We start from the raw sequence: 106,026 nt of genomic DNA, 5'->3' as shown, positions 1-106,026 counted from the left end.
CACTCATATCCCTCTCTTTTTCCTTTGGTGTCAGCAACTTTAGGGTAACAAAGAGAGAGGGAATGAGTTGCACACTGCAGGAACACCCATCACAACAGGGGACACCACCACATTCAGTATAGAGCCAATCACCGTCATGTTAGAGCCTCCACATCTAAGGCACAGCGTCCCCTTTTTTATCTTTTCATAAAAAAAGCCGCCCAAAAATGGGCGGCAAGCAATGTGGAATGGATTAGATATTGATTGTTGCTTATGCTTTTACAGGTACTGACAAACCAAGACCTTCAGCTACGCGAGTCCCGTACTCAGGATCAGCTTTGAAGAAATGCTCGATTTGGCGTAGCTTGATTTCGTCTTTTTCAACAGGCTTCATGCCCTCGACGATGTTGTTCACAAGACGAGTACGCTCCTCTTCGCTCAATAAGCGGTATAAGTCACCGGCTTGTGTGTAGTGATCGTTATGATCGTAAGCTACGCTGTCTGCCACTCCGGAAACTTCATAAGCCGCCGGTTTGGTTTCAGGTGCTTCTTGCGGTCCACCATAGCTGTTTGGCTCGTAGTTAAGGGAACCGCCGCCGTTTCCGTCAAAGCGCATTTGACCGTCGCGCTGATAGTTGTTTACTTCAGCGTGAGAGCGATTGATCGGCAATGCCTGGTGGTTGGCGCCGACACGATAACGATGAGCATCCGCATAGGCGAACAGACGGCCTTGCAGCATTTTGTCCGGGGACGGCTCAATGCCGGGTACCAATGTTCCTGGAGAGAACGTTGCCTGTTCTACTTCTGCAAAGTAGTTTTCCGGATTCTTATTCAACACCATTTTTCCAACTTCGATTAATGGATAGTCTTTATGAGACCATACTTTTGTGACATCGAACGGATCGAAACGATAGGTATTGGCATCTTCAATCGGCATGATTTGAACGTAGACAGTCCATTCAGGGAAGTCGCCGTTATCGATGGCATTATATAAATCCTCGATATGATAATCCGGATTTTCCCCGGCAAGTTTAGCAGCCAAGTCCGTATCCAGGTTTTTAATGCCTTGGTTAGTTTTAAAGTGATATTTTACCCAGACAGATTCACCTTCGGCATTCGTCCATTTGAACGTATGGCTTCCGAAACCATCCATATGGCGGTAGGTAGCAGGAATTCCACGGTCAGAATGCAAAATTGTTACCTGGTGCAGTGACTCAGGAGACAGGGACCAGAAATCCCAAACTGCATTCGGATCTTTCAAGTGTGTTGCCGGATTGCGTTTTTGTGTATGGATGAAGTCCGGGAACTTGATTGCATCGCGGATGAAAAAGACAGGCGTATTGTTGCCCACTAAATCATAATTGCCTTCTTCTGTGTAAAACTTGACAGCAAAGCCCCGTGGATCACGAACTGTATCAGCAGAGCCCAGTTCACCTGCAACCGTGGAAAAGCGGATGAACATCGGGGTTTGTTTGCCTACTTCTTGTAAGAAAGCAGCTTTTGTATATTTAGATAAATCGTTTGTGACTTCAAAGTAGCCATGAGCTCCGGCACCTTTCGCATGGACGACACGCTCTGGCACTCTTTCTCGGTTGAAGTGGGCCAGTTTTTCAAGCAGGTGTACATCTTGAATCAATGTCGGTCCGCGGTGACCGGCAGTCATGGAGTTCTGGTTGTCCCCAACCGGAGCTCCAGCAGCATTTGTTAAGTATCTTTTATCATTTGCCATCTATATAACACCTCTCCTTAACTTAGTACAAATATAATTATAATATAAATCTACTAAAAATCAATGTTTAATTATAATAATTTTAAATAATTAATCATTCTAATCGGTAGATTATACGTTTCATAAGCGGCCACTATGCATAATCCCGGAAAAATTATCGATTGAGGGAACGTGTTGATAAGAGAAGGAAAAGTTGCAGGAAGGGACAAGTCAAAAAAGAAGACTGTCTAACCGACAGTCTTAAAAGAAGATCAAGGTACTCAAGGGGGATGAAACAATTATTATATTGGGGGGTAACAAAAGCCATCACGTTCAAAAGAGTACCTTTTACTTCTGTAAAAGTAAGCATAGGAAAGTGTACTACCTCTTCATTATAAATGATAATGAGAATCATTTGCAATAAAGAAAGGCGAATTATTTTTCCTTGTTGCCAAAATAGTCTTTTTGTACTAAAAGAGCAGGGTGTTCGTTGAACGACTCCCTGCTCTTTATGTTTCCTTCCCTGTGTCAGGGCGTTTATTAGATGATTTTATTTAAAAAATGTACGGATGGAATGGAAGATTTCAATTCCCTGATAGGTGAAAAGGCAAATAGCGGAAAATGAAAAAGCTCCGATCAATAAAAAGCGCACCAATGCAAACATCACTGATCAACCTCCTATATTTAAAGGATTCTGAGGTCGAAGCGATGGTTGCGGAAATAGGAGGACTGATAAAAGACGGTCACATAATGTGGATACCACTGCTTAATGGCTGTCCGTTTCCTGATGAAATGATAAACCGTTCCGAATGCGGCTGTAAGAAAAGCCAGAAGCGCCAGATTGATAATTTTCGAATCTTTGGAGGTTGTTTCGTTATCAGGAGACACGTGTGCATCGAACAAGAAGACAGTACTTTCATCAATAAAACCTTTGGATGGGTGGATGTTGGGTTGAGGAGAAAGAGAGATGGACAAGGTAGATAAAAAGATTACGAGAATGGTTGCGATGTGTATTCTTTTCATCGTTTGCTCACCTCCTTTTAGTTAGTATGTAAAAACAAATGATAATACATGAAATAACAATTGTAAATAAAAAGCCTTCGCCAGAAATACCACTTGTTTGCAGGTAAAGCTCGAAGGGTATCTAAGAAAATCAGTTTTTGTTGTAAAGGGGAATTGTTTTGCTATCGATGATTATTTTCTTTGTTACAGCTGTCCTATCCGTCTTCTCAGCTATTAAACTATCGACCTATGCCGACATGATCAGCAGGCAAACCAGGATTGGGGGCATGCTTGCGGGCACCCTGCTGCTGGCAGTGGCGACGTCGCTTCCGGAACTTACTGCTACCGTTTCTGCGGCTGTAATCGGAAATGCTGATATTGCGATAGGCAATGGATTGGGGAGTGTTATTTTCAACTTCCTGGTATTGTTTTTGCTCGATCTTTATTTTCGTAAGCATCGGTTGTTTTTACGCGTATCGGATAATCACTTTCATACCGGGCTGCTTTCCTTGGTTTTGGGGGGTGTTGCAGGTCTGGCGATATATTTCCAGTCTGATCAGTCTTACATTGGTATCGGGCAGACCAGCTGGGTTATAGCGGCTGTTTATTTTATCGGAATTAGTCTTATTTCGATGAAACAACGGAATGATAAAAAGAAAGAAGTGGAGGTTCCGGAAAAGGAAGGGACCATGTCCTTGAGAAAAGTAATTGCCTTATTTGTTTTCTATGCAGGTATCATTTTTTTCTCGGGCAGTGGTTTAAGCATCTCCGGCGATTGGATGGCTAGTACGACAGGGATTTCCGCCACGGTTGTCGGCAGTTTGCTGATTGCTATGGCAACGTCACTGCCTGATGCTGTCGGTGTTTATGTGGCTTTGCGGAAAGCAAACATCAATTTGGCGATTGGAGCGATATTGGGTAGTAACTTGTTCAATATCTTTGTGGTCACGATATCTGATGGTTTTTACCGGCACGGAAGCATTTGGGCAGCTGGCGACTCCATGAATATGTGGACGGCGATTGTCGGCTGTCTGCTCACTTTTGCCATATTGCTGTTGCTGAAAAGGGACCGGACAAAAAATGGTTTCACTTATTCGCTGCCTTCGCTTCTCGCGGTTTTCAGTTATATCCTTTTTACCGTTTTTATTCTATAGTAAGAGTAATACGTTAAAAGGAAGTGAAGGGATGATTGTCCTTTTGGACCATACCGAGTCGGAAACAGCAGCCCAATTGCTAGAGGTGCAGATACCGGCTTATCGGATAGAAGCTGAACGAATAAAATTCGATGGGATCCCTCCTTTGCAAGATACAATAGAATCCATCCAGGACAGTAGGGAAACATTTCTTGGGTATTACGAAAATGAGCTGCTGCTTGGTGCTCTGGCGTTCGAACAATCAAATGACCGCTTTGTTTTGTCCAGGTTGTTCGTTGGACCTGCGCATTTTCGCAAGGGAGTTGCTTCATCCCTCCTGCAATTTTTCCTGAACAAGATAGTCCGTGAGTCGAAACCTGTGACAGTCACTACTGGCACGGCAAACCTTCCCGCCATCGCCTTTTATGAAAAGTGGGGGTTTGCCAAAATCAAAGAAATAACCGTGCAACAGGGAATAACCCTGACCATGCTGCAGACCATCGATTAAAGGGATAACAGCCTGTTTTTTGTTGATGTAGTATTTCATCTGTTGATCGTTGAATAGGATAGTAGAGAACAATGATCAGAGGTGAAGCGGATGATTTCATGGTTCATGCTGGGTCTGCTGGGACTGGCGGCATTCCGATTAACAAGGTTGCTTGTCTATGATGACATCGCTCGTTTTATCCGGGCCCCTTTCCATGAGGAAAAGGAAGAAACGTCAGCTGACGGTACTACTGAATTCGTTCTTTATATCAAAGGAAGAGGAGTCCGCCGGTTCATTGGAGAGCTATTGAGTTGTCAATGGTGTACGGGCGTTTGGTCATCAGCCTGTTTGTATGGTGGTTATGTATTCTGGCCGGTTGTGTTCATGCCGCTCATCATCATTCTGGCTGTAGCTGCAATCTCTTCGCTGCTGGAAGTGCTGGTCAGCTTTTTTCTTAGCCAGACGGAACAGTAAACGCCGATAAATGAAGGAAACCCTAGCTTTATGACCAGCTAGGGTTTCTGGCGTTATGTTGTTTTATCCTTTGTTTGCTACTTTTCGAATGCTTTTACCGCACCCGCATCCTTTTCCGCTTGCAGCACGCATTCTTCTGGATCGTGACTTCCTTCTATTTGTTTTCTTCCGTTCGATTTGTTCGGTCATGACTGACCACTCCTTCCTTTTTCATTCTCCAGAGAAATGATAAGTCTTTAATCTATTTACGGTTCTCTGTGGCTTTCTTTTTTTGGAAAAAAGATGGCCTTAACTACTTTATATGCTGCTTTCCTGTTTCGGGAAGGGCGCAATGAAAATTTTCGGAGTATAAAACTGAAAGTCGTTATTAACGTTGGACTTTCTTGACTCCGTAATTTTTACAGCCGCATCCGCCTGTTTTTTTGGCGACATAATTTCCGGCAGCAACTTGTTGAGCTGGTACTGCTTTGACCCCTTTTTTGCCACTTAGGTATTCGATTTTCATGGTATCCACTCCTTGTTGGGCATTTTAAATTCTTTCAAACAACTACGATCGGCCGGTGAAAGTAATGGCTGTCGACAATGGTATATCCTTGCCACACCGCTGGTTCCGCCTGTAAAGAAACAATCAGCATACAGACTTGCGATTCAGGATGATGGAGAATGTCTTCTTTGGATGGGACCGGCTGTGCTGTTGGATGAGAATGGTAGATTGCTAAAACTTCTTCCTGTTTTGACCGGACAGCTTTCATCGTTTTGTCGACTGCGTCTTTACTGACGAAGTAGCGGTAGCGATGCTTGATTTCACTTTCCAGTTCCCAGATGGAAGAAACATGGTTCGATGTTCCGCTTAGCAGTCCGCATGTTTCAAAGGGAAGACATTCACGGGTATGCTGGATCATTCTTTTTTCCAGATAGGCCGGCAAATAGATGGCTTCCACCGGTCTAGACATATTTTTGTTTATCCATTCCAAGTGCTTGCATGTTCATCCTCCATGCTCCTTTATTGCTGAAATAAACCTTATATTTTTTGTATATGAGTGGTAGCGAGATTTGGAGCGGGCTTCAGTTTGCCTTTTACAGAATTCGTTTGAATTTCCGCGCTCGTTAATATTCCGCTTCCATCCTGCATAGGATGGAAATGGTAAGCAATTATTACAATGTGTCGGGAGGAAGTACTATTGGCTGGGTATGAAGAATTAAAGGAAAAATTGACCGCTTGGAATCAACAGACGGCTGCGTATTTGAATCAAATAAGCCAGTTGATAGAGGAAAAACAAAACCGGACATTGCCATTTCCACGGCTTACAAGTTATTTCACTTCATCCCTGCATGCAGCCCACCATAAAAAGAGAGAAAACATATTGTTCGGCGATTTCCACATAAAAAACACAGGCAGTCAGCCGGTCCATGATCTTAGTGTTTGTTTGAGGATACGGACTTCGGTTCCTTATGATTTCTCGGGTAAATACCATCTTCCCAATTCGAATGCCTCGTCGCGCCAGCTGAGTGAGTGGGAACGGGTGGAACAGGAAAGCGAAGAAGATTATTGGTTTAAACGGATTGGGAAGGGTGAGTTGCAACCGGGAGAAAGCGTGTCATTCTCCAATTTCCAGCTAAAATGGAAAGCTGACGACCATTATACAATGGTCGTAGAAGGCTTCGTCTACTGTAATCTTGAAACTGAAGGTATAACAGCTTTGAACCAACTTAACATTAGCGGGGAAATTTGATGCAAAGGAGGGGGCTGGCTTGGCAAAACATGAACTCTGGCCGATCTTGTCCGGAGCAATCAGCCGGTATGTTGCCGATAATGAAACAGAAATATCGGATAAGGAAATCATTGATTTGTCTATTCTTCAGCTATTGATTGAAATGAAGAGCGACAGAGAGGGAGGGGAGTATGAACAAAAAGCTCCCGTATCGGAAAGTTTGCCAGCGGATGTGGAAAAGGAATTAGAATCGGCCATCGAAACCAACAAACGTCAATTCACTCAATTGATTGAAACCTTGCGACAGATGGAATGACGAATTTACGGAACGGCATGTATTGACAGCGAAACTCTTTCCTGTTTTTGATATAATAGATTGAGATAAAAATCTCTTAAAAGGATAGGTAAATAGGATGATAGAAGATGCCGAAAAGGAAACTGTTTCGTAAATCCTCGTTATCATACCGTTTTGCAAGAAGCGGATTGAAAACGCTGGCTGTGATTGCAGGTATGTTCTTTTGTTTTGCCGTGTTGTTTTTGCTTTATGAGAACCAGCATGAAACCAGTAATCCAGAAATGTCGGGAAAACAGCTGTCAAAGGAAGTCATAGAGTACAAACCGCTTGTGCAAGAATATTTAAAACAGCATGAGTTGGAAGAATATACTGGAGTAGTATTGGCATTGATGATGCAAGAGTCGGGAGGAAGAGGAAACGACCCGATGCAGGCTTCGGAAAGCTATTGTGGTGAAAGAGGCTGTATTGAGAACCCGGAGGTCTCGATAAAACAAGGGACGAAGTATTTCGCCGGTGTCTTGGAAGAGGCAGACGGCGATGTGAAACTTGCTCTGCAATCCTATAATTTTGGCAGAGGTTTTATCGGGTATGTAAAAGACCATGGTGGGAAATATTCGGAAGACCTGGCGGTTGACTATTCGAAAAAGATGTACAAAAAATTGAAATCTACCATTGATTTCCGTTGTATTCGACAGGAATCCAAAGAGTTGAATGCCTGTTACGGGGATATTAAGTACGTTGATGCCGTGCTCGCTTATTACGAGGATGCAAAAACCAAAACGGACACAGACGACGTGAGACTGGCGGCTTCGACTGAGTAACCGGGGCTGGACAAATGTATAGAAGTAAATGCAAGAAACTGGACGATGATTTCGAAATCCACTTTTCGAACCCGTCCGGTTTTTTTATGTTATATTTCCCCTCTTTACATTTTGGGAGAAAAAGCGTATGGTAGTACTTATGAAAATATTTACCTAGGTAAATAAAAGGGGTGTTAGCAGTTGGAGAAAGAAAAGAAGCCGATTCATTTATTAAAACAGAAGGTACGTTATTTAAATAAACACATGGATGAAAGATTGAGAGAATATGGACTCTATCATTCGCAATGGTCGATCCTTTTCTGTCTTTATCATAATGGTCCCATGACGCTCACGGCGATTTGGCAGTATTTGCATGTAGAGGCGCCGACTGTGACGAGAACGATTAAACGGCTGGAAAGCAAGGAGTGGGTGAACCGGAGGCAAGGACAGGATAAACGGGAAAAAATCATCGGGATTGCCGAAAATGCTTTCGACAAGGTGGTTGAAGTCGCAGAGATGATGGAAGCTTTTGAAGATGAAATGCTGAACGGACTGTCAAAAGAACAACAATACGAACTGCTTCAGCTGCTGCAGTTAGTAGGGAATAAGGAGTGAGGATGTATGACCGATAAGCAACAACCGATATGGACCAGGAGTTTTGTCAGTATTTCATTAACCCACTTTATGGTGTTTGTCGCCTTTTATACATTGCTGACGACATTGCCGATGTATGTGATCGAGGAACTTGGCGGCAATGAAGCGGAAGGAGGGTTGTTGGTCACGATTATGTTGATTTCGGCCATCATCGTGCGTCCCTTTTCCGGCAAATTACTGGAAGCGGCAGGAAAAAAGCGGATACTTCTTGTCAGTGTCCTTCTTTTTGCAGTAACTACCTGTTTGTATATGTGGGTAGACGAGTTTTCCGGTTTGCTGGTGCTTCGCTTTTTTCATGGCCTTTCGTTTGGCGTGGTCACCACAGCCACTGGCGCGATAGCCGCTGATGTGATTCCTCCCGCCAGGAGAGGAGAAGGGCTTGGCTATTTTGCCATGTCGATGAACATTGCTGTCGTAGTTGGTCCCTTTATCGGCTTGACGATGTTGCAGTATACTTCGTTTCTGAGTCTGTTCATGGCGCTCAGTCTGATCATGGCCGCCGGTACAGTCATCGCTTGTCTTGTGCATGTGCCCGAGGAATTGGATAAGGCAAAACCAGCGGGTAAACAGAGATGGAGCATTCATGATTTGTTCGAGGTGAAGGCATTGCCGATTGCTATTATCAGCTGTCTGGTGGCTTTTGCTTACTCAAGCATCATTTCGTTCATTTCCGTATATGCAAGCTCTCTTGGTCTTTCTGCAGTTTCCAGTTATTTTTTCGTGGTTTTTGCTATGATCATGATTTTGACCCGGCCTTATTTGGGAAGGGCGTTTGACGTGAAAGGGGCAAGCTTTGTCATTTTGCCTTGCTTATTGATTTTTGCAATAGGACTTGCTGCATTAAGCATCACCCATTCAGCGTGGATGCTATTAGTTTCAGCTGCGCTGATCGGTCTCGGATACGGGTCGCTGCTGCCGAGTTTTCAAACCATGGCGGTCCAGACAGCAGCCAATCAACGCAGCGGCCATGCAACAGCTACTTTTTTCACCTTATATGATTCGGGGATTGCTCTTGGCTCCTATGTTTTGGGCATGCTTGTCGTTTATATGGATTTTCCGAACATTTATTTGCTTTGTGCCGTGATTCCCGTGGCAGTTATGGGTCTGTTTTTCTTTTATCAAGCGAAATCAAAGCAGCGAGATCAAGGGGTGTCATTGCGGCAGGCAGAATAACTGGGCCCTGGCAAGTGGTATGATAGGATAGAGATGAATGTAACCTGTTGGGAGATAGGAAGGGGTAAAGAATGTCCACAAAAGTTTATTTCAATCACGATGCAGGGGTCGACGATCTCGTTTCCCTATACTTATTGTTGAAAATGGAAGATGTCGAGTTGCTTGGTGTCTCCGTGATACCGGCTGATGGCTATTTGGAAGCAGGAGTGCGTGCCAGCAGAAAGATTATCGACCGGTTTGGCAAAGGCGGGTTTACTCAGGTGGCAAAGTCTAACTCTCGCGGAGTGCATCCTTTTCCAAAGGAATGGAGAATGCATACCTTCCATGTAGATGCACTCCCGATTTTGAATGAGGGAAGCATGATGAAGGCGCCAGTCAGTTACTTGCCTGCCCATCAGCATATGATTGAAAAAATCCGGTCCAATCCGGAAAAAACGACGTTGCTGTTCACAGGACCGCTGACTGATTTGGCAAGAGCTCTGGAGGAAGCACCGGATATTGAAGCAAAAATTGAAAAGCTGGTATGGATGGGAGGAACTTTCCAGTCCAAAGGCAATGTGGAAGACCCGGAACATGATGGTACAGCCGAATGGAATGCGTTTTGGGACCCAGAGGCAGCGGCCAGAGTGTGGAATAGCGGCTTGTTCATCGAGATGGTGGCGCTGGAAAGTACCAAGCAAGTCCCGCTGACTCCTCAAGTAAGGAATGATTGGGCAGCCCTTCGCGGATATGAAGGAATCGACTTTCTTGGGCAGGCATATGCGGCTGTTCCGCCACTTGTGTATGAAGAAACAAATTCCACTTATTACTTATGGGATGTGTTGACCACGGCTTCCTTGGGAAATCCGGATTTAGTCAAGGCGAAAACCGTTTATAGCAAGGTTCATACAGAATTTCCGAAGCAAGGTAGAACGTCGGAGGACGAACAAGGACGACCGGTTCAATTGGTTTATGATGTGGCTGCAGAAGAGTTTTTTGCTTATATTGCAGAGTTGGCTAAAAAGTGAGCAGAGCAGATAGGATATTTGTTAGCGGAGAAAGACCAGGTCATTGCCGACCTGGTCTTTCTCCAATTTTTGATGTTAATGGATAAATGATCGAGTTGTTCCAAAGGTAAGGGGATGAATGTAGATTTGAAATAATTGCCGGAATTTCATAAAAAAGAAACCTTTTGAACGCTGTTTCGTAACGCTAGTAATGGTTATAAATTCAGAATTAGGAGGAGAAATGATGGATTACGGTTTACTGATTATTGGGGTAGCGCTTTTAGTGGTTTCGTATCTCGTAGGGGTGAAAAAACAAACGAGCCTTTTAGCTGGTTTCAATGAAAAAGCGATAAAAAACAAAGAGTTATTAGGAAAAGTGGCGGGCGGTTTTTTTTCCTCCCTCTAGGCTTGTTGGTAGTTGTAAGCAGCATGATCGATTACCCTTATGAAAATGCCGTTCTTGTAAGTGTCATGTTGATTTTATTGGGAAGTGTGTACTTGTTTATCAACCGAAAATTACTTGACTAGCTTTTACGGAACTGCGAGTTGCTAATGTCGATAGGGAGAAAAAAAATACGCATGGATTTCAAATCCAAACGTATTTTTGTCATGATTTTCTTTTGCCATGTGCGGATATAACTGGATTGGCTTTTTGCTGGAATGATTAGCGCCTGACACTGCCTGCGGAAATTTTAACGGATTCACCGACGATGTTTTGGGCTGCATCCGTCAACAAAAAGCATATAGTGTTGGCAACTTCTTCAGGTTTTGTGATGCGGCCGGAGGGAAGTCCTTCTTCGGCAATTTTTAACTGCTCTTCAAACGAGCGGTTTTGTTTTTCCCCTTTGCGCTTGATTGCGTTTCTTCCCATACTCGTATCTACATATCCCGGGCAGACTGCGTTTACCCGCACACCATGCTCGATTGCCTCCAGGGAAAAAGAATGAGTGAACCCAATCAATGCAAACTTCGAAGCAGAGTATGCCGTGTTTCCATGAGTCCCTCTTAGACCAGACAACGAAGAAACGTTGACAATTGCACCTTTTCCCCGGGGTTTCATTTGTTTATATACCTGCTGGGAAAGCAGGACGGGCACCGTATAGTTCAGGTGCATGATTTTTTCCATTTCTTCCTGGTCCAGCTCCTCGACGAGCCCGCCCCCGCCGATGCCTGCACAATTGACGAGCAGTGTTATATTTCCGATTTCTTGCCGAGATGAGGCTACAAGTTTGTGGAGCTCTTGTTCATCGCTAATGTCCGCCTGGTGTGCAAGCACGTGAATGTCCGGTTGTTTCGTGCTGATTGTTTGTTTCAATTGCTTCAACTTCTCTTCATTTCTTCCCGTTATCGTCAAATTGGCTCCCATTTCCGCAGCAGCTAGTGCGGTTTCATAACCAATCCCGCCAGTAGCACCAGTAATCAAGGCGTGCTCCCCTTGCAACGCATTAGAAGCGAATACACCCATATACCAACCACCCTTTCCTGAAATACTTTACCCTAACCATTTCCCCATCATAACCCCACTTAACCACGCTTAGGGGGGTCAGTCCCTTTTTCAATAAAATCATTCATTATCCCTTTTGAGAGGTTGGATAGGGACAGACCCCAAAAGCGGACTTATACATCGCGAAAACCTTGTTGTGACAGGTTTTATAAGAAGAGGGGACAGTCCCCGATAAGGTCGGATTATGTCGAAACTATGCCGGGAGGGTCAGTCCCTACCGGGGAATTTACCAGGGTGTTTAGCCTGAATTATCAAAGGGAGGGACTGACCCTCTTCCTGGACCCTCTTCCTGATTCTCTCTTTCCTCATCAGGTTTAGAACGGAGGTTGTGTGGCAATTAGTAGTGTAAATAGAAAGGGAGTGTTAATCGATGCAAGCTGTAACCTTTCAGGGAAAGGATAATATCCAAGTTAAACAGGTAGAGGACCCGAGGATTCATGAAAATACAGATATCATTGTAAGGATAACAGCCACGGGTATTTGTGGATCTGACTTGCACTTAATGAAGGGAAGTATCCCGTTAGGAGAAGATTATGTCATCGGTCATGAGCCGATGGGAATTGTGGAGGAAGTCGGTTCCCAAGTGAACAATTTAAAAAAGGGCGATCGTGTCGTCATTCCATTTAATATTGGCTGTGGTGAATGCTTTTATTGTAAAAACCAGATGGAGAGTCAGTGTGATAATTCCAATCCACATGGAGATGCCGGCGCGCTATTTGGTTACTCTGAACAGTTCGGAAATTATCCAGGCGGCCAAGCTGAATACTTACGTGTGCCTTATGCGGACTTTACTTCTTTCAAAGTTCCAGAAAACAGTGAACTGGATGACGAAAGCGTACTGTTTTTGTCTGACGTCATTCCAACTTCTTATTGGAGCGTCGAACACAGTGGAGTGAAATCCGGCGATACGGTAGTCGTTTTGGGATGTGGACCAATCGGACTGATGACTCAGAAGTTTGCCTGGCTGAAAGGTGCTGATCGGGTGATTGGTGTAGATCAGGTACCACATCGTCTGGAACATGCCAAAAGAGTCAACAACGTCGAAACATACGACTTCAGCAATAACAGTGAGCTTGGTTCTTTGCTTAATGAAAAAACCAAGGGCGGCGCTGACGTCGTTATCGATTGTGTCGGTATGGACGGGACAGTTCCTAAAGGAGAGTCGTTTGGCTCTGATCAGGACAATCAAGTTGGAACTATTCGTCCGATCGTCACAGCTTCGCAGGCTGTCCGTAAATTTGGTACAGTCCAGCTTACCGGGGTTTACGGCAGCAATGCAAATGATTTTCCGCTCGGGGATTTTTTCTCTCGCAATGTCTCGTTGAAAATGGGACAAGCTCCAGTGATTCATTTAATGCCTGAATTGTACAATATGGTGGAAAATGGCTATGTCAATCCAACCGATATTATCACTCATCGAATGGACTTGAAGGATGCGGCCGATGCCTATAAAATCTTTGATGAGAAGACCGACGGGAATATTAAAGTGGTATTGAAGCCATAAAAATAACCGAACCATGCCTATCCCATTATGTTGAAGACGAATAAAACAAGACCATCCTGCTCAAGTAAAAGGAAGGTTATGGTGGAAAAACAAATGCCCCCTTGTCCAACTTTGGATAAGGGGTCGTTGGATTCACCAAAAAACAATTTAGACGGCTACAATTCCAATAGTTGCGGACTGCCTTCCTTGGTATTCATCAATCGGATTTCAATGGGCTTGATTTCCAGCACAACATACTCAGGATCATCCGGCCCTTCAAACCATGCTTCCAATTTATCGTTCCATAATTTTTTCTTGATGTCATTCGACTCTTTGATCGCTGCTGTGCCTTCAATCTCCAAGTAGGCATCTTCCAGCCCCTCTCCTTTATATCCAAGCAGGATGTGGACCCGGTTGTTTTTATCAATGTCATCTACTTTATGAGTCTCCTTGTCGGTGGCAGTATACAACGTGAAATCATCATTGAAAAAGGTCATATAGCGTGAAAATGGTTTGTCCTCTTTGACTGTAGCCATCGTTCCGATCAAATTACTATCCAGGATACTGGTTGCTTTATCTTTAATTTGATGTTGTTCCATTCTTTTGTCACTCCTTTGGTTTATCCATGTATTTGTTATGATACCTATTATTCCGGCAGCCTAAACAAATTATTGCCTTTAATTCCGAAGAACTATTATAGGCGGAGAAGGGAAACGGTGGTATACTATGATGCGAAAACATTAAATGTTAGGAGTAAAACGGACTATGATGATAATGGTATCCATTATTTGCGTGATCGTGGTGGCCCTGATCATCGGATTATCTTTGCTGACCACTTCAAAAGGGTATGCTTATAAACATCAAGTAGATCCGCATCCGGATGACTTGGCAGAACATCAAAGGAATGAGATGGAACAACAAAAGGAAGCGAATGAACAGGATAACCGGACTGGATGATCGGAACAAAAGCCATGGACCGTCTAAGCAGCTGATTTGTATATCAAAACAGCACGCTGGCGGTCTTTTTTCAGAAAAAATATCAGACCGGTTTAAAAAGTGTTTCGGCATAATCGGGAAAGGTTAAAGACTATGGAAGAATGGAGGGAAAATGATGACTGAACGAGCAAAATGGCCGTGGGTCGCAGAGCAGCGCTGGGAAGACTTGCTATTCATGCATTGGCCGGTTCCTTATGAGGCATTGCGGCCGCACGTTCCAGAGCCGTTTGAACTGGAAACATTCAACGGAGATGCATGGATCAGTATCGTGCCTTTCCTTGGTAACAAAAATCGTTTTCGCGGAATGCCTGGTGTTCTTCCCTTAGTATCTTCCTTTTTAGAGCTGAATGTGCGAACGTATATCCGCTATAAAGGAGAACCGGGTGTGTACTTCTTTTCCTTTGATGCAGATAGCAACGCTGCTGTGGCAGGGGCGAGAACCGTGTTTTCATTGCCTTATATGAAAGCTAAGATGTCCATGAGGAGGAACAGGAAAGAGAAGGAAGTAGTTTTTCATAGTCAGCGTGTTCAAAAAGATGAACCCTCTGCACGTTTTTTTGCACGTTACCGACCGACTTCCCAAACCTCCCGCGCACGAGTGGGGTCCTTGACCCATTGGCTGGCCGAACGCTACTGTCTGTTTAATATAAAGGGGGACAAGGTGTTGAAGGGACCGATCAATCACTCACCGTGGGAGTTACAGGAAGCGGAAGCGGAGGTGGAGATGGATGACTTGGTTCCATTTCTTTCAAAGCAGTATTTATCCGAGTCCCCGCTTGTCCACTATGCTAAAAGCAAGAAGGTACACTACTATCCATTCGAGACTGTAGGAGAAATCCAAAAATAGAGGCTGGGACAAATGTATCGTGAACAAAACAAGAACTGAATCATTCCATCATTCGTTCGGTTTTTTGTTAGAAAAAGTAAACCGTTCTAACTTTCCCTTTTAAAAAGAGCAACGCTCCACCTCGACAAGGTACTTCGCTTTCCGCGGGCACGGCTTCAGCTGACTTGGTATAGAAAAATCCTTTTGGAAGTATTCGCAAATGAGCGGTGTTCACTCCTAACTGATTTCTGTATTTTCTCATACCGTTACAGGAAGAAAGCTAAACCATACCGTTTGGAAAGAGGAGTCCTTCTTTTTTATTTTTATGGTGTTGGTTCGCGAGTTCAAATTTCTAAATAAAAACCTTCCGTGCTGACTTCCGTATTCGACATTGTTTAGAACCCTAACAGTCACCTAGAAGAATACGGTTCTATTTATTTTGTCTTGCTCATATAAAAATCAGACCTGGAAACTTGCCGTAGCATACGGAGCACTCTTTAAATAACAGGATAATAAGAAGTCTATCTAAGGAACACAAATAGTAAAAACCGAGCGAATTTGATTGATCGTTCAAATTCGCTCGGTTTTTGCTTTTGTGGCCATGTTTTTGTCCCGGCCTCGTATCTTCTTACAGACTGGCTTTCAGAATTTCCAAGGAATCCTGTTTGTTGAGTTTTTTGAAGTTGCCGTATTCGCTATTGGCAGTCACGGTTTTTTCTGCCATTAATTCGATGCTGTCTTCCTTGATATCATAGTCGGACAAACGGGAAGGTGCATCAATGCTATTCCAGAATGCGCGCAGTTTTTCGATTCCTTCCAGACCTACTTCCCGTTCGGACTTTCCTTCCGGATCGACGCCGAATACTCGTACGGCTAACTGCTTGAAGCGGCTAGGATCCTCATCGATCGTGTGCTTCATCCAGTTAGGGAAGATGATAGCAAGGCCGCCTCCGTGAGGGATATCATGAACAGCCGATACAGCGTGCTCTAGGTTATGTGTAGCCCAGTCACCCCGGTACCCCATGTTGACAACCCCGTTAAGCGCCATGGTTCCGTTATATAATATCGTTGCCCGGTGCTCATAGCTTTCCAGATTGTCAAGCAATTTTGGAGCTGTTTCCATCACGGTCAACAGCAGCGATTCCACCATGCGATCCTGGAGCAGGGTATTGCTTTCTTTGTGGAAATAATGCTCCAACGCATGGGACATCATGTCCACGATGCCGTAAATGGTCTGATCGCGAGGGACCGAAAACGTATTGACAGGATCCAATATCGAGAATTTAGGGAACGTATAAGGGCTTCCCCATCCGTATTTTTCATTGGTTTCCCAATTGGTGATAACCGAACCGGCGTTCATTTCCGATCCTGTAGCTGCCAATGTCAGAACCGTTCCGAATGGAAGGGCATCTGTAGCCGCCGCTTGCTTGGTTACGATCTCCCAGACATCGCCGTCATATTTCGCGCCAGCGGCGATCGCTTTGGTACAGTCAATTGTACTTCCACCGCCGACAGCCAAAAGGAAGTCGATTCCTTCTTTTTTACAAATTTCAATCCCTTTACGGGCAGTAGATACACGTGGGTTAGGCTCGACACCGGATAGTTCGAAGACTTCCGCATTGATTTCGGCCAGAGTGTTTTTTACATCATCGTACAGTCCGTTCCGTTTAATGCTCCCGCCGCCATAGACCATCAATACTTTTTTACCGTATTGCGGCACTTCTTCTTTTAATTTTTCCAACTGTCCTTTACCGAATATAAGTTTAGTTGGATTGTAATATGTAAAGTTATCCATATTATCAGCCTCCTTTCTCTAATAATGACGAATTCAAAAATCATTGTAAAGAAATATACAATCAAGGAGGCTGTCGTTCCATCATGCAGGATTAGGAGCTTACCATGGTCCCGCCATTGACGTGGATGACCTGGCCTGACACATAGGAAGAATCTTCTGAAGCAAGGTAAACATATGCTGGCGCAAGCTCATAAGGTTGACCGGCGCGTTTGAAAGGGACGTCCTGTCCGAAGGTGGTAACAAATTCAGCGGAAAAGCTGGATGGAATCAAAGGTGTCCAAATTGGACCGGGAGCCACCGCGTTCACCCGGATCGGTATGCCGGCCAGATTTTGGGACAAGGCACGGGTAAACCCGACAATCGCCCCTTTGGTGGCAGAGTAGTCGATCAATTTCTCATTTCCTTCGTATGCCACGACAGAAGCAGTATTAATAATGGCGCTCGACTTTTTTAAATAAGGAAGAGCTGCCTTGGTCAGATAGAAAAAGGAATAAATATTGGTCTTGAACGTATCGTCGAATTGTTCGGAGGATATTTCAAGCAGACTGTCTTGAGGAAATTGCACCGCATGATTATTCACGAGTACATCCAATTTTCCGAAAGTTTCCATGGTTTCTGCAATCACGGCTTGACAGTTTTCCTCTTCCCGCAGGTCGGCGGTCATAAGCAGACAGCGCTGTCCAAGGCTTTCGATACGCTGTCCGGTCCGAAAGGCATCTTCGTTTTCATAGGAAGAGTAGTAGGCGATGGCGATGTCGGCGCCTTCTTTGGCAAAAGCGATAGCTGTCGCAGCTCCGATGCCGCTGTCTCCACCGGTGATGATAGCGACCTTCCCGGTCAGCTTTCCGGAACCGCGATAGCAGGGGTCTTCCACTACGGGTCGGGGAATCATCAACCCTTCGATTCCCGGCTGCTGTGGTTGATGTTGTGGCGGGAATGCCGGTTTTGGTTTTTCATTGTCCTCTTTAATATGGATAGATGTTTTTCTCATCTTACCCCTCCTGGTCAAAAGTCTATTCTTTCGTACTTTATTCACCAAATACAGGTGAGGTTCCTGATGGGCATAAAGCCGGCTCAATTAATTGACACTGTGCCTTTTTTCTTACTATAATGCTCCATAGACTAAAACCAGAGAGTATTTTTATGACTTGCTGGTCACGGAGGCGAGAAGGTTGTCGGAAAGACGGATGGAAATTATCCAATCAGCAATAAAAAGTTTTTCGCGTAAAGGGTATTTTTCTACGTCGATGCAGGAAATCGCGGAAGACTGTGGTGTATCGAAAGGCTTACTATACAAACTTTTCGACTCCAAAGAAGATTTGCTGATACAGGTTTTTGAGTCTAACCATAAGCGAATGTTCGAGAAGGCAAGAACAATCCACCTTGATGAGACACTGGCCCCGCGGGATGTATTCAAGCAGTCCATTCTCATTGAGCTAGAGGGAATGTTTGAGAATAAAGACTTTTTCAATATATTGTATAAGTCGCTCCCAAAGGAGAACAACAAAGAAATACTTGCTTTGAGCAAACGGACTAGAGCAGCAATGCTCAGCTGGCATAAAAAACTGTTAGTGGATGCTTATCAGGAGAAAACTGAACCGGTTATTTGGGATCTGACCGTGACGCTGCAGGGAATCATCAAGGAATTTATCCAACTGACGGTCCAGGAACAAAAGCCGGTGAACCTGCACCAGGTCGCCGAGTATATTGTCGATACGCTCGATGCAGCCGTCGAAAAGCACATCGATAAGCAAGCGGTGCTTACAAAGGAAGTAATGCAGGAATACGAAACATACCAGTTTGATTTAGAGCCTTTTGAGCGGCATGAGCAGCTTGAAAAATTGTTCAGCCAATTAAAGGAAGAAATCGCTCCACTGCCCAAGCAGGAGCGAGACGGACTATATGATGCAATCAATCTAATGGAGCAGGAAATAAAAGAAGAAAAGCCGCGGGAGTTTTTACTGCAGGCTTTACTCTCTTACATAAAACAACACGCGGCTGCAACAGGGACACTGGAAAAAATGGAAAGACTGCTCTAATTCCCGAATAAAGGAGATGACAGCATGGCAGAAGCACAACCGGAGCAAGTGCAGAATCGGTTTCCGATAGTGGCGGTCCTTCTTGCAGGAGCGTTTGTGGCGATATTGAATCAAACACTGATGGCCACAGCAATCCCGCATATTATGGGAGATTTTCATATTTCGGAAAACACCGCTCAGTGGCTGACAACGATTTTCATGCTTGTGAATGGAATCATGATTCCGATCACTGCGTTTTTAATTGAAACCTTTACAACGAGAAAGCTTTTTATCACCGCGATGACCTGCTTTGCTGTTGGCACCTTGATATGCGGCATTGCCCCATCCTACTTCATTCTGATGGTAGGACGTGTCGTTCAAGCCGCCGGGGCGGGAATCATGCTTCCTTTAATGATGACTGTATTCTTGACAATTTTTCCGATTGAGAAGCGCGGTGCTGCGATGGGCAATGTCGGACTTGTCATTTCTTTTGCACCTGCGATTGGTCCGACTTTATCAGGATATATTGTAGAAAGCTATCCATGGCGGGTCATGTTTTTCATCATCCTGCCGATTGCCATCATCGATATAGTCATTGCTTACTTTGCCTTGAAAAACGTCAATGAACTCACCCATCCAAAAGTGGACATCATTTCGATCATTTTATCTTCTTTGGGCTTTGGCGGATTGTTGTATGGATTCAGCAGCGCTGGCAACAGCGGCTGGGACAGCATTCAAGTCGTTGCTTCTCTTATCGTCGGTGCAGTAGCTTTGTCGATTTTCATCATCAGACAATTCAAACTGGCGCAGCCGATTTTGGAATTCCGGGTGTTTAAGTATAAAACGTTTACCATCACGACAATCATCGGAATGATTGTGTTTATGAGCCTGATCGGCTCTGAGACTATTTTGCCGATCTATATGCAAAACATGCTCGATTTCAGCGCTCTGGAATCAGGAGTAATGATCATGCCAGGAGCCTTGTTGATGGGCGCAATGTCACCAATCACTGGCAGAATTTTCGATCGGATCGGCGCCCGCTGGCTGGCAATATCCGGGTTGACCATCATGACGATTACGACCTTTTTGTTTACCAATTTGTCGACAGAAACTTCGTTGCTTTACTTAACAGTAGTATTCGGCATCCGCATGCTTGGCATGTCTATGGTCATGATGCCAGTAACCACAGCAGGACTCAACCAGCTGCCATTGAAACTTATTCCTCACGGGACAGCTATGAACAATACCATGCGGCAAGTGGCGGCTTCAATTGGAACAGCCATCCTCGTTACCGTGATGACAAGTGCCGCATTGGATAGCGACCCCGATGCCACAGCCGGCGACCTGATCCATGGCGTAAACGTTTCATTCTGGGTAGCAACCGCCTTATCCATTATTGGCTTGGCTTTAAGCTTTTTCATCAAAGGCACCACCCCAGCCCAAGAAAGAGCCGAGCAAGAAAGAAAAGCGGAAGCGACCGGTGAGCGGCGATAGAAGTGCGCCCCCGCAACGGGGGTGGTTCGGCTTTGCCACGCAAAGCGGCGCTTTTCGCTAAACTTCCGATGTCCGTACGAGATAAAGGGAATATCCCCCTGCAAAAGGGGTATGCCGACGTTGGGCGCAAAGCCCGAAGTTAGTCGGCCCTCCGATTAAAACGCGAATTGATATTGACTTTCACCCAAGGGTATAAGGGCGACTAAGCCTCTGGTTTCACCAGTTGGCAAGTCTTCTTTATCGTACGGAGGCGAGGGAAGTTCATGAGCCGCTGGAAGCTGTAGCTGGACAAAGAAAAGCGGAAGCGACCGGTGAGCGGCGGTAGAAGTGCGCCCCCGCAACGGGGGTGGTTCGGCTTTGCCGCGCAAAGTGGCGCTTTTCGCCGAACTTCCGATGTCCGTAGGAGATACTATAAAATGAGTTTGTTGTTCTTAAAGCTGGCGGAAACAGTTTATTGTTTCCGCCAGCTTTTTAAATGTTGCGGGAAAGCCCCTAGTATTGGGTATTCATTAAAAATCATCCAGTCGTTTCCCTGTATAAATCCTCTAGTTCACTGAAACAATAAGTTCGACTGAAGCTGGAGGGATAAAGATGAAAAAGCAGGGGAAAAGCCAGAAAAAAATAAGATGGTGGCAGCTTTCCATGATTGGTATCGGGTGTATCATCGGTACCGGTTATTTTTTGGGATCGAGTATTGCCATTAGGCAAACCGGACCATCGGTTTTGTTTGCATTCATTTTGGCAGCGGCGGGTACATATGTCGTTTTTGATGCACTTGCCAGAATGACTGCGGAGCATCCGGCAGAAGGTTCCTTCCGTTCTTATGCCAAAAAGGCTTATGGTCATTGGGCCGGCTTCAGCAATGGCTGGGTATATTGGTCTTCGGAAATGCTGATTATGGGAAGTCAGCTGACGGCATTAGGGATTTTCTCGCAATTCTGGTTTCCGAAGATGCCATTGTGGATTCTTGCTTCGATATTCGGCCTGTTGGGCCTGATCGTGATCCTTACCGGGGTGAGTGGATTTGAACGGTTTGAAAACATATTTGCTGTAGTAAAGGTTGCAGCGATATTGATGTTTATCATCATAGCCATACTGGCGGTTTCTGGTATGCTCAATGGCCAGAAAGAGGCTCCGTCTTTCGCTTTTGGTTTTCAAGAATTGTTCCCGAATGGCTTGGTCGGGTTTTGGACAGCATTGATTTTTGCTTTTTATGCTTTTGGAGGTATCGAAGTTATGGGAATAATGGCTAACGAGCTGAAAGAACCTCGGGAGGCCCCAAAGTCGGGTAAAATCATGCTGTTATCCTTGACGGTCATTTATATAGCCTCCTTATGGCTGGCGCTGCATCTGGTGGCCTGGAATAAATTCTCCACGGATGAAAGTCCCTTTATTCTGGCGTTGGATAAATACCATATTGCTTTTGTTCCCCATGTGTTCAATGGAGCGTTAATTATTGCTGGTTTTTCCACGATGGTTGCTTCTTTATACGCAATTACCACCATCATTGTCAGTTTGGCGAAAGACGGGGATGCACCGAAACTTTTCACCAAAAAGACTGGAAAAAGGGAGATTCCGTTTCGGGCTTTATCCCTTACAACCAGCGGACTGATTTTGTCGATAATTGTTTCTTTACTATTGCCGGAAAAAATTTATGAGTATTTCACCACAGCGGCGGGCTTGATGCTGCTCTATACCTGGCTGTTTATTCTATTCTCTTATAAAAAGGTAATGAACCCTTCTGGGATGCAAATGGCGAAAAGGTATATTGGATTACTGCTGATTCTTTTGGCCGTATCGGGAACATTGTTCGATAAATCCAGCAGACCGGGCTTTTTTATCAGCTTGGGATTTTTAATCCTGATTGGTTTGATCACTTTATCCATGAAAAAGAAATGGGAGCACGGGAAAAAAGCATGACGACTAAATCAAAAACCGGACGATAAATCGAATTCGTTCGGTTATATTTTGTTTTAAACTTCGATTGAATTTAGCAAAAGCTCGCCGGCTGTTGCTTTTACGTTTTTCTTTAAGAAAGTGTGGATTTTTCATACATGTTGGTGGTTGTCCTTTACGTGAGCTGAATCCCTTTCATATAAAGTAGCATAACGGTATCAAAGATACCGTTATGCTACTTATGGTGTAAACCGGGAAGGGGTTGAGTGACTGCTATGTTTGAAAATCTGACTTTTATCCAGTTGATTAGCAATCTGGGCTTCCCTATCGCAATCACTGTCTATTTGCTTCATCGTTTTGAAAAACGAATCAAAGCATTGGAAAAAGCGGTGGGTGAACTGGCTAAGCTAATTGAATCCATTCGGGACTAACGTTGCTTCGGATGGAATGGACAGCTTTGACTGGAGGTTTGATCTTCCCTCAAAAAATACTGCTTCGCTTCAAAGTTATCCCCCTGGCCATAAGTATTCAAATCTGGATGGGGAGGCAGATCATCATAGGCAGTTAATCGTTGCCTTATTTTTTCTTTTATGGACAAGGCGTATGGCTGGCTCATAAATCTTTCGAATGCCCATCTTGGTGTAAATGCCAGTAGAAAACAAGGGGAACTGCGGCTTCTGCGCCTTTTATGGGCGGGTGTTGCCGTATAAATGAAATACCGTTCACCATGAAAGCAGAATTCCCAAAGGGGATCAGATGGATGAACAGGAATTTCAGCCGGCCAATCGAAGGAGTCGCTGTCATGAAGAGTGGTCAACAGCTGCCAAAACAAATATTCATGGTCGGCAACCGAACGTTCCTCATCGTATTCAAAGAATAGGATGAGGGAAGTGTAACGGCCGAATGCTTTATAGGAATGACTGTACTGTGCAAGCAGGTCTGCCATTGCTTCCACTGTTTTGCCATCAGTGGGCCGAGGCAGGAATCCAAACCGAAAATGCTTCAAAGAGGCCCCTTGTACGGCAGGAATACAAGGGAACCTGTCGCGTTTGTCCGCCAATTTTTCCAGGAATGCCTGGTAGTTGGAAAAGTGAGATTTGCTAATGCCTTCCGGCTGCATGAGTAGGTCGTCGCTTGTATAAAGTGTCATGGTCGTCACCCTTTCCCTGATAATCTATTACCGATAGCGGAAATGGGTGACTGTCATTATTTGTTTATTGCAAAGGAAACAACAATGCTGCCGCCTGCCAGCCGAAATAAATTCCGAAACAAATCAGGGAAAGCCCGGACAGGACGGAGATGATAATTAACACCCTATCGGTCAGGAAGCGACGGAAACTGCTGGCCACGAGGGCCATCGTAATGTCCCAGATGATCAAGCCAAGGATCACTGCACTGCTATATAATACTAAATGGGAAGCGTCATACTGGGCGGCTGTTTTTGCTAATACGGAACCATAGATACCCAACCAGAACAAAATGGTAAGGGGATTGGAGAGTGCTAAGAAGAACCCGGTGAAAAAGGTCTTGGACGCAGCATTTTCTTCGTTTCGGTATTGTTCTCCGGATAATTTCCGGGCACTCAGCACGCTTTCAAAGCCGGTGTATAGCAAGACAAAACAGCCGAACGACCAAAGGAACGTTTTCATGAACGGGGTTTCCAAAAAATGTACGATGCCGAAATAAACGGTCAACATGTACAATATGTCTGCTGCTAAAGAACCGAGTCCTATCAACCATGCGTGGAAAAAACCGCTTTTGATCCCCTTGTCCAATTGTGCAGCGTTGATTGGTCCAATCGGAGCAGCTAGAGAAAGCCCCAAAAATACATAGCTAAAAAAAATCCCCACTTTATCTCTCTCCCTTATGGATAGCTTGTACAGTCTATTCATCTGAAAGAAGAGTTAGCACAGAAAATCATCAACAAGTCAGACATGACTGGAAGTAGTGGACAAACTGTTGATAAAATGAATGGACAAATGAAAAAAGCTGGTGATGTATATGGGGATAAACGAACTGATCATTTACATAGTGGCGGTGTTCTTTGTCTTGGGGGCCGTCGACAAATGCATTGGCAATAAACTGGGGCTCGGGGAACGTTTCGGCGAAGGGTTTCAGGCCATGGGCACCATTGCTTTGGCCATGGTTGGCATTATTTCTTTGGCGCCTGTGCTTGCCAAGTTGCTTACTCCTTTGGTGCTTCCGGTTTATAGTCTGATAGGTGCTGATCCTGCTTCCTTCGCCAATACCATTTTGGCTTTGGATATGGGAGGATATTCATTGGCCGAAGCTATGTCACAAACTGAAGAGGCTGAATTGTTTTCATGGGTATTTCTGGGTACCATGCTAGGGCCGACGATTGCTTTTACAATCCCAGTTTCATTAGGAATGATTGAAAAGCGGGATTATCCTTATTTTGCAAAAGGAATCTTGCTCGGGTTGATTACCGTTCCTGTGGGATGTCTTGCAGGAGGCGTGATTGCTGGCCTTGATTTTGTGATGATTCTTCGCAACTTAATCGTTCCTGTTTTGCTGGCCGTTTTCATTTCCATCGGGTTGTGGAAGCAGAAGGAAAGAATGTTGTACGTTTTTTCTCTATTTGGGAAAGCCGTACAACTAGCGGCTATCATAGGTCTTGCCGCGATAGGGACGGAATCTCTTACAGGATTGGTGATTATTCCGGATATGACACCGATCAATGAAGGTATTCAGATTGTCGGGGCCGTTGCGTTATTTTTGGCAGGTGCATTTCCGATGCTGGCTTTTATTCGGAAAGTATGTGGGAAACCGCTGCGGAGTATAGGAAACAAAGCAGGGATCGATGAGGCATCGACGACAGGTGTGCTGGCATCTTTGGCCCATATCATCCCGATGTTGTCCACATTGAAATATATGGAACCAAGGGGAAAGGTCCTTAATGTAGCTTTTGCTGTCAGTGGGGCATTTGCATTCGGTGGTCACCTTGGATTTGTTGCTGGCATCAACCAGGATGTGGTGTTTGCCGTCGTAGCAGGAAAACTGATCGGTGGCTGCAGCGCCATGATATTGGCTTTGCTGACGACCCCGAAGCATACGGGACGGGACGCCGAATGAAAAGAATCGAGACGAGGTATTCGGCCAATTTATTGCAGAGTGACAATTACCTCTTAAGGAAATAGTGCCGGAGCGAGATCAGATGTATATAAGAGCAAAAGGCAGCAAAAAAATTCCGGCCAGCATAACGGCCGGACCTTTGCTGTTTCAGCGGGTTAACGATTGCTGTGTCTGTTTCAAGAGCCGCAATAAGTCGTCCGCGCGTTGAAGCTGCTGTTTTTCTTCCTCACTGAACCAGCTTGACCGTTGGTGGGCAAGTGCCAATTGTTCTTGTGCATAGGCAAGGTGGTTTTGCGATTCAGTAAACATTGCAGGATCAGTCTGGGCGCGCTCTGTCCAATGCTGTGCCCTTTCGATTGCTGTCGTTGCAGCATCCAGGAGATTATCTTCCTTCATCAAGCTTATCACCTCCGCAGTCAATGGACTTCTTTTGTATCTTCAGCAATGGCTTCATCATACGCATCCATTAATTTAGCCATTTCCTCTTCGGAGACATCGAGCAAAAATTCATCATCGTTTTCATGAAGAATCCGTTTCATTTTAAGTTCATTTTCCGAAGAGTACAGAACGTATTCCTTTTTATCCATTTCGATGACTGCATCGACTGTATATTCCTTTTGGTTACCCGCTTCATCTTCTATGGAGATGGTTTCCATATTTTCTTCTGGCTGTTTCAATTGCATCACCCCTTTGGATTTTCTCTTGTAGTTTTTACTGCCTCGTTTAATTTATGCGAAGGGAAAAACGGTCAGCTTGTTTAAAAGTATCGAAAAAAAGGAAAATTAAAATGAAACAAAAAATGCGAGGAGGATGATTTACTGATGAGTGATGTATTATTTACTGCCCATGCAACAGCAAAAGGCGGAAGAAATGGTCATGTGAAATCCGATGATGGAATCATCGATTTAGATTTAGTCAATCCAGCCGACGATCCTGACTCCAAAGGTTCAAATCCTGAGCAGTTATTTGCTGCCGGTTATTCCGCATGCTTTGATGGAGCGTTGAATTTGGTGGCGGGCAAGCAAAAGAAAGACATCGATTCCACTATTACAGCTGATGTCGATTTCCTCAAAGATTCAGAAGACAACGGCTTTAAAATCGGTGTCACCCTAAACGCTGAGATTAAAGGCGTATCCCAGGATGAAGCCGAAAAACTGGTTGAACAGGCCCACAAAGTATGCCCGTATTCGAAGGCTACCCGAGGAAACATCGAAGTGAAACTGAACACAAAAGCTGTTTAAAAAAATAGAAAAACCAAGAAGTCCAGGCTATTGAGTCTGGACTTCTTAACACGTGACGGCAAGCGTTACAGGCTTAGTGCCTTTTTCGCCAGCTCCATGTCATGCTTAAACAGCTTCTTTAAATCATAAGCCGGGTAGTTTCCTTGTTTATACATGAATTGGAAAACATCGTCATGGAGTTGAATCATCTTATTCAATTGATTGACCAGCACCTTTTTCAAAGCCGGTGTCGCTGTTTCCGTAATAGCGATACTATAGTTCCGTACTGCGGTTTTAGATAAAACCAGCAAGTCTCCTTGAAACAATGTTTCGTCCACTTGTTTTCTTTCTTCCTCTTCCTCTTCCTCTCTTGGTGTTAGCGGATAAAATGCAAGCAGTTCCTCCAAACCGGCTTCCATAAGTTTGATCGCGTTCTGATACAATGCTTTCAATTCCTGACTTTTAATTTTGGGCAGTGTCGTTTTCAATTTCATCAGGCCGATAGAATTAAAGGCTGTGATTTCATGCAATTCAAGTGACTCATGCCAGGCTAACGTTTTATCCATGTTCACAACTCCCCTGTCTAGTTGAATGTCTTTTAATTGTATGCGAATACCCATATATTGGTTCAGCTTTCAGTCGGCATTCCCGGTTGTTTTTGATAAAATGGGATAAAAACCGGGGACAGGCAATAAAGTAGGCATTACTGACGGCGCAAATGGCCTGGCATACTTCCAACCATCTCTGCTGAATAGAGAAATTTCGGTAGGCTTGTTGGGTGTTTGACTGTCACCTCATGTATGTAGTTAACTTAATGACAGTTACATCCTATGGAAAGGGGCTGGTGCGGTGTTGGGGAAAAGAAAAATAGTATTTATAGGGGATAGTATCACAGATAGCGGTCGGCAAGAGGATAGCCAAGGGATAGGATATGGGTACGTTAGACTTATCCATGATTATTTGATGACGGAGTTGAATAATTCTTCTCCTGAAATCGTGAATAGGGGGATGAACGGAAACCGGATCACAGATTTGGCTTCAAGATGGAAGCGGGACGTCATCGACCAACATCCGGATTTTCTCTCCATTTCTATCGGTATAAACGATGTATGGCGGCAGTTGGATCATCCGGCAAAGGAACAGGTTTATCCGGATAGATTTCACGACATCTATAGGCAGCTGCTTGATTCGTTAAAGCCTTCAAGAACTATCCCGATTTTGATGGAACCGACCATCATAGAAGAAGATCCGGATTCTCCCGGCAACCAGAAACTCAAGCCATATGTGGAAATTGTCCGCCGGCTGGCAAGACAGTATGACGGGGTCTTGGTCCCGACTCATCATAAGTTCACGGCTTTTTTGACCAGCAATTCCAAAGAAAAGCTGACAACGGACGGGGTGCATATGACATCCCTTGGAAATATGCTTATGGCGAAAACATGGCTTCAAACGGTCTTGAAGCAATTACAGGAGGAAGATAGATGTTCAAAATAAGACTAGGTAGTCCGGAAGATTTTGAAGGGCTTTTGGAGATATACAAAGAACTTCAACAGCGGAGGGCTGCTGCGAAACCGGAATACTTTAAACAAAACCTGTCGCCGATTAATGCGCAAGATCTTTCGGAAATAATTGCGGATGACCGTAAACGGTTATATGTAGTAGAAAAAGCGGGAGCCATACAGGCATTTACTATTTTCAAGGGCGAAAAACAGGAGGAAACAGCTTTATATAAGGAACGCCGGATTATTAAGGTTGAAGAGTTATACATTAAACAAGATCAGAAATACAAAGGGATCGACCAATATTTGTTTGAAAAAATCAAGAAGTTTGCTTCCAGCATCCAGGCTACGGAAATCGAGCTGGAGCTTTGGGAAGATGATCTGGAAATGATCGATTATTACGAAGAAAGACTGGAACTGATTCCGAAAACGAGAACAATGGTTTTTCCGATCAGCAGTCTGGGGGGAGAATGATATGACACAAGGGACAACCAGGATGTTGTTTATCGGAGCCGGTAGAATGGCGCAGGCTATCATCGGCGGCTTATCAGGAAATCGACGGTTTGCCATTACCGCATCCAATAATGGCAATCAAGGACGGCTTGAATATGTGGAAGGGGTCTATGGAGTTTCCGTATCAGAAGATTGGCGGGAGGAAGTAAGCCATTCTGACATCATTCTATTGGCCATGCCTCCCGAAACCCATCCAGGGCTGTTAAAGGACTTGGCCGGACTGCTTGACAAGCAGCTGGTGATAACAGTAGCCGCGGGTATTTCTCCGTCTTACATGGAAGGAGTTCTCCCAGTAGGGACTCCTGTCGCTTGGGTCATGCCGAATACGGCAGCGAAGCTGGGTGAATCAAGCACTTTGTATGCCACGGGGAAACATGTCGACCAGCATCATAAACAGCTTCTGGAAGAAATTCTGGAGGGAATAGGGGCATTCGAAAATGTTACGGAGGAGCAGCTTTATGAATTGACTGCAATCACCGGCAGTGCACCTGCCTTCATTTATCGGATCGCAGAGTCCTTGAAAAACCAGGCTGCGGCTGTCGGTATATCTGAACAACAGGCAAGAAAGCTTGTAGCCCAGATGATCGCAGGTTCTGCTGAAATGCTGAAGACGGGCGAAGACCCGGCTGAATTGGCTGATCAGGTTGCAACTCCGGGAGGTTCGACTGCCGCTGGTTTGAATCTGTTGGACAATCATGATATCGACCGGCTTATGCAGCAAGCAATCACTGCGTGCAGGGAAAAAAGCAGACAGAATCATTGATCAAATAGAAGGAACAAGAAGAGGCAGGACGTAATCTAAATCTTCCAGGAAGAAGCGAACGATAGAGGTGAATAGCAGATGCCGATAGCAAAGGGGTTTGCTATAATGTAGCGTATGGATGCTAGGTAAGAAAAAATCATTGTCATCAAGTGTTGAAGGGACGATATATATTTGAAGAGGAAAGGAGGAAGAGAATGAAATTTTTACGGAATTTGATTATCACGGCTGCTATTTTAGCGGTTGTCGGATATGGAATTTACCATATCGCCGCCGGGGTGATTGCGGATAAAGTGGTCGACCAGGTCGAACAGGAACTTTATCCTGGCGGAGATGTGGAGGCGGTGAAACAGTCGATCGACAATAATCCTGAGTTACAGGAATTCCTTGCAGATGCTCCGCAAATTGACCGAAGTCAATTACCTTTCACGACCAAGGAAGGGGCAGTTAAAAATCTGATCAAGAAGTTCAGTGTCGGTGAAATTCAGGAGTTAAGCGAGACGGTCAACGGTGACATGACACAAGAAGAACAAATGGCTTTGCTTGAAAATATCGAGAAAAAGCTTTCCCCGGAAGAATTGAACGCAATTAAAGTTGTTATGTATGAGGAATTGAATAAATGAAAATCGACCGTATCGGCATCGGCTGCGATACGGTCGATTTTTTGGTGTGAGAAAATGGTAAATTTAATTGCAGTGGATAATTATTGGCGGAACCGCCTCGTCCAACTTCCGCGTCAGGACGGGAAGGGTGTTCTTAAACTAACTTATTGCGCGCTGCGCCCAATCCAGCGATGACCATAAACACTGACACGGCAAGGATAGTGGAAATCGGTAAGTTCCACCTTCCTGTGGCATCGACGAGGAGCCCGATAAAGAATGGGCCCGCTGCAGCCAGCAAATAGCCAAAGGACTGAGCCATCCCGGAAAGTTCGGCTGCTTGTTTTGCGTTAACAGCCCGCATGCTTAAAAAGGCGAGTGCCAGACTGATGCTGGCACCGAGAGCGAAACCGATAAAGGTAATCCAAACAATCAGCAGCCAAAAAGATCCACCGGCCAATAGACCGCCATAACCTAAGACGGCAAAGAAGCCGATCAGCAGAATGATTCCCTGCTGGTTTTTGAACTTATCTGCTAAAATCGGAGCAACAAATGTAGCGGGAAGGCTGATAAACTGCATATATGACAACAGCCAGCCGGCAGTTCCGATCGTCAATCCATAATTATGGAGGATTTCAGGCAGCCAGGAGATGGTCACATAAAAGAGAAACGATTGCATGCCCATGAACAAGGTCACCTGCCATGCGAGCGGTGATTTTGTCAGGTGTGCTGCCGATGGTTCGAAATATTGTTGTTCCGGCTGCTCGTTTTTTTGTGTATGTAAATAAATCGACCAAACCCCGATACCGATGAAAGCCAGGACCACCCAACTGACAAGTGAAAGCTGCCATCCCAGTTGCAAGCTGTCAGCCAACGGTATGCTTAGACCGGAAGCAAGCGCTGCAAAGGAGGCCATACAAGTGGAGTAGACACTCGTCATAAGGCCCACTTTTTCCGGGAATTTTTCTTTGATCAACCCGGGCAACAGTACATTACAAACCGCAATTCCCAGCCCTACCAAACTGGTTCCGATATAAAGGGTAGGCGTGTAGGCAATCGACCGGCTTATGATTCCGATGATCAACAAAAGAAGTCCTAGTCGCAAAGCGCGGCCGCTGCCGATACGATTGCTAAGCCGGGGAGCGATTGGGGACATTGCCGCAAAAGCTAGAAGCGGCAAGCTGGTGATCATCCCGGCTCCCCAGTTGGCCAGGCCGATATCATCGCGGATCCTTCCGAGCAATGGTCCGACAGAAGTGATTGCCGGTCTTAAGTTAAAGGCTATCAGAATAATCCCCGCAATGAGCAGGAAACGACCCGCAGGTTTTGCCGCATATCTGGATTTTGTATTCATATGTAAAATCGATCTCCTTCTAAAATCAGGCCATTTTTCATGGCGGATGTTTTCTTTTGAATGTTGGAACATATGTATAAAAGTATAGAAGAAGTAAGGTCGTTCATCAAAGAAAAATGATTTGCCCGCCGAATTACTGATCCGTCGTCGGGATGGCTTCATAAAGTTTTTTTGTTTCCAAGAAGCGGGCATTTTCGCTGTCTGTTCCCATGATAACGGATAGGTACCGGGAATTGCCGCGTTTTATCGTTCCGGTAAAACAATACCCTGCGGCATCTGTATAACCCGTTTTCAACCCATCGACGCCTGGGTAGCTGATTTTTTCCGTATCCATTTCAGGAAGCATGACATTGGTGTTATAATAAGTAGTACTATCATGGCTGCCGTGTGAAACCGTATCATCGGCTAGCGAAGATATTTCCAGGATTTCCGGGTGCTTGTTCAGAAGCGCCAAACCTAACGTGGCTACATCTTTTACAGACATAGCATTATCGGTATGCTCCAGATTTTCGTAGCGATAGGCACCTAAATCTTGATTGTTCAGTCCCGTACTATTGACGAAAACAGAGTTATCCATTCCGAATGTTTTGGCTGTATCATTCATGCTGCTGACAAATTCTCGCTCGCTGCCAGCTACAGCTTCAGCAAGCGCGATAGCAGCTCCGTTGGCGGAGTGAATGGCTGTTGCGTGGAAAAGTTCTTCCACGGAATAGGTAAGGTCTTTTCTTAGTAAAATCGAAGAGTAGCCAGGAGTATTAGAAATCGTGTAAGCATAATCACTGATGGAAATTTGTTGATCCCAGGTTAGTTGTTCCTGGTCGATTGCTTCCAGGACGAGGTATTCGGTCATCATTTTTGACATGCTTGCTACAGGGAGCGATTGATTGATTTGTTTTTCGTATAATATTTGGCGGGTATCTGCATTGACCAATATGGCAGCCTTTGCATGAAGTTGAAGGTCCGGAAAAAGGACTTCCTCTTCCACATGGAAAGAGGAGCCCTGGTGTACGACCTTTGTCGACTTTTCTTTCTCTTGTTCATCGGGGCTTTCGCCGTAGATCGAGATTGCGATAAAGCTGGCAATCAGCAGAAGAAAAACAAAAATGAGTGTGTACGTAAATGCTTTCATTTAAATTACCTCCATGAATAAAGACGACACAAAAAGCGAATAGTCTACAAAAAATATACTGAAAGTTTTTGACCTGGCGATATAAAATGGTGACAAGAACGAACTGCAGTTTTTCCACTCGTGCTTGATTACATTAGTTAAGGTGCTTTGCCTAGTTAAGATAAAAGGAAGAGCGTCGCATAATATCCCGCGATTTGCTTCCTGCAAAAAAGGTTGGGGAGATAAATGAATAACAGTAGCTTGAAACATGAAGTGCTATCCTGGCTGAAAACTATTTTGGTGGCACTAACAGTTGTCATCGTATGCCGTCATTTTTTGATTACGCCATCGATTGTGGAAGGTGAGTCGATGATGCCGACTTTGCATGATGGTGATCGTATCATCCTCAGCAAAATAGGAAAAGTTGAACGGTTCGATGAAATTGCCTTTCAGGCACCCGACTCTGACGATGCTTATGTAAAACGGGTCATCGGCCTGCCGGGCGACAAAGTCGAAATGAAGGAAGATGTCCTTTATATCAATGACAAGCAAGTGGATGAACCGTACTTGGAAGAATACAAAAAAAGTTTATCGCAAAGCCAGTATCTCACAAACGATTTTACACTGAAAGAGATTGCCGGCAAAAGCACTGTACCGGAAGGCTGCCTTTTCGTTCTGGGAGACAATCGACTGGTCAGCAAAGATAGCAGATACTTTGGATTCATCAAAGATGAAAGCGTCATCGGCGATGTCAAATTGAGGATATGGCCATTAGAAGCCATCGGCATACCCGAATAAAAAAGGGGGCGGTTCCAAAAGTCTTTCACCGACTTATGGAACCACCCCCTTTCTAATGGACACTTCCGAAGGGAATTTGGCCGAAACAGGAGAATGGGGGTCAGTCCCCACAAAGGGACAATACGAGATAGATTTGTAAAGATAGTGAAAATGGGGCCAGTCCCCGAAAGGCGGATTCGTCAACATATAGTAAGTTTATACGTCATTTCGAGTGTATATGGTGGTTCACGGGCGGCCGCGTGTATAGATGGGGTCTGTCCCCGAAGCCCGGTCCTGGAACATGTCGGTGGGATTTCTGGGGTTGATGGGGACTGACCCCGTTTATTTTTTGGGGGGATTGGGATAATAAGGTTATCTTGATGGAGAGTTGGGTGAGATGATGGAATATAATCAGGGTTATATGCCTGGTGAGGTGGTCTATGTGATCATCCGGAATCCGCATGTGCAAGGGGTGGCCAATGTGCAGGAGGCTGCCGTCGTGGCTGATCCGGAAAATGGAAATGAACTGGCGTTGTTTTTGTATGATACATACTATCCCTTGACGGAAGAAGTGGCGGTGTACCGCTCGGAACAGGAAGCAGAACATGCATACCAGGCTGCGTTTGGTACCGAGGATTCGGAGGGGTTGCATGGTTAAACCTTTTGTCCCGCAGTTGGTATATGTGGAACCGAAGGCCATGGAGTATCCCCTTGGCCGCGAACTTGTCGATAAATTTAACGGGATGGGGATCGAAATCCGGGAAACGACCTCCCATAATCAGGTCCGCAATTTGCCGGGTGAAAACGATTTTCAGAAGTACCGCAATGCAAAATCCACCCTCGTTGTAGGGATAAGAAAGACACTGAAATTTGATACCTCCAAGCCTTCTGCTGAATATGCGATTCCGTTCGCGACGGGGTGCATGGGGCACTGCCATTATTGTTACTTGCAAACGACGATGGGCAGCAAGCCGTACATCCGGACTTATGTCAACACCGAGGAAATTTTTGACGCAGCGGAAAAATACATGCGTGACAGGGCGCCTGAATTTACGCGATTCGAGGCTTCCTGTACTTCGGATATCGTCGGGATTGATCACCTGACCCACACGTTGAAACGGGCAATCGAGTATTTTGGAAAATCGACTTACGGGAAACTTCGCTTTGTGACCAAGTTTGCCCATGTCGATCACCTTCTGGATGCCGAACATAACGGCAGGACCAGGTTCCGATTCAGTATCAATGATGATTATGTAATCAAGTACTTTGAACCGGGGACCTCAAGACTTGCCGAGCGGATCGGAGCAGCGGTCAAAGTGGCAGAGGCCGGTTATCCGCTCGGTTTTATCGTTGCGCCGATTTACTTGCATGAAGGCTGGCAGGAAGGCTATCCGGAAATGCTGGAAAGGCTGGCAGATGCACTTCCATCTTCCGCAAAAAAAGATCTGACATTCGAACTGATCCAGCATCGGTTTACGCAGCCCGCTAAACGGGTCATTGAAAAAAATTATCCGATGACCAAACTGGAGTTGGACGAATCAAAGCGAAAATGGAAATGGGGCAGGTATGGTATTGGCAAGTACGTCTATAAGGACGAGGAACAGGAAGAAATGAAAGATGTATTGAAGTCGACCATCCACAAGCTTTTTCCAAAGGCAACAATCGAATATTTCACATGATCGTGGCTTGTTTGACATTATGGTCCATTCATGTTTTAGTGAAAGTAGTTAAATATTTTGGAAGTCCACTAGGGGCGCCTGTAAGGCTGAGATAAGGAATAACCTTGGTCCCTTAGAACCTGAACTGGTTAGTACCAGCGTAGGAAAGTGGAGACGGGATACGTATATCTATGGATAAACCTTACCAAGATTGTATAAACCGCTCCAGTTTTCTGGAGCGGTTTTTTTGCGTTCCGGGAACTGTGCGGCTGACTGCACACTATTTCTCCGATATGGACTCCCCTCCATTTCCCAGAGGTTCCGGACTTCCTCCAAAAAAAGGGAGGAGTTTTTACCATGACATTTTCCGAACAGTTGAGAAAACAGGCAGATGAAGTTTTCAAAGGAATCCTGCAGCATCCTTTTATAAGGGGAATAGCCGCAGGAACTGTACCAAAGCAGGCTTTGATTCACTATGTAAAAGCAGATTATGAATATTTGTCTGCATTCAACCGAATATACGGCCTGGCGATTTCGAAGTGTGAGGACAGGTCCGACATGGTTTTTTTCCAGGAACAAATCGGGTTCGTCCTCAACAGTGAAATTCATCCGCATGAGAATTTTTGCAGGGTGGCAGGGGTGAACTATGAAGAACTGCAAGGAAGCCCGCTTCCGCCCACAGCAGATCACTATGTCGCCCACATGAGCAAAGCCGCCTACAGCGGAACGATGGGTGAAACCCTGGCAGCATTGCTTCCATGTCCATGGACTTATCTGGAAATCGGTTTGGCATTGAAGGAAGAAAAACAGCCTGACAATTCCCATCCGTTTTATGAATGGATTTCTTTTTATGCAGACGGAGAAATTGCAGAAGTCACTCATGAATTATGCAGGAAAATCGACCGCTGGGCAGCCAATGCCAGTGAACGGGAGAAACAAAAAGCGGCCCAGGCCTTTTTGAAAAGCTGCCTGTTGGAATACAACTTTTGGGAAATGGCCTATACACAGGAAGCATGGCCATTCTCTGTGCTTACCAATCAACAGATCCAGCCGTTGCATTAAAACTGAAAAAAGGGGGGAACCGCATGATTGCAAGTGCTTTGACCATTGCCGGAACAGATCCAACTGGAGGAGCCGGCATACAGGCAGATTTGAAAAGTTTCCAGGAAAGAGAAGTATACGGGATGAGTGTGGTCACCTCTGTAGTGGCCCAAAACACCATGGGAGTCAAGGATGTCCAGCATTTGTCAGTCGATTTTATCGAAAAACAGCTGGATGCCGTATTTGAGGATATCACTCCCGATGCGGTAAAAACGGGAATGATTGCTACGAGCGATATGATGGAACTGATAGCAGATAAATTGATAAAACGACAGTCTCCATATGTAATCGACCCGGTCATGGTGGCCAAGAGCGGTCACGCTCTGATGGAAGAGAAATCAAGACAGACGGTCAGGGATAAATTGATTCCTTTGGCTACTATTGCGACGCCGAACATTCCGGAAGCGGAAATGCTGGTCGAGTTTCCGATAAGAAATCTTTCAGATGCCAAGCGGGCAGCCAAGCTGATTGTGGAAGAGCTTGGAGCCGGAGCTGCAGTTGTGAAAGGTGGACATTTATCGGGAGAAGCTATTGATGTTTTATATGACAAACAGGAATATCATTTGTTTCAGTCGCCAAGGGTGGATACCAAGCATACCCATGGAACGGGCTGTACATTTTCTGCGGTCATCGCATCCGAGCTGGCAAAAGGAAGAGAAATATACGAAGCGGTTTCGACAGGCAAGGAATTCATCACCGCAGCGATTCATCATACCTTGGGAATCGGCAAGGGTAACGGTCCGACCAACCATTGGGGTTACCGGATACACGGGCTTCCCGGCCTGAAGGAAGGAGTGGAGTCCAATGAATGAGAATACCAGTTTACTAACGAACGTGAGAGATAAGCAACCGTTGATCCACAATATCACCAACCAAGTCGTCACCAATTTCACGGCAAATGGGCTGCTGGCCATGGGGGCTTCCCCCGTCATGGCCAATGCGGAAGAAGAAGCCGCTGACATGGCAGTAATAGCCGACGCGCTAGTATTGAATATCGGCACGCTGACTGCATCGCAGGTAAATGCGATGATCAAGGCAGGACAGGCAGCAAATCAAAAGGGGATTCCAGTCGTGTTTGATCCAGTAGGAGTCGGAGCAACCTCCTATCGTAACATGATTGCCTTGAGAATCCTGGAAGAAATCGATGTATCATTGATTCGTGCCAATGCAGGGGAAATTGCTTTTCTGGCCGGGGCAGATGCAGAAATGAAAGGTGTTGACTCAGCTTTTCAAGGTGATGCCCAAAAGATAGCAGTTGAGGCCGCGAAGCAGCTGGAAACAGCTGTGGTGCTTACTGGAGAACAAGACATCATCACGGATGGAGAAACTATATATGTAAGCAGGAATGGCCATCAATTGCAGACGAAAATTACCGGGGCAGGATGCCTGCTCAGTTCAGTGATTGCTGCCTTTTTAGCAGTGGGAAGAGAAAAACTGCCAGTCGCTGGAGCTGCTGTCAGCTATTATGGGGCAGCTGCCGAAATGGCCGCTTCCATGAGTGATGGACCGGGCAGTTTTCAGCGAGCATTTCTTGATTGCCTGTATCGGTTGGATGAGAAAGGGTGGCTGGAAAAAATGCAGTTGAAACAGGTGGATGGATAACGGATGCTCTTACGTCAGTCTTTACAAGTCTACTTTATCATGGGAAGTAATAATTGCACCGGAAATCCGTTAGCCGTTTTGGAGCAGGCGTTAGCCGGCGGCATAACCATGTTTCAGTTTAGGGAAAAGGGCCGGGGGGCAAAGACCGGTATAGATAAACAATTGCTGGCTTTGCAAATGAAAGAGTTGTGCCATCGACACCATGTCCCATTTATTGTGAACGATGATGTGGATTTGGCCATCGACGTGGGTGCGGACGGAATACATGTAGGTCAGGAAGATGAACCGATTGACTCCGTCCGCCGCCGTTGTCCAGGCCACTTTATTGTCGGAGTGTCGGCAACCAATCTGAGAGAAGCCCGTGAAGCCGACTCCGCAGGGGCAGACTATATTGGTGCCGGACCAGTTTTTGCTACTGCCACCAAACACGATGCCAAGGCACCTATCGGTATAGAAGGCTTGTCCCGGATTAGAAGGTTGATCGGCAACACACCGCTTGTAGCAATAGGCGGCATTCATGAAAAAAATGCAGAAGAGGTGATCATGGCCGGGGCGGACGGTATATCGGTCATTTCGGCAATCAGCAGAGCGGGGAATTCCTTGACAGCAGCACAGCAGTTAAAACTCCGGACGACTGTAACCGAATAGGGTTCTGTGTGAAAAAAGCATGATGCCACTGCAAAGGCTGCTTTTTCCCATCCAAAGCAGAGGGTTATTCATTTCGTAAATTGGCGTTTGATGATAAACTGAAGGGTAGTGAAGTTGCCGACAGTGGCAGCATGTAGTGAAGGAGGGTGCGAAAATGCGCTTGCAGGACAAAAAGGTCATTGCACTCGTTGCCCATGATTTCGAAGATCTGGAACTGTGGTATCCGATTCTTCGTCTTCAGGAAGAAGGAGCGACCGTGCATTTAGTCGGGGAAAAAGCCGGCGAAAAATACATTGGAAAATATGGAGTCCCTGCGATCTCGGATTATGCCTATGCTGATATAAAAGCAGAAGATTACGATGCAATCCTCGTTCCGGGAGGATGGGCGCCAGATAAAATCCGTCGCTTCCCAGAAGTATTGGAAATGCTTCGGCACATGGATCATTATGAAAAGCCGATCGGTCAGATATGCCATGCCGGCTGGGTGTTAATTTCCGCAGATATTGTCAGGGGAAGAAACGTCACCAGTACGCCTGGCATCAAGGATGATATGACAAATGCGGGCGGTAATTGGCAGGACTTACCGGTAGTTGTAGATGGACATATCGTTTCAAGCCGCCGTCCGCCGGATTTGCCTCCATATATGAAGGAGTTTGCTGATTTACTTGCCGATTCCTGATAGAAAGCGGGCTGTACAAGTTGTTGTGCAGTCTTTTTTCATCTTCTTGAATTTTCCTGAGCCGGTGGATTTACGGTGAAACCTGTGACTGAACGGAAGGGAGGTTAACGTCATAGATATTGTCATTTGGATTTTGATTGCAGCTAGTTTTCTACTAAGTTTTGCCGGAATTATTTTCCCGTTGATTCCGGCTCCCCTAATGCTCTGGATCGGCTTTTTGCTGTATTTTTTCTTTATGGACGGCGAATTATCGATACTGTTTTGGATTGCCATGGTGGTACTAACAGTCATCCTGATTGTATCGGACATCATTGCCAATAGCTATTTCGTGAAAAAATATGGCGGTTCCAAGTGGGGAGAAAGAATTGCAGCTGTTGGAGTAATTGTCGGTTCCTTTATCATTCCGCCGTTCGGAATCATCATCGTTCCGTTTGTCGCCGTGTTCTTGACGGAAATCATCCAACAGAAAACGACTGAACAGGCATGGAGGGCTTCGCTAGGTTCTTTGATGGGATTTCTCGGAGGAGCTGCAGCCAAAGTCGTCATTCAGTTAATCATGATTATTTGGTTCTTTTTTGCTATTTGATAAAAAGCAGCCTTTCATCGCCGGCTCGGCGGGAGGCTGCTTTTTATCATCGTTATACTTCTGTCTCCCTCGAGGTCTAAGCTTGCCGGGAGCACCGAGGCGTCCCGTGCATTTTAGACATAACGGGATTTCTGTAGACGATAATCCAATACATAGTTGCCAAAAGGGATGAAAGCTACCAGCAGGGAGCCGAACAGCCACTTGAACGCCCAGCGGATTTTAATTGTCGTATAGGCTATGACCAGCAGGTACACGACAAAGAAAAAACCGTGAAGGGAGCCGACCAGGGTGACTACCTCCGGGAAGCCTGCTATGTATTTCAATGGCATGGCGATAAACAAAAGGACGACAAGAGAAGTTCCTTCGATCATGCCGAATATCCGGAACAGTCGAATTGGGGAGTTCAACATGCGATACCTCCATTCCAAACATGTTTTCTTCTTTAGTATAATAGATAAAAGGATGCTAAACTATAGATTGCCGAATGTTCTGCATAATTTCATCAAAACAGAGGAGAGAATACGTTGAAAAATATATTGCCGTTGATCCTGCCGACTTTTTTGATCGTTTTTGGGGTCACTAGCTATCTGACCACCGAGTTGGCGGCGGGAGCACTTATCATCTTGTTGATTGGCATGATCGTATTTTTAGTCGAGTTACGATACATAAGAAAAGGCAGGCCGAGGTATCGGACAGCTATTACGTTATGGACAGCGGGTATTGTTTATTTAATGTTCGTCGTTGTGGAACAATACCTCTATGGAAAAGTGTTTAATTATTTCTTTGCGACCGTTCTCGCAATAGGTGCAGGCGTTATTGTCAATGTATTGATGCGGGACGGAAATGGGAATTAGATGACAGAAAGGAGAATCGACCATGATTGCACGAGTACTGACGGTTGCTGGATCTGCGGCACAAGGCAGTGCGGGTATCCAGGCCGACTTGAAAACATTTCAGGAACGGGACGTCTATGGCATGGCTGCCATTACAGCCATTGTCGCCAACAATCCCGTCACCAGTGAAGGAATGTTCACCAATTCGCTGGAAGCGATAGAAGCGCAGTTTTATACAGCAGTTAAAAATGTCGGAGTGGATGGTGTGAAAACCGGTATGTTGTTTACGAAAGAGATCATCAGTCTGGTTGTCCGACTCCTTGAAAAAAATGCCCCCGCAAGTTTGGTGGTGGACCCCGTCATGATCGGTAAAATGGGGTCGCAGCTTTTAAAAGATGACGCAATTGAAGAAATGAGGGAGAGGCTGTTTCCGCTTGCTACCGTTATCACCCCTAACTTGCATGAAGCGGAAAGAATAATGGAGAGCGGTCCGATTACCAGTAAAGAAGAGATGAAACATGCTGCAAAATCGCTCCACCGCTTTGGGGCGGATTATGTCATCATCAAAGGTGGTGCTCTACCGGAAGATGCAGTCGATATCCTGTATGATGGAAATGGATTTATGGAGTGGGAGCAGCCGCGCATCGATACCATTCATACGAGTGGAGCAGGCTGCAGTTTCTCGGCAGCGATTGCCGCAGAACTGGCCAAGGGAGCTGCTGTGGAGCAGGCGGTGAACACAGCCAAGGCTTATGTCACTGCTGCGATCGAGCATGCCCTCGATTTTGGCAAAGGAATAGGGTCCACTTATCACGCAGCATATCGAAAACACCGGGCCCGATAATTGTCATTCTGTGTTTCAGAGTATTTATACTGCAGGCGTTAGCCGGGGCCGCGCACAATCCGACACACGATAAGTCGTTAAATGAAAAGTTCCTTTTCTTAGAATTAGTGCATTTTACAATGAAACCTTTTAAGCTGCAGTTATGTTCTAAGGTTAGGAAAGATAAGGGTGTGCTAATGGCTATGACCCCCTTTTTACAATCTTAAACAAACGTTTGACCGACTATTCTCGGAATCTAGCTATTTTTTTGTCCAGTGGAAGGAAATAGTAATTTTATTGAAACCTCTGGAAAGGCGAATACGTACAAGAAGGAAGAACGGATTACAAATGGAGGTGTCCAGTAAGTGGCAGCAGAGCCAGCAATGAAATTAATCGACTTAAAGAAAGATATCGGTAAAAAGCAAATAATCAAAGGGTTGACGTTTGATATAAACCCAGGTGAAGTATTCGGTTTTCTTGGGCCGAATGGAGCCGGGAAAACGACGACAATCCGGATGATGGTCGGGCTGATGAAAATTAGCGAAGGGGATGTGGTGATCAAAGGAAGTAGTATCAAATCCAACTACAAGGATGCTATTCGACATGTGGGAGCAATCGTGGAAAATCCAGAAATGTATCCCTTCATGAGCGGTTGGAAAAACCTTCTCCACTACGCAAGAATGATGTCTGGCATCACCGAGGAGCGGATCAAGGAGGTTGTTTCCCTAGTAGGATTGGAGAAGGCGATCCATGAAAAGGCCGGTAGGTACTCCCTTGGGATGCGTCAACGGTTGGGGATCGCCCAAGCCTTGTTGCATCGACCGTCGGTTTTGATTCTTGATGAACCAACCAACGGACTCGACCCGCATGGCATTAGAGAAATACGTCAATACATCCGGAGTTTGGCGGAAAAAGAAAACGTGGCTGTCATTGTCTCCAGTCACCTGCTTTCCGAGATAGAAATGATGTGCGACCGTATTGGTATTATTAAGAATGGGGAACTTGTCGCAATTGAAACAGTCAAAGGACTGACAAAAACAGACGAAGATCTGATACATATTGAAGCTGTGCCGCTTGACCGGGCAAACGAGCTTCTGCGCCAGACGTTACAGCTCGAACCAACCGTGGAAGAGGAGAATATAAAACTGACAGTAAAACGGGAGGAAATTCCGAGTATTGTAAAATGTCTGGTAGAAGGGCAAGTGGATGTATTCGGTGTACAAGTGCAACGCTCGACACTTGAAGATAAATTTTTAGATGTGATTGGGGAGAATGCGATTGAGTAATTTTTTCAAGCTCGTCTATAACGAGCAAGTGAAACTTTATGCCAGAAAGTCTACCTGGATCATGTTCGGAATCCTTGCGGCTATCATACTGGGTGTGGCCATTCTCGGTAAAACGGTAGGAAATGTGGACGAAGCGCAGTATGGCGATGACTGGCGTCAGCAATTGGAACAGGAAAACGCCGAAATTGCCGAGGGAAGCAGTGAGGAAGAGGTCGCCAATCATTGGGGTATACAGGAAAACAACTACTATTTGGATAATGACATTAAACCTTTAGAGTATGACGCGTGGCAGTTTGTGGTGGAAAATGTGATGTTGTCCGCTCTGTTGAGTCTCTTTACCATCATCGTAGCTGCAGGGATCATTGCCCATGAGTTTCGATGGGGAACCGTCAAGCTATTGTTGATCCGGCCGGTTGCCCGGACTAAAATCTTGTTTGCTAAATATGCATCCGTTTTGTTGTTTGCCTTTACATCGCTTGTGTTTTTGCTTGTGTTTTCCTGGATAACAGGGGCGATATTTTTCGGGGTCAATGGCGCGAATCCTTTGCTGGTGATCCAAAACCAAAATGAATATACGCAAATCGCTGCTTGGGCAGAGATGGGCCGTTCCTATGGATTGCAATTGATCAACCTGGTGATGATGGCCACTTTTGCATTCATGATTTCTTCGATTTTCCGAAACAGCGGTTTGGCAATCGGCTTTGCGATTTTCCTGATGATGGCCGGGAATTCCATCATAGGCTTTTTCATGCAATACGATTGGGCCAAATATATTTTATTCGCAAACACAAACTTGGAACAGTATTTTAGAGGAACACCACTGATCGAAGGCATGACATTGTCGTTTTCAATTGGTGTCCTGATTGTTTACTATGTTATTTTCATGGTCCTGTCCTGGTTGTTTTTCACAAAACGGGACGTAGCGGGACATTAAAGAATTCAAAAAGAGGAGGAAATGGAGATGAAACGAACAGCAGAAATTGCACTTGGGGTTATCGGAGCTATCCTGTATGCTCTTTTCACATTCTTCGGAATAGTATTGATGACTTTGAAAGGTAACGATGAATTTATTCAGGAAATGGAAAATGCGTTTGCGGAGCAGGGAATGGATAATATGGGGAGCATCTCTGAGATGATTTCCGGCGGAAGCTGGTACTTGATCATCGTTTCGCTGGTGGCAATTATTCTGGGAATTGTAGCCCTCGTATTTTTGAAGGGGAATAAAAAGCCTAAAGCCGCAGGAATCATATTGATTATCACCGCTGTCTTATCTTTCGTTTTGTTTATGGGAATGAGTCTGATTCCGGCGGTGTTGTACTTGATCGCTGGTATTATGGCCTTGGTAAGGAAGCCCAAAACCCCGATAACAGCCTGAACGGTCGTTGTAGGACAAAGACAAGCGACTGGGAAAAAAGCATCGTAACCAATAAAAACCGAACGATTTATAAAATTCGTTCGGTTTAGCTTTTGTCCCGCTCTGTTTGTTTCTGCTTGGGATTCGCTTATTTCAGTTTGTATAAGTCAGTCCTACGGTCACTGTATATCGGAATCGTAGCCCTGATTTTCTCTACTTCGTTCAAATCAACGGTTCCCGTCAATATCGTTTCCTCCTGTCCTGCCTCGCCAAGAATTTCACCCCATGGACCGATAATCATCGAATTACCGCCAAACTCGTTATTCGGATCAGATCCTGCGCGATTGCAGGCAACCACAAAGCATTGATTTTCGATAGCCCGGCTGATAAGGAGAGCACGCCAATGATCAATACGCTGCTTCGGCCATTCAGCGACGACATAGAGAACCTTTGTGTCATCCAGCATGTGCGTTCGGATCCATTCAGGGAAACGGATATCATAACAAATAACTGCTGCGCTCTTCTGGTTTTCTAATATAAACGTTCCGTCACTGTTACCTTCTATTAAATATTTTTCTTCATCCATCAAACGGAACAGATGAGCTTTGCTATATTGCTTGATAACATTTCCGGTGCGGGCAACAACTATCAAGGTATTGCTTGTTGCTTCCCCGACCCTGTTGGCTACCGAGCCTGCTATCATATTAATGTCCAGTTCCTTTGCCAATCTGCTCAGAAATGCAATCGTCACATTGGCGCCTTCATCCGCTATTTCATCGAGCCGTGTCAGGTCATACCCGGTTGTCCAAAGCTCGGGGAGCAGGATGGTATCCGGCGCGCTTTTTTCCACCGCTTCCCTAATCAGTTTTTCCGCATGCCGGAAATTGGTTTGCGGATCACCGAAAGCGATATCCATTTGGATTAGTGCATAGGTCTGCTTCATGATTGGGTCCCCTTTCTTATTATGAATACGGAGTCGCATTCACCAGCCACTCTTCCAGCTGTTGAATGCCGGCTGTCACCTGTTGCGCGTCCGTTATATGCATGAAATGAATCGACTCTCCCGGGGCTGTAGCAGCAGCGGCAATCGTTTCTACTGCATTCTTCCGTTCCGGATCGATCCCTAAATCGGACAAGCTGACTGGCAATCCCAGCTCCCGATAATGCGGAAGGAGTCTTTTGATTTCCTCCGGTCGTCCTTCTAACGCTAATTGAACCAGGATACCATAGGCAACTTTGTCACCGTGAAGAATCGAGTGGGTTTCCGGCAAATGGGTCAATCCATTGTGGATGGAATGAGCCCCGGAGATGCGGCCGTATTGGTCACCGAAGCCTCCCACCATTCCTCCAGCCATAATGATTGTTTCAACAGTCCGTTTAAATGAATCAGTGATTGTACCTGCCTCGAGTGCCTTCAGTGCTTCTCTACCTTCTCTAAGCAAAGTATCCCGACAAAGACGGGCAGCCTGCAACGCGATTTCCAATGGAACCTCCTTTGTCGGAAGATCACGTGTCAGTACATCTGCCTCATACCATTTGGCGATAGTATCCCCTATGCCCGCCCGCAAAAAGGATGACGGCGACTCGATCAGTATGTTCGGCTCGACAAGCACCAGCCAGGTGCTTCGGGGAAAAACGGTGTACTCCTCGAAGTTCCCCTCCAAGTCATAAAATACACTAAGCGGTGTCCAGGCTGCGCAGTTCGATGCCAAGGTCGGAATCAAGATCACCGGCAGTCCTGTTCGGCTTCCGGCCGCTTTTGCCAAATCCAAAATCTTACCCCCGCCTATTCCGATAATGAACTCGGAACTCTCTTCAAGCGCTGTCTTGCCAATTCGATCCGCTTCTTCATGTGTACAATCATTTTGATAGGATATGTAAGTCATCGGTACTCCGGGATCGACAAAGTGACGCTTCGCTGCTTCCCACGATTTTTCGCCATGCAGCAGCAGCCCGAGAGAAAATCGCTGTTCCGCGATTTTTTCAGGAAGTAATTCCAGTACCCCTTGATAGCAATGATAGATGGCAGGAGCGCCTTGAACTTGGATTGAACTCAATGTAAGCACCTCGTTTTCTAGTAAAATAACATCCATGCATTTCCGTAAAAAAACCCCTTCCACCAAAGGAAGAGGTTGCGTGTCGGCTCTTCCTCTTATCTTGCAGAATTGCTGCAGGATTTAGCACCGTGTGAGTCTGTTCACCGGTTGCCGGGCTTCGCAGGGCCATTCCCTCCACCTTCTCTTGATAAGAGTTTAAGATTCACTATAATTGCTTGCATTATCCCACCATGAATATTTTCTGTCAAGAAACTAACTGGATGGACGGCTTTACAAATTCCAAGTTAGTAGCTATGATTAGATACTATAATTTTATCGATCTATCGGGAGCGTGACACACTGTGAAAAATTTTGAGCAATCAGACTTACTGAACAGACTGCCCGACCAGTTCTTTGCCAATCTGGTGACAAAGGTGAAAGGCTTGGTTGACAAAGGGCACGATGTAATCAATTTGGGACAGGGGAACCCGGATTTGCCGACACCTGATGCCATTGTAAAGGAATTGCAGGCAGCAACGGAAAATCCGGCTTATCATAAATATTCGCCATTTCGTGGCTTTTCGTTTTTAAAGCAGGCAGCGGCAGAATTTTATAAACGAGAATACCAAGTGAACCTTGATCCAGAATCGGAGGTCGCTGTCTTATTCGGTGCAAAAACAGGACTGGTGGAATTAAGTCAATGCTTGCTTAATCCAGGGGATCTCGCATTGCTCCCTGATCCAGGCTACCCGGATTACATGTCCGGAATCGCTCTGGCGAATGCGGAAACACATTTAATGCCATTGGTGAAAAGCAATGCATTTCTTCCAGATTATCAATCGATAGATACGGAAATTTGGGAGAGAGCCAAACTGCTGTTTTTGAATTATCCTAATAACCCGACTTCTGCTGTCGCCGACAAGTCGTTCTTTGATGAAACGATTGCAATGGCAAATAGACATAACGTGTGTGTCGTCCACGATTTTGCTTACGGGGCACTTGGCTTTGATGGCGAGAAACCGCAAAGCTTTCTTCAATCCGAGGGTTCCAAGGAAGTTGGTGTGGAGATTTATACGCTTTCCAAAACTTATAATATGGCAGGTTGGAGAGTGGCTTTTGCAGTCGGAAACCCTTCGGTAATCGAAAGTATCAACCTGTTGCAGGATCACATGTATGTCAGTTTGTTCGGTGGAATCCAGCATGCTGCTGCCAAAGCGTTGACTGGCGATCAGACTGCAGTTGCCGAACTGGTGCAAACCTATCAAAATAGAAGAGATCGATTTATGGGACGATTAAATCAAATCGGCTGGAAGGTAGAAAAGCCGAAAGGGACCTTCTTTGCATGGCTGCCGGTTCCGGTTGGCTTTACTTCTGAATCATTTGCCGATTTATTATTGGAAAAAGCCCATGTTGCTGTGGCACCGGGAAACGGGTTCGGAAAAAGCGGCGAAGGCTATATACGTGTCGGTCTACTGGACAGGGAAGAACGTTTAGAGGAAGCCGCCGACCGGATAGCTGCTTTGAATCTGTTTGATAAGTAGAGAAATAAAAAGGAGGCCGGGACAATCACTCCGGCAAGGTACTTCACTTTCCGCGGGCACGGCTTCAGCTAACTTGGCAAAGAATACTGCTTTGCCAAGTGGATCTTCAGCTCGCGCTCATCCCGCAGGAGTCTATGTACCTTGCCTCCGTTGAATGAAGTTGGTTTCTCCTCTGACGAGAATTCCGTCTTTCTTTTACGCTGTTGATTCGCAACCTACAATTCTCAAGAATATCGAACCTGCCCCCTCTAATTTTTCGTCTTCATCACTGTTTGGAAACCTATCAGTCAATAGAAGAATACGTTTCTCTATTCTATTCCTCTTGTCTTGATCACAAGGAAATCAGACAGCGAAAATGTAGCGAAAGTAAGATACGGAGACTCCAACGGGAACAGCACGAGCTGAAAATCCCGCAAGAAAGCGGTTGGTGCTTTCTGAGGAAGTGGAAGCCGTGCCCGTGGAAGGCGTAGTATCTTGCCGTAGCGATACGAAACACGCATCAAACAACAGGAAAAAAGAAGTTTATCGAAGTCACAAGCAAAAACCGAACGGACATTTCCAATTCGCCCGGTTTTTGCTTTGGTGCCATACTATTGTCCCAGCTTTTTCGTCAGCTGACGGCACACCGATTAGGGCCGGCTTCCATCTCCTGCTGCTGCTTTGGTTCAGGATGGACGAGTCCTAAATTGGCCTGACGTATTTCCTGATAGCTGTTTGGTTGTGGCGGCAGGTTTTCTGTAACCAATTCGATAAACCGCTTTTGTGGAGAAATATTCAATCGCTGATTGTTTGTGTATAACGCTTGTAATGTACTTTGAACTTTGCCGTCCTCAGTCAATTCATTAGTACTGCTAAAATGCGTCGGCAATACAACCATTCTTTGAGATAAAGAAGGAAAGCGATCATATAACGTAGCATGCAAGTATTTCGCCCACTCGTCTGCCTTTCCAGCTAAATCCGGGCGGCCTATCGATTGGACAAACAGGGTATCCCCCGTCAGTAAATATTCCTGGTCCACGATAAAGCTTGTACTTCCATAAGTGTGACCCGGAGAAGCTAAGACGGTAACGGCTCGCTGATTGTCTCCCAGGGCGATTGTCATGCCGTCTTGAAGGGGGGTATAGGAAAACGAAGCACCTTCGTCATCTGCTTGCGGGAACCAATAGGAAGCCCCCGTCTCTGCGGCCAACTTCCTTCCTCCTGACAGATGATCTGCATGGAGATGGGTGTCGGCCACATGCTTGATCGAGCATTCATGCTTGTCGGCAAAGGTTTGGTAAACCTCGGTGAATCGACTCGGATCAATTACCATCGCCTCGTTTCCGACCACTACCATGTACGATAGACAGCCTTTTCCCAGCCGGAGGAACTGGTAAATGCTTCCGCCGCTCGGAAGTGTTCCGGCCTTTACTGGTTCCAAGTGCTCTCCCCAGCCGGTTATGCCGCCGATCAAGTATGTAACGTTATCCATGCCTTCTCTTTGCAGAAGGGCTGTAGCTGTCTGGGCAGATATCCCTTTATAGCAAACGACATAGACCGGCCTGTCCAGAGGGAGTTGCTGTTTGGCTTCTGCGGGAGCTGCTTTTATTTCTGCCAGCGGTATGTTGATGTTTTCCACGTTCCTGCCTTCGATTTTCCAATCTTGATAATCTTCCCGTCTCCGGATATCCAAAATAAACAAATCTTCGTGTTGTAACACACGACTGGCGAGCTCTTTTACAGTCAATGGATCCATATTCCGATTCCTCCTCCTTTTTTTCAACTAGTATAACAAATCGCGATTCCAGTTGATAATATATATGCAAGTACCCACGATTGATTGTAAAGAAACGAAAAAAGCCATCCAGTCTCCGATCATATGGGATGGCTGCTCTCGAGATTCAATAATAGAGCACAGCCCGAAGCTAGCTGAAAAAAGGTGATAGAGAAAACCAACTATCACGGAAAAATGCCTATAGGATTTTGGTGGAACCAGACTGGTATCAGCGAAGGAAATGCACGTTGACTCCTCGAAAATACAAAACAGTTTTCTTCGTGCGATGCATCGTTGCCGCAGCCTTCCTTGGGACTGCGATTACTCGTCCCACCGAAAACACCTGTCCTGCGGGAGGAAAGGCCTAGGGGAGACCCCGGAGAGCGCTAGCTCGAGGAGGCTCACCAGCCGCCTGCGGAAAGCGTAGTGTATTTCCGGAGCGCAGGATGGAGAACCAATATAAGAAGTCTGGCGAAGTCTAAAATAAATTATCATAGCTGATAAAAGTCTTTTGTGTTGTCAAATAGCTGGTGATAAACCGAGTCAATCGGGAGTCGTTTCAATTCGGCGATCTTGGCAACGCTGGCATGGATCATCTTCGGATGCGTCATCATGCCAAGGAAAGGTCCTTCAAATGGCCATGGACCATCCGTTTCCACCATCAATGAAGTCAGGGGAATTTGCTGAATCAACTGCTGTATTTCCGATTCATACAAACAATCTGGCGTCACGGAAAGCATATATCCATTTCCGACTATCCGTCGGACCGTGCCATTGTCACCTTTAAACCAGTGAAAATGGGCTTGGCGGATCGAATGCTTTTCCAATAGTTCACATGCCACCGGGGCATCTTCATATACAGCGTGTAAGATTACTGGTTTATTCAAGCGTGCTGCATGGATGATCATCGTTTCCAACAATTCTATATAGGCTTCGATGCTTATCGACGGATCCTCTTTGCGCGTGTAGTAGGGCAAGCCGACTTCCCCTACAGCTTTCATGTCCGTGTGATGACTCTCCATAAAGTCTAGCAGTTCACTTAGTTCTTCGACAGTCGGCAGCTGCTGTTCCGGGTGGTACCCAAAGGCAGGATGGATACGCTTGTCGGTTTGGGCAAGCTGCCAGGTCTTTTTAGCCGAAGAAAGGTGGTTGGATACTGCAATCAATCCCTCTGCATGGTGCTCGTCCAGGTCCTGTACCAACTGTCGCTGTAGCACTTCAGGATACATGTCAAGGTGTATATGGGCATCGATAATCGACTTCATGTCATCACCCGCAGTTCCTGATAAATGGTTTTTTTCCATTCTAAAAAATCCTGTGACAAAACCACGGATTCCTTGCGCGGACGCGGAAAAGGAATCGTGAAATCAGCCTTTACTTGGGCAGGACCGCTGGATAAGACAATGATCCGGTCGGAAAGAAATAGTGCTTCTTCGATGTTGTGGGTGACAAACAGGATGGAGCGTCGGTGCTCCTCCCACATGGAAAGCAGCCACTGCTGCATGTCCAGTCGGGTAAATTCATCCAATGCCGAAAAGGGCTCATCCAGGCACATTAACGGTTGGGGACTCAGCATGCTGCGTATGAAGGCTGCCCGTTGCTTCATACCGCCCGAAAGTTGATCGGGATAAGCCTCCTCGTATCCGGACAGTCCGGCTTTGGCCATCATACTGATTGCTTCCTCCCTGTTTTTCTCCCCGATGAGTTCTCCGCCTAGCATGACGTTCTCCAGGACAGTGCGCCATGGCAGCAAGGAAGGAGACTGCGGCATGTAACTGATTGCCCCTCTTTTTCCATTCACGCGCTTGCCATTCAAATAAATGTCGCCACTGTCCGGTTCCAGTAATCCGCCTATTAAATGAAACAAGGTGCTTTTGCCGCTTCCGGAAGGACCGACAATCGAGACAAATTCGGCATCGGAAACGGACAAGGAAAGGTTCTCCAATACGTGCCTGCCGCTGAAGGATTTGGAAACATCGATAATTGATAAATCAGCCATGCTGTTCAACCCCTTTCTTTTTCCAGCGGATGACGCGTTTCTCAATGGTGATGATGACAATGAAGAATAGTAGGCACAACACCATGATAAAGAAAATCGCTACAAAAACCCTATCGGTCCTAAAAGACGAAGAAGCAAGTGTCATATACACGCCGATTCCTTGTTGGGCACCGAGCCACTCGGATATCACAGCCCCCATCACACTGTATGTAGCTGAAATCTTCAGTCCGGAAAACAGCGAAGGAAGGGAGGTGGGCCATTCCAGCTTCCAAAAAATTTGCCGTTTGTCTGCACCAGCCATTTTTAAATAATGGAGCAGGTCCGGACTTGTTTGACGGAAACCATCCAATGTAGCTACGGCAATCGGAAAAAAACAGACTAACGTAATGATGATTAGCTTTGGAAGGATGCCGAACCCGAACCAGATGACCAACAGGGGTGCAAGCACAATGATCGGGATATTTTGTGAGAGAATCATCAATGGATAAATGGTTTGTCTCAGCTTAGGCAGCAAATGCAGACAGACAGCTGCTGCAATCCCGATATTCGTTCCAATCAAAAATCCAAGCAGGGTGAGCTGGATGGTCGAAAACAAATGCAGCTTGTAATCCTCCCAGCCGGCAACCGCCTCCATCCAGATTTGCGAAGGTGCCGGCAGCAGCCAAGAGGGAATTTCCGCCACTCTGCCCGCCACCTCCCAAACCAGCAGTAAAAGAAGGATGGCTGCAACCGGCCGCCAACCTGTCTTTATTCGTTTCATTAGCGGTATTTCTCCGTCAGTTTTTCCATGGAGGCGCCATTTGGCTGGTAAAGAACTTTTATTTGGGAAATCACGTTGGTGCTGCCCAGTTCGATCATCCTTCTGTTCATTTTTTCGATAACGGCAAACAACTCGCTCAAATTCCCTTCCATCGTCGTTTCCAGCGGGTTTACCTGATAGCGAACCCCGGATTCTTCGATCACCGCGATTGCTTCATCTACATAAGGAACGACATCTTCCCCGTTTTTTGTTTTTGGGATGATTTGAATACTTACCAGTGAATCACTCATTGTTTTTCTTCTCCCCCGTCAGGTAAAAATTCGTTCGTGAAGGCTTTTTCTGCTTTTAACTCATGTTCAAGCAAGCCATTGTCATACATCCAGCCGGCATAATTTTCCCAGACTTGCTGTTGTTGTTCACCCCATCGTGGGGCATCATCCTGGTATTTAGGAGACAACCACTGCTGACTCGCTTTGACCAGTTCGGCGTCCAAATCGGGAACTGCGTCGATGAGAATGTCGGCGGCTTCATCTGGCTGGTCCGCTGCAAACTGATAACCTTTGGAAGCGGCAGCAACAAAGGCCTCGACTGTCTCCGGATCATCGGCGATTTTCTGCTCACTAGTCGTGAGCACGGGTGTATAGTAGTCCAGTTTTTCGGAGTAGTCGGTCAAGTACTGCATGTTCAACTCTTTCCCGCGAAGCTCTGCTTCGATACCTGTCCAGCCATAGTAAATCCAGGCGAAGTCGATGTCACGCTCGACTGCTGTAAAGAAGTCGGTATCCCCCATATTGACGATACTTACTTTTTCTACGTCGGCTTTTTCCTGTTTCATCAGGGAGTCGATGACCGCTTTTTCCACGGGAGCCCCCCAGCCGCCATAAGTTTTTCCTTCAAAATCTTTTGGCGAAGTGATCCCTTTTTCTTTTGGTGAAGCAAAACCGGAAGTATTGTGCTGAATAATGGCTGCAATTGAAACGATCGGTATATCTTGTACCCTTGCTTCTGTCAAGGCTTCCTGGGCTCCAATTCCAAAATCGGCTTTTCCGGATGCGACCAATTGATCAGCCCCGGCCTCTCCTGGCATCAGAATTTCCACTTCGAGCCCTTCATCTTTGAAATATCCCTTTTCCTTTGCGGCATAAATGCCAGTATGGTTCGTATTAGGCGTCCAGTCCAACACGAGGGACACTTTCTTTAATGCGTCCTTTTCTTCGGTGCCGGCATTTTCCTTGCTGCAGCCGGCTGCCAACAACAGAAGCAGGGCGGCAAGTAAGATTGATAACTTTTTCATCCTATTTCCTCCTAGCGATTAATGATGAAGCACTTAAACAATGCAGGACTGAAATAGGGAACAGGAACCGCGTGAAATATCATGATGTAAGCATGCGGTTCTGTGAAGGCAAGCCGTTAAAGGGCAATAAAAAATGCACCATAGGCCATACCCAGGGTGCATATTATCGCATACTACCGTTCAAATATGTTCCCTACGCTGGTGTCAGCCAGATCAGGTTCCAAGGGTCAGTATCTTGACGGATACAATCTCAACCAGCAGTAACTGGTCCCCCTACATGAAAGTGATTCATTCAATTGTCTTGATTACATTATAACCTTGCCACAGCCTGCCGATTTTTTCAAGGACTAGTTTTCCTTGGTATCTTGCCGCTTCTTTTTTTTGATTGTCTTTCGTGTAATGAAAATACCAGCTGACACCAGAGCGGCAAGCACCAGTAGAACTGGAAGATTGCCGAATAGGAACACGATCAATCCGGAAAAGAAGGAAAGGAGAAAATCGATGCTTTTGATAAATTGTTCTTTTGTTTTTTGCCAGGTGGTGGTTTCTCCACCGCTGCCGGAAATCCGTACATCGTTTTCCTGAAGACTGATGTCGACAGTGGCCAAGTCGGTTTTATTTTCCAAATAATTGATTCTTCCGGTGATCGTCTCGATTTCTTCTTGTACGCCGGCCAAGTCTTCGGATATTTGCAGCAGATCCTCGGTTTTCTTCGCTTCCTCCATAAAGGCCATCAACCGTTCTTCGACAGCCTTCTTGGACTTTAGGCGGGATTGAAGATCGACGTACTCTTCGGTGACATCCTGTCCGGAAACATTGTTTTCCAGTACTTTGCTGCTGCCCTCTTCGACAAAATCGATGAACGGCTGGAACTGCTCCTGAGGTACTCTTGCGGTGATATGCCCCTCTGTAAGGTCATCCTCGGGGTTTTGGTACGTACTCGACTCTACGATATAACCGCCGGCTTCGCTTACCTTTGATTGAATGGTTTCGAGAGTCTGTTGGTAATTACTTACTTCAATCCGTAGATTTGCATGGTAAATCACTTTCCGGTTTGCTTGCTTTGCTTTGCCGACAGCCGATTCCTCTTCCTGTTGTACTTCCCCTTCTTCTCCCGCGCTATCCTCTGCCGCCTTGTTTTCGCTTAGAACTGCAGAGTCTTGACTGCTTTCTGTTCCAGCGCTGTCCATCTCCACGGGCATGTCGGCATTTTCTGGTGAGTCGTTGCTGCATGCTGCCAACAGCAGGAGTAAACAGACCGCAAGTGAATGGAAGTGCCACTTTTTCATATTTTGACCACCCTTTAGTTTTTTAGGTAGACGTCGGGCAGCCGTGAAGGTTACAACTGACTTTCTTTTTTGCATGGATATTTGCATGGATATGAATGAATATGTATAAAATGCTGCATGTGCGAAAAGGAAGGAAGCTATAGGCGATTGTTTCGCCCGGGGTATGGAAATGGGCGGTGGGCAGGAATCACAACTGTGTACGCCCATCATACATTACATTATAAATAAGCGGCATGGGATGTTCTCACTAAAAAAACAGGAGTACCAGTAGGATATCAACAGGATAATCCACTTTTTCTTTAAAAAAATGAAATTTAACGGTTGAATTAATATACTTAATAGTGCATAATAATTCATACAAACCAAACATGCTCAGTCTATTAATAGATTACAAGCAGAAGGGGAGCGTTAATCAAATGAAAAAAGATAAGATTGTGTTGGCATACTCAGGTGGTCTTGATACTTCTGTCGCTATCAAATGGCTTCAGGATAAATATAATTTTGACGTGATTGCTGTCGCGTTGGATGTGGGGGAAGGGAAGGATTTGGACTTTGTGAAAAATAAAGCCCTCGATGTTGGAGCAGTCAAATCATATGTGGTGGACGCCAAATCGCTCTTTGCGGATGAATATGTACTTCCGGCCTTGCAAGCCAACCTATTGTACGAAAACAAATACCCTTTGATTTCGGCATTGTCCAGACCCTTGATCGCCAAGGTTCTTGTAGGAATCGCCGAAAAGGAGGGTGCGGTAGCTGTAGCACATGGCTGTACGGGAAAAGGGAACGATCAAGTGAGATTCGATGTGGCATTTACTGCCTTGAATCCAGATCTGGAAATTGTCGCTCCAGTGCGTGAATGGGCAATGTCGAGGGATGAGGAAATTGCCTATGCTGAAGAAAATGGGATTCCGGTTCCGGTCGATCTCGATAATCCCTACAGTGTCGATCAGAACCTGTGGGGAAGAAGCAATGAATGCGGCATTTTGGAAGACCCATGGGCGGAAGCTCCCAAAGGCGCTTACGATTTAACAACAGATCCGGTCGATGCGCCCGACACACCTCAGGTCGTCCAAATCACCTTTGAACAAGGGAAGCCAGTATCGCTTGATGGTGAAGCGATGGAATTTTCCAAACTTATACTTGCATTGAACCAGATCGCCGGGAAGCATGGTGTCGGACGGATCGACCACGTCGAGAACCGTTTGGTCGGGATCAAATCACGGGAAATCTATGAGGCTCCAGCCGCACTGACATTGATTGCAGCCCATCAAGAGTTGGAAGCACTGACGCTTCCTCGCGAGGTGGCTCAGTTCAAGCCGACGGTAGAGCAAAAGTTGGCTCAGACGGTATATGATGGGCTGTGGTATTCTCCGTTGACAAAGGCCTTGCAGGCGTTCATTGAACAAACCCAGACCCAGGTGTCGGGAACAGTCAAGGTCAAGCTGTACAAAGGTCACGCACAAGTCATCGGCCGGGAATCGGCACAGTCGCTTTATGATTTTGATTTGGCAACCTATAAACCGGAGGACTCTTTCGATCACGAAGCTGCTCTTGGTTTCATCAAGCTGTGGGGGCTTCCTACAAAGGTCCATGCCGCAGTCAATCGGACCAATACGGTAGCAGATGATTCCATTGAAAATGTTGTCGTCGATGTGAAGGAAGCTGTTAAACAATGAAACTATGGGGCGGACGGTTCACCAAGCCGACTAATGAGTTAGTCGATGAATATACAGCATCCATTCATTTTGACCAAAAGCTGGCAGTCCATGATATACAAGGGAGCCTTGCCCATGTGGAAATGTTGAAGGTTTGCGGCATCCTGTCTGAAGAAGATGCGGGTGACATCACAGATGGATTGAAAGCCGTAGGAAGCAAGATAACAGCTGGAGAGGCTGTGCTAAGTGAAGAGAACGAAGATATTCATATGAATATAGAAAAATTGCTTATTGATGAAATAGGCCCTGTAGGAGGGAAGCTCCATACTGGCCGGAGCCGGAATGATCAAGTCGCTTTGGATATGCGATTGTATTTGCGGGAAGCATTGCTGACGATCAGCCAGTTACTGTTGGATGTGCAAAAGGCGCTGCACAAACAGGCCGGGGACAATCTGGAAACGGTGCTCCCAGGGTACACCCATTTACAGCGTGCCCAGCCCGTCCTGTTTGCCCATCATATGATGGCATATGTTTACATGTTCCAACGGGATATCGAACGCTTATCCGATAGCTGGAAGCGGGTTAATCAGTCACCGCTTGGCGCAGGTGCACTGGCCGGGACAACATTTCCGATCGATCGGCAATATGTAGCCGACAAGCTCGGTTTTGAAGGGATTTGTGAAAACAGCCTAGATGCGGTAAGCGATCGGGATTTTGTCGTCGAGTTTTTGGCCAATGCCTCTCTCGTTTCCACGCATTTGTCCAGACTTTGTGAGGAGCTCGTGCAATGGTCTAGTGCCGAATTCAATTTTATCGAGTTGGACGATGCATTTTGTACAGGAAGCAGTATGATGCCGCAGAAGAAAAACCCCGATGTTGCCGAGCTTGTCCGGGGGAAAACGGGTAGAGTGTACGGACACTTGATGGCCATGCTGACGACGCTGAAAGGACTGCCGCTAGCTTATAACAAAGATATGCAGGAGGATAAGGAAGGGATGTTCGATTCGGTTGAGACCTTGAAAGGAGCGCTTGCCTTGTTTGCCCCGATGGTTGAAACCATGGAAGTAAAGGCTGACAACATGTATGAAGCCGTGGCAAAGGATTACTCCAATGCGACGGACTTGGCAGATTATTTAGTGGGCAAGGGCATGGCATTCCGGGAATCACATGCCGTTGTCGGGCAGGCTGTATTGTACGGTATAAACCACCAAAAATTTTTAATGGATTTATCCCTTGAGGAATTCCGGCAGTTCTCTTCCTTGATCGAGGGAGACATTTACGAGGTGCTGACGCCAAAGGCTGTAGTCAATGCCAGAGATGTAGCCGGAGGTACTGCACAAAACCGGGTAGAGGAACAAATAGCTTCTGCCAATCAACTTTTCCAAATGAGTGTGGAATGGATTGAACAACATAAACAATTGATCGGCTGCGAATAATTTATTTTCATAATAAGGATGGGAACGGCTTGCTCCAGATACGAAGGCAGCAGGCCGTATTTTTCCACCCGTATGTATAAATATTCTTATTTACGAATAAATATCAAACAGCCGCGAGAGGAGTGGAACAATGATCGAAACACCAGGCTATCTTGTGTTGAACACTGGGGACGTGTTGGAAGGGAAATGGCTGGGGACAGAAATTGCCGTTGAAGGTGAATTGGTATTTAACACAGCAATGACAGGCTACCAGGAAGTTATGACAGACCCTTCCTACGCAGGCCAGATTGTCACCATGACGTATCCGCTGATTGGCAACTATGGAGTGAACGATATAGACCATGAAAGCATCAAACCGTCACTGGCGGGGCTGATCATTTCTCATCCATGTCAGACACCCGAACATTATCAGGCAAAGTCCACCGTAAACGAAATGGTGGAACAGTATAAGATACCGGCCTTGTACGGCATCGACACAAGGGCATTGACCAGAATTATCCGTGAACATGGAGAAGTTTATGGCAAAATCACAGCGGAACCTGAAGACCTGCCGGTACATCGGAAAGTGGATCCGGAAATCGTCAAACAGGTTTCCGTTCGCAGTCCGGTCGAAATTCCTGCAAAACCGATGCCTGCCATCACCGGAAAGAAACCCAAACACATTGTTTTGTACGATTACGGTTATAAACATTCCATCACACATACCTTGACGGAGCTTGGCTGCAATGTGACAGTGGTGCCCTATGACACGGATTTGGCGGTCCTGGACAACCTAAAGCCCGACGGAGTCGTGTTGTCCAATGGTCCCGGAGATCCTGAAGACTTGGCTGGATTGGCTCGTATTATCAAGCAAATTACCGACAGTTATCCAACTTTGGGCATTTGTTTAGGGCATCAGCTGGTAGCCCTCGCAAACGGAGGGAAGACAGAACGTCTGCCTTATGGACACCGGGGAAGCAATCACCCGGTGAAGGATTTGCTGACCGGGAAGGTTTTCATCACCTCGCAAAACCACGGTTATGTAGTTGATGAAAACTCTATTAAACTGTCAGACTGGGAAGTATCTCATATCAATGTCAATGATCGATCGGTTGAAGGCCTGGTTCATCGTCATAAGCCCGTCCTGACCGTTCAATTCCATCCAGAAGCCCACCCAGGGCCGATAGATACTTATTCGATTTTTCAGGACTTTTTACAGATGATACCGAGCGAGGGAGAGGTGCAGCATGCCTAAGTTTTCACACATCCATAAAGTTTTGGTCATCGGTTCGGGGCCGATTGTCATCGGCCAGGCTGCAGAGTTTGATTACGCAGGTACCCAAGCTTGCCTGGCCTTAAAAGAGGAAGGAATCGAAGTGGTGCTGGTCAACAACAACCCGGCTACGATCATGACCGATCCTGACATTGCAGATCAGGTATATTTAGAACCGCTGACTAGTTCTTCTTTGACAGCAATTATCGAAAAGGAAAGACCAGATGGCATTTTGCCGACATTGGGCGGACAGACCGGCCTGAATCTGGCAGTAGCTCTATCTGAATCCGGAGCATTGGAAAAATACGAGGTCGAATTGCTGGGGACGCCGCTTGATACCATCCAAAAAGGAGAAGACCGGGAAATTTTCAAATCGATGATGACGGCAATTGATGAACCAGTCCCCGAAAGCATCACGACCAGCTCGGTGGAAGAAGCGGTCCGTTTTGCAAGTACCGCTGGTTACCCGATGATCATCCGACCCGCCTATACGTTGGGTGGAGGAGGCGGTGGGATCGCCAATAATGAAAAAGAGCTTAAGGCGATAGTCCGCAACGGCCTGCATGCGAGTCCGATCGGCCAGGTGCAGGTCGACCAAAGTGTGAAGGGTTGGAAGGAAGTCGAGTATGAGGTGATGCGAGATGCCAATGATACATGCATTATTGTCTGCAATATGGAAAATATCGATCCTGTCGGTGTCCATACCGGCGACAGCATTGTTGTTGCGCCTTCTCAAACGCTCAATGACCGGCAGTATCAGCTGCTTCGTTCCACTTCCTGCAAGGTGATCCGGGAATTAGGGGTGGTCGGAGGATGTAACATCCAGTTTGCTCTCAACCCCGATAGCGACGAGTACGTCATCATCGAGGTGAATCCGAGAGTCAGCCGTTCCAGCGCCCTCGCGTCAAAAGCAACTGGTTACCCGATTGCCCGCATTGCTGCCAAGCTGGCATTGGGCTATCAACTGGATGAAGTGATCAATCCGATTACCGGCCATACTTACGCAAGCTTCGAACCTGCAATCGACTATATTGCCGTGAAAATTCCGCGCTGGCCATTTGATAAATTTGCTGGTGCCGACAGGCTGCTTGGTACGCAGATGAAAGCTACCGGAGAAGTCATGGCACTTGCACGTAACTTTCCTGCTGCCTTGAACAAGGCCGTCCGCTCGCTTGAAATTGGTACGGAGTACTTGAACTGGCCTGCGCATGCCGAGTGGGACGCGGTCGCAATCGAGCAAGCGCTCGTCCAGGCGACGGATGAGCGGATATTTATCATAGCGGAGGCTTTTCGGCGTGGATACTCCATTGATGATATTCATCGACTGACGGAAATCAATAAATATTATTTGAGTGAAATTGCGGGGATGATCCAGACGGAGACCGAGCTTCGCGATAAAAGCTGGCAATCCCTTGATAAACAGGAATTGAGCAAACTTAAGTATTACGGATACGCTGATCGACTGTTGGCGGATATCTTTCAGATCAGCCAGCAGGAGGTTCATCAACGCTGCATGGAACTCGGATTGACTCCCGCTTATAAAATGGTCGATACGTGCGCTGCGGAATTTTCGGCAGAGACGCCTTACTTTTATAGTTCATGGAAAGAAAGCGATGAAGTAGAAGCAATCCAGGGAAATAAAAAGGTTGCCGTGCTTGGCTCGGGGCCGATACGGATCGGGCAGGGAGTGGAATTTGATTATTGCTCGGTCCATGCAGCCATGTCTTTACAAGCGCAAGATATCAAGGCTATCGTGATCAATAACAATCCGGAAACAGTCAGCACCGATTTTAATACAGCAGACCACTTATATTTCGAACCGTTGACGGAGGAAGACGTTCTTCACGTACTGGAAAAAGAAGAGGCGGATGGGGTGCTGGTGCAGTTCGGCGGCCAAACCGCCGTGAACTTGGCAGAGGGACTTAGCAAAGCTGGTATGCCTGTGTGCGGTACCTCCTTGGCTGCTATTGAAGCCGTTGAAGACCGGGATCAATTTTATCGTTTGTTGAAACGGCTGGCGATTCCGCACATTCCAGGGGAAACAGTGATGGACGTGAAGGATGCAGAGGAAATAGCAGAACGAATCGGTTATCCGGTGTTGCTTCGCCCTTCCTACGTGATTGGTGGTCGGGGGATGGTTGTCATACAGAATCAAGAGCAGCTGCTCGACTATATTGACAGTCTGAAACAGCATGCACCTGCTTCGCGAATCTTTCCGCTGCTGATCGATCGCTTTATTTCCGGCTATGAAGTGGAGGTTGATGCGGTTTGTGATGGAGAGGATATTCTGATTCCGGGGATATTTGAACATATCGAAAAAGCGGGCGTCCACTCCGGAGACAGTACAGCTGTGTTCCCTGCTCCAGGTTTGACGGAGGATCAGCGGAATACGATCGAGCGGTACACAAAACAAATTTCAACAGAACTCGATTTAAAAGGAATCATTAACATTCAATTTGTCATCAGCGAAGACAGGCAAGACCTTTACGTGCTGGAGGTAAATCCACGGGCTTCCCGGACTGTTCCGATTGCCAGCAAAGTTACCGGTGTCCCGCTTATCGATTTGGCCACCCGGGTGCAAATGGGAGAATCACTGGCAGAAACGGATTGGAGTACTGGTCTTCATGAGCCGGCCGGCTATTATGCCGTAAAGGTCCCGGTTTTTTCTACCAACAAACTGCCAGGTGTCGATCCGTTTCTTGGACCGGAGATGAAGTCCACCGGGGAAGCAATCGGGCTTGGCTTGACTGTAGAATCGGCAATGGCCAAGGCGTTCGGATGGAAGGAAAACAACCTGTTGGACCTGGAGGGCAATCAACAAATTTATTTATCCCTCGGAAATGACTTCGGTCAATTGCCGGCAGAATTATTCGCCTTGCTGGAGAAATTGCCGGTGGATATCTATGCTGACAAAGCGACGACTGATTCTCTTGAAAGCAGGGATATTGCTGTTCGTAAGGTTATATCACTTGAGGAGGCTGGAAACAGATGTCTGGACAGTGCATTTGCTTTGGTTTGTGACCTGCTGCAAGGTTCCGGAACAGATGGCCACATGCGACTTAGAGAAGATGCCTTGAAAACCGACACATTATGTATTACTTCAGCGGAAACGTTGACTGCATACTTGAAAGCCTCGACCCAAATCAAAGAACAACCATATGCAATGAATCAATATCTATCCATGAGCGAAGGGTTAAACAAAGCGAAGGAGCGTGTGTGAAGATGGGATTGATGAAAGAGATCAGTATCCAGCAACAATTGGCAGGAAAGGATTTTTTGACGCTTGCCGATTACAGCAAGCCAGAAATCGCTTATTTGCTCGAACTTGCCGCATATCTGAAAAACCAACGCCTCAAAGGTTCAGTGGAGCAGCCGTTACAGGGTAAAACCCTGGGAATGATCTTTGAAAAATCGTCTACCCGTACACGCGTTTCTTTTGAAGCGGGGATTTATCAATTGGGCGGCACAGGATTGTTTCTCAGCTCAGATGATATCCAAATCGGCAGAGGTGAACCGATTTCAGATACAGCTAAGGTACTTTCCGGTTATTTGGATGGCATGATGATTCGGACTTTCTCGCAGCAAGTGGTAGAGGAGTTGGCGGAAAATGCCACCATTCCGGTCATCAATGGGTTGACGGACAGCTACCATCCATGTCAGGTTCTGGCGGACCTGCAAACGATTGAAGAAGTTAAGGGCGGATTATCGGGAGTCAAGCTTGCTTACATCGGTGACGGGAACAATATGGCCCATTCTTTGATGCTGGGTGGGTCTATCATGGGGATGGATATCATTATAGCTGCTCCGGGAGGGTATCAGCCGGAAAAGGCGATCACCAAACACGCCCAGTCGATTGCAGCGTCGAATGGCAGCAAAGTGGAGGTGACCTCCGATGTTGTCGCTGCTGTCGATAAAGCAGACGTAGTTTACACGGATGTGTGGGCCAGTATGGGGCAGGAAAGTGAACAAGCGGTACGGGAGCAGGTATTTCTCGATTTTCAGGTAAACAAAAAATTACTGGAGCTTGCTCATCCGGATGCTATTTTTATGCACTGTCTGCCCGCCCATCGAGGAGAAGAAGTCACGGCAGACGTGATTGATGGAAAAAAATCGGTCGTTTTCCGACAAGCGGAGAACAGACTCCATGCCCAGAAAGCCTTAATGACCGCCCTCATGGGATAAGGGGCCGTTGAAATTGGTTGTTCAGGTGCATGATAGATAAGCAGCGACATAACGAGAATGATTCTTCGTCGGCTAAAAATAAGTTTTTGACCGGATGAACAAACAAAGCCATGTGAATAGTGCTGAAAAAGGGGCTTCCCAAATGAATGGGACAGCCCCTTTTCAGTATATCTATAGGTTTTTGTTTGCTTGTAAGGCACTGACGCCGTTACTTTGATCCACTCGTTGATTGACTAAATATTCATCGAGGGCTTGCTGTAAGGTTCCTTTGATTTCCGCCTTGTTTTCGAAAACTAAATCCTGTGCCATCATATTACGGACAGTTTCCGGACGTAACCCTGTAATAACGGGAGTACACCCCATCATGCCTATTCCGTCCAACAGTTTCAAGAAGTTTGTGGCGATATTGGATTCCATTCCCAAAATACCGGACAGATCCATGATCAAGGTACGAATGCGCAGTCTTCCGATTTCCATTAACACCTTTTCCTCGATGGTGGTGACGCGGGAGGCGTCAATTTCTCCAATCAAGGGGAGGATACATACATTTGGCGTAACCGGTATAATCGGGACGGAGAGATTTTCGACCATCTCACGTTGTGATTCGATTAATTCATCTTTATATTTGGAATAACTGATAAAAAATCCATTGAGAAATTCGTCGATCAATGCATTGATTTTGCTCTCTGTGTCATAGAAGCGCTCCCGATCCACATCCATTCCGGACAGCAATTCATAATCATGCAAGGCTACCCATAGGGTTCTGCGGATGGCTTGTACCCATTCCAATTTAAATGCCAGCGTCAGGGAGTAGTTCGCCCAGGCTATTCCCTCTTGTTTTGCAAAAGCCACTACTTCATCTTTTTGATCCTCCACGACGTAAAGGACAATTTTGAGCGCGTTCTTCAATAGATTTATATTGCCGATAACACGGATTTCTTCAATCTTGTCCCGGACATTGACAGCTTCATTTAACAGTTTTTGTTCGAATGGTTCTCTGTTTTGGATGAGGAAATCTTTGATGTTCATCCCTTCTTCATAATACCAGTCCATGATTATTCACTATCCTTTCTACGAAAGTAGGAAATATGAGATAAAACGATTGTTTTGTCACTTTTTGCTCAAATAGTGATTAGATTATAACAAAATCTCCATCCGATTAAAATTAATAGGGTGCTTCACAATAGGTATTGGTAAAAATTGTTGTCAATCACCAGCATAAGCTTTATTATAATAAGTGAGTAATCACTCACTAATGGAGGGGATGAAATGGAGATTGTGGAACTGCGACATGTATCGCATTCATTCGGTAAACAGAGTGTCCTGCAGAACATTAGCCTGACCATTCAACGCGGAAGGATTTTTGGATTGCTCGGTCCTTCCGGATCTGGTAAAACGACACTTGTAAAAACGATTGTCGGCACTTTAACGCCTGAAGCAGGAGAAGTAGTAGTGTTGGATACCCGGATGCCATCCCTGCAAACAATGGAATCCATCGGTTATATGGCACAGTCGGATGCTCTTTATCATGAGTTGACAGCAAAGGAAAATCTCGCTTTTTTTGCAGCGATTTACGGTGTGCCCAAAAAACAGGTGGCCGGGCGCATCGATGAAGTTTTAGAAGATGTTGGTTTGCAAGACAGCAAACATAAAATTGTCCAGGGGTTTTCCGGAGGTATGAAGCGGCGTCTATCCTTGGCTGCGGCGTTGATCCATCGCCCTGAACTGTTAATTCTTGATGAACCGACGGTAGGAATCGATCCTTTATTACGCAATAAAATTTGGGATAGGTTTGCCGATCTGAAAAGGCGAGGAACAACCGTTATCGTTACCACTCATGTGATGGATGAAGCAGAACGGTGCGATAAGTTAGGGCTGTTAAGGGGCGGAAATATCATTGCTCACGGATCTCCCCAAGCGTTAAAACGGGATACGGGTACCGACTCGATTGAAAAAGCGTTTCTAAAGTACGGGAGGGAAGAAGCATGAAGTTAAAGGCGATTGTAGTCCGGATAATCCGTCAATTTATTCGAGATAAGCGGTCACTTGCGTTGATGATTGTTGCCCCTCTACTAATTTTGACGTTGACCTGGCTGGTGTTGGACCAGGAATCTTATCAACCAAAGCTGGCAGTCGAGGGGGCACCTGCTCCGCTTAAAGCGGCAGTGCAGGACAGTATGCTGGAAATCGTCGAGGTGGAGGATCCCGGCCAAGCGCTTGCCGATTCGGAAATCGACGCCCTCCTCGAAGCAGATGGACAGTATATCCATGTCACGATAGACAACAGCAAACCCAATCAAGCCGAAGCAGTGAAAATGGGTTTGCAGGAGGCTTTGGCATCCCGGTCGGATCGTCAGGTTCCGGATATTTCCGTCGAGTTTTTATACGAGGATAACGCGGAGACGACATTTGATTATACGGGACCGGTCCTGATCGGCTTTTTTGCCTTTTTTTTCGTGTTTTTAGTGGGCGGTATCTCCTTCTTGAGAGAAAGATCACAAGGGACGTTGGAGCGGCTATTCGCCACGCCTTTGAAAGGTTGGGAAATCATCCTTGGTTATATCAGCGGCTTTGGGCTATTCGCAGTGATTCAGTCGTTTATCGTCGCGTTGTATGCCGTTTATGTCTTGGGAGTTCCGCTAAATGGATCCTTATGGCTGGTCATTCTGGTCACCATGCTTCTTTCATTGAGTGCGCTGACACTCGGCATCCTGTTATCCTCTTTTGCCAGAAATGAATTTCAACTTATGCAGTTCATTCCACTCGTGATTGTTCCACAGGCGTTCTTTTCGGGGATGTTCAATCTGGATAACGCTGCTGATTGGGTGGCGTATTTAGAATATTGTATGCCGATTTCTTATGGGGCCGATGCCCTCAAGGAAATCATGATCAAGGGGAACGGACTGGCTGATATACAGGTCGATCTATATGTTGTCCTAGGGTTTTCTCTATTATGTTACCTGTTGAATCTTGGTACACTTAAGGCATACCGAAAATAATGAAAAAGTGAGGATCAGCTTATGCGGGAGTCCTATTTAAGAGAATTGTTGAAAGTGGATGGACAAGAAATCCGATTGACCGAGAAGCAAGCAAACATTCTTGCGGCTGCAATCGAGATTTTTGCCGAAAAAGGGTATGCGGGCACAGCCACAAGTGAAATCGCCAAGCGTGCTGGAGTAGCGGAAGGGACCATTTTTCGGCACTACCCGGCAAAAAAGGATTTGCTATTGGCTATAGTGAAGCCGGGAGTGCTCAAGCTCGCTGTTCCTGTGTTCGCTGACAACATGGTCGAAAATATTTTCAATCGCGAATTTCAAGGCTTTGACGAGCTGTTGAGAACATTCATTTACAATCGATTGGATTTTGCCAGACAAAATGTCGCGATTTTGCGGATAGTGCTCCAGGAGTTTGCCTTTCACCCGGAAATCAAAATGATTATCGAGGAGGCGTTCCTTGAAAAAGTGTACCCGAGGATCAAGCAGACAGTCACTGGGTTCCAGGAAGCGGGACTGCTTAAAGAAATGCCGATTACGACGACGGTCCGTTGTATTGTCTCCCCGATATTGGGGTTCATCGTCACCCGTTTTCTCTTGAATCCTGATGCTGAGTGGGATGAGGCCCAGGAAGTGGAGCATCTCATTGATTTTATTTTGAAAGGCATGGAAGCATGACATAGAAAGGATGCTCGACAAAAAAGCATTGCGAGTCTCCACTACGGCAAGGTACTTCGATTTCCGCGGGCGCGGATTCAGCTAACAACGACTTTTGTCTCGAATCGTTACGTTCGGAAAGCTATGCCGCACTTAAACAGGAGTGCGGCTTTTTAACTTTTATGCTGCTGGCCATCGCACATCCAATTGCCGAAGAATAAAAGGAACTTCTCATCCTGATTTTCCGTCTTCGCCAAAAAAGAGTCTGTCATCGCTGTTTATTGCTTTCCTTTTAAAGAAGTTTGGATATTCTATCAGCCAAAAGAAGAAAACGAATATATTCAGCCGGTCCTGATCGTCCGGAAGCAGAAATTCGCTGTATATTTGGAATTCGTTCTTTTTTGCTTTGGTGGCCATATTTTGTCCGGGTCGGTTTTATCGAATGGACAGTGTGGGAATGTTTGACTGACTGGCCAGCGGGTAGTGATAGGGGTGATTGGTGATTAGGCACGAATTCTTCTGGGAAGACATAACCTTTTAATGAGCTAAATAAAGGTTGGGAAAATCGTAGTTGGCGCTGTCAAGTCCACCTGTTATAATCAAGGTTATGGGAAAAGGGATTCATGGGTCACTTTTAACCATCAACGAAGAGGACAATTAAAGGAATGATTTGATTTGATAAATATCAAACATGTTTATCAGGAAATATCACATATAACAGCTACAGAAAACATTATGCTGGATGAGCTGTTGAAAAACCATACGTACACTCGCCTTGGCGGAAAAGCGGATATCCTTGTCACGCCGGAAACATTTTCTGAAGTTCAGGAACTGGTGAAGCTTTCCAGAAGGGAAAATATCCCGTTCACCCTGCTTGGCAATGGCTCCAATATGATTGTGAAGGACGGTGGAATTCGCGGCATCGTCATGAGTCAAAAACGCTTTCAGGATATCCGGGTAGAGTCTGATACGATATTCGCCCAAAGCGGAGCGGCCATAATCGATGTTTCACGCCGGGCGTTGAACGAGAGGCTGAGCGGGCTGGAGTTTGCCTGCGGAATCCCGGGAACAGTGGGAGGAGCCTTGTTTATGAATGCCGGTGCTTACGGCGGGGAAATCAAAGATGTATTAGAAGAGGCGGTGGTCGTCGATCGGGAGGGGGCATTATTGACCCTTGCTGCAGAAGAGCTGGATTTGGAATACCGGACCAGCAATATTCCAGACAACGGATACATCGTTTTAGAGGCAAAGTTCAAGCTCCAACCAGGCGACTATCAGAATATCAAGGCAGTGATGGACGACCTTACACATAAGCGGGAATCCAAGCAGCCGCTCGAATATCCATCATGCGGCAGTGTTTTTAAACGACCGCCAGGTTATTTTGCCGGCAAGTTGATCCAGGATAGCGAGTTGCAGGGTAAAGGAGTAGGCGGTGCAGAAGTTTCCACCAAGCATGCAGGCTTCATCGTCAATAAAAACAATGCGACTGCAACCGAATATATCTCTGTCATTGAGCTGGTACAAAAGACAGTCAAGGATAAGTTCGGTGTTTTCCTGGAAAGAGAAGTCAAAATCATCGGAGAAGATGCCGATGCGGAAACGGTTAAAGCAGTAAAGCAAAATTGACAAAAGAAATGGCTGGCACAGAAGCATATTGGACAAAGCAAAACCGAACGATGATTCGAATATCTAAGCATTCGAACCCGTTCGGTTTTCTTTCATATCAGTGGGCAAGTCGAAGGTTTCCGCAGTCATTTCAGCCGTTTTAGGCAGCTTTCGAAGTCCCGGATGACAGAGCCATACGATTGCCACTATCAACAAGCCCGCTCCGGCACAGCTGAAGATCAGGGCGGGAGAAAAGGTAGAAGCAAGGGATCCGCCAGCCAGTGACCCAATCGGCATAGCTGAGGCACTCATACTGCGGGAAACGGTATTGACTCGTCCTAATAGATGGAGCGGGACAACGGATTGCATTACGGCAGCAAACAAAACATTGGTCGCGCCAACTGGTATCCACGCCAACCCGAATAGCACCGCACCCCAAAGGACAGGTGTGAGAAATGTACTGGCAACCCAGAAACAAGACCCGAAAAAAAACGTCAGAATGGAAAGCTTTCCCACTGAAAACCGGCCGAACAAAGAACTGGTCAATGCTCCGAGCAGGGAACCGGTAGACATAGCCGCCAAGTAAAAACCGTATATTTCTGCTCCCCCCAGCTCAGCTCCCAAACCGGGAAGGACGGCCAATCCAGCGCCAATCGCAAAGTTGCAAGCGACAGCCCCAATTAAAAAACTTGCCAACAATGAGTGGAAAACAATCGAAAATCCTTGTTTCAATTCCGTTTTATATTCCAGAAAAGCCTGTTTAACTGATGTCTTTTCTTTCCTCTTTTCTTCGGCCCATGGAAGTTTACAAATAGTGAACAATATGGCTGCCAAAGCAAATGTCATGGAGTCTGCAAGATATAGAGACACAGCTCCTACGATGGCGACGAGGATTCCGGAAACGGCATTGAATAGCAAATCAATCCCCTGATAGGCAAAGGCGAACAAGGAATTTCCCTTTACAAGCTGTTGTCTGGAAAGAATATAGACAAGTGCTTTTGTCTGGGAAGGATAGGCAAATTGTTCAATAAAAGCGATCAGTGGCATGATAATCAGGATGAGATGAACGGACAAAAAACCGAGCCAGTGAGCCATCGGAATGATTAAAATCAGGATGCATTGTAACAGCTGGGTAAGCACAAGTACTTTTTTAATCGGCCATTTATCGACAAACGGCCCTGTGAAAAACTGTAGCGCCGCTGGAAGCAACGTTAAAAACCCCGCCAAACCAGAGTAAAATGCACTGCCGCCTAAATCGTAAACAAGCCACATGGCAGCTACATAGTAAATGCTGTCCCCGATATTGGTGACAATTCTGCCGATAAATAACAGTAGAAAATTTCGATTGGTCCATAGTAAGTTCATTTACGGCCTCCTAGTTAAAAAAGTTATACGGTTGAAAAAAACTAACCGTAAGCTTAAAAAAAGAAACTATTCAGATTCTTTTTTTGATTGATCTTTTATTTCTCTTTTTTGGAACAACGACTCGTCGATTTCGAATCCAAAAGCCGTAATGCTGTATAGCTTTTGATCGGGGGCGTTTTCCGTCTCGGCGCTTAAAGCCTTTAATTCATCTATTAAATCAAAAAACTTCTTAATCCACTGCTTGAAATCTTCTTCCGTTGCCGAGATTTCCCATGTCGAGCCAAGATGCGACCATTCTGCGGGTTTGGATGTAGCTGTCTCTTGCTTAAAGGCATCCTCTGGAGCGGTGATTACCCTCATTTTCGTCCTTTCCAGCATGCGGGTGTACATTTGCCGAATTGATTCACTTAGTTCTTCTTTATACGGAAGCAATTCCTCTGAAGGTGTAAATCCTCTTGCGGTGGATTGGTAAAATTTTTGCATGATTCCATTCTTTTCTTCTGTCTTCACAATTTCCACTAATCCATTTTTGGCTAACTCCCGCAGGTGATAATGAATCTTTGCCCTGGAGAGATTGAATTGGAAGGCCAACTGCTGCCCGGTGTATGGCTGTTCCATCAGCCGCATCATTATCTGACTCCGAAAAGGATCACTCAAAGATTTTAACTGTTCATAAGTCTCCAATACCATTAATTGTTTCATCCCAAGTCACCCCTTTGTTAAAAATCATACGGTAAAATTTATTTAACCGTATAGTAACATGTTCATAGGTCACACACAAGGTAATTTGGAGAAATTTTCATAAGGCTAGTTAGATGCATTTTTCACAAAATAATGCTATGATGTCCTTAATTAAATACGAAATTCCTTTGGGGCAGGGTGTAAATCCCGACCGGCGGTGATGGACAAGTTCATGTCCTCAGTCCGTGACCCGTTTGCGAAAGCAACGGTGGATTTGGTGAAATTCCAAAGCCGACAGTTAAAGTCTGGATGGGAAAAGGAACAGGACGTTTGTGACGTTGATTCGAGTACGGGAAAACGCGGGGCATTTTATGCCGCTGCTTTCTTTGCCGTATTCAGGAAGCACCGTCTCAACTTAACTTTACCTATTTTAAAAGCCCCGGCATCTACCGGGGCTTTTTTGTGTTTTGAATGAAATATCGAAACTCCGTGCTCCGGGAAACGAGAGGATGAAGGATTTGGCATCAAAAGAAACCTATATGGATACAGCGTTGGCGTTGGCAGAAGTGACCATTGGACAAACAAGTCCGAACCCTTCTGTCGGTGCGGTCGTCGTGAAAGATGGCAAAGTGATCGGAATGGGCAGCCACTTGGAGGCAGGGAGTGCACATGCAGAAGTGCATGCGTTGAGACAAGCGGGAGAAGCGGCGGCAGGTGCAGTGATGTATGTCACCTTGGAACCGTGCTCCCATCATGGTAAAACTCCGCCGTGTGCCGATTTGATTGTGGAACATCAATTAGCGAAAGTCTACATTGCCTGTCTGGATCCCAATCCCGAAGTGGCGGGCCGTGGTGTGGAAAGGTTGCGTCAGGCAGGAATCGAGGTCGAAGTGGGCTTGAGACAGGAAAAGGCGTTGGAGCTCAATCGCCGGTTTTTTAAACAAATCAGAGAAAAGTCACCCTTTGTTACATTGAAAGCGGCCATGACTTTGGACGGCAAAACGGCAGCCAGTACTGGTGACAGTCGCTGGGTCACATCGGCAGCTGCAAGAGATGATGTTCATTGGCAGCGTGACCTCCATGACGCTGTCCTGGTCGGTATAGGGACCGTAGTGGCGGACGATCCACGGCTGACTGTCAGACTTCCGGAAGGCGGCAAGCAGCCGATTCGGATAGTGCTGGACAGCGATTTGAGTATTCCTGCCGGCAGCCACCTGCTGACTAGTCCCGAAGCGCCAACGTGGTTGATTTGTGGATCCTCAGCCGATACGGAACAATCCAAGCTGATAAAACCGCATGTGAAAGTATTCCAAATCGGTACAAAGAAAGTAGAGTTGGACTCCGTGTTGAAACTGCTGGGAAATGAGGGTGTGCAGTCTGTCTATGTAGAAGGCGGAAGTACCGTTCATGGCTCTTTTATCGAAACAGGTTTTTTTGATGAGTGTCATTGGTATATTGCTCCGCTCCTTCTTGGTGGGAGTGATGCCATTCCAGTGGTGGGTGGTGTTTCGCCGGAACGGATGGGGCTAGCAAAACAGCTGGACATTAAATCGGTCGAAAAAATCGGCGGCGATCTTAAAGTCATTGCCATACCAAAAAAGGAGGCGGAGTGATTGTTTACTGGTATTGTCGAAGAAAAGGGAAAAGTAACATCCATCCATCGCAAGCAGGACTCGTTGACGATGAACATAGCGGCTGAAACGGTGACAAGCGATGTGAGAATAGGCGACAGTATTTCGGTGAATGGTGTTTGTCTGACCGTCACGTCTTTTCAAGAGACTGATTTTACGGTAGACATCATTCCCGAAACATTCCGTACCTCCTCGCTGTCCGGAGTCACTCCCGGAACTCATGTTAATCTGGAACGGGCCATGCGTGCTCAGGATCGATTCGGGGGGCATTTTGTCTCCGGGCATGTAGATGCTGTAGGTATCATCACCCATAAGTGGAAGGAAGCAAATGCAGTTTATATAACCATCGAAGTCCCGCCAGAGGGAATTCCGTATCTATCGGAAAAGGGGTCAGTCGCAGTGGACGGCACTTCCTTGACCGTGTTTGCCGTCCATCCATCGGCTTTTACGATCTCGTTGATTCCCGAAACACAGCGGGCAACCATTCTCGCTGACAAGCAGACAGGAGAAACCGTCAACCTGGAATATGATGTGCTGGCAAAATACATCGATCGTCTACTGACGGCAAAATACCAGCCTGCAGAAGGGAAGACTGGGAAAATAACCACAGAAAAATTACAGCAATTTGGCTTTTTAGATTAGGAGGACTAGTTATGTTCCAAACGATAGACCAGGCAATACAAGACTTGAGGGCTGGAAAAATGGTCATTGTCGTGGACGACGAAGACCGGGAAAACGAAGGAGACTTGGTTATGCTTGCAGAGCATGCCACTCCTGAATCGATCAACTTCATGGCCAAGGAAGGCAGGGGACTTATATGTGCTCCGATGGACAAAAAGCTGGCCGACAAACTCCGCCTGCCAGCCATGGTGGAAGAAAACAGCGACACTTATGGAACGGCATTTACCATCAGTGTCGACCATGAGGAAACCGATACAGGGATCAGTGCTTACGACCGGGCACTGACCATCCAAAAATTGATTGAGGACAAGACAGAAGCTGCTGCTTTTAAGCGACCTGGCCATGTGTTTCCGTTAGTCGCCAAACGGGCTGGCGTCCTGGAGCGGACGGGTCATACGGAAGCTGCCGTCGACTTGGCGAAACTTGCCGGATCTAAGCCTGCAGGAGTGATTTGTGAAATCATGAACGGCGACGGGACCATGGCGAGGCTGCCGGAGTTGGAAAAAATGGCAGAACGGTATGACTTGTCGCTTATCACCATTCAAGATTTGGTTGCCTACCGAAAAGTGAATGATGTTCTGATCAATAAAGAAATAACCATCGATCTGCCGACTGCCTATGGGGATTTCCGTCTGACTGCTTACACGGAAAAATTCACAGGCAAGGAGCACCTCGCCCTTTTCAAGGGTGAGATAAGCCCGGAGAATCCTGTCCTCGTGCGGATTCACTCAGAATGTTTGACTGGAGATGTTTTTGGTTCCCGCCGCTGTGATTGCGGACCGCAACTCGAGCAGGCTCTCCAAGAGATCGAGGCAGCTGGAACTGGCGTGCTGATATACATGCGTCAGGAAGGCAGAGGAATTGGCTTGCTGAATAAACTGAAGGCTTACAAGCTGCAGGAACAGGGTTTCGATACCGTCGAAGCAAACCACCAGCTGGGTTTTCCGGCAGACTTGCGGGACTATGCAGTGAGCGCCCAAATGTTAAAGGACCTTGGTGTCCGGAAGCTGCAGTTATTGACCAATAACCCGCGGAAAATTTCCGGGTTGAATGATTATGGGTTGGAAGTGACGGAAAGAAAAGCAATCCAAATACCGGCAAATAAAAGCAATGAAAGATACTTGCAAACGAAAAAAGCAAAGCTCGACCATTTATTTGATTTTCCCGGCAGCAACTGATTTTAAGGAGGATGATAAAAATGACAAATGTTTACGAAGGAAACCTGGTAGGTACGGATTTAAAGATCGGAATCGTGGTTGGAAGGTTCAACGAGTTCATCACCAACAAGTTATTAAGCGGTGCACAGGATGCATTGAGGCGACATGGAGTTTCGGAAGACGATGTATCGGTTGCATGGGTTCCTGGCGCGTTCGAAATACCGTTGGTTACGAAAAAAATGGCTGCTTCCAAAAAGTATGATGCGGTGATTGCCTTAGGGACGGTCATCAGGGGATCGACTCCTCATTTTGATTATGTAAGCAGCGAAGTTTCAAAAGGAGTGGCCAGTGTATCCATGCAGGAGGATTTGCCGGTGATATTTGGTGTGCTGACCACGGATACCATCGAACAAGCAATCGAAAGAGCTGGGACAAAAGCAGGCAATAAAGGAGCAGAAGCAGCCGTTTCAGCAATAGAAATGGCCAACCTGTTGAAAAATCTGGCTTGAAAGACTATATGCGAAGAAAACCGGGCAGCCCTGACTTGAGGGGTTGCGCGGTTTTTTTGAACAGGGTCTGGCGAGTGTTTGCCACAGAGAGGGTGGACGCTGAAGCTGGAAAAGACTGTTCTTGCCAGTAAATATCCCGCCCCTCGCTGTGATGTTTGCTAAGAATGTAAAATACTGATTTTCCTATTCTCCAAACGATGCTTGCCTGTTATGGTACGATAATCGTAATAGGAGGGATACGGTGATTACGTATGAAATCTTGGAAAATAATTTAGGCAGTGTAAAGCCTATGGATGAACAGTTCATTTGCGATGAAATCGAAGAACTGATCGAGCGTTTTGCTTTGACTATCACCCAAAGAACCACCTTAAGTACAAAAAAGGGCTGTTACCATTGGCACACAAAAAAAGAAGGACAAAAAGGGGTACTCGAGATCACCTACTGGCCAAAACACGGAAGGCTTTGGCTGGAAATAGCGGATAACCGTAAGGCGGAATGGAATATCGAGCTAATTGCCGAGCTTGCCGAAGAGCTCGCTGAAAGATATGGCGGCCAAGTAGGGTAAAAGTGTTTCAGCAAACACGGAAGAATTGACAGCTAGAAGGGAATCCAGGTAAAATGGAAACTGAAAAAACTGAATGAGTTTCCGTGATTTATTCAATTCACGGGGACGATCTAGAAGGGGTCATAGCGTGAAGGAAAGAATTATCAAGCAGGTCGTCGAGGAAATACAGCAAAGCGGTATGCGTTTTACGGTAGATGATATCACCAACCAACTAGGAATTAGTAAAAAAACGGTTTATGAGCATTTTTCCTCGAAAGAAGAAATTATCGAAACCATCGTGGATAATATTTTAGAAGAGACAGACCAGAAGACCAATCAATTGATGGCTGATGATTCTATTTCTTTTATCGACAAAATCAAACAATTGATGCAAGTACTCCCGGAATATCATCAAATCTATGATCGCCCGATATTGGATGAAATGAAAAGGTATTATCCCGATCAATGGGTGAAGATGGAAGATGCGCTCGAAGAAGATTGGGATGATTTGCAGAAATTGATCGAACAGGGCATGGAAACGGGAGAAATTGTTTCAAACTACTCGATTCCCGTCATCATGAAGGTGCTGATCGAGGCAATCAATACAACGTTGGACCAGCACTTTTTCAATAAAAACAATATTACAGTGGCGGAAGCTTTGTCCCAAATAGTCGACATCCTGCTGTATGGATTGGTACCAGAGAATAAAAGATGAGACGCTTTTATTCTTTGATTTTTGTATAAATAAACGGTAAAAACGTTTATAGTTTATTGGTTTTTTGGCTGGCGATGCGGGAAAGAAAAAAAGACGAAAACGGAAACAGGGAGGTATTCAAGATGGCATATTTACTATTGGCAGGAGCCATTATAAGTGAAATTGTCGGAAGTTCCATGCTGAAGATGTCTGCTGGGTTCACAAAATTGATTCCAGGTGCCATGGCGATTATAAGTTATGGTGCATCGTTCTATTTTCTGGCGTTGGCGTTGAAAGAGCTGCCAATGGGGCTCACGTATGCGTTGTGGGCTGGTATCGGCACCGTGATGACCGTGATGATTGGCATTGTTTTTTGGAAGGAACAGTTTTCTGTTCAAACGATGGTTGGAGTCGCCGCAATCGTGATTGGTGTCGTTGTCCTGAATATGCCGCAAGGAGCCTGATAAGGGGACTGTCCCCGAAAAGGAAGTTAGCATGGGCAACTTGACAAGGAGCCGGTTAATTCATATAGTATTTATACATTTGAATTTACGAATAAGCGATGACAAGGATCAGTACTGGAACAAGCGGTAGCGCAGAGAGGGAATGGTTGGTGAGAATTCCTGTACAGCTGTCCGGGAACCTGCCTTGGAGCTCAGTATCGATAAGATGCAAGCGGAGATATCCGTTATCAAAAAAAGAGTGCGCAGGAAACTGCGAACAAGGGTGGTACCACCAGACCTCGGTCCCTTTTTCAGGGATCGGGGTTTTTTGTTTTTTGCTGCATGAATTGAAAAATAGAAAAAGAAAAGGTGGTTGAACATGGCCAAAAAAAATAAGCAATTTGTCGAAAAAGTCACCGCAATGGAAGACGATTTTGCCCAATGGTACACAGACGTCGTTAAACAGGCTGATTTGGTAGACTATGGTCCGGTAAGAGGCTCGATGATCATTCGGCCGGATGGTTATGCGATTTGGGAAAACATCCGGGATATACTCGATGCAAAAATCAAAGAAACCGGACATGAAAACATGTACTTTCCATTGTTCATTCCGGAAAGTATGCTGCAAAAAGAAAAAGACCATATCGAGGGATTTGCTCCGGAAGTTGCCTGGGTGACACATGGCGGTGATGAAGAGTTACAAGAACGGCTGGTTGTCCGTCCGACCTCTGAGGTGCTTTTTGCTGAACATTATGCAAAAATCATCCACTCCTACCGCGATTTACCAAAGCTGTACAATCAGTGGAGCAACGTCGTCCGCTGGGAAAAAACGACCAGGCCGTTCCTTCGCTCACTTGAGTTCCTGTGGCAGGAAGGTCACACATGTCATGCATCCGATGAAGATGCAGCCAGGGAAACACGACAAATGCTTGATGTGTATGCAAGTGTCTTCGAGGATTACATGGCGATTCCGGTTCTAAAAGGAAAGAAAACAGAGAAAGAGAAGTTTGCCGGGGCTGCCTATACCTTGACGATCGAAAGTTTGATGCATGATGGGAAGGCACTGCAGGCAGGAACGTCCCACCATTTGGGGACCGGGTTTGCCGAAGCCTTCGATATCCGCTTTACCGATGAAGACGGTGAATTGCAGCCCGTTCATCAAACGTCCTGGGGGTTCACCACAAGATCGATCGGAGCAATGATCATGGTTCATGGGGATAACCGCGGCCTGGTAGTCCCTCCGAAAATCGCCGCCAAGCAAGTGATGATCGTGCCGATCGGCCAGCATAAAGAAGGAGTCCTCGACAAGGCATATCAATTGAAAGAACAGCTTGGAAGCATCGCCAGGGTCGATATCGATGCGAGTGATAAAATGCCTGGTTGGAAATTCAATGAGTATGAAATGAAGGGGGTACCGATCCGATTGGAGATCGGGCCGAAGGATATGGAAAAAGGGCAAGCTGTACTGGTGCGCAGAGATACTGGTGAGAAACAGTTCACACCGATTGCTGAACTGGAAACGGCCATTCCGGAGTTGTTGGAGGATATCCAGCGAAGCTTGTTCGAAAAAGCCAAGCAGCACCGCGAGGCTAAAACCACTGTGGCGAGAAACATGGAAGAGTTCAAACAGAATTTAGAACAAAATCCCGGTTTTATCAAGGCGATGTGGTGTGGAAGTCGGCAGTGTGAGGATCAAATAAAAGAAGAAACCACCGCGACATCCCGCTGTATCCCTTTTGAACAGGAGATAGTCGCCGATACTTGTGTCTGCTGTCAAGAGCCAGCAAAAGAACTAGTCTACTGGGCTAAAGCATACTGACGATCCCTGAAAAAGGTTTGTCCTCCTCCCTATGCAGGGAATAGTATAAAAACACTTTAACATAGTGGAGGTTGGTAGCATGGACAAGTCAGAACGCGAGCGTGGCAGTCTGCTCCCCGATCAAAAAGATGAAATCAAGTTCAAAGAGTCTAAGGAAAAACAGGACAAACGTGATACTTTTGCTGAACCGCAGGAGGATTTCCCGATTGATCAGGTGGAAAAAGATGAAAAAGCAGACAGAAAGAAAAGAACCTCTTATAAAGATATCGAAACCGACGAAGAAAAGGCAAAAGACGAATAACTAAAAGCTGCGGCTTCTCCTATCGGGGGAGAGGCCGCAGCTTTTTATGAATCCAGAAGTTGTCGGATGTCCGCTTCTATGCTTTCTGGTTTGGTCGACGGGGCATATCGTTTAACGACATGACCGTCCTTATCGACTAAAAACTTGGTGAAGTTCCACTTAATCTGTCCGGAAAGGATGCCAGGCGCTTGCTTGCTTAAATAAGCAAAGAGCGGATGGGCGTCTTTTCCTTTTACATCTACTTTACTGAACAGCGGAAAGGTGACCCCATAATTTACTTGGCAGAAATCCTGGATGGTTTCTTCTGAACCAGGCTCCTGGTTCATAAATTGATTGCTGGGAAAACCCAATACAACCAAACCTTTCTCCCGATAAGCATCATATAACTGCTGCAGACCTGCATACTGGGGAGTGAAGCCGCACTTGCTGGCGGTGTTGACTATCAGCATCGCCTGTCCTTCGTACTCCTTCAGGGAGATGTCCTCCCCCGAAATGGTTGTGGCGGAAAAGTCATAAACATTCATCTAAAATCCCCTCCTTTATTGCAGGATAGCATAAACCACCCCTTTCCTGATAAGGAAAGCACCAATATATACAAAAGACGACCGTAATGGGAGGTCACTGAAACAGTCCTTTTAATCTAAAGTCGCTGACAACGCTCGTTGTTGATCCAGCGTATCGCTTGGCGGTGGATGCTTGCCGCAGGCGTCACCACCGCTCGCTCATCGTGGAATTACCAAGGGCCAATCTAAAAAGAGTTGATTTTTATTTGATTTAAAAAAGAAAATCACTCTTTTTTCTTGCACAATTAACTGTAGTATGAAGGCCTCTATGATGGCAAACGTAGAACGAATGAAGGAACAGGGGACACAAACCTCTAATAATTAGACGAAAAGCGGTCAGTGCGGAAATTAAATTCCGCACTGACCGCTTTTTTTTTAAATTATACCTATCATAAAACTTCGGTTTTTCAGTGGCCTCCGTGATGGTCGCCTTTATTGATGGGCTACGCCATCTTCCCGTTCGATTCTTTCCAATCTTGCTTGTATTTCTTCTTCGGAAAGATTGTGTTCTTCCACATACATGTTGCGTGGCGATACACGGCATTCATGCGTACATCCGCGCATGTACTTATGTTCGTTCTCTTCCGAGCAAAGGAACTGGCGGTTACATTCAGGATTTGCGCAGTTTACATAGCGTTCGCAAGGTTCCCCGTCAAAGAAGTCTTTCCCTACGATGACATGTTCTTTGCGATTGACTGGTACAGAAATCCGTTCGTCAAAAACGTAAAGCTGACCATCCCATAGTTCGCCTTGTACTTCAGGGTCTTTTCCGTAGGTGACGATTCCGCCATGTAATTGGCCGACATCCTCAAATCCTTCCTTTACCAGCCATCCAGAGAATTTCTCGCAACGGATGCCGCCGGTACAATAAGTAAGGACTTTTTTACCTTCCAGTTTATCTTTATTTTCTTCCACCCATTCGGGCAGTTCCCGGAATGTTTCAATGTCGGGACGGATGGCGCCGCGGAAATGACCTAGGTCATATTCATAATCATTTCGTGCATCCAAAACAACCGTATTTTCATCCCGCATTGCCTCATAAAACTCTTGGGGACTAAGGTATTGGCCGGTTGTTTCATTTGGATCGATGTCATCCTCCAGACGGAGTGTAACAAGCTCCGGACGCGGACGCACATGCATTTTTTTGAATGCATGGCCGTCAGCCTCGTCCACTTTGAAGACCATGTCGGCAAAACGAGGATCTGCGTGCATGTCGTCCATATATTTATTGGTTTGCTCTACCGTTCCAGAGACTGTACCGTTAATGCCTTCTTCAGCAACGAGGATACGGCCTTTCAAACCGAGCTCTTTACAATACTTGAGATGTTCAGCTGCATAAGTCTCGGGGTCTTCGATCGGAACGTAGTTATAATACAACAATACTTGATACTTTTCTTGATTATCCATTTTTATTACCACCTATCAATTCATATTTGCAAGATATAAATGTAGGGTGGAATCTATATAACATTGTCTCTTGCAAGCATATATTTTAACAGAGGTTAAAGAGAAAAATCAACTTGTATTTAAAGGTAATAAACGCTCTCAATTTCCGGTTTAGAATGAAAATCGTCGAGGAAATGAAGAAAAGGAAATGGGAATTGAATAATTCTTTCCCATTTCTTTCACAATAAAGAAGGTAAGGGAATTAGAAATACTTTGTGCCCCTTTACCCGCATTATTGTAAGAAGGAGGTTTTTTTCATGACAGGAAAAGTCAAATGGTTTAACGCCGATAAAGGGTTCGGATTCATTGAAAGAGAAGATGGCGACGATGTATTCGTACACTTCTCAGCCATCCAGACTGAAGGTTTTAAAACGCTTGATGAAGGCCAGGAAGTCGAGTTCGATATTGTCGAAGGCGACCGCGGTCCGCAGGCGTCTAACGTCCAGCCTTTATAATCTGCCACTACGTAAAAAAGTGCATCGGTCGATGCGCTTTTTTTGTTGGAGGAAAAACGCTAAAATAGAGGGGATATTCATATGATGGGGATCGGTTAAATGACGGAGGGGGAAGCAATATGGCTGATAAGACGTTTGACTGGCATGAAGAGGCAGGAAAGCAGTGGGATGAACGGGCATCCTTTTGGAGTCAAAACAGCAGAAATATGTGGGATACCGGCAGCAGAAAAGCGATTATTCCATTTCTGGAGCGCTATTTACCAGCGGGTGCTTCCGTGCTGGATGTTGGCTGCGGAGATGGGTATGGTTCCTATAAGCTGAAGCAGGCAGGATACGAAGTGACAGGAACGGATTTATCAGAAGAGATGATTGAAAAGGCAAAGCACATGGCAGGGGAGGGCATAACCTTTCTGAGGGAAGATATCATCCATCTCTCGTTTGGAGACGAAAGCTTCGATGCCGTCATGGGCATCAATGTACTGGAATGGACAGAGCATCCACTGAATGCCCTGCAGGAGCTGGATCGGGTTTTGAAGTCGGAGGGAAGCGTGTGTATCGGTCTGTTGGGACCGACCGCAGGACCGAGGAACAATAGTTTTTCCAGGCTATACGGAAACAAGGTAATCTGTAACACGATGATGCCGTGGGAATTGAAAAGACTGGTTGAAGAGGAAATCGGCTGGACCACCATCAGTGGAAAAGGAGTTTATAAAAAAGGTGTCACCGAAAAGACGACAGCCGGTTTAACAGAAGAATTGCAACAGGCCCTGAGCTTTATGTGGCTGTTTTTGTTTCAAAAGGAATGAGGTGAAAGACATGGATAAAAAAGAGATGGAAGAAAAAATTATCGAGCAATATCGGCAGGACGAGAACATGATGATTCTTGTCTTTGCTCAATGGTGTGTCAATAACGATTTGCAGCCTGAAGAGCTCTACCGGGAAGCCTATCCGGAGCAGGGGAACAATAAAGAGTTGGAAAAGACGCTGGAGCTGACGGTGCCGAAACAGGAGTCGGAGCCAATTCCCGACACCACCGTGCTGAATGTTTTGCAGTTATTCGGAAATGATGACCTGGCTTTCATCGTCAGTAGGGAAATAGAAAAGCGCAAGAAGCAGGAGAACGATTAAAAGCGGGCCGGACAAAAGCATGGCCACCAAAGCAAAAACCGATTCGTTCGGTTTTTATTTGGATGATAAACTTCCTTTTATCCTGTTATTTGATGCGTGCTTCGAATCGCTACGTTTTTGTGCACTGATCTCCACATGATCAAGACAAGATAAACCGTATTCTTCTATTGGTTGATAGGTATTTAAACAGTGACGAAGCCGAAAAATCAGCATGGGGGTCCTTTATTCTTTAGAGATTGGACAAAAGCATAAAAAGGCGACTTCCATACAGCTCAGCTTTCTATGTAAAGGCAATAGGCAAAACGGAAATCACACCAGAAGACTTCCAACGGAGGCAAGGTATGAAGACTCCGGCGGGATGAGCGCGAGCTGAAGATCCACTTGGCAAAGCGGTATTCTTTGCCAAGTTAGCTGAAGCCGTGCCCGCGGAAAGCGAAGTACCTTGCCGGAGTGGAGAGTTGCACTTTTCATAAGGTAGAACGTTTTGCTTTTTGCTCATCAAAAATACCGAAGGAATGGTGTCATTGTTCGGTTTTTATTTGGAACACGATGCTTTTGTCCCAGGTTCTTTTTTATTAAGTTCTGAACAATCTGATCAATGCGTGCGTTCCGTCATCTTCGCCGCCAGATTCTGCCAACCTTTGATACAGCGACAGGGACAGCTCCAATCCAGGGGTGAGAAGCCCCATTTCTTGAGCAGACTCCAGGGCGATTTTCATGTCTTTAATAAAGTGTTTGACATAAAATCCCGGCTCATAGTCACCAGCAATCATCCTGGGGGCCAAATTGCTTAACGACCAGCTTCCTGCAGCCCCGGTAGAGATGCTACTTAACACGCGTTCAGGATCAAGACCTGCCTTTTCTGCATACGTTATTGCTTCACACACACCGATCATATTCGAAGCAATTGTAATCTGGTTACTCATCTTTGTGTGCTGACCAGAGCCGGCTGCCCCCTGATGTACAACATTGCTGCCAAGCACGTCGAAAATCGGCTTGAGCTCTTGAAAGGCAGCTTCAGACCCGCCGGCCATGATTGCAAGTGTACCGTTTTTGGCCCCGATGTCGCCACCCGACACGGGTGCATCGACAGCTTCGATTCCTTTTTTCGCTGCTTCTTTATGAATTCTTTCAGCAAGCTTGGGCTTGGAAGTAGTCATATCGATGACATAACTGCCGGGCTTAGCGTGAGCAAGAATGCCGCTGTCACCGAAGTACACTTCTTCGACATCAGCGGGATAACCGACGATGGTGATGATCACATCTGAATCCGCCGCAAGGACAGCTGCGTTTTCTTTCCAAACGGCTCCAGCCTCCAAGAGTTCATCTGCCTTTGTTTTGGTCCGTGTATATATGTTCAAGGTAAAACCGGCTTCCATCAGGTTGGCAGCCATGCTTTTCCCCATGACACCTGTACCGACAAAGCCAATGGTTGTTGTATCTTTTGCCAGGGTCATATCCACCCTTCCTTTCTGTTACTTAGTCCATAATTAGTTAATAATTCGATAAAAAAGAAAAAAATCCTTCCTGAAAAAACTCGATACTTCGACAAAAAATTTTTTAATCCAGCATTTATCGCGTGATGTCAGGCTTTGTTCCGAGTGAAAGAAAAATAGGGGGATTATTTGGATTGCAAGAAAAAAATGATTGTGATAAAGTCTTAATTAACACAATATATTGTTTATTTGTCTAAAATGAATACTATATGTTGATTCTATGCAAGATCAGGTGACACCTTGTCTTAAAAGGGAATCCGGTGAAAAACCGGAACTGTCCCCGCAACTGTAAGTGTGGACGAACGAGAAGTTCCACTAAACCGCTTTGCTTCACGGCGTCGGTTTGGGAAGGTCTCTAGTAGGAAGAAGCACGAGTCAGGAGACCTGCCTTTTCTTGTAGCGTTTCATTTCTTCGGGGACTGGGGAGTGAAAACGATAGGGAAGAAGTGGCTGTTTATGCCACATTTACTGTCGTTTTCAATCCGTCCATGTCCCATGGACGGATTTTTTGTATGCTCAAAAAACCTTTTACAGGAAGAGAGATACAAAATTTCTTAGGAGAATTCAACATCTTGTTAAGGCCAGACATCTATAAGGAAACTGGTCCCATGTGTTCATTTAGATAAAAGGAGGAGTAAGGAATGATCGAAACAGAAGTTAAACAGAATGACTGGAAGCGCAAAATGAAAATGGTTCTGACCGGACGCTTTCCGGATTTGGATATTCAAGGTTTATTTGAGCATGGTGACAAAGTACTGGAGCAAAAACCATGGCTGCCGGATGATGAATGGATCCACCAGTTGATTTTGGAGGCGCTGGCCAACTTGGACGAAAATGAACCGGATTGGACCTATGCAGCAGCGGCTTTATACGTGCAGCAGTTATACCAGGAGGCAGCCGAGAACAGAGGGTACGATCCTGGCAGGAAATATGGTCCATTTGGACAAGTCATCCGTCATTTGACGGACATCGGCATTTATGACCGCTTTCTGCTTGATACATATAGTGAACAGGAGATTAATGAACTGGAACAGACGATCGATCCTGACAAAGACAACATGTTCACGTACATCGGCCTCCGGACTTTGGCGGACCGTTATATCGCCAAAGATTATCAAGGCAAGGTGTATGAGCTGCCGCAGGAACGGTTCATGATCATTTGTATGACATTGATGAAAAATGAACCGGCAGAAAAACGGCTAGACTTGATTAAAGAAGCGTATTGGGCATTGAGCAATCTGTACATGACGGTGGCGACTCCGACGCTTTCCAATGCCGGAAAAAGCTACGGTCAGCTGTCCAGCTGCTTTATTGACACAGTGGATGACAGTTTGCAGGGGATTTTCGACAGTAATACCGATATCGCCAACCTGTCCAAGAATGGCGGGGGAATCGGTGTTTACCTGGGGAAAATCCGCAGCCGGGGCAGTGCGATCAAAGGGTTCAGCGGTGCTTCGTCAGGTGTTTTGCCATGGATGAAACAGTTGAACAACACAGCGGTTAGTGTCGATCAGCTCGGTCAGCGCAAAGGGGCCATCTGTGTTTATCTGGATATTTGGCATAAAGACATATCTTCTTTTCTGGATGCGAAGTTGAATAATGGGGATGAGCGGCTCCGGACCCACGATTTATTTACGGGAGTTTGTCTCCCCGACCTTTTCATGGAGCAGGTGGAAGCCAGAGAGAACTGGTACTTGTTCGACCCTCATGAAGTGCGGACGGTTATGGGGTATTCTCTCGAGGACTACTTTGACGAGTCGAAGGGCGATGGAAGCTTCCGGGAAAAATACTGGGAATGTGTCCAGCACCCTCATTTAAGCAAGCAGGAAATCCCTGCGATTGACTTGATGAAACGGATTCTGAAAAGCCAGCTCGAAACCGGGGGTCCCTTCATGTTTTATCGGGATGAAGTCAATAGGCATAATCCGAACAGCCACCTCGGCATGATTTATTCGAGCAATCTTTGCACGGAAATCACGCAAAACCAAAGCCCGACCGTGGTAGAAGAACAGCAGACCGTCGACGGGAAAATCGTCGTAAATAAACAACCCGGTGATTTTGTTGTCTGCAACTTGTCCTCCATCCATTTGGGCAGGGCGGTGACGGAAGGCGTTCTGGAACGATTGGTTCCTATCCAGGTGAGAATGCTGGACAACGTAATCGATTTGAATACGATTCCGGTTTTACAAGCACAGCTCACCAATCAAAAGTACCGTGCAGTCGGGCTTGGAACATTTGGATGGCATCATCTTCTTGCACTGAAGGGGATACGCTGGGAAAGCGAAGAAGCGGTGGCCTATGCGGACGAGCTGTATGAAAAAATAGCATTTTTGACAATCCGGTCCAGCATGGAGCTGGCAAAAGAGAAAGGTGTTTGTGCTGCGTTTGAAGGTTCAGACTGGCAAACCGGAAAATACTTCGAAAATAAGGGTTATACCGCTGATACGGATTCGGACTACGATTGGTCCGACTTACAGAAACAGGTTCAGGAGCATGGAATCCGCAATAGCTATTTGATGGCAGTTGCACCGAATTCCTCGACGTCTCTTATCGCGGGGAGCACCGCCAGTATTGATCCGATTTTCCAGAAGTTTTATGCGGAGGAGAAAAAGGATTACAAAATTCCTGTGACCGCTCCGGATTTGAACGCGGATACCACCTGGTATTATAAATCGGCTTATTTTATCGATCAGCACTGGAGTATCAAACAGAACGCAGCCAGACAGAAGCATATCGACCAGAGTGTATCCTTCAACATATACGTTCCGAACACCGTCCAGGCCAAAGAATTGCTGAGCCTTCATTTGGATGCCTGGGAATCGGGGCTTAAAACAACCTATTATTTACGGTCGACATCATCGGAATTGATCGACTGTGAATCATGTTCCAGCTAAGGAGAGGAGATCAACAATGGTTGTATCACTGAATAAACGGAATATCATGGACAAGACTGCACCGAACAATTCTACTAGTATTATCAACGGGAAAAGCTCCAATATTCTCAATTGGGATGATGTCCGATTTGCCTGGGCATATCCGAAATATAAAAAAATGCTTTCGAATTTTTGGACCCCCTTTGAAATCAACATGTCGCAGGATATGCGGCAATTTCCGGGATTGTCTGACGAGGAAAGGGACGCTTTTTTGAAAATAATCGGATTATTGGCTTTGTTAGACAGTATCCAAACTGATTATGCCGGGAAGGTTGCGGATTATTTAACGGATTCGAGTCTGAATGCTCTCATGATCATTCTCGCTCAGCAGGAAGTCATTCACAACCACTCTTATTCCTATGTCTTATCCAGCCTTGTATCCAAACAGGAGCAGGACGAAGTGTTCGAATTTTGGCGAACGGAGCCCATTTTGGAAAAGCGCAATGATTTCATCACCGATGGTTATCGGGCATTCGCAGAAGAACCGACGGTAGATAATCTGCTGAAATCCGTTGTTTTCGATGTAATACTTGAGGGACTGTTCTTTTATTCCGGTTTTGCCTTTTTCTATCATCTGGCAAGGAATCAAAAGATGGTCGCCACCTCTACGATGATCAATTACATCAATCGCGATGAACAGCTGCATGTCGATTTGTTTGTACGGATTTTCAAAGAAGTGCTCACGGAGCATCCAGAATATGACACAAAGGAATTGGAAACATTTGTACAAGACACCTTTAAGCAAGCGGTGCATCTGGAGACGGAATGGGCCCGCCACATAATCGGCAACAAAATCGATGGCATTTTGCTGGAGGACGTGGAAAATTATATTAAGTTTTATGCCAATACACGCTGTAAACAGCTTGGCTATGAAAAACCGTATCCGGAAATAACCAAAAATCCGCTCCGCTGGATAAAAGCATATGAAGAAGTGGATCTGGGCAAGTCGGATTTCTTTGAACAGAAGTCGAGACAGTATACCAAAGTAAATTACACCGATAATGGTTTTGACGATTTATAATAGGAGGAAAATCCCTGCTGTTCATCAGTGAGGGATTTTTCTTTTTTCGTTGTACACAGGCGCTTCCGCTATTGTCCAAAACCTCCCACTTTACAAATTTGATGGCATTGGAGAAAGTTATACTGTACACATATACTTTGCTGTCTTGCCGCATGCTAAACAAGGAGGATTTAGATGGACTGGATTCGCAAGTCATTTGGTGAGTTGGATGCAAAAGAATTATATACCATCATTAAAACAAGGGTCGATGTTTTTGTCGTTGAACAGCGTTGTCCATACCATGAGCTGGATGGACATGATGATAGTGCCGACCATTTATTCTGCAAGGATGGGGAAAAAATTGTAGCTTATGCACGTCTGCTTCCGAAAGGAACGGTGTACGAACAGGCTTCCATCGGCAGGGTACTGGTTCATAAGCAGTACCGGGGACAAGGTTATGCCAGAGAGCTCTTAGAAATAGCAATATCCCATATAACCGATCAGTGGCAGGAAACAACCATAAAAATCCAGGGTCAGGAATACCTGAGGCACTTTTATGCTTCCTTTGGTTTTAACGAAATATCCGATGTCTATCTAGACGATGGAATCCCTCACGTCGACATGCTGCTCACCACTTTACCAAAGTAATATGGTACCACAGTGGGGGTCAGTCCCCTGCCGGTAGTCCTTGACGAATTTCCATAATCTTGACTGGTTGGCGGTTTGTTTTCGGATATACTAAGACTGTTCTGCATGATCGTTCATTGCAGGAGGCGATAATGTGCTAACGCAACGACAAGTGCAAAAGTGTGAGAAGATGTTAACAGAACGCAAGCGTCACCTGGCCGATCATCTTGAAGACCACTATGGAACGCAGTATGAATTGATCAAGGAATCAATGGGAGAGCTATCGAATTATGATAACCATCCTGGCGACCATGGATCAGAGCTTTTTGAACGGGAAAAGGATATAGCCTTGAATGATCATGCAGAACGGGAAATGAAAGATATCAACCATGCTTTGGCTGCGATACAAAATGGGCAGTATGGTGTTTGTGAAGTGTGCGGCAAAGACATTGCGTTTGAACGACTGGAAGCGATGCCGACCACCACACGGTGCCTGGAACACGCCGAAGATGATATTTCCAACGACCGGCCGGCAGAAGAAGATGTCTTCCACCCAAGTGTCAACGAAATGGAGACAGAAGTAGAGGAAGAAGAATCCACTATTTTTGATGCAGAGGATTCCTGGCAGCGGGTTGCAAAGTATGGATCTTCCGAAAGCCCATCCGACTTTTACGACACAGAAAAGGATTATGAGGATATGTTTTTCAATTCTGACGAGCTTGTTAGTGCTGCGGAAGAAATCGAAAACTTTTTGACAGCCGATATCGATGGGAAATTCAGCGGCGTGAACCCCGCGCACGAAAAATACGAAGACTACCTCGACGAAAACGAAGTAAACTCCATCCTTTATGATTAGAATGAAAGGCAAAAGCGACTGAAAAGCTGCACCCCCGAAACCGGGGGTGGTTGCTTTTTATCGAGGGAATTGGGCACAGCGAGGACCTGGAAGCTTAGTGGCCATAACAAAACCGAACGTTGAATCGAAATCCTGAACTTTCGATTCAGCGTTCGGTTTTTGCGATTTTATAAGAAATCCCTATTTTTTTCTAGGTATGAGAAAAGCGTTGTTGGCTTGTTGAAAACCTGCTTTAGGATAGTATTCCATTGCCGAAGGGGCAGAAAGCAGAATCAAAGCTGTTCCTTCACCGATTTCCGTCTGCACCCGGGAAACCAAATGGCTTCCAACGCCTTGATGCTGGTACTGCTTATCGACTGCCAAATCTGACAAGTAACAGCAATAGCAAAAATCTGTCAAAGCTCTGGCAATGCCGATCAGCTTACCATTATCCCGTGCTGTAACCAGTAAGTCTGCTTGCTCGATCATTTTCCCCATCCGCTCCAGATCCTCATAAGGGCGGTTTATCCCGGAGGACGCAAACACCTCTGCCAGTTCCCTGCTCAATACCTGTTCACCGATTGCGTATTGTATAGTCAATGTAACTCCCCCTTATTTAATCTATTTCAGGTTAACTGCTTGGATAGCCGGATCATGTCCCTGCAAATGATTCCATTTTCTTCTATTGGATCCTCATAATGGTCTGTGAAAAAGTCCTTGATAATAGCTTGCATGGAAAAACCACACTTTTGATACAAAGCAAGTTGGCCGAGACTTGAATTCCCGGTTCCGATTTCAATATGTTCGAACCCCTTGCTTTCAGCTACCTTAATGGCATGCTCGATCAGTTTGCGGCCGATTCCTTCGTTTTGACGATCTGGATGGACCGCGATATTGGCAATTTCGGCTATTTCTGATGATTTATTGATCAGTACATAGACACCGATCAGGAATCCCCTTTGATAGGCACCGTAACAATGTCCATCTTTCAGGTAATTCTCGACGATCTGTTGATTTGGATCTGCCAATAACAATAAATCCATAGGAGCTTGTTCTCTGTCAGTGATTTGATTTATTTCCATTGTCTCTCCCCCTGTTTTCGTTATGGAAAAGTTAACTGAATCTGTACTTCCAGCTCTGTAAATGACTGAAAGGCATTAATCGGTATGAAGGATAAGCAAATCTGCGCTTTTTTCATTGTATCAAATTATCGGTGTTTGATGCCGGAGAGCGATGGGAAAATGAATAAAACGATTCCGTTCCGGAGGGGATGCTACCGTGAGCAGTTTGTTTTTGTTGTTGCTGTTTATTCTCAGCCTGGTTTATTTGGCCGTCAAACATAGAAAGACGATCCGTAGCTCGCACCCGCTTGCAATCGCGGGAACTGTTTTCTTGTTTGTAATGGAAGCCGTCGTGGCTTTTGTTTGTTTTTACTATGGTGGCCAGTGGCTGGCCGGCCATGTTGATAATAACTTTGCGCTGGTGATATTGCAGTTTGTCCTCTTGTTTGCATTGATTGTTGTGTGTCTGGGCATTCTGAGGAAAATCCTCAAGCAAATGGAAAAATAAGTTTGTATAAAAAATCGGCATCTGCTTCTAAAGCAGATGCCGATTTTTCAAAAAGAGGAGGATCATTACAATTGCCAGCCTGCATTTAAAACAGACTGGACTATCTATATAAGACCCCGGCGTTCGGGGGAGGTGTCCGCCGAGGTTTGTTTGTTATCAGGCTTGTTCATCCTGCTCGCTCAGGGTCAGCGAGGTGTTCTGCTTTGTACCATCTCGGTAATAAGTGACATCTACCTGGTCGCCGACTTCTGTTTCATCGTAAAGGTATTTTTTCAAATCAAGCATCGAACCGATCACCTGATCATTGATATGGGTGATGACGTCATATTTCTTCAATCCTGCTTGTTCCGCTGGCGAACCAGTTTGTACCTGTGCAACGACGATTCCTTCTTCTACGTCTTCTGGCAGGTTCAGTGTTTCTTGTTTATGTTGCTTTGGAACAGTGGCCAAATCCATGGCGCTTATCCCGACAAATGGACGGGAGACAGAACCTTCTGCTTCAAGCTGTTCGATAATCGGTTTTGCTGTATCGATCGGAATGGCAAAGCCGATTCCTTCTACAGCACTTTCCGCAATTTTCATCGAGTTGATGCCGATTAGCTCTCCATTTCCATCGACCAGCGCTCCACCGCTGTTGCCCGGATTTATCGCAGCATCGGTTTGGATGACTTCTGTTGTCCAGTCCGCCACACCATCTTGGTTGGAATCTATTTCAACCGAACGTTCTAGTCCACTGATGATCCCTTTCGTTACCGAGCCTGCAAATTCCATTCCGAGCGGGTTTCCGATGGCAATCGCTGTTTCACCGACATTTAAGTCATCGGAAGAACCGAGAGTGGCGACCGTATCAACATTGCTGCCGTCGATTTCCAATACTGCCAGGTCGCTCAATTCATCGGCACCGAGAATTTTGGCGCTGACCGTGCTCCCGTCTTGTAAATAAACTTCTACTTCGCTGGCTCCTTCAATGACATGGTTGTTGGTGACGACATAGGCTTTGCCGTTTTCTTTTTTATAGATGACACCTGAGCCTGTTCCGGCTTCCTGGGTATCATCTGCTTGTTCCCAAAAATTCGCCGTTGTTTTTTGTAAGTTGGAAACCCCTACGACAGCTGAAGCAGATTTTTCAAGTGCACTTTCTACTTCTGGGTCGTCCGACGTGTTTGCCGTCAGGGTGACGTTATCACTGTCTGCCGATTCTGAACCTGTTTGCGTGTCCGCACTTTGAGATTCTGAATTCAACGACTGTAGTGGTAGAATGTTGGTATAGATTAATAACAAGCCAATGATGGCGACAATCAATCCACCAGTGATTCCGCTGACAAAGTAACCTTTTTTGTTTGAACTGGAACCTTTCTCCGGTTCGTTTGGTTGATTACCCGGCCGTGTGTCGGCATCTTGCTCATTTTCCATGTATAGCTGCCTGTCACTTTCTTGACTGTGTTGGTGATCATGCTCGTGTTCATTCTCGTGCATGTAAAATCACACCTTTCTTTTATGCTATTTATCGGGGAAGGATTTTTTGCTTTCGCGTCTACATTTCCTATTGTAAGCAGAGGGTTCGGCAGTCCTTTGGTAAAAATGTGTAAAAAGTGTGGAATGATCAAAAGGGAATCGACAACCGGCGGATATATGCGACAATATAACGAGTAAGGAGGCGTTTGGATGAAACACAGCATTGTGGTAGTGGAAGATGACGTGAACATCCGCAATATCGTTTCGGCCTATTTAAGAAAGGATGGCTACCAGGTAAGGGTAGTGGAAAGCGGAGAAGAAGCGTTGACTATATGGAAAACCGATCCCCCTGATATGTGGATCCTCGATATTATGCTGCCGGGGATAGATGGGTATGAATTATGCAAAACCATCCGGCAGGAAAGCGAAGTGCCGATAATCATTATATCGGCGAAGGATGAAGAGTTGGATAAAATTCTCGGACTGGAATTGGGTGGCGATGACTATTTGACAAAGCCTTTCAGTCCAAGAGAGATGGTGGCCCGGGTCAAACGGCTATTCAAACGTGTAGACAGGACCCGGCCGGAAAAAGCGGGTGAAAAGAAGGAGCTTCAAGCTGGAGGCCTTGTTCTTTATCCAGATGAAAGACTTGTCTTCTGGGAGGGGGAAGAGGTGGAAATAACCGCTAAAGAGTTTGAAATCTTGAATATCTTTATCACCAACCTAAACCGTGCTTTTTCAAGGGAAGAATTGCTCACCAAAGTATGGGGAGAAGACTACTTTGGCAGCGACCGAGCTGTCGATGATTTGATTAAACGGCTGCGGAAAAAGATAGACGGACTTCCGGTCGAAACGGTGTGGGGCTACGGGTACCGGCTTAAAATAGAGAAAGAGGAATCGGAATGAAGCTCCAGTCCCAGCTCAACATCGCATTCACCACATTACTGGTAGTCATCATGTCTGTTGCCGCATTCACCATTTACTCTTTGATTTTGAATTTGCTGATTCACAATGAACAGACCCAGCTTGAAAAAAACGGGCGGATTATCACGGGGATGATCAATGAATCTCCGAGTCTCAATATGCAACAGTTATCGGGACTGTTGGAGGATTTAAAGCTGCAGGGGATCTTTTATTACCGCAGTGGTGGTTCGGAGGACACGATTATTACCAACCTGCCCCGTGATGTGGCGGAAAACTGGGTGAATAACTACGACTTATCACAAAACGAACAGCCATTATGGAAAGCGGGAAACGAGCGATATGTGGTATCCAGGATGAGTTTTTCCCCGCGTTTCCCAGCCTGGGAATTGATCCTGGTGACGCCGCTCAATGATTTACAGGCTGTCCAGCGGAACTTTATCGGCATCTTGCTTGTTGTATTTGCTGTAGGAATCATTGTGGCAGTGTTATTGAGTTATTACATGACCAACCGTTTGGTGACGCCATTGACAAGATTGAAGGAACAGGTCAAGAAAATCGAAAAACGGCAATTCAACGAAATTCAATCGGTGAATGCCAGTGGCGAAATCAAAGAGGTGGAAGAAAGCGTCATGGAAATGGCTCAGGAATTGGAACGTTATATTCAATCCCAACGGCAATTTTTCCAGAATGCCAGCCATGAACTGAAGACACCTCTGATGACCATCCAAGGTTATGCCGAGGGAATAAGAGATGGAGTATTTGAGCAGGAGGAATCCGAACGGGGATTCGATGTGATGATCGCGGAAATCGGCAGGTTGAAAAAAATCATCAATGAAATGATTCTGTTGGCAAAACTGGATAGTGAAGAAAATATTTATCGGAAAGAAAACATAAAAGCTGCTGATTTAATCAAACTAACGATGGAGAGGGCTTTGCCGCTGGCCAATGAGAAAAATGTAAAGCTGGAAACATCCGTCATCGAAGATGCGACCCTGACAGTCGATAAAGAAAAGCTGTTGCAGGCAATGATGAATATCGTTGCCAATGCAATCAGGCACGCTGATTCTGCGGTAAAGGTCAGCGTCGAAAAAGCCGGGGGTGTGATTATCAGAGTAGCGGATGACGGAGAGGGCGTACCGGCAGACCTCATGCCCCATCTTTTCCACCGTTTTGTCAAAGGAGAAGGCGGAGAAACAGGTCTCGGATTGGCGATTTCCCGGGCGATCATTGAACGATCGGGCGGACGTATAACTGTCGGCACCTCTGAGAACGGCGGTGCATTATTTTCCATCCATTTATAACAATGGAACGCGAAAGAGACTTTTAGATATTTCGCTGAAAGGGAATGGTATACCATCTTCTTTGTGTTTGTGTTACAATAGATTGGTTGTAGTCGGAATGTTGAATTCGATACAAAAAGAGGAGAGTATATTCATTATGCAATTAAGAGAAGATCTTCGCAATATTGCAATCATTGCCCACGTTGACCATGGAAAAACGACGTTAGTGGACCAGCTGTTGAAGTATTCTGGTACCTTTCGCGAAAATGAACAGGTCGACGAACGTGCGATGGATTCAAACGATTTGGAAAAAGAACGTGGTATAACAATCTTAGCGAAAAACACGGCTATTAATTATAAAGACACGCGTATCAATATTTTGGACACTCCGGGACACGCTGACTTCGGTGGTGAAGTAGAGCGGATCATGAAGATGGTTGACGGTGTTTTGCTTGTGGTCGATGCATACGAAGGCTGTATGCCGCAGACGCGCTTTGTATTGAAAAAGGCATTGGAGCAAAAACTGACTCCGGTTGTCGTCCTTAACAAAATCGACCGGCCCAATGCCCGTCCGGCAGAAGTCATCGACGAAGTGCTTGATTTGTTCATCGAGCTTGGCGCAGATGACGACCAGTTGGAGTTCCCGGTTGTTTATGCTTCGGCATTGAACGGTACCTCCGGCAATGAACCGGAAGAACAGGAAGAAACGATGGAGCCCGTTTTCTCTACTATTATGGACCATATTCCGGCGCCAATCGATAATTCGGATGAAGGATTGCAATTCCAGGTTACCTTGCTGGATTATAACGATTATTTAGGAAGAATCGGGGTCGGCCGGATTTTCCGTGGCTCCATCAAGGTAGGCCAACAGGTGGCATTGATGAAAAAAGACGGTTCTGTCAAATCATTCCGTGTCACCAAGCTGTTCGGGTTCATCGGTCTGAAACGGATCGAAATCGAAGAAGCGAGAGCGGGAGACATCATCGCTTTGGCAGGACTGGAAGACATCAACGTCGGCGAAACCGTCTGCCCGCAGGATCAGCAGGAAGCCTTGCCGATTCCGCGAATCGACGAACCAACCCTGCAAATGACATTCGTGGTCAACAACAGTCCTTTTGCCGGCAAGGAAGGAAAGTATATTACATCGAGAAGAATTGAAGAACGCTTGCTTACCCAGCTGGAAACAGACGTCAGCTTGCGCGTAGAACAAACGGAATCGCCGGATGCCTGGACTGTTTCAGGACGCGGGGAATTGCATTTGTCCATTCTTATCGAAAACATGCGCCGTGAAGGTTATGAACTGCAGCTTTCGAAACCACAGGTCATCATACGCGAAATTGACGGCGTGCAGTGTGAACCGGTTGAGCGTGTCCAAGTGGACGTGCCGGAAGAACACCAAGGTGCTGTCATGGAATCGTTAGGCTCCCGCAAAGGGGAAATGATCGACATGGCCAACCACGGAAACGGACAAGTCCGAATGGAATTCAAGGTGCCTTCCCGTGGCTTGATCGGTTATGCAACCGAGTTTATGACACAAACCAGAGGTTACGGAATCATCAACCATACGTTCGATTCTTATGAACCTCTTTTGCAAGGACAAGTGGGCGGAAGACGTCAAGGCGTTCTCGTGGCATTGGAAAATGGCAAAGCCTCCACGTATGGCATCATGGGTCTTGAGGACCGTGGTACGATTTTCGTTGAACCAGGTACAGATGTGTATGCAGGCATGATTGTTGGGGAGCATAACCGTGACAACGACCTGACTGTCAATATAACCAAAGAAAAACATTTGACCAACGTCCGTTCTGCTACAAAAGATCAGACGGCGACCATCCGCAAAACGCGGACGCTGACTCTTGAGGAAGCGATCGAGTATTTGAACGATGATGAATATTGCGAAGTGACACCGGAATCCATCCGCCTTCGCAAAAAGATTCTCAACAAAAATGAACGGGAAAAAGCAGCGAAAAAGAAAAAAACAGTTTGAGATAAAGAAGAGACTGTCTGACAACATAGTGACCATAACAAAAACCGGACGATTATTCGTTCGGTTTTTGTTTTATCATAACCTGGTGTTTAACCTTCTCTTATGAATAGTTCCCGCCTATCCTGCAAGGTGCTTCGTTTTCCGCTGAAGTCTGCTTCCCTTACCTCGTGCAGTTACGTTTGAAGCCAAGCAGTAAGAAAACCATTTGCGCTGATTCCGTTTTATTTTTTCGTGGAAGGGTTATCGGGTAGGGAAGTCGAAGCAGTATGACAGAAAAAGACTGACGAGTGGAGGGAAAAAAATGAAACTTCCAATGTGGGCGGTAATCTTATTCCTGCTGATTGCTGCAGGTTGTTCAGATAACAAAAAGCCAGAGGGGAATCAAGACGATAATGGCCACTCTGCAGGAAAATCATCAAGCGAACCAGAGGTCGAGACAATCGCCTCTGAACTTCAAGAACCTTGGGAAATAGTAAAATCAGAAAATACCCTTTACATAAGTGAGCGGACAGGTACCATTGTGGAAATTTCTTCAGACGCAGGGAATGTAACAAGAAAACCGATTGAATTGGAAGAACCCTTGGCAGAGGTGCCCGAATCCGGATTGCTTGGACTTGCTTTCCCGGAATCATTTACAAAGGAGAAAGAAGCATTCGTTTACTATTCTTACTCCAGTGGGCAAGGTGTCTACCAGAGGGTAGCCAGAGTGAAAAAAGGAAAGGACAGTTGGATGGAAACCGGGGTGTTGCTTGATGACATTCCGGGTGGACAGGTCCATCATGGGGGGAGAATAGAAATCGGTCCGGATGATAAGCTGTATGTGACCGTAGGGGATGCGACGGATAAAAGTTCAGCCCAAAATCGGAACAGCTTGTCCGGAAGTATATTGCGCATTAACCAGGATGGGAGCATACCGATTGACAACCCGGATCCACAATCTGCTATCTATTCTTGGGGTCACCGAAATCCTCAAGGTTTGGCATGGGATGAACAGGGTAATTTATATGCAACGGAACATGGCGACCAAGCCCATGATGAAATCAATTTGATTAAGCCGGGTAACAACTATGGATGGCCGGAAGTGGAAGGCGATCATCAACAGCGAGGAATGGAAACACCGCTGATTCACTCCGGAGAGGAAACATGGGCACCATCCGGAATCGATTACAAAAATGGTGCATTTTGGTTTGCAAGTTTGCGAGGCGAAGCGCTTCGCAAATTCGATCCGGAAGCAAACAGCCAGGAAGCGGTCGTCGAAGGGTATGGCCGCATTCGTGATGTACTGGCTTCCAGCGATGGTATTTACTTTATTACTAATAATACAGATGGACGCGGGACGCCGTCAAAGCAGGATGATCGGCTGTTGTTCCTATCAGACGAGTGAACTGAATAAGCTAATACAGGTGATATAGAAAGGAAATCTTCAGACATGTTGAGGTTTGTACGCAGGTTGAAATTTCTGGTCAATTTTAAAAAGTCCGTCCCTTTTTTAAAGGATTTTTTCTTATCAAAAGAAGTAAGATTGGCAACCAAAGGAATATCGGTTGTGCTTATCATTGGATATATTTTGTTCCCGTTTGACATCATTCCTGACTTTCTTTTGGTTTTCGGGATATTCGACGATGTAGCCGTTGCCGGTTTTATTCTTCAGCAAATGGTGAAGATGGCTCCGGAGGCGTTGAAGGAAAAACACGGTCTTTATAAAACGTAACGAAGTCAAAATGACGGGACAAAAACATGACTACCAAAGCAAAAACCGAGCGAATTAAGCGTCAATCAAATTCGTTCGGTTTTTATTATTTTATGTTTGATGCGTGCTTCGTATTGCTGCAGCTAGATACTACGCGTTCCATGGACACGGCTTCCACTTCCTCAGAAAGCACCAACCGCTTTCTTGCGGGATTTTCAGCTCGTGCTGGTCCCGTTGGAGTCTCCGTATCTTGCCTCTGCTACGTTTTCGTGATCTGATTTTCTACATGATCAAGACAAAATGAATAGAACCGTATTCTCTATTGGCTGTTAGGTCTCTAAACAGGGACCAATACGAAAAATCAGCTTCAGGGGTTCCTTTACTCTTCGAAAATTGGAAGGTGCGAACCCGGTCATGGTATGAGAAAAAAAGAAAACAGCTCATATGTGAATGATTCCATGTGAACGGAGGCAAGCGTTGCTCTTTTTATCGACGTTCTGGAAAAGTCTCGTGTAAAAAGCTTTTTGCGAACGATCTCAGAGGAAGTCGATCCCTGGTGATGTTTTGTTATCCATCCAGCCGGACAGAAAGCCATCGTGGATGGATCGCTACTCGGGTGAGAAAATAAAATAGTGAAAATTGATTGACACTTTAAACAGAGAGTCATACACTGATGAAGTGAGAGTTTTTCCTTAGGGAAACAAAAGTGTGCAAGTCAAAATCAACCGTTTGTTGGTTTGGAATAGATGTATTAAAGGAGATGTCTTTGTGACAGGATGGTTTACTGAATTAAGCCCAGTGATGCAAACATTAATAATGACAATATTCACCTGGATCAGCACAGCGATAGGGGCTTCTTTTGTCTTCTTCACTAAGAAAGCAAATCAAAAGCTGTTTGACAGTATGCTCGCATTTGCAGGCGGCGTCATGATTGCAGCCAGCTTTTGGTCCTTGCTCGCCCCGGCTATCTCGATGGCAGAAGAACAAGGAATTGCCCCCGTAATTCCGGCTGTGACAGGTTTTTTACTCGGAGGAGTATTTTTGATGCTGGTAGACAGGGTGTTGCCGTTGATTGACGAGCAGCTTTATTTTAAAGACATTAAAGATAAGGCGGCAAAGCGGCGAACCGCGATGCTGGTCTTCTCCATTACCTTGCATAATATTCCGGAAGGTTTGGCAATCGGGGTGGCATTCGGTGCTTTGTCGTCAGAATTCTCTACTGCCTCCTTATCGGGGGCGATTGCGTTGGCGATCGGAATCGGAATTCAAAACATCCCGGAAGGTACGGCCGTTTCCATGCCGCTTCGAAGAGATGGGATGTCGAAATGGAAAAGTTTTTACTACGGTCAATTTTCCGGGATGGTAGAGCCGATCGCGGCTGTCGTCGGTGCTTTGGCTGTCGTGATTATCCAGCCGCTTTTGCCTTATGCGTTAAGCTTTGCTGCCGGAGCGATGATATTTGTGGTGGCAAAAGAGGTCATTCCTGGCTCACAGGAGAAAGGGCATGTGCAGCTGGCCACGATGAGTTTGATGGTCGGATTCGCTGTTATGATGATATTGGACGTAGCCTTGGGATAATATGAAAAACGTAAAACTGAGGGTGGTCATAAAACTTAGAGGGATGCCGAAGCCGGAAGGCACATCTGGAATTTTCAACTTTGATCATGAAAAAGGAGACGGACCTGTTGCATAAGGCCCGTCTCCATTTTTACATGTATTCATTTTTCTATAGTCACTTATACTTCGCGTCGCATTGCTTTCAGGACATCGATTTGTGTCGCACGTTTTGCTGGACGCAAGCCGGATAAGACCGTGACAATCAGACAGATACCTACAGCGATCAATACCAGTGTCCAAGGAATCATGGAAAAGCGCAATTCCGGCGGTAATTCCTCCTGGAATACACTTTCGAGAATCAGAGGAAGCGCAAAGTTCACTGCCATACTAACGATGTAGGCAATAGCTGTACCGATGACGGCCCCGGCCAATCCAATCATACTGCTTTCGAGGACAAAAATCCGTTTAATGGTTTTCGGTTTTGCGCCGATCGCTTTCATGATACCGATGTCAGGAGCTCGTTCCGTTACAGCCATGGTCATCGTGTTGTATATGCCGATGGAGGCAATCAACACAGCGATAGTGCCGACGATGATCAGTCCTGCCTTGACAATCGTGAACATCATGTTGATTTGTTCCATTTCACTTACCACGGAATAGGAAGCATAGTCCTTGCTTTCCAATAGATCGGAAATCTCTTGTACCACTTCAATATTTTTCGCATAAATTGTCACTTGATCATAGTAATCCTCTTGTTGCTGACCAGAAGACATATCTTCTTGACCAGGTGTGGACACCATTCCTCGACTCGTCCCGGTAAATTGTTCAACTTCTTCCAGGACCGACTCAGAGATATATACATTCTGGTCTTGAAACCATTCTCTGTTAGGAGCTTCGGTAATTCCTGTAATCGTCAAAGGAATGGTATGCGTCTTTTCTTCATTGTCTTCAATTTGAATCACTTTCATCTCGATTTCTTTGCCAAGCAGTTTCCCATCGTACTGGTACTCTTCTTTTACCTGATTTTCATCATTATAAAGTTCTTCGTCACTTATATTGCTTTCCGCAAGGTTGGAGGCAAAATCATGGCCGACGATGATTTCGTTGTCTTTTTCAGGAAGTTTTCCCTTGGACAACTCGAGACCGGCTTTCAATTCAGATGGAAAGTCTGTGGTCATCGCCATCGTCTGAAGCTGATAGTCATCATCAATCGAGAAAACGGGTGACTGTTGTAGCTGTTTATTTCTTGTTACAGCCTTGACACCGCTGATCGACTCAAAATATTCGATATCCTCGTCTTGCAAAGTTTGATAAGCCCCGTCCACTTCTTTACCATGCACCTGTATTTCCGTCACAGCCCGGTCCTGCATGGTGTCCTGGATCAGGGAATCATGAAGACCGAAGCCCACCGAAGCAAGGACGATCAGAAATGCACAGCCGATTGCCGTGGCAAGCATCGTCATGAATACCCGGACTTTGTTTTTCTTCATATTTTGCCGGACAAATTGAAATTGATCCTTAAATTTCATGGGTAACGCCTCCTTCCACCAATAACCCGTCGGCAATTTCGATTGTTCGATTGCCGATATGGGCAACTTGGTCATCGTGGGTGATGATCAGGAAGGTAATGCCCATCTCTTTGTTGAGCTGTTGGATTAGTTCCAGCAGATGCTCTTCTGTTTCGCTGTCCAGACTTCCGGTTGGTTCATCGGCCAATATGAGCGGCGGATTCAACACAAGAGCCCGGGCTATGCTCACTCGCTGCTGCTGCCCGCCGGATAGTTCGCTTGGATAATGTTCACCGTGGTTTTCCAATCCTACTTTTCGTAATGTTTCCCCGACTATCGTTTTCCGCTTTTCCTGGGGCGTCCCATCCAGAATCAATGGGAGCTCGACATTTTGGTGGGCGGTCATACTAGGAATCAGCTGAAAGTTTTGAAAGATGAACCCTACATGCTGTAAACGAAAAGCAGCAAAATCAGTTTCATTCAAATTAGTTACTTTGGTGCCATCAATCCAAATTTCCCCTTGCACAGGACGGATGAAGCCGCTGATTAAATGAAGCAGTGTTGATTTGCCGGAGCCGCTCCGGCCTTTGATAGCTACGATTTCTTTTTCCTTTACTTGAAAAGTAATATCTCGTAATACGGAAAGGGTTGATTTCTCCCCTTTTTTGCCAAGTTCAAAGTGATGATGTAAGTTTTTAACGGTTATCACGCTATTCCCCCCTGAATTATGCTCACTATGTAGACGGCTAAACGAAGGAAGAGACTACAAAGAATAAGAAAAAAGTCGGGTTTTTTTACCGATGGGGAACGTTTGTTCGATTTTGTGTTATACTAAGCGGTAGGATAGGCTGTTCTCGGAGGGCGGGTCGGCTAGCTCCCATGCAGGGAAGATCGGGGGTGATGCCAGTGGAAACGTTTGAGGTGTTCATGGTTATGTTTTCGTTTGGAACCTTTCTCATTGCGTTGTTCACATTGGTGATTAAATTGACCAATAAAAAATAGACCTCCCTGCCGGTAAAAAGGGAGAGGTCTATTCACCAGGCCGATCCCCTGAAGGAACGGCTATCTCAGGCCGCAGTTGCAGCTGCGGCCAATTTCATTCATGTTATCTCTTATTATGATACCACAATTTGTTAGCAATTTGATAACAAAAGCAAGAAAAATGACCAAAAACATTTGCCATTTTTCACAGCTGGAAGAGGGAAGCCAATGTGGGTAGAAAAGAAAGCTTCTTTAGAGGAAAGGAGGGAGCTTCTCTGCTTTTTCTCCATTTACCGATGCAGGATCCCGCATTCACAGGAGACAAGTTCTTATCGTGATGATGGATACCTTGATCCAGGCATTCCCGTTGTAGCTGTTACATGGTTCCCCACAAATAAAAAAGGACTGTCCATGAAAGCCGTCTGTGACTTCCAGGACAGTCCCTATCCAAAAGGCAATAATATTATTTTAACAAGTCAGGATTCTCGCTTTTTGCTTCTTTCACTCGTTCCCGACGATAGCCGCCTGCTATGTCAGCCTGCTTGAATTCTTTTGCATAGCGCACTTCCTGTGCATCCGATAATTGTACCCCTTCTCCTCTAATCGGCTGATACTGCGTTTTTTTCGCCATTGTGTTTCATCCTTTCAGTTGGATTTGGGATTTCTCTATTCCTGTACCCAGAATGCTAGGACCGTAAAACATAAAAAAAGAACTTGCATAATTTGATTGATTCTCTATAATGGAGATAATATTTAGAAATGTCGATCAGGAAGAGAGTACTCCTTTGGAAGCCTCAGCGAATTGGGAATGGTGGAAGCCCAGTGTGGAAGAAGCGGGGAACCGGACTTTCTGGACAGCGGTTTTGAACGGATAGTAGGGACCGCCGGTTTATGGCCGATATCTCATCAAAGCAGGTTCGATTTGGACAATTAGGGTGGTACCGCGGGAATAGACTCTCGTCTCTTTTTACAGGAGACGGGAGTTTTTTAGTTAGCGGAGGAATGGTGAAGAAAGGAGAAAATAAATGAAGATCAAAGAGCAATTTGCAGCAGATTTGCAAAAACAATTCGGGGAGCATCTTGACCGCCACAACATCTATCATCTGATAGAAGTACCAAAACAACAAGAACATGGGGATTTGGCGTTCCCTTGTTATACACTGTCTGGAAAGTTGCGCAGAAACCCGGCATTGATTGCCCAAGAAGCGGCAAATCAATTAGAAGATGCAGCAGGCTATGAAAAAGTGGAAGCGGTAGGAGCCTATTTGAATGTGTTTCTTAATAAACAGCTTACAGCCAGTGCCATTTTGGCTAGGATCATGGAAGAAAAAAACAACTATGGAAACAGCCAGGTTGGTCAAGGTGATGTGGTTGTGATGGATATGTCGTCCCCGAATATAGCTAAACCATTTTCGCTTGGTCATTTGCGTTCCACTGTCATCGGCCATTCGTTATCTCTGATAGCGGAGAAGCGCGGGTACAAGACAGTCCGAATCAATCATCTTGGGGATTGGGGAACACAGTTCGGTAAGCTGATCGCTGCCTATAAGAAATGGGGCAGTGAAGAAAAGGTGAAGCAAAACACGATACAAGAACTGTTGGCCCTTTACATCCGTTTTCATGAAGAAGCAGAACATTCTCCGGCTCTGGAGGAAGAGGGACGCTTGTGGTTTAAACAACTGGAAGAAGGACATGCGGATGGATTGGCGTTATGGAAGTGGTTCCGTGCGGAGTCCCTGCAGGAATTTGAGAGGATTTATAAGTTGCTAGGTGTGTCGTTTGACTCCGACAACGGGGAAGCCTTTTTCAATGACAAGATGCAGCGTATTGTCGATATATTGGAAGAGAAGCAGTTGCTGACAGAATCAGAAGGAGCCATGGTGGTGGATTTAAGTGAAGATAACCTGCCGCCATGCCTGATTAAAAAATCTGATGGCGCTACGCTTTATGCCACAAGGGATTTGGCAGCAGCTGTTTACCGCAAGGAGACTTATCATTTTGGCAACTCTGTCTATGTGGTGGGCAACGAGCAGAGCTTGCATTTTCAGCAACTCAAAGCTGTGCTGCGTAAAATGGGTTATTCCTGGTGGGAGGATATCCGCCATGTTTCTTTTGGAATGATATTGAAAGAAGGAAAGAAGATGTCGACACGAAAAGGGAAAGTCATCCTTTTAGAAGACATTTTGCAGGAAGCGATTGAATTGGCAAAAACGAATATAGAGGAAAAAAACCCCGGGCTTGCCGATAAACAATCTGTTGCTGAGAATGTTGGAGTCGGAGCGGTTGTTTTTCACGATTTAAAAAACCATCGTCATAATGATATCGAATTCTCTTTAGAGGATATGCTGCGAGTGGAAGGAGAAACAGGTCCATATGTACAGTACACATTTGCGAGAGCCCGATCTTTATTGCGTAAAGGAGGATATCAACCGGCTGCAGAAGAGGTGAACGGATGTGATCGGGAAGGATGGCCGGTCGTGAAACAATTGGACGCTTTTCCGGCGGTGATCAACCGGGCGGCGGAGCAGGATGACCCATCCCAACTAGCAAAATATGTCGTCGACCTCGCCCAGGCATTCAACAAATACTACGCAGGTACGCGTATCCTGGAGGAAGGGAAGTGGAAAGGGCAGCGTTTGGCACTTACTTTCGCGGTGTCCATCGTCCTTAAAGAAGGTTTGCGTTTGCTCGGTATCCATGCCCCTGAAGAAATGTAGCCAACAGAGCAATGGCTGTCCTGACTAATGACGGACAGCCATTGCTATCTCTCTGTTAACCTTTAGTCCATAATTCCAGAAGCGGCCCGTCTTCTGCAAATACAGGATCCAGGTCGGGAACAGGTACTTTCGCGATATTTTCAAGTGCTTGTTCTCTTTCCTCGGGTTTCCCGGTAAGTAAGTCATGACTCGCTCCGTCGGGGTATGCACCGGCCACTTTGAAGTCAGGACTTGCTTCGATTTTTTTGTGGCCGACGCCTGCCGGGATCACGACCACGTCTCCCGCTGCAACATGGATTCTTTTTCCTTGTTCTCCGCCAAATGCAATCAACGCCTTGCCGCTGATGACGCCGAGCACTTCGTGGGTGTTGCTGTGAAAATGATGATAATCGAACACACCGCCAGTCCAGCTGTTAAGCCAGTTGTTCCCGTTAAAAATCATTTCACAATCGACTACTCGGTCCAACAACACTTCTGGATAAACAACTAACGGAAGGTCGGAGTTGTTCGGGATTTTCCCGTCATCCGAAAACAAAAAAGTGGAAATCCTTTCTCTTGTCATCGTATCACTCCTTCAGCAAACTTGTTCCACTATCCGTGCAAAATCAAACCGTCAGGAAATAGTTTGAAGAAGGCATTTAGTCAATATCAATGGGGATCTTTTAGTCTTGGCGAGGTCGGATCACAGTCGGGAGGGGCCGACTGGGTTGATTCCGCCAGTTTCATCAAGTAGTAGCATTCTTCCCGATACATATGATCAGCCATTAAACCGGAGAATGTTCCGAGCACGGTTTCCGACAATTCCATCTCTTCCAGTTCATGCAAAAACGTCTTGAACAGGTTGATTTCAATTTGAACATCGCTGTTAAACCGATTCAATGCCGGGAATGCTTCCAGGTTGGTCCGTAGGTAGCCGGTGAGCTCGACGGCTTTTATATAGAACTGATCGAAATGCTTGCTGAAATCCTTGCTTTTTTTCTTCAGCCGCTTTTCTACTCCGTCGAGCTCGTCGTTGATGGCACCGGCATGGCCGGACGCGTCGAGGAGCCAGACCAAATGATGATGCAGTTCATGGAATACCGGGGGTGACTCACCTTGCTTCAAATAACGGATGACGAGCTGGTATTCTTCCAACTCATTGACCATATGATTGATAAAAGTAGGAGTTAAATGGATACCGATTTTTCCGGTTAGTTGGCGCTCGATGATGGCCAGTTTGAATGTCTTCATTTCGTCCACAACGGACTCCGCCCGTTTGGTAAAGGAAATCACATTTGAATGAGTAATCGTCTCCGTTCCATCTAGCAATGTGTCAAACTGTTTGACAAAATGTTTAGCCAATTCGACATCCTTTGTTTCTGATGGATACAAGGAATCACGGATAAAGCGGGCGTGATCTCCCAGAACCTGCAGCCAGAACCGATGTTCAAACATGGCATTATCAATAAAATCCCCCACAGTACACATCCCCCTTCAAAGAAGTATCAATTAAGTGTATTTCCATGGTGGAAGGATTATCACTGTTTTTCAGGCAAAGAAGTCAGGGGGAAGTCTAGGGACAGTCCCACTAGCGTTGCATTAATGGGTTATCTTTACTTTAATGAAAGAATATGTAATCTGTTTACAAAAATAAAAATTGCTCCTATTGTAGAAGAAGACCTAACTAGTTCCCAAATCTTCTACAAAGGAG

111 protein-coding genes, 5 riboswitches and 1 other annotated feature are annotated in these 106,026 nt (G+C 45.9%); of the genes, 72 read left to right on the top strand and 39 right to left on the bottom strand.

Features of this window, described 5'->3' with window-relative positions; all coding sequences use genetic code 11:
* Nucleotides 1-250: 250 nt before the first annotated feature.
* The gene (gene katA, locus ABVF09_RS17750; RefSeq protein WP_026571485.1) at nt 251-1,708 is read right to left on the bottom strand and encodes a catalase KatA; all 1,458 of its coding nucleotides are present in this window, start codon (nt 1,706-1,708) and stop codon (nt 251-253) included.
* Between the two features lie 663 nt (nt 1,709-2,371).
* Nucleotides 2,372-2,710, bottom strand: a complete 339-nt coding sequence (locus tag ABVF09_RS17745) for a hypothetical protein (protein ID WP_153464936.1) — start codon at nt 2,708-2,710, stop codon at nt 2,372-2,374.
* Nucleotides 2,711-2,877: 167 nt separating this feature from the next.
* On the opposite strand from ABVF09_RS17745, the gene ABVF09_RS17740 reads away from it, so the two are divergent.
* The 3 genes from ABVF09_RS17740 to ABVF09_RS17730 all read left to right on the top strand — a co-directional run bounded on the left by ABVF09_RS17740 (nt 2,878) and on the right by ABVF09_RS17730 (nt 4,783).
* Nucleotides 2,878-3,843 carry a sodium:calcium antiporter gene (locus ABVF09_RS17740; RefSeq protein WP_037328941.1) on the top strand — a complete coding sequence of 322 codons (966 nt, stop codon included), beginning with the start codon at nt 2,878-2,880 and terminating at the stop codon, nt 3,841-3,843.
* Nucleotides 3,844-3,874: 31 nt separating this feature from the next.
* A complete protein-coding gene (locus ABVF09_RS17735; protein ID WP_026571482.1) occupies nt 3,875-4,330 on the top strand; it encodes a GNAT family N-acetyltransferase in 456 nt (151 codons plus the stop codon).
* A gap of 90 nt (nt 4,331-4,420) precedes the next feature.
* Entirely contained in the window at nt 4,421-4,783 is a 363-nt protein-coding gene (locus tag ABVF09_RS17730) for a DUF1360 domain-containing protein (RefSeq protein ID WP_026770940.1), read from the top strand.
* Between the two features lie 367 nt (nt 4,784-5,150).
* On the opposite strand, the gene ABVF09_RS17725 is transcribed toward ABVF09_RS17730, so the two are convergent.
* Nucleotides 5,151-5,288 (bottom strand): hypothetical protein, encoded by a 138-nt coding sequence (locus ABVF09_RS17725; RefSeq protein WP_155911891.1) that lies wholly within the window; start codon nt 5,286-5,288, stop codon nt 5,151-5,153.
* A 34-nt stretch (nt 5,289-5,322) separates the two neighbouring features.
* Nucleotides 5,323-5,736: a M67 family metallopeptidase gene (locus ABVF09_RS17720; RefSeq protein ID WP_152525497.1), complete on the bottom strand. Its 414-nt coding sequence runs from the start codon at nt 5,734-5,736 to the stop codon at nt 5,323-5,325.
* 228 nt (nt 5,737-5,964) lie between these two features.
* Here ABVF09_RS17720 and ABVF09_RS17715 point away from each other — a divergent pair, with 228 nt between their 5' ends.
* From ABVF09_RS17715 to ABVF09_RS17685, 7 genes are all read left to right on the top strand, one after another.
* Entirely contained in the window at nt 5,965-6,516 is a 552-nt protein-coding gene (locus ABVF09_RS17715; protein ID WP_051381975.1) for a hypothetical protein, read from the top strand.
* A 19-nt stretch (nt 6,517-6,535) separates the two neighbouring features.
* Complete coding sequence (locus ABVF09_RS17710) at nt 6,536-6,811, top strand: hypothetical protein (RefSeq protein ID WP_026571480.1); 276 nt, start codon at nt 6,536-6,538, stop codon at nt 6,809-6,811.
* A 107-nt stretch (nt 6,812-6,918) separates the two neighbouring features.
* Nucleotides 6,919-7,611: a lysozyme family protein gene (locus ABVF09_RS17705; RefSeq protein WP_371069762.1), complete on the top strand. Its 693-nt coding sequence runs from the start codon at nt 6,919-6,921 to the stop codon at nt 7,609-7,611.
* Nucleotides 7,612-7,791: 180 nt separating this feature from the next.
* A complete protein-coding gene (locus tag ABVF09_RS17700; protein ID WP_371069761.1) occupies nt 7,792-8,205 on the top strand; it encodes a MarR family winged helix-turn-helix transcriptional regulator in 414 nt (137 codons plus the stop codon).
* 6 nt (nt 8,206-8,211) lie between these two features.
* On the top strand, nt 8,212-9,417 hold the full coding sequence (locus tag ABVF09_RS17695; RefSeq protein ID WP_371069760.1) for an MFS transporter: 1,206 nt from the start codon (nt 8,212-8,214) through the stop codon (nt 9,415-9,417).
* A 71-nt stretch (nt 9,418-9,488) separates the two neighbouring features.
* A complete protein-coding gene (locus tag ABVF09_RS17690; RefSeq protein ID WP_026571477.1) occupies nt 9,489-10,424 on the top strand; it encodes a nucleoside hydrolase in 936 nt (311 codons plus the stop codon).
* Nucleotides 10,425-10,647: 223 nt separating this feature from the next.
* Complete coding sequence (locus ABVF09_RS17685; RefSeq protein ID WP_371069759.1) at nt 10,648-10,809, top strand: DUF3784 domain-containing protein; 162 nt, start codon at nt 10,648-10,650, stop codon at nt 10,807-10,809.
* 258 nt (nt 10,810-11,067) lie between these two features.
* Here ABVF09_RS17685 and ABVF09_RS17680 read toward each other — a convergent pair whose 3' ends face one another.
* Nucleotides 11,068-11,868: an SDR family NAD(P)-dependent oxidoreductase gene (locus ABVF09_RS17680; RefSeq protein WP_153464949.1), complete on the bottom strand. Its 801-nt coding sequence runs from the start codon at nt 11,866-11,868 to the stop codon at nt 11,068-11,070.
* Between the two features lie 409 nt (nt 11,869-12,277).
* Here ABVF09_RS17680 and ABVF09_RS17675 point away from each other — a divergent pair, with 409 nt between their 5' ends.
* A complete protein-coding gene (locus ABVF09_RS17675) occupies nt 12,278-13,411 on the top strand; it encodes a zinc-dependent alcohol dehydrogenase (RefSeq protein ID WP_153464951.1) in 1,134 nt (377 codons plus the stop codon).
* 155 nt (nt 13,412-13,566) lie between these two features.
* Here the strand turns inward: ABVF09_RS17675 and ABVF09_RS17670 are convergent, their stop codons facing one another.
* Entirely contained in the window at nt 13,567-13,989 is a 423-nt protein-coding gene (locus tag ABVF09_RS17670) for a pyridoxamine 5'-phosphate oxidase family protein (protein WP_153464953.1), read from the bottom strand.
* A 166-nt stretch (nt 13,990-14,155) separates the two neighbouring features.
* Here ABVF09_RS17670 and ytzI point away from each other — a divergent pair, with 166 nt between their 5' ends.
* Together ytzI and ABVF09_RS17660 are read left to right on the top strand one after the other, a co-directional pair.
* Complete coding sequence (gene ytzI / locus ABVF09_RS17665; RefSeq protein ID WP_035427266.1) at nt 14,156-14,347, top strand: YtzI protein; 192 nt, start codon at nt 14,156-14,158, stop codon at nt 14,345-14,347.
* A gap of 154 nt (nt 14,348-14,501) precedes the next feature.
* A complete protein-coding gene (locus ABVF09_RS17660; protein ID WP_371069758.1) occupies nt 14,502-15,233 on the top strand; it encodes a YqjF family protein in 732 nt (243 codons plus the stop codon).
* 607 nt (nt 15,234-15,840) lie between these two features.
* On the opposite strand, the gene ABVF09_RS17655 is transcribed toward ABVF09_RS17660, so the two are convergent.
* Nucleotides 15,841-17,007: an iron-containing alcohol dehydrogenase gene (locus ABVF09_RS17655; RefSeq protein WP_371069757.1), complete on the bottom strand. Its 1,167-nt coding sequence runs from the start codon at nt 17,005-17,007 to the stop codon at nt 15,841-15,843.
* Nucleotides 17,008-17,098: 91 nt separating this feature from the next.
* A complete protein-coding gene (locus ABVF09_RS17650) occupies nt 17,099-17,998 on the bottom strand; it encodes an SDR family oxidoreductase (protein ID WP_371069756.1) in 900 nt (299 codons plus the stop codon).
* A 181-nt stretch (nt 17,999-18,179) separates the two neighbouring features.
* Between ABVF09_RS17650 and ABVF09_RS17645 the strand changes: the two genes are divergently transcribed.
* From ABVF09_RS17645 to ABVF09_RS17630, 4 genes are all read left to right on the top strand, one after another.
* The gene (locus ABVF09_RS17645; RefSeq protein ID WP_371069755.1) at nt 18,180-19,046 is read left to right on the top strand and encodes a TetR/AcrR family transcriptional regulator; all 867 of its coding nucleotides are present in this window, start codon (nt 18,180-18,182) and stop codon (nt 19,044-19,046) included.
* A 24-nt stretch (nt 19,047-19,070) separates the two neighbouring features.
* The gene (locus ABVF09_RS17640; RefSeq protein WP_371069754.1) at nt 19,071-20,519 is read left to right on the top strand and encodes an MDR family MFS transporter; all 1,449 of its coding nucleotides are present in this window, start codon (nt 19,071-19,073) and stop codon (nt 20,517-20,519) included.
* A 591-nt stretch (nt 20,520-21,110) separates the two neighbouring features.
* Nucleotides 21,111-22,439, top strand: a complete 1,329-nt coding sequence (locus tag ABVF09_RS17635; RefSeq protein WP_026571467.1) for an amino acid permease — start codon at nt 21,111-21,113, stop codon at nt 22,437-22,439.
* Between the two features lie 251 nt (nt 22,440-22,690).
* Nucleotides 22,691-22,846: a YvrJ family protein gene (locus ABVF09_RS17630; RefSeq protein WP_081704457.1), complete on the top strand. Its 156-nt coding sequence runs from the start codon at nt 22,691-22,693 to the stop codon at nt 22,844-22,846.
* Here the strand turns inward: ABVF09_RS17630 and ABVF09_RS17625 are convergent.
* Both ABVF09_RS17625 and ABVF09_RS17620 read right to left on the bottom strand, forming a co-directional pair.
* A complete protein-coding gene (locus ABVF09_RS17625) occupies nt 22,843-23,565 on the bottom strand; it encodes a YqcI/YcgG family protein (RefSeq protein ID WP_371069753.1) in 723 nt (240 codons plus the stop codon). The genes ABVF09_RS17630 and ABVF09_RS17625 overlap by 4 nt on opposite strands.
* Before the next feature lie 64 nt (nt 23,566-23,629).
* On the bottom strand, nt 23,630-24,265 hold the full coding sequence (locus ABVF09_RS17620) for a LysE family transporter (protein ID WP_026571465.1): 636 nt from the start codon (nt 24,263-24,265) through the stop codon (nt 23,630-23,632).
* Between the two features lie 151 nt (nt 24,266-24,416).
* Between ABVF09_RS17620 and eutH the strand changes: the two genes are divergently transcribed.
* The gene (gene eutH, locus ABVF09_RS17615) at nt 24,417-25,508 is read left to right on the top strand and encodes an ethanolamine utilization protein EutH (RefSeq protein WP_371069752.1); all 1,092 of its coding nucleotides are present in this window, start codon (nt 24,417-24,419) and stop codon (nt 25,506-25,508) included.
* Between the two features lie 147 nt (nt 25,509-25,655).
* On the opposite strand, the gene ABVF09_RS17610 is transcribed toward eutH, so the two are convergent.
* Both ABVF09_RS17610 and ABVF09_RS17605 read right to left on the bottom strand, forming a co-directional pair.
* Nucleotides 25,656-25,904 (bottom strand): hypothetical protein, encoded by a 249-nt coding sequence (locus ABVF09_RS17610; RefSeq protein WP_026571463.1) that lies wholly within the window; start codon nt 25,902-25,904, stop codon nt 25,656-25,658.
* A 20-nt stretch (nt 25,905-25,924) separates the two neighbouring features.
* Nucleotides 25,925-26,185 carry a hypothetical protein gene (locus ABVF09_RS17605; RefSeq protein WP_153464965.1) on the bottom strand — a complete coding sequence of 87 codons (261 nt, stop codon included), beginning with the start codon at nt 26,183-26,185 and terminating at the stop codon, nt 25,925-25,927.
* A gap of 144 nt (nt 26,186-26,329) precedes the next feature.
* On the opposite strand from ABVF09_RS17605, the gene ABVF09_RS17600 reads away from it, so the two are divergent.
* Nucleotides 26,330-26,749: an organic hydroperoxide resistance protein gene (locus ABVF09_RS17600; RefSeq protein WP_026571461.1), complete on the top strand. Its 420-nt coding sequence runs from the start codon at nt 26,330-26,332 to the stop codon at nt 26,747-26,749.
* Nucleotides 26,750-26,814: 65 nt separating this feature from the next.
* On the opposite strand, the gene ABVF09_RS17595 is transcribed toward ABVF09_RS17600, so the two are convergent.
* Complete coding sequence (locus tag ABVF09_RS17595) at nt 26,815-27,294, bottom strand: spore coat protein (RefSeq protein ID WP_371069751.1); 480 nt, start codon at nt 27,292-27,294, stop codon at nt 26,815-26,817.
* Between the two features lie 286 nt (nt 27,295-27,580).
* On the opposite strand from ABVF09_RS17595, the gene ABVF09_RS17590 reads away from it, so the two are divergent.
* From ABVF09_RS17590 to ABVF09_RS17575, 4 genes are all read left to right on the top strand, one after another.
* Nucleotides 27,581-28,222 carry an SGNH/GDSL hydrolase family protein gene (locus tag ABVF09_RS17590; protein WP_371069763.1) on the top strand — a complete coding sequence of 214 codons (642 nt, stop codon included), beginning with the start codon at nt 27,581-27,583 and terminating at the stop codon, nt 28,220-28,222.
* Nucleotides 28,210-28,701 (top strand): GNAT family N-acetyltransferase, encoded by a 492-nt coding sequence (locus tag ABVF09_RS17585; protein ID WP_026571458.1) that lies wholly within the window; start codon nt 28,210-28,212, stop codon nt 28,699-28,701. Before ABVF09_RS17590 ends, ABVF09_RS17585 begins: the two co-directional genes overlap by 13 nt.
* A 1-nt stretch (nt 28,702) precedes the next feature.
* Nucleotides 28,703-29,503: a pyrroline-5-carboxylate reductase gene (proC, locus tag ABVF09_RS17580; RefSeq protein WP_153464972.1), complete on the top strand. Its 801-nt coding sequence runs from the start codon at nt 28,703-28,705 to the stop codon at nt 29,501-29,503.
* Between the two features lie 194 nt (nt 29,504-29,697).
* The gene (locus ABVF09_RS17575; protein WP_153464974.1) at nt 29,698-30,123 is read left to right on the top strand and encodes a hypothetical protein; all 426 of its coding nucleotides are present in this window, start codon (nt 29,698-29,700) and stop codon (nt 30,121-30,123) included.
* Nucleotides 30,124-30,256: 133 nt separating this feature from the next.
* On the opposite strand, the gene ABVF09_RS17570 is transcribed toward ABVF09_RS17575, so the two are convergent.
* Together ABVF09_RS17570 and ABVF09_RS17565 are read right to left on the bottom strand one after the other, a co-directional pair.
* Nucleotides 30,257-31,453 (bottom strand): CynX/NimT family MFS transporter, encoded by a 1,197-nt coding sequence (locus ABVF09_RS17570; protein ID WP_371069750.1) that lies wholly within the window; start codon nt 31,451-31,453, stop codon nt 30,257-30,259.
* Nucleotides 31,454-31,586: 133 nt separating this feature from the next.
* Complete coding sequence (locus ABVF09_RS17565; RefSeq protein WP_371069749.1) at nt 31,587-32,582, bottom strand: D-alanyl-D-alanine carboxypeptidase family protein; 996 nt, start codon at nt 32,580-32,582, stop codon at nt 31,587-31,589.
* Nucleotides 32,583-32,807: 225 nt separating this feature from the next.
* Between ABVF09_RS17565 and lepB the strand changes: the two genes are divergently transcribed.
* The 9 genes from lepB to ABVF09_RS17520 all read left to right on the top strand — a co-directional run bounded on the left by lepB (nt 32,808) and on the right by ABVF09_RS17520 (nt 39,612).
* Complete coding sequence (gene lepB, locus ABVF09_RS17560; RefSeq protein WP_026571453.1) at nt 32,808-33,359, top strand: signal peptidase I; 552 nt, start codon at nt 32,808-32,810, stop codon at nt 33,357-33,359.
* Nucleotides 33,360-33,738: 379 nt separating this feature from the next.
* The gene (locus tag ABVF09_RS17555) at nt 33,739-33,996 is read left to right on the top strand and encodes a transcriptional regulator SplA domain-containing protein (RefSeq protein ID WP_035427282.1); all 258 of its coding nucleotides are present in this window, start codon (nt 33,739-33,741) and stop codon (nt 33,994-33,996) included.
* Nucleotides 33,989-35,017 carry a spore photoproduct lyase gene (gene splB / locus ABVF09_RS17550; protein WP_026571451.1) on the top strand — a complete coding sequence of 343 codons (1,029 nt, stop codon included), beginning with the start codon at nt 33,989-33,991 and terminating at the stop codon, nt 35,015-35,017. Before ABVF09_RS17555 ends, splB begins: the two co-directional genes overlap by 8 nt.
* Before the next feature lie 60 nt (nt 35,018-35,077).
* Nucleotides 35,078-35,180: riboswitch (TPP riboswitch) on the top strand.
* A 173-nt stretch (nt 35,181-35,353) separates the two neighbouring features.
* Nucleotides 35,354-36,058 (top strand): thiaminase II, encoded by a 705-nt coding sequence (gene tenA, locus ABVF09_RS17545; protein WP_371069748.1) that lies wholly within the window; start codon nt 35,354-35,356, stop codon nt 36,056-36,058.
* A 23-nt stretch (nt 36,059-36,081) separates the two neighbouring features.
* Nucleotides 36,082-36,909, top strand: coding sequence for a bifunctional hydroxymethylpyrimidine kinase/phosphomethylpyrimidine kinase (thiD, locus tag ABVF09_RS17540; protein ID WP_371069747.1), 828 nt, complete (start codon nt 36,082-36,084; stop codon nt 36,907-36,909).
* On the top strand, nt 36,902-37,699 hold the full coding sequence (gene thiM / locus ABVF09_RS17535) for a hydroxyethylthiazole kinase (RefSeq protein ID WP_371069746.1): 798 nt from the start codon (nt 36,902-36,904) through the stop codon (nt 37,697-37,699). Before thiD (ABVF09_RS17540) ends, thiM begins: the two co-directional genes overlap by 8 nt.
* Before the next feature lie 3 nt (nt 37,700-37,702).
* Complete coding sequence (thiE, locus tag ABVF09_RS17530; RefSeq protein ID WP_371069745.1) at nt 37,703-38,347, top strand: thiamine phosphate synthase; 645 nt, start codon at nt 37,703-37,705, stop codon at nt 38,345-38,347.
* A gap of 154 nt (nt 38,348-38,501) precedes the next feature.
* Nucleotides 38,502-39,026: a type 1 glutamine amidotransferase domain-containing protein gene (locus ABVF09_RS17525; RefSeq protein ID WP_026571446.1), complete on the top strand. Its 525-nt coding sequence runs from the start codon at nt 38,502-38,504 to the stop codon at nt 39,024-39,026.
* Nucleotides 39,027-39,138: 112 nt separating this feature from the next.
* On the top strand, nt 39,139-39,612 hold the full coding sequence (locus tag ABVF09_RS17520) for a DUF456 domain-containing protein (protein WP_026571445.1): 474 nt from the start codon (nt 39,139-39,141) through the stop codon (nt 39,610-39,612).
* Between the two features lie 113 nt (nt 39,613-39,725).
* On the opposite strand, the gene ABVF09_RS17515 is transcribed toward ABVF09_RS17520, so the two are convergent.
* Entirely contained in the window at nt 39,726-40,022 is a 297-nt protein-coding gene (locus ABVF09_RS17515; protein WP_026571444.1) for a DUF3817 domain-containing protein, read from the bottom strand.
* A gap of 114 nt (nt 40,023-40,136) precedes the next feature.
* Here ABVF09_RS17515 and ABVF09_RS17510 point away from each other — a divergent pair, with 114 nt between their 5' ends.
* The 5 genes from ABVF09_RS17510 (at nt 40,137) to ABVF09_RS17490 (ending at nt 43,929) form a co-directional block, all read left to right on the top strand.
* Nucleotides 40,137-40,466, top strand: a complete 330-nt coding sequence (locus tag ABVF09_RS17510; protein ID WP_026571443.1) for a hypothetical protein — start codon at nt 40,137-40,139, stop codon at nt 40,464-40,466.
* 22 nt (nt 40,467-40,488) lie between these two features.
* A complete protein-coding gene (gene thiD, locus ABVF09_RS17505) occupies nt 40,489-41,289 on the top strand; it encodes a bifunctional hydroxymethylpyrimidine kinase/phosphomethylpyrimidine kinase (protein WP_035427258.1) in 801 nt (266 codons plus the stop codon).
* Between the two features lie 362 nt (nt 41,290-41,651).
* Nucleotides 41,652-42,554 (top strand): ABC transporter ATP-binding protein, encoded by a 903-nt coding sequence (locus ABVF09_RS17500; RefSeq protein ID WP_153465210.1) that lies wholly within the window; start codon nt 41,652-41,654, stop codon nt 42,552-42,554.
* A complete protein-coding gene (locus tag ABVF09_RS17495; RefSeq protein ID WP_026571440.1) occupies nt 42,547-43,488 on the top strand; it encodes an ABC transporter permease in 942 nt (313 codons plus the stop codon). The genes ABVF09_RS17500 and ABVF09_RS17495 overlap by 8 nt, the downstream gene beginning before the upstream one ends.
* A 27-nt stretch (nt 43,489-43,515) precedes the next feature.
* A complete protein-coding gene (locus tag ABVF09_RS17490; protein WP_026571439.1) occupies nt 43,516-43,929 on the top strand; it encodes a DUF4064 domain-containing protein in 414 nt (137 codons plus the stop codon).
* A 127-nt stretch (nt 43,930-44,056) separates the two neighbouring features.
* Here ABVF09_RS17490 and ABVF09_RS17485 read toward each other — a convergent pair whose 3' ends face one another.
* Together ABVF09_RS17485 and ABVF09_RS17480 are read right to left on the bottom strand one after the other, a co-directional pair.
* On the bottom strand, nt 44,057-44,851 hold the full coding sequence (locus tag ABVF09_RS17485) for a carbon-nitrogen family hydrolase (protein WP_371069744.1): 795 nt from the start codon (nt 44,849-44,851) through the stop codon (nt 44,057-44,059).
* Nucleotides 44,852-44,870: 19 nt separating this feature from the next.
* Nucleotides 44,871-45,965, bottom strand: coding sequence for an iron-containing alcohol dehydrogenase family protein (locus ABVF09_RS17480; RefSeq protein ID WP_371069743.1), 1,095 nt, complete (start codon nt 45,963-45,965; stop codon nt 44,871-44,873).
* Between the two features lie 92 nt (nt 45,966-46,057).
* Nucleotides 46,058-46,159, bottom strand: a riboswitch (SAM riboswitch).
* Between the two features lie 147 nt (nt 46,160-46,306).
* On the opposite strand from ABVF09_RS17480, the gene ABVF09_RS17475 reads away from it, so the two are divergent.
* Entirely contained in the window at nt 46,307-47,485 is a 1,179-nt protein-coding gene (locus ABVF09_RS17475) for a pyridoxal phosphate-dependent aminotransferase (RefSeq protein ID WP_371069742.1), read from the top strand.
* 610 nt (nt 47,486-48,095) lie between these two features.
* Here the strand turns inward: ABVF09_RS17475 and ABVF09_RS17470 are convergent.
* The 7 genes from ABVF09_RS17470 to ABVF09_RS17440 all read right to left on the bottom strand — a co-directional run bounded on the left by ABVF09_RS17470 (nt 48,096) and on the right by ABVF09_RS17440 (nt 54,580).
* A complete protein-coding gene (locus tag ABVF09_RS17470; protein ID WP_153464998.1) occupies nt 48,096-49,220 on the bottom strand; it encodes an MBL fold metallo-hydrolase in 1,125 nt (374 codons plus the stop codon).
* A 509-nt stretch (nt 49,221-49,729) separates the two neighbouring features.
* The gene (locus ABVF09_RS17465) at nt 49,730-50,542 is read right to left on the bottom strand and encodes a TatD family hydrolase (RefSeq protein ID WP_371069741.1); all 813 of its coding nucleotides are present in this window, start codon (nt 50,540-50,542) and stop codon (nt 49,730-49,732) included.
* Nucleotides 50,500-51,237, bottom strand: a complete 738-nt coding sequence (locus ABVF09_RS17460; RefSeq protein ID WP_371069740.1) for an ABC transporter ATP-binding protein — start codon at nt 51,235-51,237, stop codon at nt 50,500-50,502. The genes ABVF09_RS17465 and ABVF09_RS17460 overlap by 43 nt, the downstream gene beginning before the upstream one ends.
* Nucleotides 51,230-51,997: an ABC transporter permease gene (locus tag ABVF09_RS17455; RefSeq protein ID WP_371069739.1), complete on the bottom strand. Its 768-nt coding sequence runs from the start codon at nt 51,995-51,997 to the stop codon at nt 51,230-51,232. The genes ABVF09_RS17460 and ABVF09_RS17455 overlap by 8 nt, the downstream gene beginning before the upstream one ends.
* A complete protein-coding gene (locus ABVF09_RS17450; RefSeq protein WP_371069738.1) occupies nt 51,997-52,287 on the bottom strand; it encodes an MTH1187 family thiamine-binding protein in 291 nt (96 codons plus the stop codon). The genes ABVF09_RS17455 and ABVF09_RS17450 overlap by 1 nt, the downstream gene beginning before the upstream one ends.
* Nucleotides 52,284-53,291: an ABC transporter substrate-binding protein gene (locus ABVF09_RS17445; RefSeq protein WP_153465002.1), complete on the bottom strand. Its 1,008-nt coding sequence runs from the start codon at nt 53,289-53,291 to the stop codon at nt 52,284-52,286. Before ABVF09_RS17445 ends, ABVF09_RS17450 begins: the two co-directional genes overlap by 4 nt.
* A 173-nt stretch (nt 53,292-53,464) precedes the next feature.
* A riboswitch (TPP riboswitch) is annotated at nt 53,465-53,576 on the bottom strand.
* A 62-nt stretch (nt 53,577-53,638) separates the two neighbouring features.
* Entirely contained in the window at nt 53,639-54,580 is a 942-nt protein-coding gene (locus ABVF09_RS17440) for a DUF4349 domain-containing protein (protein ID WP_161993111.1), read from the bottom strand.
* Nucleotides 54,581-54,996: 416 nt separating this feature from the next.
* Here ABVF09_RS17440 and ABVF09_RS17435 point away from each other — a divergent pair, with 416 nt between their 5' ends.
* The 5 genes from ABVF09_RS17435 to argF all read left to right on the top strand — a co-directional run bounded on the left by ABVF09_RS17435 (nt 54,997) and on the right by argF (nt 63,105).
* Complete coding sequence (locus tag ABVF09_RS17435; RefSeq protein ID WP_026770928.1) at nt 54,997-56,256, top strand: argininosuccinate synthase; 1,260 nt, start codon at nt 54,997-54,999, stop codon at nt 56,254-56,256.
* Nucleotides 56,253-57,671: an argininosuccinate lyase gene (argH, locus tag ABVF09_RS17430; protein WP_153465007.1), complete on the top strand. Its 1,419-nt coding sequence runs from the start codon at nt 56,253-56,255 to the stop codon at nt 57,669-57,671. The genes ABVF09_RS17435 and argH overlap by 4 nt, the downstream gene beginning before the upstream one ends.
* A 130-nt stretch (nt 57,672-57,801) precedes the next feature.
* Nucleotides 57,802-58,905, top strand: a complete 1,104-nt coding sequence (locus tag ABVF09_RS17425) for a carbamoyl phosphate synthase small subunit (protein ID WP_026770926.1) — start codon at nt 57,802-57,804, stop codon at nt 58,903-58,905.
* Nucleotides 58,898-62,143: a carbamoyl-phosphate synthase (glutamine-hydrolyzing) large subunit gene (gene carB, locus ABVF09_RS17420; RefSeq protein ID WP_371069737.1), complete on the top strand. Its 3,246-nt coding sequence runs from the start codon at nt 58,898-58,900 to the stop codon at nt 62,141-62,143. The genes ABVF09_RS17425 and carB overlap by 8 nt, the downstream gene beginning before the upstream one ends.
* A 2-nt stretch (nt 62,144-62,145) precedes the next feature.
* Nucleotides 62,146-63,105, top strand: coding sequence for an ornithine carbamoyltransferase (argF, locus tag ABVF09_RS17415; protein ID WP_153465011.1), 960 nt, complete (start codon nt 62,146-62,148; stop codon nt 63,103-63,105).
* A 171-nt stretch (nt 63,106-63,276) separates the two neighbouring features.
* On the opposite strand, the gene ABVF09_RS17410 is transcribed toward argF, so the two are convergent.
* Entirely contained in the window at nt 63,277-64,158 is an 882-nt protein-coding gene (locus tag ABVF09_RS17410; protein ID WP_037328928.1) for an STAS domain-containing protein, read from the bottom strand.
* A gap of 216 nt (nt 64,159-64,374) precedes the next feature.
* Between ABVF09_RS17410 and ABVF09_RS17405 the strand changes: the two genes are divergently transcribed.
* The 4 genes from ABVF09_RS17405 to murB all read left to right on the top strand — a co-directional run bounded on the left by ABVF09_RS17405 (nt 64,375) and on the right by murB (nt 68,381).
* Nucleotides 64,375-65,094 (top strand): ABC transporter ATP-binding protein, encoded by a 720-nt coding sequence (locus ABVF09_RS17405; protein WP_026770923.1) that lies wholly within the window; start codon nt 64,375-64,377, stop codon nt 65,092-65,094.
* Nucleotides 65,091-66,104: an ABC transporter permease gene (locus tag ABVF09_RS17400; RefSeq protein WP_371069736.1), complete on the top strand. Its 1,014-nt coding sequence runs from the start codon at nt 65,091-65,093 to the stop codon at nt 66,102-66,104. The genes ABVF09_RS17405 and ABVF09_RS17400 overlap by 4 nt, the downstream gene beginning before the upstream one ends.
* Before the next feature lie 21 nt (nt 66,105-66,125).
* Nucleotides 66,126-66,776, top strand: coding sequence for a TetR/AcrR family transcriptional regulator (locus tag ABVF09_RS17395; protein WP_026571421.1), 651 nt, complete (start codon nt 66,126-66,128; stop codon nt 66,774-66,776).
* A gap of 654 nt (nt 66,777-67,430) precedes the next feature.
* Nucleotides 67,431-68,381, top strand: coding sequence for a UDP-N-acetylmuramate dehydrogenase (gene murB, locus ABVF09_RS17390; RefSeq protein ID WP_026770920.1), 951 nt, complete (start codon nt 67,431-67,433; stop codon nt 68,379-68,381).
* Between the two features lie 63 nt (nt 68,382-68,444).
* On the opposite strand, the gene ABVF09_RS17385 is transcribed toward murB, so the two are convergent.
* On the bottom strand, nt 68,445-69,725 hold the full coding sequence (locus tag ABVF09_RS17385) for an MFS transporter (RefSeq protein ID WP_371069735.1): 1,281 nt from the start codon (nt 69,723-69,725) through the stop codon (nt 68,445-68,447).
* 66 nt (nt 69,726-69,791) lie between these two features.
* On the bottom strand, nt 69,792-70,427 hold the full coding sequence (locus ABVF09_RS17380) for an ArsR/SmtB family transcription factor (RefSeq protein ID WP_026571418.1): 636 nt from the start codon (nt 70,425-70,427) through the stop codon (nt 69,792-69,794).
* A gap of 159 nt (nt 70,428-70,586) precedes the next feature.
* Nucleotides 70,587-70,731, top strand: a riboswitch (FMN riboswitch).
* Nucleotides 70,732-70,915: 184 nt separating this feature from the next.
* Between ABVF09_RS17380 and ribD the strand changes: the two genes are divergently transcribed.
* The 9 genes from ribD (at nt 70,916) to ABVF09_RS17335 (ending at nt 78,185) form a co-directional block, all read left to right on the top strand.
* A complete protein-coding gene (gene ribD / locus ABVF09_RS17375) occupies nt 70,916-72,019 on the top strand; it encodes a bifunctional diaminohydroxyphosphoribosylaminopyrimidine deaminase/5-amino-6-(5-phosphoribosylamino)uracil reductase RibD (RefSeq protein WP_371069734.1) in 1,104 nt (367 codons plus the stop codon).
* On the top strand, nt 72,020-72,679 hold the full coding sequence (locus tag ABVF09_RS17370) for a riboflavin synthase (protein ID WP_026770918.1): 660 nt from the start codon (nt 72,020-72,022) through the stop codon (nt 72,677-72,679).
* 11 nt (nt 72,680-72,690) lie between these two features.
* Nucleotides 72,691-73,896, top strand: a complete 1,206-nt coding sequence (locus ABVF09_RS17365) for a bifunctional 3,4-dihydroxy-2-butanone-4-phosphate synthase/GTP cyclohydrolase II (protein WP_371069733.1) — start codon at nt 72,691-72,693, stop codon at nt 73,894-73,896.
* Between the two features lie 20 nt (nt 73,897-73,916).
* Complete coding sequence (gene ribH / locus ABVF09_RS17360) at nt 73,917-74,384, top strand: 6,7-dimethyl-8-ribityllumazine synthase (protein WP_026571413.1); 468 nt, start codon at nt 73,917-73,919, stop codon at nt 74,382-74,384.
* Between the two features lie 241 nt (nt 74,385-74,625).
* Nucleotides 74,626-74,949, top strand: coding sequence for a hypothetical protein (locus ABVF09_RS17355; protein WP_026571412.1), 324 nt, complete (start codon nt 74,626-74,628; stop codon nt 74,947-74,949).
* 127 nt (nt 74,950-75,076) lie between these two features.
* Complete coding sequence (locus ABVF09_RS17350; protein ID WP_026571411.1) at nt 75,077-75,643, top strand: TetR/AcrR family transcriptional regulator; 567 nt, start codon at nt 75,077-75,079, stop codon at nt 75,641-75,643.
* A gap of 122 nt (nt 75,644-75,765) precedes the next feature.
* Complete coding sequence (locus tag ABVF09_RS17345) at nt 75,766-76,086, top strand: DMT family transporter (RefSeq protein ID WP_026571410.1); 321 nt, start codon at nt 75,766-75,768, stop codon at nt 76,084-76,086.
* A gap of 89 nt (nt 76,087-76,175) precedes the next feature.
* Nucleotides 76,176-76,376: a binding site (T-box leader), on the top strand.
* 68 nt (nt 76,377-76,444) lie between these two features.
* Complete coding sequence (gene proS, locus ABVF09_RS17340) at nt 76,445-77,884, top strand: proline--tRNA ligase (protein WP_371069732.1); 1,440 nt, start codon at nt 76,445-76,447, stop codon at nt 77,882-77,884.
* A gap of 79 nt (nt 77,885-77,963) precedes the next feature.
* Nucleotides 77,964-78,185 (top strand): hypothetical protein, encoded by a 222-nt coding sequence (locus ABVF09_RS17335; RefSeq protein ID WP_026571408.1) that lies wholly within the window; start codon nt 77,964-77,966, stop codon nt 78,183-78,185.
* Nucleotides 78,186-78,229: 44 nt separating this feature from the next.
* Here the strand turns inward: ABVF09_RS17335 and ABVF09_RS17330 are convergent, their stop codons facing one another.
* Both ABVF09_RS17330 and trhO read right to left on the bottom strand, forming a co-directional pair.
* Nucleotides 78,230-78,709: a glutathione peroxidase gene (locus ABVF09_RS17330; RefSeq protein ID WP_026571407.1), complete on the bottom strand. Its 480-nt coding sequence runs from the start codon at nt 78,707-78,709 to the stop codon at nt 78,230-78,232.
* Between the two features lie 471 nt (nt 78,710-79,180).
* Nucleotides 79,181-80,155, bottom strand: coding sequence for an oxygen-dependent tRNA uridine(34) hydroxylase TrhO (trhO, locus tag ABVF09_RS17325; protein ID WP_026571406.1), 975 nt, complete (start codon nt 80,153-80,155; stop codon nt 79,181-79,183).
* Between the two features lie 296 nt (nt 80,156-80,451).
* On the opposite strand from trhO, the gene ABVF09_RS17320 reads away from it, so the two are divergent.
* The 3 genes from ABVF09_RS17320 to ABVF09_RS17310 all read left to right on the top strand — a co-directional run bounded on the left by ABVF09_RS17320 (nt 80,452) and on the right by ABVF09_RS17310 (nt 81,777).
* Nucleotides 80,452-80,649 (top strand): cold shock domain-containing protein, encoded by a 198-nt coding sequence (locus ABVF09_RS17320; RefSeq protein ID WP_026571405.1) that lies wholly within the window; start codon nt 80,452-80,454, stop codon nt 80,647-80,649.
* 119 nt (nt 80,650-80,768) lie between these two features.
* Nucleotides 80,769-81,455, top strand: coding sequence for a class I SAM-dependent methyltransferase (locus tag ABVF09_RS17315; RefSeq protein WP_371069731.1), 687 nt, complete (start codon nt 80,769-80,771; stop codon nt 81,453-81,455).
* Nucleotides 81,456-81,465: 10 nt separating this feature from the next.
* Entirely contained in the window at nt 81,466-81,777 is a 312-nt protein-coding gene (locus ABVF09_RS17310; protein WP_026571403.1) for a hypothetical protein, read from the top strand.
* 575 nt (nt 81,778-82,352) lie between these two features.
* Here ABVF09_RS17310 and ABVF09_RS17305 read toward each other — a convergent pair.
* On the bottom strand, nt 82,353-83,234 hold the full coding sequence (locus ABVF09_RS17305) for an NAD(P)-dependent oxidoreductase (protein WP_371069730.1): 882 nt from the start codon (nt 83,232-83,234) through the stop codon (nt 82,353-82,355).
* 252 nt (nt 83,235-83,486) lie between these two features.
* Nucleotides 83,487-83,679, top strand: a riboswitch (cobalamin riboswitch).
* A 235-nt stretch (nt 83,680-83,914) separates the two neighbouring features.
* Between ABVF09_RS17305 and ABVF09_RS17300 the strand changes: the two genes are divergently transcribed.
* The 4 genes from ABVF09_RS17300 to ABVF09_RS17285 all read left to right on the top strand — a co-directional run bounded on the left by ABVF09_RS17300 (nt 83,915) and on the right by ABVF09_RS17285 (nt 88,689).
* A complete protein-coding gene (locus ABVF09_RS17300; RefSeq protein WP_371069729.1) occupies nt 83,915-86,167 on the top strand; it encodes a ribonucleoside-diphosphate reductase subunit alpha in 2,253 nt (750 codons plus the stop codon).
* Between the two features lie 16 nt (nt 86,168-86,183).
* Entirely contained in the window at nt 86,184-87,227 is a 1,044-nt protein-coding gene (locus ABVF09_RS17295; RefSeq protein ID WP_026571400.1) for a ribonucleotide-diphosphate reductase subunit beta, read from the top strand.
* A 174-nt stretch (nt 87,228-87,401) separates the two neighbouring features.
* Nucleotides 87,402-87,854: a GNAT family N-acetyltransferase gene (locus ABVF09_RS17290; RefSeq protein ID WP_371069728.1), complete on the top strand. Its 453-nt coding sequence runs from the start codon at nt 87,402-87,404 to the stop codon at nt 87,852-87,854.
* A 133-nt stretch (nt 87,855-87,987) separates the two neighbouring features.
* Nucleotides 87,988-88,689, top strand: a complete 702-nt coding sequence (locus ABVF09_RS17285) for a TraR/DksA C4-type zinc finger protein (protein WP_026571398.1) — start codon at nt 87,988-87,990, stop codon at nt 88,687-88,689.
* A gap of 180 nt (nt 88,690-88,869) precedes the next feature.
* Here ABVF09_RS17285 and ABVF09_RS17280 read toward each other — a convergent pair whose 3' ends face one another.
* Both ABVF09_RS17280 and ABVF09_RS17275 read right to left on the bottom strand, forming a co-directional pair.
* On the bottom strand, nt 88,870-89,268 hold the full coding sequence (locus tag ABVF09_RS17280; protein ID WP_026571397.1) for a GNAT family N-acetyltransferase: 399 nt from the start codon (nt 89,266-89,268) through the stop codon (nt 88,870-88,872).
* A gap of 26 nt (nt 89,269-89,294) precedes the next feature.
* Nucleotides 89,295-89,750 (bottom strand): GNAT family N-acetyltransferase, encoded by a 456-nt coding sequence (locus tag ABVF09_RS17275; RefSeq protein WP_371069727.1) that lies wholly within the window; start codon nt 89,748-89,750, stop codon nt 89,295-89,297.
* Between the two features lie 196 nt (nt 89,751-89,946).
* On the opposite strand from ABVF09_RS17275, the gene ABVF09_RS17270 reads away from it, so the two are divergent.
* Complete coding sequence (locus ABVF09_RS17270) at nt 89,947-90,237, top strand: hypothetical protein (RefSeq protein ID WP_026770907.1); 291 nt, start codon at nt 89,947-89,949, stop codon at nt 90,235-90,237.
* Nucleotides 90,238-90,393: 156 nt separating this feature from the next.
* Here the strand turns inward: ABVF09_RS17270 and ABVF09_RS17265 are convergent, their stop codons facing one another.
* A complete protein-coding gene (locus ABVF09_RS17265) occupies nt 90,394-91,713 on the bottom strand; it encodes a trypsin-like peptidase domain-containing protein (protein ID WP_371069726.1) in 1,320 nt (439 codons plus the stop codon).
* A 189-nt stretch (nt 91,714-91,902) separates the two neighbouring features.
* On the opposite strand from ABVF09_RS17265, the gene ABVF09_RS17260 reads away from it, so the two are divergent.
* The 6 genes from ABVF09_RS17260 (at nt 91,903) to ABVF09_RS17235 (ending at nt 99,151) form a co-directional block, all read left to right on the top strand.
* Entirely contained in the window at nt 91,903-92,598 is a 696-nt protein-coding gene (locus ABVF09_RS17260; protein WP_026571393.1) for a response regulator transcription factor, read from the top strand.
* Nucleotides 92,595-93,917 carry a sensor histidine kinase gene (locus tag ABVF09_RS17255; protein WP_026571392.1) on the top strand — a complete coding sequence of 441 codons (1,323 nt, stop codon included), beginning with the start codon at nt 92,595-92,597 and terminating at the stop codon, nt 93,915-93,917. The genes ABVF09_RS17260 and ABVF09_RS17255 overlap by 4 nt, the downstream gene beginning before the upstream one ends.
* A gap of 136 nt (nt 93,918-94,053) precedes the next feature.
* On the top strand, nt 94,054-95,883 hold the full coding sequence (gene typA, locus ABVF09_RS17250; RefSeq protein ID WP_026571391.1) for a translational GTPase TypA: 1,830 nt from the start codon (nt 94,054-94,056) through the stop codon (nt 95,881-95,883).
* A 301-nt stretch (nt 95,884-96,184) separates the two neighbouring features.
* Nucleotides 96,185-97,267 carry a PQQ-dependent sugar dehydrogenase gene (locus tag ABVF09_RS17245; protein WP_371069725.1) on the top strand — a complete coding sequence of 361 codons (1,083 nt, stop codon included), beginning with the start codon at nt 96,185-96,187 and terminating at the stop codon, nt 97,265-97,267.
* A gap of 45 nt (nt 97,268-97,312) precedes the next feature.
* Nucleotides 97,313-97,594, top strand: a complete 282-nt coding sequence (locus ABVF09_RS17240) for a YkvA family protein (protein ID WP_026571389.1) — start codon at nt 97,313-97,315, stop codon at nt 97,592-97,594.
* 747 nt (nt 97,595-98,341) lie between these two features.
* Complete coding sequence (locus ABVF09_RS17235; protein WP_235162426.1) at nt 98,342-99,151, top strand: ZIP family metal transporter; 810 nt, start codon at nt 98,342-98,344, stop codon at nt 99,149-99,151.
* 158 nt (nt 99,152-99,309) lie between these two features.
* On the opposite strand, the gene ABVF09_RS17230 is transcribed toward ABVF09_RS17235, so the two are convergent.
* Complete coding sequence (locus ABVF09_RS17230; RefSeq protein WP_153465176.1) at nt 99,310-100,659, bottom strand: ABC transporter permease; 1,350 nt, start codon at nt 100,657-100,659, stop codon at nt 99,310-99,312.
* A complete protein-coding gene (locus tag ABVF09_RS17225) occupies nt 100,649-101,347 on the bottom strand; it encodes an ABC transporter ATP-binding protein (RefSeq protein WP_371069724.1) in 699 nt (232 codons plus the stop codon). The genes ABVF09_RS17230 and ABVF09_RS17225 overlap by 11 nt, the downstream gene beginning before the upstream one ends.
* A gap of 197 nt (nt 101,348-101,544) precedes the next feature.
* On the opposite strand from ABVF09_RS17225, the gene ABVF09_RS17220 reads away from it, so the two are divergent.
* The gene (locus ABVF09_RS17220; RefSeq protein WP_110943307.1) at nt 101,545-101,640 is read left to right on the top strand and encodes a putative holin-like toxin; all 96 of its coding nucleotides are present in this window, start codon (nt 101,545-101,547) and stop codon (nt 101,638-101,640) included.
* 442 nt (nt 101,641-102,082) lie between these two features.
* Here ABVF09_RS17220 and ABVF09_RS17215 read toward each other — a convergent pair whose 3' ends face one another.
* The gene (locus tag ABVF09_RS17215) at nt 102,083-102,250 is read right to left on the bottom strand and encodes a YfhE family protein (protein WP_074600626.1); all 168 of its coding nucleotides are present in this window, start codon (nt 102,248-102,250) and stop codon (nt 102,083-102,085) included.
* 394 nt (nt 102,251-102,644) lie between these two features.
* Here ABVF09_RS17215 and argS point away from each other — a divergent pair, with 394 nt between their 5' ends.
* Entirely contained in the window at nt 102,645-104,336 is a 1,692-nt protein-coding gene (argS, locus tag ABVF09_RS17210; RefSeq protein WP_371069723.1) for an arginine--tRNA ligase, read from the top strand.
* Between the two features lie 55 nt (nt 104,337-104,391).
* Here argS and ABVF09_RS17205 read toward each other — a convergent pair whose 3' ends face one another.
* Together ABVF09_RS17205 and ABVF09_RS17200 are read right to left on the bottom strand one after the other, a co-directional pair.
* The gene (locus ABVF09_RS17205; RefSeq protein ID WP_026571384.1) at nt 104,392-104,898 is read right to left on the bottom strand and encodes a cupin domain-containing protein; all 507 of its coding nucleotides are present in this window, start codon (nt 104,896-104,898) and stop codon (nt 104,392-104,394) included.
* A gap of 86 nt (nt 104,899-104,984) precedes the next feature.
* Nucleotides 104,985-105,794, bottom strand: coding sequence for a DUF2935 domain-containing protein (locus ABVF09_RS17200; protein WP_026571383.1), 810 nt, complete (start codon nt 105,792-105,794; stop codon nt 104,985-104,987).
* Nucleotides 105,795-106,026: the final 232 nt, after the last annotated feature.

This window comes from Sediminibacillus sp. JSM 1682029 (assembly GCF_041366435.1).
Classification (GTDB): Bacteria; Bacillota; Bacilli; order Bacillales; family Amphibacillaceae; genus Sediminibacillus; species Sediminibacillus terrae.
This window is presented reverse-complemented; position numbering and strand designations above follow the sequence as displayed.

Coding starts and splice junctions, on each gene's coding strand:
- eutH (WP_371069752.1), top strand. CDS start 24,417: ATGGGGATAAACGAACTGATCATTTACATAGTGGCGGTGTTCTTTGTC.
- ABVF09_RS17730 (WP_026770940.1), top strand. CDS start 4,421: ATGATTTCATGGTTCATGCTGGGTCTGCTGGGACTGGCGGCATTCCGA.
- katA (WP_026571485.1), bottom strand. CDS start 1,708: ATGGCAAATGATAAAAGATACTTAACAAATGCTGCTGGAGCTCCGGTT.
- ABVF09_RS17610 (WP_026571463.1), bottom strand. CDS start 25,904: ATGAAGGAAGATAATCTCCTGGATGCTGCAACGACAGCAATCGAAAGG.
- carB (WP_371069737.1), top strand. CDS start 58,898: ATGCCTAAGTTTTCACACATCCATAAAGTTTTGGTCATCGGTTCGGGG.
- thiE (WP_371069745.1), top strand. CDS start 37,703: ATGCTCTTACGTCAGTCTTTACAAGTCTACTTTATCATGGGAAGTAAT.
- ABVF09_RS17565 (WP_371069749.1), bottom strand. CDS start 32,582: ATGAAAGCATTTACGTACACACTCATTTTTGTTTTTCTTCTGCTGATT.
- ABVF09_RS17230 (WP_153465176.1), bottom strand. CDS start 100,659: ATGAAATTTAAGGATCAATTTCAATTTGTCCGGCAAAATATGAAGAAA.
- ABVF09_RS17600 (WP_026571461.1), top strand. CDS start 26,330: ATGAGTGATGTATTATTTACTGCCCATGCAACAGCAAAAGGCGGAAGA.
- ABVF09_RS17470 (WP_153464998.1), bottom strand. CDS start 49,220: ATGGATCCATTGACTGTAAAAGAGCTCGCCAGTCGTGTGTTACAACAC.
- ABVF09_RS17440 (WP_161993111.1), bottom strand. CDS start 54,580: ATGAAAAAGTGGCACTTCCATTCACTTGCGGTCTGTTTACTCCTGCTG.
- ABVF09_RS17365 (WP_371069733.1), top strand. CDS start 72,691: ATGTTCCAAACGATAGACCAGGCAATACAAGACTTGAGGGCTGGAAAA.
- ABVF09_RS17630 (WP_081704457.1), top strand. CDS start 22,691: ATGTTTGAAAATCTGACTTTTATCCAGTTGATTAGCAATCTGGGCTTC.
- ABVF09_RS17695 (WP_371069760.1), top strand. CDS start 8,212: ATGACCGATAAGCAACAACCGATATGGACCAGGAGTTTTGTCAGTATT.
- ABVF09_RS17650 (WP_371069756.1), bottom strand. CDS start 17,998: ATGAGAAAAACATCTATCCATATTAAAGAGGACAATGAAAAACCAAAA.
- ABVF09_RS17500 (WP_153465210.1), top strand. CDS start 41,652: ATGAAATTAATCGACTTAAAGAAAGATATCGGTAAAAAGCAAATAATC.
- ABVF09_RS17380 (WP_026571418.1), bottom strand. CDS start 70,427: ATGAAACAATTAATGGTATTGGAGACTTATGAACAGTTAAAATCTTTG.
- ABVF09_RS17465 (WP_371069741.1), bottom strand. CDS start 50,542: ATGGAAAAAAACCATTTATCAGGAACTGCGGGTGATGACATGAAGTCG.
- ABVF09_RS17720 (WP_152525497.1), bottom strand. CDS start 5,736: ATGTCTAGACCGGTGGAAGCCATCTATTTGCCGGCCTATCTGGAAAAA.
- proS (WP_371069732.1), top strand. CDS start 76,445: ATGGCCAAAAAAAATAAGCAATTTGTCGAAAAAGTCACCGCAATGGAA.
- ABVF09_RS17740 (WP_037328941.1), top strand. CDS start 2,878: ATGATTATTTTCTTTGTTACAGCTGTCCTATCCGTCTTCTCAGCTATT.
- ABVF09_RS17310 (WP_026571403.1), top strand. CDS start 81,466: ATGGATAAAAAAGAGATGGAAGAAAAAATTATCGAGCAATATCGGCAG.
- ABVF09_RS17640 (WP_371069754.1), top strand. CDS start 19,071: ATGGCAGAAGCACAACCGGAGCAAGTGCAGAATCGGTTTCCGATAGTG.
- ABVF09_RS17485 (WP_371069744.1), bottom strand. CDS start 44,851: ATGAAGCAGACCTATGCACTAATCCAAATGGATATCGCTTTCGGTGAT.
- ABVF09_RS17685 (WP_371069759.1), top strand. CDS start 10,648: ATGGATTACGGTTTACTGATTATTGGGGTAGCGCTTTTAGTGGTTTCG.
- ABVF09_RS17300 (WP_371069729.1), top strand. CDS start 83,915: ATGATCGAAACAGAAGTTAAACAGAATGACTGGAAGCGCAAAATGAAA.
- ABVF09_RS17445 (WP_153465002.1), bottom strand. CDS start 53,291: ATGAAAAAGTTATCAATCTTACTTGCCGCCCTGCTTCTGTTGTTGGCA.
- ABVF09_RS17265 (WP_371069726.1), bottom strand. CDS start 91,713: ATGCACGAGAATGAACACGAGCATGATCACCAACACAGTCAAGAAAGT.
- ABVF09_RS17595 (WP_371069751.1), bottom strand. CDS start 27,294: ATGGATAAAACGTTAGCCTGGCATGAGTCACTTGAATTGCATGAAATC.
- ABVF09_RS17425 (WP_026770926.1), top strand. CDS start 57,802: ATGATCGAAACACCAGGCTATCTTGTGTTGAACACTGGGGACGTGTTG.
- ABVF09_RS17745 (WP_153464936.1), bottom strand. CDS start 2,710: ATGAAAAGAATACACATCGCAACCATTCTCGTAATCTTTTTATCTACC.
- ABVF09_RS17675 (WP_153464951.1), top strand. CDS start 12,278: ATGCAAGCTGTAACCTTTCAGGGAAAGGATAATATCCAAGTTAAACAG.
- ABVF09_RS17385 (WP_371069735.1), bottom strand. CDS start 69,725: ATGAACTTACTATGGACCAATCGAAATTTTCTACTGTTATTTATCGGC.
- ABVF09_RS17515 (WP_026571444.1), bottom strand. CDS start 40,022: ATGTTGAACTCCCCAATTCGACTGTTCCGGATATTCGGCATGATCGAA.
- thiM (WP_371069746.1), top strand. CDS start 36,902: ATGAATGAGAATACCAGTTTACTAACGAACGTGAGAGATAAGCAACCG.
- ABVF09_RS17335 (WP_026571408.1), top strand. CDS start 77,964: ATGGACAAGTCAGAACGCGAGCGTGGCAGTCTGCTCCCCGATCAAAAA.
- ABVF09_RS17635 (WP_026571467.1), top strand. CDS start 21,111: ATGAAAAAGCAGGGGAAAAGCCAGAAAAAAATAAGATGGTGGCAGCTT.
- ABVF09_RS17525 (WP_026571446.1), top strand. CDS start 38,502: ATGCGCTTGCAGGACAAAAAGGTCATTGCACTCGTTGCCCATGATTTC.
- ABVF09_RS17585 (WP_026571458.1), top strand. CDS start 28,210: ATGTTCAAAATAAGACTAGGTAGTCCGGAAGATTTTGAAGGGCTTTTG.
- ABVF09_RS17735 (WP_026571482.1), top strand. CDS start 3,875: ATGATTGTCCTTTTGGACCATACCGAGTCGGAAACAGCAGCCCAATTG.
- ABVF09_RS17725 (WP_155911891.1), bottom strand. CDS start 5,288: ATGAAAATCGAATACCTAAGTGGCAAAAAAGGGGTCAAAGCAGTACCA.
- ABVF09_RS17450 (WP_371069738.1), bottom strand. CDS start 52,287: ATGAGTGATTCACTGGTAAGTATTCAAATCATCCCAAAAACAAAAAAC.
- ABVF09_RS17435 (WP_026770928.1), top strand. CDS start 54,997: ATGAAAAAAGATAAGATTGTGTTGGCATACTCAGGTGGTCTTGATACT.
- ABVF09_RS17215 (WP_074600626.1), bottom strand. CDS start 102,250: ATGGCGAAAAAAACGCAGTATCAGCCGATTAGAGGAGAAGGGGTACAA.
- ABVF09_RS17345 (WP_026571410.1), top strand. CDS start 75,766: ATGGCATATTTACTATTGGCAGGAGCCATTATAAGTGAAATTGTCGGA.
- ABVF09_RS17255 (WP_026571392.1), top strand. CDS start 92,595: ATGAAGCTCCAGTCCCAGCTCAACATCGCATTCACCACATTACTGGTA.
- ABVF09_RS17295 (WP_026571400.1), top strand. CDS start 86,184: ATGGTTGTATCACTGAATAAACGGAATATCATGGACAAGACTGCACCG.
- ABVF09_RS17410 (WP_037328928.1), bottom strand. CDS start 64,158: ATGGACTGGTATTATGAAGAAGGGATGAACATCAAAGATTTCCTCATC.
- ABVF09_RS17660 (WP_371069758.1), top strand. CDS start 14,502: ATGACTGAACGAGCAAAATGGCCGTGGGTCGCAGAGCAGCGCTGGGAA.
- argS (WP_371069723.1), top strand. CDS start 102,645: ATGAAGATCAAAGAGCAATTTGCAGCAGATTTGCAAAAACAATTCGGG.
- ABVF09_RS17490 (WP_026571439.1), top strand. CDS start 43,516: ATGAAACGAACAGCAGAAATTGCACTTGGGGTTATCGGAGCTATCCTG.
- ABVF09_RS17455 (WP_371069739.1), bottom strand. CDS start 51,997: ATGAAACGAATAAAGACAGGTTGGCGGCCGGTTGCAGCCATCCTTCTT.
- thiD (WP_371069747.1), top strand. CDS start 36,082: ATGATTGCAAGTGCTTTGACCATTGCCGGAACAGATCCAACTGGAGGA.
- ABVF09_RS17625 (WP_371069753.1), bottom strand. CDS start 23,565: ATGACACTTTATACAAGCGACGACCTACTCATGCAGCCGGAAGGCATT.
- ABVF09_RS17655 (WP_371069757.1), bottom strand. CDS start 17,007: ATGGATAACTTTACATATTACAATCCAACTAAACTTATATTCGGTAAA.
- ABVF09_RS17260 (WP_026571393.1), top strand. CDS start 91,903: ATGAAACACAGCATTGTGGTAGTGGAAGATGACGTGAACATCCGCAAT.
- ABVF09_RS17320 (WP_026571405.1), top strand. CDS start 80,452: ATGACAGGAAAAGTCAAATGGTTTAACGCCGATAAAGGGTTCGGATTC.
- ABVF09_RS17290 (WP_371069728.1), top strand. CDS start 87,402: ATGGACTGGATTCGCAAGTCATTTGGTGAGTTGGATGCAAAAGAATTA.
- ABVF09_RS17570 (WP_371069750.1), bottom strand. CDS start 31,453: ATGAATACAAAATCCAGATATGCGGCAAAACCTGCGGGTCGTTTCCTG.
- argF (WP_153465011.1), top strand. CDS start 62,146: ATGGGATTGATGAAAGAGATCAGTATCCAGCAACAATTGGCAGGAAAG.
- ABVF09_RS17275 (WP_371069727.1), bottom strand. CDS start 89,750: ATGGAAATAAATCAAATCACTGACAGAGAACAAGCTCCTATGGATTTA.
- ABVF09_RS17315 (WP_371069731.1), top strand. CDS start 80,769: ATGGCTGATAAGACGTTTGACTGGCATGAAGAGGCAGGAAAGCAGTGG.
- ABVF09_RS17400 (WP_371069736.1), top strand. CDS start 65,091: ATGAAGTTAAAGGCGATTGTAGTCCGGATAATCCGTCAATTTATTCGA.
- ABVF09_RS17680 (WP_153464949.1), bottom strand. CDS start 11,868: ATGGGTGTATTCGCTTCTAATGCGTTGCAAGGGGAGCACGCCTTGATT.
- ABVF09_RS17705 (WP_371069762.1), top strand. CDS start 6,919: ATGCCGAAAAGGAAACTGTTTCGTAAATCCTCGTTATCATACCGTTTT.
- ABVF09_RS17575 (WP_153464974.1), top strand. CDS start 29,698: ATGAAATTTTTACGGAATTTGATTATCACGGCTGCTATTTTAGCGGTT.
- ABVF09_RS17405 (WP_026770923.1), top strand. CDS start 64,375: ATGGAGATTGTGGAACTGCGACATGTATCGCATTCATTCGGTAAACAG.
- ribH (WP_026571413.1), top strand. CDS start 73,917: ATGACAAATGTTTACGAAGGAAACCTGGTAGGTACGGATTTAAAGATC.
- ABVF09_RS17690 (WP_026571477.1), top strand. CDS start 9,489: ATGTCCACAAAAGTTTATTTCAATCACGATGCAGGGGTCGACGATCTC.
- ABVF09_RS17395 (WP_026571421.1), top strand. CDS start 66,126: ATGCGGGAGTCCTATTTAAGAGAATTGTTGAAAGTGGATGGACAAGAA.
- tenA (WP_371069748.1), top strand. CDS start 35,354: ATGACATTTTCCGAACAGTTGAGAAAACAGGCAGATGAAGTTTTCAAA.
- ABVF09_RS17555 (WP_035427282.1), top strand. CDS start 33,739: ATGGAATATAATCAGGGTTATATGCCTGGTGAGGTGGTCTATGTGATC.
- trhO (WP_026571406.1), bottom strand. CDS start 80,155: ATGGATAATCAAGAAAAGTATCAAGTATTGTTGTATTATAACTACGTT.
- ABVF09_RS17460 (WP_371069740.1), bottom strand. CDS start 51,237: ATGGCTGATTTATCAATTATCGATGTTTCCAAATCCTTCAGCGGCAGG.
- splB (WP_026571451.1), top strand. CDS start 33,989: ATGGTTAAACCTTTTGTCCCGCAGTTGGTATATGTGGAACCGAAGGCC.
- ABVF09_RS17240 (WP_026571389.1), top strand. CDS start 97,313: ATGTTGAGGTTTGTACGCAGGTTGAAATTTCTGGTCAATTTTAAAAAG.
- typA (WP_026571391.1), top strand. CDS start 94,054: ATGCAATTAAGAGAAGATCTTCGCAATATTGCAATCATTGCCCACGTT.
- argH (WP_153465007.1), top strand. CDS start 56,253: ATGAAACTATGGGGCGGACGGTTCACCAAGCCGACTAATGAGTTAGTC.
- ABVF09_RS17330 (WP_026571407.1), bottom strand. CDS start 78,709: ATGAATGTTTATGACTTTTCCGCCACAACCATTTCGGGGGAGGACATC.
- ribD (WP_371069734.1), top strand. CDS start 70,916: ATGAAGGATTTGGCATCAAAAGAAACCTATATGGATACAGCGTTGGCG.
- thiD (WP_035427258.1), top strand. CDS start 40,489: ATGATTGCACGAGTACTGACGGTTGCTGGATCTGCGGCACAAGGCAGT.
- ABVF09_RS17205 (WP_026571384.1), bottom strand. CDS start 104,898: ATGACAAGAGAAAGGATTTCCACTTTTTTGTTTTCGGATGACGGGAAA.
- proC (WP_153464972.1), top strand. CDS start 28,703: ATGACACAAGGGACAACCAGGATGTTGTTTATCGGAGCCGGTAGAATG.
- ABVF09_RS17305 (WP_371069730.1), bottom strand. CDS start 83,234: ATGACCCTGGCAAAAGATACAACAACCATTGGCTTTGTCGGTACAGGT.
- ytzI (WP_035427266.1), top strand. CDS start 14,156: ATGATGATAATGGTATCCATTATTTGCGTGATCGTGGTGGCCCTGATC.
- lepB (WP_026571453.1), top strand. CDS start 32,808: ATGAATAACAGTAGCTTGAAACATGAAGTGCTATCCTGGCTGAAAACT.
- ABVF09_RS17245 (WP_371069725.1), top strand. CDS start 96,185: ATGAAACTTCCAATGTGGGCGGTAATCTTATTCCTGCTGATTGCTGCA.
- ABVF09_RS17670 (WP_153464953.1), bottom strand. CDS start 13,989: ATGGAACAACATCAAATTAAAGATAAAGCAACCAGTATCCTGGATAGT.